The following is a 112,768-nucleotide window of genomic DNA, read 5'->3' on the forward strand; positions in this document are numbered from 1 at the left end:
ACGATCTATCCACAGGCTGCGAACAGGGCCGTGCACAGTTTCTGTGGGCAAGCGCCGGCTGCAACCCGCTGATGCTGCTCAAGAAATGTACGCAGCCCGGGAAGCCTTGCCATGTCTGGTGCGGCGCCAGCGCTCTACAGGTTATCCACAGGGTGCTCCACGCTTTATGGGGATCACCCACCCACGCGTGTTCATCCATCGCCTCTCCGTCGCGCCGGCGGCCATGTCCCGTGGCGTCATCTACTGTTCCCATCGCGTCGTCGCTTTTGGCAAAGACGGCGCTGCCTGGCGGCGCCGCTCCCTGTCGCCCCGGAGGCAGGGTGGCCGCTGAAAGCGCCGTGTCGCGGGTCGGGTCGTTTGAGCATTTGGACGTCGTAAACAGGCAAGTCACCCCCCAGGCGTTTTCGCACAATCGGTCGCAACAGGCCCGGTCAGGCCGGAGATTCCGGCGCTGGCGCCCCCGGTGGAAACACCGGTGGGCGCTTGCCGCGATGGCTTCCGACCAGCCCCCCAAACCCCGTGCGACAGCCGCACCGCAGGAGATCAGCGATGTTCAGCAAGCAAGACCGAATCCAGGGCTACGACGACGAACTGTTCAGCGCGATGCAGGAAGAAGCGCACCGACAGGAAGACCACATCGAGCTGATCGCCTCCGAGAACTACACCAGCCAGCGGGTGATGGAAGCCCAGGGCAGCGGCCTGACCAACAAGTACGCCGAAGGCTACCCGGGCAAGCGCTACTACGGCGGTTGCGAATTCGTCGACAAGGTGGAGCAGCTGGCCATCGACCGCGCCAAGGAGCTGTTCGGCGCCGACTACGCCAACGTCCAGCCGCACTCCGGCTCCTCCGCCAACAGCGCCGTCTACCTGGCCCTGCTCAATGCTGGCGACACCCTGCTGGGCATGAGCCTGGCCCACGGCGGCCACCTCACCCACGGCGCCAAGGTGTCCTCCTCCGGCAAGCTGTACAACGCCGTGCAGTACGGCCTGGACCCGGCCACCGGCCTGATCGACTACGACGAAGTCGAGCGCCTGGCCGTGGAGCACAAGCCGAAGATGATCGTCGCCGGCTTCTCCGCCTACTCCAAGACCCTCGACTTCCCGCGCTTCCGCGCCATCGCCGACAAGGTCGGGGCGTTGCTGTTCGTCGACATGGCCCACGTCGCCGGCCTGGTGGCCGCCGGCCTGTACCCGAACCCGCTGCCCTACGCCGACGTGGTCACCACCACCACCCACAAGACCCTGCGCGGCCCGCGCGGTGGCCTGATCCTCGCGCGCAAGAACGAAGAGATCGAGAAGAAGCTCAACTCCGCTGTGTTCCCCGGCGCCCAGGGCGGCCCGCTGATGCACGTCATCGCCGCCAAGGCCGTGTGCTTCAAGGAAGCGCTGGAGCCCGGCTTCAAGACCTACCAGGCCCAGGTCATCAAGAACGCCCAGGCCATGGCCAAGGTGTTCATCGAGCGTGGCTACGACGTGGTCTCCGGCGGCACCGACAACCACCTGTTCCTGGTCAGCCTGATCAAGCAGGGCCTGACCGGCAAGGACGCCGACGCCGCCCTTGGCCGCGCCGGCATCACCGTGAACAAGAACGCCGTGCCCAACGACCCGCAGTCGCCCTTCGTCACCTCCGGCGTGCGCATCGGCACCCCGGCCATCACCACCCGCGGCTTCAAGGAAGCCCAGTCCACCGAACTCGCCGGCTGGATCTGCGACATCCTCGACCACCTCGGCGACGCCGACGTGGAAGCCCAGGTGGCCCGGCAGGTGGCGGCGCTCTGCGCCGACTTCCCCGTCTACCGCTGATCCAGGAGTCCGAGCATGCAACGTTATTCCGGCTTCGGCCTGTTCAAGCACTCCCTGAGCCACCACGAGAACTGGCAGCGCATGTGGCGCAACCCCACGCCCAAGCCGGTCTATGACGTGATCGTGGTGGGCGGCGGTGGCCATGGCCTGGCCACGGCCTACTACCTGGCCAAGGAATTCGGCGTGAAGAACGTCGCGGTGGTGGAGAAGGGCTGGCTGGGCGGCGGCAACACCGCGCGCAACACCACCATCGTCCGCTCCAACTACCTGTGGGACGAGGCGGCGCACCTCTACGAACACGCCATGAAGCTGTGGGAAGGCCTGTCCCAGGACCTGAACTACAACGTGATGTTCTCCCAGCGTGGCGTCTACAACCTCTGCCACACCCTGCAGGACATGCGTGACGCCGAGCGCCGCGTCAGTGCCAACCGCCTCAACGGCGTGGACGGCGAACTGCTCAACGCCCGCCAGGTGGCCGAGGAGATCCCCTACCTGGACTGCAGCAAGAACACCCGCTACCCGATCCTCGGCTCCACCGTGCAGCGCCGGGGCGGCGTGGCCCGCCACGACGCCGTGGCCTGGGGCTTCGCCCGCGCCGCCGACGCCCTGGGCGTCGACCTGCTGCAGAACACCGAGGTGATCGGCTTCCGCAAGCAGGACGGCGCGGTCATCGGGGTCGAGACCAACCGCGGCTTCATCGGTGCCAAGCGCGTCGGCGTGGTCACCGCCGGCAACTCCGGGCACATGGCCAAGCTCGCCGGCTTTCGCCTGCCGCTGGAATCCCACCCGCTGCAGGCCCTGGTGTCCGAGCCGATCAAGCCGATCATCCACAGCGTGATCATGTCCAACGCCGTGCACGGCTACATCAGCCAGTCCGACAAGGGCGACCTGGTCATCGGCGCCGGCATCGACGGCTACAACGGCTACGGCCAGCGCGGCTCCTACCCGACCATCGAGCACACCCTGCAGGCCATCGTCGAGATGTTCCCGGTGCTGTCGCGCGTACGCATGAACCGCCAGTGGGGCGGCATCGTCGACACCACCCCCGACGCCTGCCCGATCATCGCCAAGACGCCGGTGAAGAACCTGTTCTTCAACTGCGGCTGGGGCACCGGCGGCTTCAAGGCCACCCCCGGCTCGGGCAACGTCTTCGCCGCCAGCCTGGCCACCGGCGAGATGCACCCGCTGGCCAAGCCCTTCTCCATCGAACGTTTCCACAACGGCGCACTGATCGACGAGCACGGCGCCGCTGCCGTGGCTCACTAAGGAGACCCGCCATGCTGCACATCTTCTGTCCCCACTGCGGCGAGCTGCGCTCCGAAGAGGAATTCCACGCCAAGGGCCAGGCGCACATCCCGCGCCCGCTGGACCCGGGCGCCTGCACCGACGAGGAGTGGGGCGACTACATGTTCTTCCGCGACAACCCCCGTGGCCTGCACCACGAGCTGTGGGTGCACGCGGCCGGATGCCGTCGCTACTTCAACGTCACCCGCCACACCGTGACCTACGAAATCCTCGAAACCTACAAGATCGGTGAGAAGCCCAGCATCACCGAAGCCACCACCGGCGAGAAGAAAGCAGCGCCTGCAGGAGTAACGGCATGAGCCAGGTCAACCGCCTTCCCAAGGGGGGCCGCGTCGAGCGTGGCCAGCCCCTGACCTTCACCTTCAACGGCCAGAACTACCAGGGCTACGCCGGCGACACCCTCGCCTCGGCCCTGCTGGCCAACGGCGTGGACGTCGTCGGTCGCTCCTTCAAGTATTCCCGCCCGCGCGGCATCGTCGCCGCCGGTGCCGAAGAGCCCAATGCCATCCTCCAGCTGGGCTCCACCGAACAGGCCCAGGTGCCGAACATCCGCGCCACCCAGCAGGCCCTGTACGGCGGCCTGGTGGCCAGCAGCACCAACGGCTGGCCGAGCGTCAACACCGACCTGATGGGCATCCTCGGCAAGGTCGGCGGCGGCATGATGCCGCCCGGGTTCTACTACAAGACCTTCATGTACCCGCAGAACCTGTGGCTGACCTACGAGAAGTACATCCGCAAGGCCGCCGGCCTGGGCCGTTCGCCCACCGAAGTGGACCCGGACATCTACGACCACCTCAACCAGCACTGCGACGTGCTGGTGGTCGGTGCCGGCCCCGCCGGCCTGGCTGCCGCCCTGGCGGCCGGTCGTAGCGGCGCCCGCGTGATCCTCGCCGACGAGCAGGAAGAGTTCGGCGGCAGCCTGCTGGACACCCGCGAAACCCTGGACGGCAAGCCCGCCGCCGAGTGGGTCGCCAAGGCCCTGGCCGAACTGGCCAGCCTGCCGGAGGTGACCCTGCTGCCGCGCGCCACGGTGAACGGCTACCACGACCACAACTTCCTCACCATCCACCAGCGCCTCACCGACCACCTGGGTGAAGTCGCCCCCCGTGGCCAGGCGCGCCACCGCGTCCACCGCGTGCGCGCCAAGCGCGTGGTGCTGGCCGCCGGCGCCCACGAGCGGCCGCTGGTGTATGCCAACAACGACGTCCCCGGCAACATGCTGGCCGGAGCCGTCTCCACCTACGTCAACCGCTACGGCGTGGCCCCCGGCCGCGAACTGGTGCTGTCCACCAACAACGACTACGCCTACCGCGTGGTGCTGGACTGGCTGGACGCCGGGCAGAAAGTGGTCGCCGTCGCCGACGCCCGCAGCAACCCGCGCGGCGCCTGGGTCGAGGAAGCCCGCGCCCGTGGCGTGCGCATCCTCACCGGCAGCGCCGTGGTCGAGTGCCGTGGCAGCAAGCGCGTCACCGGTGCCCGCATCTGCGCCATCGACGTCAAGGGCCACCGCGTCACCAGCCCCGGCGAAGTGGTGGACTGCGACCTGATCGTCAGCTCCGGCGGCTACAGCCCCGTGGTGCACCTGGCCTCCCACCTGGGCGGCAAGCCCACCTGGCGTGAAGACATCCTGGCCTTCGTGCCCAGCGAGGGCGGCTTCCAGAAGCGCCTGTGCGCCGGTGCCGTGAACGGCGTCTTCGGCCTCGGCGACGTCCTCGCCGACGGCTACGAGGCCGGTGCCAAGGCCGCTGCCGAAGCCGGCTTCAAGCCGGTGGAAGGCGTCGTGCCCAAGGCCGCCATCCGTCACGAGGAGCCCACCCTGGCGCTGTTCCAGGTGCCCCACGACAAGTCCACCGCCCGCGCGCCGAAGCAGTTCGTCGACCTGCAGAACGACGTCACCGCCGCCGGCATCGAGCTGGCCACCCGCGAGGGCTTCGAATCGGTCGAGCACGTCAAGCGCTACACCGCGCTGGGCTTCGGCACCGACCAGGGCAAGCTGGGCAACATCAACGGCCTGGCCATCGCCGCCCGTTCGATGGGCATCAGCGTCGCCGAGATGGGCACCACCATGTTCCGCCCGAACTACACCCCGGTGACCTTCGGCGCCGTGGCCGGGCGTCACTGCGGCCACCTGTTCGATCCCAAGCGCTACACCGCCATGCACAGCTGGCACCTGGCCCAGGGCGCCGAGTTCGAGGACGTCGGCCAGTGGAAGCGCCCCTGGTACTTCCCGAAGAACGGCGAGGACCTGCACGCCGCCGTGGCCCGCGAATGCAAGGCCGTGCGCGAGAGCGTGGGCATCCTCGATGCCTCCACCCTCGGCAAGATCGACATCCAGGGCCCGGACGCCCGTGAGTTCCTCAACCGCGTCTACACCAACGCCTGGACCAAGCTGGACGTGGGCAAGGCCCGCTACGGCCTGATGTGCAAGGAAGACGGCATGGTCTTCGACGACGGCGTCACCGCCTGCGTCGGCGACAACCACTTCATCATGACCACCACCACCGGCGGCGCCGCCCGCGTCATGGAGTGGCTGGAGCTGTACCACCAGACCGAGTGGCCGGAGATGAAGGTGTACTTCACCTCGGTCACCGACCACTGGGCCACCATGACCCTGTCCGGCCCCAACAGCCGCAAGCTGCTGGCCGAGGTCACCGACATCGACCTGGACAAGGACGCCTTCCCCTTCATGAGCTGGAAGGAAGGCAAGGTGGGGGGCGTACCGGCGCGGGTGTTCCGCATCTCCTTCACCGGCGAGCTGTCCTATGAAGTGAACGTGCAGGCCGACTACGCCCTGGGCGTGTGGAAGCAGCTGATCGAGGCCGGCAAGAAGTACAACCTGACCCCCTACGGCACCGAGACCATGCACGTGCTGCGGGCCGAGAAGGGTTTCATCATCGTCGGCCAGGACACCGACGGCTCGGTCACCCCGGACGACCTGGGCATGGGCTGGTGCGTCGGCCGCAACAAGCCGTTCTCCTGGATCGGCTGGCGCGGCATGAATCGCGAGGACTGCCTGCGCGAGGACCGCAAGCAACTGGTGGGCCTCAAGCCGCTGGACCCGAACAAGGTCCTGCCGGAAGGCGCGCAGCTGGTGTTCGATCCCAAGCAGTCCATCCCGATGAAGATGGTCGGCCACGTCACCTCCAGCTACATGAGCGCCAGCCTGGGCCATTCCTTCGCCCTGGCCGTGGTCAAGGGCGGCCTCAAGCGCATGGGCGAGCGGGTCTTCGCCCCTCTGGCCGATGGCAGCGTGATCGAAGCCGAAATCTGCAGCTCCGTGTTCTATGACCCGAAAGGGGATCGCCAGAATGTCTAACGTCAACGTCTACGAACAACGCCCGGGCAACATCCAGGGCGAGTCGCCCCTGCACCACGCCGGCCTCGACGAGCTGGCGCGCAAGGGCAAGGCCAGCGCCGGTGTCGTGCTGCGCGAGAAGAAGCTGCTGGGTCACCTGGTGATCCGTGGCGAAGCCAGCGACCCGGTCTTCGCCGGCGGCGTGCACAAGGCCCTGGGCCTGGAGCTGCCGGTGGCGCTGACCCTGGTGGCCAACGGCGACACCTCGCTGCAGTGGCTGGGCCCGGACGAGTGGCTGCTGATCGTCCCCGGTGGCCAGGAGTTCGCCACCGAGCAACGCCTGCGCGAGGCGCTGGACGGCCAGCACATCGCCGTGGTCAACGTCAGCGGCGGCCAGACCCTGCTGGAATTGAGCGGGCCGAAGGTGCGCGAGCTGCTGATGAAGTCCACCTCCTACGACGTGCACCCGAGCAACTTCCCGGTGGGCAAGGCGGTGGGCACCCACTTCGCCAAGGCCACGGCGGTGATCCGCCACACCGGCGAGGACACCTGGGAACTGGTGGTGCGCCGCAGCTTCTCCGACTACCTCTGGCTCTGGCTGCAGGACGCCAGCGCCGAGTACGGGCTGGCGATCAAGGCGTGAGATGGAGGGTGGACGGCGCCGTTGCCGCCCACCCGCAGGCCAGCGCAGGTGGAGGGGTGAAGCGTCCTCCCCCCTGCGCCCCCTGACAGCACGGATTACCGAGGCCCCGACATGAGCCGCACCCCCGATACCTGGATCCTCACCGCCCACTGCCCCAGCGTGCTCGGCACGGTGGACGCGGTGACCGGCTACCTGTTCGAGCAGCGCTGCTACGTCACCGAGCACCATTCGTTCGATGACCGGTTGTCCGCGCGCTTCTTCATCCGCGTCGAGTTCCGCCAGCCCGACGGCTTCGACGAGGCCGCCTTCCGTGCCGGCCTGGCCGCCCGCGTGGCGCCCTTCGACATGCAGGTGGAGCTGACCCCGCCGGGCTACCGGGCCAAGGTGGTGATCATGGTCTCCAAGGCCGATCACTGCCTGCATGACCTGCTCTACCGCCAGCGCATCGGCCAACTGGCGATGGACGTGATGGCCGTGGTGTCCAACCACCCCGACCTGGAGCCGCTGGCCCGCTGGCACGGCATCCCCTATCACCACTTCCCCCTCGACCCCAACGACAAGCCCGCCCAGGAACGGCGCGTGCTGCAGGTGATCGAGGACACCGGTGCCGAGCTGGTGGTGCTCGCCCGCTACATGCAGGTGCTGTCGCCCGAGCTGTGCCGGCGCCTGGATGGCTGGGCCATCAACATCCACCACTCCCTGCTGCCCGGCTTCAAGGGCGCCAAGCCCTACCACCAGGCCTACCAGAAGGGGGTCAAGCTGGTGGGCGCCACGGCCCACTACATCAACAACGACCTGGACGAGGGCCCGATCATCACCCAGGGGGTCGAACCGGTGGACCATGCCCACTACCCCGAGGACCTGGTGGCCAAGGGGCGTGACATCGAATGCCTGACCCTGGCCAAGGCGGTGGGCTACCACATCGAGCGCCGCGTGTTCCTCAACGCCAACCGCACTGTGGTGCTCTGAACCAGCAGACGTGGTCGGGCCTCGGCCCGGGCGCGTGCCAGACCCCGGATGTGCGTCCGGCTACAGATTTCGGCAGCCGCCCTGCCAGTTCCACCCGGCGGCTCCGGCAACAGACACAAGCTCCAGTACAAGGCCGCGTGGCCCAGGCCGCGCCTTTGTATCCACAACAACAAAGGAGATTCATGCATGTCTGGTAATCGTGGTGTCGTTTATCTCGGAGCGGGCAAGGTCGAAGTGCAGAAGATCGACTACCCGAAGATGCAGGACCCCCGTGGCAGGAAGATCGAGCACGGCGTGATCCTGAAGGTCGTCTCCACCAACATCTGCGGCTCGGACCAGCACATGGTGCGCGGCCGTACCACCGCCCAGGTCGGCCTGGTGCTCGGCCACGAAATCACCGGCGAGGTGGTGGAGAAGGGCAGCGACGTCGAGAACCTGAAGATCGGTGACCTGGTGTCCGTGCCCTTCAACGTCGCCTGCGGCCGTTGCCGCTCCTGCAAGGAGATGCACACCGGCGTCTGCCTGACCGTCAACCCGGCCCGCGCCGGCGGTGCCTATGGCTACGTCGACATGGGCGACTGGACCGGTGGCCAGGCCGAGTACGTGCTGGTGCCCTACGCCGACTTCAACCTGCTGAAGCTGCCCGAGCGCGACAAGGCGATGGAGAAGATCCGCGACCTGACCTGCCTCTCCGACATCCTGCCCACCGGCTACCACGGCGCCGTCACCGCCGGCGTCGGTCCGGGCTCCACCGTCTACGTGGCCGGTGCCGGCCCGGTGGGCCTCGCCGCTGCCGCCTCCGCCCGCCTGCTGGGCGCGGCCGTGGTCATCGTCGGTGACGTCAACCCGGTGCGCCTGGCCCACGCCAAGGCCGTCGGTTTCGAGATCGCCGACCTGTCCAAGGACACTCCGCTGCACGAGCAGATCGCCGACCTGCTGGGCGAGCCGGAAGTGGATTGCGCCGTCGACGCCGTGGGCTTCGAAGCCCGTGGCCACGGCCATGCCGGTGCCCAGCACGAAGCCCCGGCCACCGTGCTCAACTCGCTGATGCAGGTCACCCGTGTGGCCGGCAAGATCGGTATTCCCGGCCTCTACGTCACCGAAGACCCGGGCGCCGTGGACGCCGCCGCCAAGATCGGCAGCCTGAGCATCCGTTTCGGCCTCGGCTGGGCCAAGTCCCACAGCTTCCACACCGGCCAGACCCCGGTGATGAAATACAACCGCCAGCTCATGCAGGCCATCATGTGGGACCGCATCAACATCGCCGAAGTGGTGGGCGTGCAGGTCATCAGCCTGGATGACGCGCCCCGTGGCTACGGCGAGTTCGATGCCGGCGTGCCGAAGAAATTCGTCATCGACCCGCACAAGACCTTCAGCGCCGCCTGAGGCCTGAGCCGCAACCCCTGGTGCTGCGTTCTACCGGCGCAGTACCTGTCCTTCGAGGAGCCATGACGGCTCCTCTTTTTTATGGGCGGCTGACAGGAGGGCGCCCGGGCGTTCGCCCGGGGCTGCAGTCAACGCACCAGGTGCAGGAACTGCAGGTGCCGCTCGTACTGGTCGAGCATGTCGTCGATCACCTGCTGGCGGCTGTAGCCCACCAGGTCGTAGTCCTGGCTGCCCTCGGCCAGGTGCACCTCGGCGCGGTAGTAGCGGCGGTTCTGGCGGTTGCGCGCGTCCAGCCCGGCGACGGCGAAGGAGGGCGTGAAGTAGCCGCGCATCACCACCCGGTAGAGGAACGGGTGTTCCTCGCCATGGCCCACCTCCAGGCTCAGGCTGGCGCCGGCCGGGTCCATGTGGGTTTCCACCGTCAGGCCACGGGTGCGGAACTGCTCGGCGAGGGCCTCCATGGCCGGTCGCACCTGTTCCTCCATGAAGCGGTACACCTCGTCCCGCGAGGGGAAATGCACCGCCTGGGCCAGGCGCTGGCGCCAGCCGCTGCGGCGCCGGGGCGAGCGCTGGTCCACCGGCGAGGGCGCATGCAGGCGGGCGCGCTGGCGCTGGGACTCCAGATAGAAGGCCTTGTGCAGCCCCCACATCATCAGCAGCAGGATCAGCGAGAAGGGCAGGGAGGTGAGCACCACCGCCGACTTCAGCGCGTCGATGCTGCCGGCGAACAGCAGGCCGATGGTGATCAGCGCGGTCAGTGCGCCCCAGAACACCCGCAGCCAGCGCGGGCCGTCCTCGTCCACCGCGCCACCCCGGGAGGAGAGGGTGGACAGCACCACGGTGCCCGAGTCGGCGGAGGTGACGAAGAACACGAAGCTGATGAACACCGTCACGGCGATCACCGCGCGGCTCCACGGGTAGCTTTCCAGCAGGTGGTAGATGGCCATGGACGGTTCGTTCACCGCCACCGTGGCCAGGTCGCTGGCACCGTTGAAGGCCTGCTCCAGGGCGCTGTTGCCGAAGATCGACATCCACGCCAGGGTGAAGCCCAGGGGAATGAACAGCACGCCGAAGACGAACTCTCGGATCGTCCGACCGCGGGAAATCCGCGCGATGAACAGCCCGACGAAGGGCGCCCAGGCGATCCACCAGGCCCAGTAGAACACCGTCCAGTCGCCCAGCCAGCGGGTGCCGCCGTCGTAGGCGTAGAGGTCGAAGCTCTTGGTTGGCAGTGCCCCCAGGTAATCGCCCAGGTTCTGCACCAGCATGTTCAGCAGGTGCTGGGTGGGCCCGGCGAAGAGCACGAACAGCAGCAGTGAGCAGGCCAGCAGCATGTTGACGTCGGACATCACCCGCACGCCCTTCTCAACGCCGCTGACGGCCACGATCACGGCGGCGCCCATCATCAGCACAATCAGCGCCACCTGCACCCACTGGTCGTGGGGAATGCCGAACAGGTAGTCCAGGCCGGCATTGAGGTGCAGCACGCCGAAGCCCATGTCGGCGCCCAGGCCGAACACCGTGGCGATGATGCCGAAGGCGTCCACGGTGTAGCCGATGGGGCCGTTGATGCGCTTGCCGATCAGCGGGTACAGCGCCGAACGCAGCGCCAGCGGCAGGTTGTGGCGGTAGGCGAAGTAGGCCAGGGCCATGGCCACCAGGGCGAACACGCCCCAGCCGTGCAGGCCCCAGTGCAGGAACAGCAGCTGCATGGCCTGGCGCGCGGCTTCGCTGCCACCGGCCTCGCCCTTGGGCGGTTGGGCGAAGTGGGTCAGCGGCTCCGACACGCAGAAGAAGAACAGGGTGATGCTGATGCCGGCGGCGAACAGCATGCCGGCCCAGGACAGGTAGCTGAACTCGGGCTCGTCGTGGTCGGCACCGAGCTTGATCCGGCCATAGCCGGACAGCGCGGTGACCACCACGAAGACCAGGTACAGCGTCATCGCCAGCAGGTAGTACCAGCCGACGCTGCCGGAGGCCCAGGCCTGGGCGCGGGCGAGCCATTCACCGGCCTGTTCGGCGAACAGGGTGGCGGCCAGGCCGAAGATGAGGACGAAGGCCGCCGAGCCGATCAGCACCGGGGCGTTCATGCGCAGGGACGGGGTGGAAGCTTGGGTCGAGGTGTTCACAGGGTTCCCCCTGCGTGGGTGGTCGAGGGTGTCGGCAAGCGGCATCTCCTTTAACGCGGATTCGGGCATTCGGGTGAGAGTGCGGGAGCGGGGACGGGGTTCCTTTTAAATTGATCGTGCGTTCAATATAAACACGCTAAAGCGCGTCAACGCCAATGGCGGCGCGCTCTACAGCCATTTCAGACAAGGCTTCAGACCGGGTGGTACGGGGGCTGCGACGCTTCGTCGGAAAGCGCAGCGGGGCGGGCCGGGCGGGCGCCCGGCCGCGAGGGTCAGCCGTGCAGTTCGCTGCGCAACTGGTGGATGCGGGCGTCCTTCTCGGACCACAGGCGGCTCACCCAGTCCTGCAGGTGCTGGCGGAACACCGGGTCGTTCTCGTAGTCGCCCTGCCAGAGGGACGGGTCGAGGTCGCGGGTCTGGATGTCGACGATCACCCACGGCACCTGGCCCGACACCAGGGCCCAGAAGCCCGGCACCTGCTGGCCGGGGTAGATCAGCGTGACGTCGAGGATCGCATCCAGCTGCTCACCCAGGGTCGCCAGCACGAAGGCCACGCCGCCCGCCTTGGGCTTGAGCAGGTAGCGGTAGGGGGAGCCCTGCTGGGCCTGCTTGGCGGGGGTGAAGCGGGTGCCTTCCAGGTAGTTCACCACGGTGACCGGTAGGCGCTTGAACTTCTCGCAGGCAGCCTTGGTGATCTCCAGGTCCTTGCCCTTCATCTCCGGGTGCTTCGCCAGGAAGGCCTTGGAGTAGCGCTTCATGAAGGGGTAGTCCAGCGCCCAGAACGCCAGGCCGATGAAGGGCACCCATATCAGCTCCTGCTTGAGGAAGAACTTGAAGTAGGGCGCCTTGCGGTTGAAGGCCTGAACCAGCGCGGGGATGTCCACCCAGGACTGGTGGTTGGACACCACCAGGTAGGAGGTGTCGTTGCGCAGGCCTTCGCCGCCACGGATGTCCCAGCGGGTGGGGGTGAGCAGGGCGAAGATGCGCTTGCAGTTCTCCGCCCAGGCCTCGGCGATGCCCATCACCGCGCGGGAGCAGGCGTCCTTGAGGGCCTGGCCGGGGAGCACCAGCTTGAGCAGGGCGATCAGCAGCATCGGGCCGATCAGGGCCAGGGTGTTGATCAGCACGAGGAGGATGGTGGTGATACCGGTCAGCAGCGCCCTCATGGGTCCATGGCTCCTTGGCCTGTGGGTGGCGTTGCCATGATACGCAGGCGTGAACGGCTGCCAAGACACTCATCCCCTTCCTCAGATAAAGTCAGGCGAAACGGCTGTTCCGGCCACTGGCCATCAGGCATCATCGCCCTCGTTCCTGGTTTCTCGTGTGTTTCCATCGGTGCCCATCGTGTTGAAGAAGATCGCTGTGTCGGACCTGCGTCCGGGCATGTACGTTCAGGAACTCTGCGGCTCATGGATGGACCACCCCTTCTGGAAGAGCAGCTTCCTGCTGAAGTCCCAGAAGGACCTGGCGCGCATTCTCGACAGCGCCGTCACCGAAGTCTGGATCGACACCTCCAAGGGCCTCGACCTCGCCCCGGACCAGGCTGCTGCCCAGGTCACGGCCGAGCAGGCCAACGAAGAGGCCGACGCCCAGCTGCTGGCCGCCAACCACCCCGACAACGCCGCCGCGCGCCCCGTCAGCCTTGAAGACGAGGTGGCCCGGGCCGTGGCGCTGTGCGAGCGCTCCCGCGCCGCCGTCATGGCCATGTTCAAGGACGCCCGGCTCGGCCAGGTGGTGGAGCTGAGCCAGGCCGATGGGCTGGTGGAGGAAATCTCCGCCTCGGTGCTGCGCCACCCCAATGCCCTCATCAGCCTCGCGCGGCTGAAGAACTCCGACGAATACACCTACATGCACTCGGTGGCCGTCTGCGCCCTGATGATCGCCCTGGCCCGCCAGCTCGGCCTGCCCGAGCCCCAGGTGCGCGAGGCCGGGCTCGCCGGGCTGCTCCACGACATCGGCAAGATGGCCGTGCCCAACGCCGTGCTGAACAAGCCCGGCAAGCTCACCGACAGCGAGTTCGCCACCATGCGCGGCCACCCCATGGCCGGCGCACGCATCCTGCTGGAGAGCCATCAGGTCAGCGCGCTGGTGCTGGACGTGTGCCTGCACCACCACGAGAAATTCGACGGCAGCGGCTACCCCCATCACCTGGCCGGCGAGCAGATCAGCCTGCTGGCGCGGATGGGCGCGGTGTGCGACGTGTACGACGCCATCACCTCCGACCGCCCCTACAAGAAGGGCTGGGACCCGGCCGAATCCCTGCACAAGATGGCCGAGTGGACGAAGGGTCACTTCGACCCCAAGGTCTTCCAGGCCTTCGTCAAATGCGTCGGCATCTACCCCACCGGCTCCCTGGTGCGCCTGGAGAGCGGGCGCCTCGGCGTGGTGCTGGAGCAGGGCAGTGGCTCCCTGCTGATGCCCAAAGTGCGGGTGTTCTTCTCCGCCCGCTCCAAGGTGCCGATCCCCCAGGAGGTGATTGACCTCGCCACCATGCAGGGCCGCGACCGCATCGTCGCCCGCGAATCCCCCGAGGACTGGGGCTTCCGCAACCTTGAGGAACTCTGGGGCGGGGTGCGCCTGAAGAAGGTGGGCGGGTAGACTGCGCGACACCGCCGAACCAAAGGCCCGTCGTGCCGGTCCCAGAACCTGCCGGCGCACGTGCCCCGTCGACAGAACCGCCCACCGCGCCCCACGCCGAGGAGACCGACTTGAAACCCTTGCTCGCCCTGCTGACCCTGCTCGCCCTGCCGGTATTCGCCGCCGAGGAGCCTGACCTCTACGGCCGCTACGAATACATCCGCCTGCCCGAGATCGGCCAGACCCTCAAGGCCAAGATGGACACCGGCGCCCTCACCGCCTCCCTCTCGGCCAAGGACATCGAGCGCTTCAAGCGCGACGGCGAGGAGTGGGTGCGCTTCCGCCTGGCCACCAAGGACGCCGACGACACCCTCTACGAACACCGCCTGGCGCGCATCAGCAAGATCAAGACCCGCGCCGAGGAAGCCGGCGATGAAGAGGACGACGAGCGCGAGAAGGCCGACCCGTCCAAGCGCCCGGTCATCGAACTGGAAATGTGCCTGGGCGATACCAAGCGCACCGTCGAGGTCAACCTCACCGACCGCAGCAGCTTCAACTACCCGCTGCTGATCGGCGCCAAGGCGCTGCGCGAATTCCGCGCCGCCATCTACCCCGGCCGCAAGTACACCGCCGGCAAGCCGCAGTGCTGAACCGTCGGCCCGGGCGGGATTGACGCCGCCCGGGCCCGACGGCACCCTGCCGGCTTTCCCGCCGCCTCGCACGGACGCCATGCCCAGCATCCTCATCGTCGAAGACGAAGCCGCCATCGCCGACACCCTCGTCTACGCCCTGCAATCCGAAGGCTTCACCGTCACCTGGCTCAGCCTGGCGGGCGAGGCCCTGGAGCGCCTGGCCCACGAGCCCTTCGACCTGGTCATCCTCGACGTCGGCCTGCCCGACATCAGCGGCTTCGAGGCCTGCCGCCGGCTGCGGCGCTTCTCCGAAGTGCCGGTGATCTTCCTCACCGCCCGCGATGCCGAGATCGACCGCGTGGTGGGCCTGGAGATCGGCGCCGACGACTACGTGGTCAAGCCCTTCAGCCCCCGCGAAGTGGCCGCCCGGGTCCGCGCCATCCTCAAACGCATGGCCCCCCGCGAGCCGGCCCCGGCCGCCCCCGCAGCTCCTGCTGGTGACGGCCCCTTCCAGGTGGACCTGGAGCGCTTCCGCATCCACTACCACGGCCAGCTGCTGGCCCTGACCCGCCACGAATTCCGCCTGCTGCAGCACCTGCTCGGCCAGCCGGAACGGGTGTTCAGCCGCGAGCAACTGCTCGACGCCCTCGGCGTGGCCAGCGACGCCGGCTACGAGCGCAGCATCGACAGCCACATCAAGAGCCTGCGCGCCAAGCTGCGGCAGGTCGCCGATGCCGAACCGATCCAGACCCACCGCGGGCTCGGCTACAGCTACGACCCCCGCGCCTGAGCCCGCCCGCGCCCCGAGGACCTGCCATGCCACTGGGCATCCGAATCTTCCTGGTCTACTTCCTCTTCGTCGGCCTGGCCGGTTACTTCGTGCTCAGTACCGTGATGGACGAGATCCGCCCCGGTGTGCGCCAGTCCACCGAGGAAACCCTGGTGGACACCGCCAACCTGCTGGCCGAGATCCTCCGCGACCCGGTGCGCGACGGCACCCTCACCCAGAGCAACCTGCCCGAGCTGCTCAAGGCCTATGGCAAGCGCCAGCCCGGCGCCGAGATCTGGGGCGTGCGCAAGACCGAGGTCAACCACCGCATCTACGTCACCGACGGCACCGGCCGTGTGCTGCTGGACTCCACCGGCCAGGCCGTGGGCCAGGACTACTCCGGCTGGAACGACGTCCTGCTGACCCTGCGCGGCCAGTACGGCGCCCGTTCCACCCGTGAAGACCCGGCCGACCCCGACTCCTCGGTGATGTACGTGGCGGCGCCGATCCGTGCCGACGGGAAGATCATCGGCGTGGTCTCGGTGGCCAAGCCCAACCGCTCGCTGCAGCCCTACATCTACCGCTCCCAGGTGCGCCTGGCCTGGCTCGGCGCCGGCCTCATCGTCCTCGGGCTACTGATCGGCGGCCTGCTCTCCTGGTGGCTCAGCGGCTCCCTGCGGCGCCTGACCCGCTATGCCCAGGCCGTCAGCGAAGGGCAGCGGGCCGAACTGCCCAGCCTCAGCGGCGGCGAACTGACCCAGCTGGCCCGTGCCGTGGAGCGCATGCGCACCGAGCTGGAGGGCAAGGCCTACGTCGAGCGCTATGTGCACACCCTGACCCATGAACTGAAGAGCCCCCTGGCGGCCATCCGGGGCGCCGCCGAACTGCTGGAGGGCGACATGCCCGCCGAGCAGCGGCAGCGCTTCGTCGCCAACATCGCTGGCGAGGGCGCGCGCCTGCAGCAACTCATCGAACGCCTGCTGTACCTGGCCCAGGTCGAGCAGCGCCAGGGCCTGGAGGAGCGCGTCAGTGTGCCGGTGGCGCCGATGGTGGATGAGCTGGTGCAGGCCCAGGCGGCGCGCATCGAATCCGCCGGCCTGCGCGTCGAAGACGCCATCGGCGACGACGTTGAGGTGAAGGGGGAGCGCTTCCTGCTGCGCCAGGCCCTGGCCAACCTGCTGGACAACGCCCTGGACTTCACGCCCCCCGGCGGCCTCATCCGCTTCGCTGCCGAGCGCGAGGGCAGCCACTGGACGCTGTGCCTGTTCAACCAGGGCGACGCCATCCCCGACTACGCCCTGGCCCGCCTCACCGAGCGCTTCTACTCCCTGCCGCGCCCCGGCAGCGGGCGCAAGAGCACCGGCCTCGGCCTCAACTTCGTGCAGGAAGTGGCCAACCTGCACGGCGGCGCCCTGCGGGTGGAAAACCGCGAAGGCGGCGTCGAAGTCCGCCTGCGGCTGCCCGCTGTCTGAACGTCTGTGCACCATTTCGGTGCAAATATCCGGCCCCGCTCGGTGGGTCGATGGAGCGCGACCCACCCTACAACCGCGCTGCGCTCAACCCGTGTCGGTGGCGCTTTTCCCATCCACCAACGGAGCTGGGGCGTAGCCCGGGCTTCAGCCCGGGAGGGGAGGTTTCTACTGGGACGCCGCTGGGCTCTTCGCGTACTTCGCCAGCACGCCCTGCCAGAACGCCGGGAAACCCTCGCTGAAGCGGGTGAACGCGGCTTTCTCGGCACGGTTCCTCGACTCGGCCACGGCGTCTTCGGTGGACCAGGTGCTGGCGCGCTGTTCCTCCTGGGCGGTGGCCTCGGTCGAGCCGTAGATGTAGCCGCTGCGCACATCCACCAGGATGCCGGCCACGGTGCTGGTGACATGGGCCTGGTGATTGGGCAGGAAGCCCAGCGACACCGCCGTCAGCGGGCCCAGCGGGGTGCTGTCGACATAGAACTGGGTGTCCACCGTGTAGACCAGCAGCAGGTCCGAACGCATGTGGGCGGCCGGGAGGCGCAGGTCCTTGAGGCTCTTCATGTCATTGGGCACCAGCAAGCGGCTCAGGGGCGCGGCCTGGCTGATCAGGGGTTGTCCGGCGATGCGCGCCAGGTCCGCGTCGGACTCGATGTCGCGGGTCTGCACCACCTCGAATCCGTCCCGGTAGAGGCTGGCCACGCGGACGATGCTCAGTTGGGCCGGGAAGGGGCTGGCAGGTTTCTTGCTGAACAGTTCCTCGATGTCTGCGTCATCGATGCCGGCCAGGGAAACGCCGTGGTCGGGCGTGACGAAGCTTTTGCTGGAGCAACCGCCGAGCATGAGCAGCGACAGGGCGGCGAGGGCGAAGAGGGTCTTGCGAGGGGGCATGGAATCTCCATTTCCGAACGGCCAGGAGGGCCGACTGGCGGCGATTCTGCCGCCCTTTGCGGGCGCCCACAATTGACTATTCTCAGTTCGCCGCCGTGATGGAACGCGGTGCACACGACCACGAGAAAACCGGGAGCAGCCGATGAAGACCGTTGCCGAAATACTGCGGGGCAAAGCCCACACGACGATCTACCGCGTGGACCCCACCACCACCGTGCTGGAAGCGGCCGAGCTGATGGCCGAGAAGGGCATCGGCGCCGTGCTGGTGATGGAGCGCGACGAACTGGTGGGCATCGTCACCGAGCGCGACTACGTGCGCCGGGTGGCCGCCAAGGACCGTTCCTCCTACGGCACCGAGGTGCAGGAGATCATGACCTCCAACCTCTACGTGGTCGGCCCGAAGGACAGCAACCAGTTCTGCATGCAGCTGATGACCGAGAAGAACCTGCGCCACCTGCCGGTGCTGGACGAAGGCAAGGTGATCGGCCTGCTGTCGATCCGCGACCTGGTGCGCGACATCACTGCCGAGCAGGAAAGCCTGATCCAGCACCTGGAGCAGTACATCCGCGGGTCGTGCTGACCGCCCTGCTCCCGTAGGGTGGGCTTCAGCCCACCGTCAGCCCAGCGCTTCGCTCAGGGTGATCGGCCGGCGGGATCGCGTAGCGATCCCGGCTCTTCACCCAATTCCCACACAAACTCCACATTCCCCCCATAGCCCCACCCCAGGCGCGTTCCAGACTTTTCCCATCCAACACATGAGGAGAGTCCGAGATGACCCGAACCCTGGGCTTCAAGCTGGGCGCCATCGCCCTGCTGATCCTGCTGCTGCTGATCCCGCTGCTGATGATCGACGGCCTGATCGACGAGCGTCAGATGGCCCGCGACAGCGTGCAGGCCAACATCGCGCAGAGCTCCAGCTACGCCCAGCAGGTGACCGGCCCGCTGCTGGTGGTGCCGTTCCGCCGCACCGTGCGCGAGTGGAAGACCCACGAGAAGACCGGCCAGCGCTACCTGGACGAGCGCGAGCAGCGCGGCCGGCTGTTCTTCCTGCCCGAGCGCTTCCACCTGCAGGGCGATGTCGACACCCAGTTGCTGACCCGTGGCATCTACCAGGCCCGGCTGTACAAGAGCGACAGCCGCATCAGCGGTGAATTCGCCGTGCCGGCGCATTTCGGCATCGAGGAAGGGCTGGAGGACTACCAGTTCGAGACCCCGTTCCTGGCGGTGGGCATCAGCGACATCCGTGGCATCAACAACGCCCTCAAGCTGGAGCTGAACGGCCGCAGCCTGGACTTCCAGCCCGGCAGCGGCGACCCGATCCTGGCCAGCGGCGTGCATGTACCGCTGCCCCACCTGGCCAGCGGCGAGGCCCAGACCCTCAACTACGGCTTCACCCTCAACCTGCAGGGCACCGAATCGCTGCACATCACCCCGGTGGGGCGTGACAGCCAGGTGGAGCTGAAGTCGCCCTGGCCGCACCCCAGCTTCGTCGGCGAATTCCTCCCCGCCGAGCGCGAGGTGCGCGAGGACGGCTTCACCGCCCGCTGGCAGACCAGCTTCTTCGCCACCGACCTGCAGCAGGCCCTGGCCGACTGTGCCTATGAGGACCGCTGCCAGGCCTTCAACAGCCGGGTGTTCGGGGTCAGCTTCGTCGACCCGGTGGACCAGTACCTGAAGAGCGACCGCGCCATCAAGTACGCCCTGCTGTTCATCTGCCTGACCTTCGCCGGCTTCTTCCTGGTGGAAGTGCTCAAGCGCATCAACGTCCACCCCGTGCAGTACGGCCTGGTTGGCCTGGCCCTGGCGTTCTTCTACCTGCTGCTGCTGTCGCTCTCCGAGCACCTGGCGTTCGGCCTGGCCTATGCGCTGTCCGCCTCGGCCTGCGTGCTCCTGGTGGGCATCTACGTCAGCAGCGTGCTGCACAGCTGGGTGCGCGGTGGCGGCTTCACCGCCGGCCTCGCCGCGCTGTACGGGATGCTCTACGGCCTGCTCAGCGCCGAGGACTACGCCCTGCTGATGGGCTCGCTGCTGGTGTTCGGCTTGCTGGCCTGCGTGATGGTGCTGACCCGCAAGCTCGACTGGTACGCCGTTGGCCGCCCCGCCGCCCCGTTCCCAGCCCAAGCCCCAGCCCAGGCCTGAGCCCAGGCTGATCCCAACCCCCGGCGCGGCACACCGCCGCGCCGCCTACTGAAGGAAGACCCACCATGCGCGCACTGTTCCAGTTCTCCGCCTGCTTCGCCCTCGGGCTGGTGATCTCGGTGTTCATCCTCGGCGGCCTGATGTTCGCCAACGGCTTCGGCGTCATCGAAATCTGGCTGCTGACCGGCAAGCCCCTGGCCAGCCTGGCCCTCACCGTCATCCCGGACGGCTTCTGGCACGCCCTCACCGGCGTGATGGAGGCCCGCACCAACCCCACCGTCAACTCCTTCCTGCAGATGTGCGCCGCGCTGGCCCAGGTCGCACTGGTGCTGGGCTACGGGCTGTTCCGCTTCTGGTACCGCCGCGATGACGACGAAGAGGAGGCCTGCGATGGGACCGCTCACTGAGGAACGCCGGCAGGCCCGGCTGCTCGCCGCACGCATCGCCCTGCATTTCCCCGGCTACCAGGTGGCCCCGGAAGGCGTGACCGGTGTGCGGCAGCCGGCCCGGCGGCAAGGGGGCGAGCCGCAGCCCCAGCCGGGCAGGTGAAGGTGCGATGTGTCGGGATTGTAGGGAATCGGTATCAGATGGCTATCAATATCAAATGCAAATAAATATCATCTGCGCCCTTTCCCCACGATCCGGACGCCGATCATGCACCACCCCGCCCATCCCTCCACCCTTTCCCGAATTGCCCTGGGCCTGGCCGCCACCCTGATGGCACCGCTGGCCCTCGCAGCCGGCGCCTCCACCGACCTGCCGGCCATCGAAGTGGAGGGCAAGGGCAGCCAGGACACCCGCACCCGCGAGGTCTCCACCGCCACCCGCACCGCCACGCCGGTGCGCTACGTGCCCCAGGCCATCGACTCGGTACGCACCCAGGACGCCCTCAACTACGGCGCCACCCGCATCGGCCAGGTGCTCAGCGGCCTGCCCAACGTCAGCGACGCCAGCGACACCCGCTTCGACGGCCTGCGCATCCGTGGTTTCGACGCCAGCAACGACTTCTACCTCGACGGCCTGCGCGACGACAGCCAGTACACCCGCGACCTGCACAACATCGAACGCATCGACGTGCTCAAGGGCCCGGCCGCCGTGCTCTACGGGCGTGGCAGCCAGGGTGGCCTGGTCAACCGCATCAGCAAGCAGCCCCAGGCCGGCCTCGGCTCCTCCATCGAAGCGCAACTGGGCAGCCAGGACTACCGCAGCCTGTACGCCGACCTCAGCGCCGACGCCAGCGACGACATCGCCCTGCGCCTGAACCTCGGCGAGCAGGACGCCAACAGCTTTCGCAAGGGCATCGACTCCAGCCGGCAGCTGTTCGCCCCGGCCATGAGCTGGCAACTCAGCCCCGACCTCAACTGGCTGGTGCAGTACGAGTACAGCCGCCACAACCGCACCCCGGACCGTGGCATCCCCGGCCTCAACGGCCGTCCCGCCGACGTCGGCCGCGACACCACCTACGGCGACCCGCAGCGCGACTACATCGACGACAAGGCCCAGTCCCTGCGCTCGCGCCTCACCTACGACCTCAGCCCCGACTGGCAACTGCGCCAGACCCTCGGGCTGTTCATGCTCGACAGCCGCTTCGACAACACCTACGTCACCAGCGTCAACGCCACCGCCCGCACCGTCGGCCGCGCCCGCTGGCAGCAGGACCTGACCACCCGCAACCTGTTCAACAGCGTCGAGCTGGAAGGGCTGGTGATGACCGGCGACATCGAGCACCGCCTGCTCACCGGCGTCGAACTGGGCAGCCAGCAGCGCAACCCGAAGCTCTACACCAACGCCACCGGCGCGGCCAACGCCGTGCCGGCCCTCGGTATCTTCGCCCCCGACACCGGCCGCCAGCACACCGGCCGCATGGTCGCCAGCAGCGATGCCCAGCACCACATCGACAGCCGCGCGCTCTACCTGCAGGACCAGGTGCGTCTGGACGAGCACTGGCAGGTGCTGCTCGGCCTGCGCTACGACCACTTCGAGGTGGACTCCGAGAACCGCCTCAACGGCCGCCGCGAACGCCGCGTGGACGACAGCCTCAGCCCCCGCGTCGGGCTGGTCTGGACGCCCGTGCCGGAGCATTCCTTCTACGCCTCGTTCAGCAAGAGCTACGCCCCGGTGGGGGGCGGGCTGATCGGCATCACCGCCGGCGCAGCGGGCAACACCAACGCCCTCGACCCGGAACTGACCCGGCAGAAGGAAGTGGGGGTGAAGAGCGACTGGCTCGACGACCGCCTCAGCACCACCTTCGCGCTGTACGAGATCGAGCTGTACAACCGCCGCACCAGCGACCCGAACAACCCCGGCAACGTGCTGCTTTCCGGCCTGCAGCGCTCCCGGGGCGCCGAGCTGACCGCCACCGGGCGGCTGTACGGCAACTGGGTGGTACGCGGCGGCATCGGCCTGCAGGACGCCACCATCGTCAAGGACAACAACGGCTTCGAAGGCAAGCGCATCGGCAACGTCGCCAAGCGCAACGGCAGCCTGTTCATTGGCTGGCAGCCCGAGCAGGGCTTCTACGGCGAGACCGGCGTGACCCTGGTGGGCGACCGCTACGCCGACAACGCCAACACCGTGGTGCTGCCCGGCTACGGCCGCTGGGACGCGCTGCTGGGCTACCGGGTCGAGCACTGGGACCTGCACGCCGCCCTCACCAACCTGACCGACAAGACCTACTACAGCACCGCCACCAGTGCCGTACAGATCATGCCCGGCGACCCCCGCACCCTGATGACCACCCTGGCGTATCGCTTCTGAAGTGCCCGGTGCCCACGTCCCCGGACTGAAGTCCGGGCTACGAAAAGCGCTGGGGCCGAGCGTGGGGTGGATGGGACGCCATCCACACCACGCCCCGACGCGATGCGGTTCGTGGCCTCACCGCATCCTACGAAGGCCATTGCCGCTCAAGACGTGCCGTAGGGTGGATCGCGCTTCATCGATCCACCATCCGTGGCTGTGTCGAGTGCCCATGGCGAATGAAACAAGCTGTGCACGAGGCCGCGATGTGCCGCTTTGTGCGAATTCATTCGCGATGGGGCCTGGATCATCGGCACCGTTCCCGGGCTGAAGCCCGGGCTACGGGTCGCGCCGTGCGCGCTCATTCCTTGATCACCACCAGCCGGTCGCGGTTGGATTCGGCGCCCCAGACTTCGCCGATGCGTCCGGCCAGGTGCAGGACGCGGGCGTCGGCCTGGTCGCTGGGGAAGCGGGTGAAGCGCTGGCTGAAGGGGTTGAAGCGCAGGATGGCGTTGCTGCGGAAGTCGCTCAGCCAGAGCCGGTCCTGCTCGTCGACGTACAGCGCATGGGCCTCGGCGTCGGCGCTGGGCAGCGCCCAGTGGGTCCAGGCCTTGGCCAGGGGGTCGTAGCGGCTGAGCTGGCCGCTGCCGCGCTCGCTGACCCACAGGGTGCCCTTGGCATCGCTCCAGATCCGCTGCGGGCCTTCGCCGCCGCCGGGGCTGTCGATCACCTCGGCTTCGCCGCTGACGCGGTCGATGCGGGCGATGTGGCGGCCGTCGCGGCTGGCGTACCAGACCTCGCCGTTGGGCGTGACGGTGATGCCGTAGGGGCCGGCGCCGCGCGGAGCGGGCCAGGTCTTCAGGTCACCGTTGCGTGGGTCGAGGCGGCCGTAGACGCCGTTCTGGCCGGTGAACCAGAGCAACCCGTCCCGATCGAAGGCGGCGGCCACCAGCCCGGCGTCGCCGAGCTGGCCGGGCAGCGGGTAGCGCTTGAGCGTGGGGCCGGTAGGGTCGACACGCACCAGGGCGTTGAGGCCGGCATCGGTGATCCACGCCGCGCCGTCCTCGGCCACCACCACGCCCCGGGGGCTGGAGCCGGCGCCGAGGGCCATGGGCTGGCTCTGCCCGGTGAGCGGGTCCAGCAGCCCCACCAGGCCCAGGGCGGGGGCGGTGTACCAGACCCGGCCGTCGGTGGCCGGGGCCACGTCACGGGGGGCGCTGCCCGGCGGCAGCGGGTAGTAGTGGACCTCGGCGGCGAAGCCGGGCAGGGCGAGCAGGGTGGCGATCAGGCCGGCGGCCAGGGCGCGGATCATGGCGACCTCCAGTCAGGAATATCTCCCTATGGACGCCTGCCCGCGCCGAGGGTTCGCCCGCCCGGCTCAGCGGCGCCGCAGGAAGGGCCGCACGCCGAGGGCGACCGGGATGCCCAGGCCGACCCAGGCCAGGGCGTCCCAGATGCCGTCACCGAGCAGGGCGCCCACCAGGCCGGTGGCGGTCAGCGCGGCCAGCATGGCGGGCACGGCGAAGGTGCACGTCAGGTTCATGCCGTGGCCTCCTGCCGGCGTGCCGGGGCGCGTCGGCGTGCCCACCACAGGTAGAGCCCGCTGCCGAGGACGATGAGGGTCAGCACATCGAGCGCCGCCCATAGCAGTTGCATGGGCCGGCCGCCGTAGTCGCCGAAGTGCAGCGGCTGGGACATGGCCAGGGCGTCCATGTACCAGGGGCGCTCGCCGACGGCCGTCACCTCCAGGGTGCGTGCGTCTATCAGCACCGGCGTCCACAGGTGCGAGGTGAGGTGGCTGCTGCCTTTCATGAACACCGAATAGTGGTGCTCGCTGGAGAAGCGCGTGCCGGGGAAGGCGATGAAGTCCGCCGCCATGCCCGGCGTCGCTCGGGCGGCGATCTCCAGCAGGCGCGTGGCCGGGGCCCGGTCGGTGAGCGGCGGGGCGTCGCGGTAGGGCTCGACCATGGCGGCCAGGCTCTCGTTGCGCCAGGCGGCGATCACCAGGTCGGCGCAGGCGCTGATCACCCCGGTGACGCCGACCACCAGGGCCCAGGTGAGGGTGACGATGCCGATCAGGTTGTGCAGGTCCAGCCAGCGGGTGCGGGGGGAGCGCTCGTGGCGCACGGTGCCGAACTCCAGGCGGCGCATGAAGGGGGCGTAGAGCACCACGCCGGAGACGATCGCCACCACGAACAACAGGCCCATGAAGGCCAGCAGCAGCTTGCCCGGCAGCCCGGCGAACAGGTCCACGTGCAGGCGCAGCATGGTCATCATGAAGCCGCCGTTGGCCGAGGGCATGGCCACCGGCTCGCCGCTGCGGGCGTCGAGCATGAAGGTGTGCGAGGAGTTGGGCTCGGTGCCGGCGGTGGCGGCGGTGATGGCCACCACGCCGTTGGGCTCGTCGTCCTCCCAACCCAGGTACTGCACCACCTCGCCGGGGCGGTGGGCTTCGGCGGCCTGCACCAGCTGCTGCAGGTCGAGGCGCGGCGCATCCGCCGGCATCTCGCGCAATACCGGGGCGTCGCCCAGCAGATGGTCGATCTCGTGGTGGAAGATCAGCGGCAGGCCGGTCAGCGCCAGGAGCAGCAGGAAGGCCGTGCAGATCAGGCTGGTCCAGGTGTGGACGAAGGACCAGCGGCGGAGGGTGGTGGTTTTCATGATTCGTCCGGAAGCCCGAGGCCGCCCGGCGGGCGGCCTCGGTGGTGCGTGGCGTGGGGCGAGGGGCTCACCACCGGTAGGTGGCGCTGGCGACGACGCTGCGCTCGTCACCGTAGTAGCAGTAGTAGCCGTCGCAGGTGGAGAGGTAGTCCTTGTCCAGCAGGTTGGTGGCGTTGAGCGCCAGCGACGCGCCGTTCAGGCTGCTGTCCAGGCGCCCGAGGTCGTAGTGCACGGCGGCATCGAACACGGTGTAGGACTTGGCGAAGCCGAGCTCGCTGTTGGCCTGGTCGCCGAAGGTGTTGCCGGTGTAGCGGGCGCCGGCGGCGATGCCGAAGCCGTCGAGCACGCCGTTGTGCCAGGTGTAGTCGGCCCACAGCGAGGCCTGGCGGTTGGGCATCAGTTGCAGACGCTTGCCCTTGTACTCGCCGTCCTGCACTTCGGATTTCGCCTGGGTGTAGGAGGCGATCAGCTTCAGGCTGTCGGTGACGTTGCCCACGGCTTCCAGCTCCAGGCCCTTGACCTTCACTTCGCCGTCCTGGCTGGTGACCGGCGTGCCGTTGATGCGGTGGGTGACCGAGACGTTCTGCTGCGTCAGGTCGTAGACGGCGGCGCTCAGCAGGATGTCGCTGCCGGGCGGCTGGTACTTCACGCCCAGTTCCCACTGTTTGCCTTCGGTGGGCTTGAACGAGTCGGTCGGCGAGGCGGTGGCGTTGCTGGTGGGCTGGAAGGACTCGGCGTAGGACAGGTAAGGCGTGAAGCCGGAGTCGAACACGTAGCTGAGGGCGGCGTTGCCGCTGAAGGCCTTGTCGCGCTCGGTGTTGGTGGCATCGCCCTGGTTGAGGAAGGTGGTGCCGGTGTGCACCCAGTCCTCGCGGCCGCCGAGGGTCAGGCGCCATTGGTCGAGGGCCATCTGGTCCTGGACGTAGAGGCCGGTCTGGACGGTCTTCTGGTTGTAGTCGTAGTACGCCAGCGAGCGTGGCGGGCGGACGATGGGCTGGCCGTGCACCGGATTGTTGACGTTGATGTCCGGCGGGGCGTAGCCGTTGAAGGCGGTGCCGAAGACCGACATGTAGTCGGTTTCGATGCGTTGGTGGTCGAGGCCGAGCAGCAGGGTGTGGTCGATTTCGCCAGTGCTGAAGTCGGCCTGGAAGTTGTTGTCCACCGCGAACTGGCTGATGGCCTCATCGGTGTTGGTGCTGTTGCGACCGACGTTGCCATTGGCGTCGACCACGTAGCCGGAACCGGCGAGCGAGGGGATGTAGCTGTTGACGGTGACGGTCTGGAACGACAGCTCGGACTTGGTGTAGCGCAGGTTCTGGCGGAACTGCCAGACGTCGTCGAAGCGATGTTCGAAGGCGTAGCCCAGCGCGTAGTAGGTGCGGTCGTAGAAGTCGTAGTCCGGATCGCCCAGGTTCTTGTGGTGGGAGATCTTGCCGAAGGGCATGTCGATCTTGGTGCCCTGGATCGGACGGAACTGGCTGGTGGTGCCGGTATCGTCGCGGGTGAACTGCGAGAGCAGGGTCAGCGTGGTGTCGGGGTCGATGTTCCAGGTCAGGCTGGGAGCGAGGTTGTAGCGCTTGTTGTCGACGTGGTCGATCTGCGTGCCGCTATCGCGCACCACGCCGCTCAGGCCGTAGAGGAACTGGCCCTGGTCATCGATCTGGCCGGTGCTGGCGAAGTTGATCTGGCGATGGTTGTCGCTGCCGTACTGCACCTCGATCTCATGGCGGGTCTCGGCGCTCGGGCGACGGCTGACCATGTCCAGCAGGCCACCGGGCGGCGTCTGGCCGTACACGGAGGAGGCCGGGCCACGCAGCAGGGCCAGGCGGTCCAGGTTCCAGGTTTCCGGCTTCGGGTTGGCGTACACGCCACGGGGCAGCGGCAGGCCGTCGAGGAAGTGGGTCGGCTCGAAGCCGCGTACGCGCATCCAGTCGTAGCGGGTGTCGCTGCCGAAGCTGCTGGAGACGATGCCCGGCATGTACTTCACCGCGTCGTCGAGGCTGTGGATGCTGCGCGCCTGCATCTGCTCGCGGGTGGCGACGGAGATCGAGCGCGGAACCTCGGCCAGGGCGGTGTCGGTCTTGGTGCCGGCGGCGGTGCGCTGGGCCAGGTAGCCGGTGGTGGGCCCCCAGGCGCTTTCGCTGGCGACGGCGCCGTCGATGTTGGTGCTCGGCAGGACCATGGCGTCTTGCGGCAGCGCGGCCAGGCTGTAGCTGCCGCCGTTCTGCAGCAGTTGCAGGCCACTGCCGTTCAGCGCGGCATTCAGTGCGTCGACCGGTGAGTACTCGCCCTGCACGGGCTGCGCCGTCTTGCCGGTGGTCAGGCCCGGATCGATGCTGAGGACGATGCCGGCCTCGCTGGCGATGCGGTTCAGGGTACTGGCCAGGGGCGCGGCGGGCAGCCGGTATTGCTGGGTATCGGCGCTGGCGTGAGGCGCCAGGCTGCCCAGGAGGATGGCGCCTGCGAGCAGGCTGGGGCGGAAGGCAAACGTCATTGCGAGCGACTCCTGATAGGAAATAAGTCTCAATGACTCCTTGCCGAGCCAGGATGGAAAAGTGATAGGGGCTGTGAAAAAAAATCGGGTGCCGCACGGCGACCGCCCCCGGGCTGAAGCACGGGCTACGGGGGCGGGGGCGTCCGGTGGGCGGGCACTACGCGGGTCCACCAGCCGGTGTGCCGCTCGATGCGCACCGGCAGGCTGGGCGGCAGCGCGGCCAGGGCCTGGTCGGTGTCGCCGAGGGGGAAGCTGCCGCTGATGCGCAGGTCGGCCACCGCCGGGTCGACCCCGAGGTAGCCACGGCGGTACTGGCCGAGCTGCTCCAGCAGGTCCGCCAGGCGGACGTTGTCGGCGACCAGCATGCCGCGGCTCCAGGCGTCGGCCCCCACCGGGGCGGCCTCGCTGCGGCCCAGGGCGTCGGCCTGCATCAGCACCTGCTGGCCTTCGCCGATGATGCGTTCGTCCTCGGCCTGCGCGGGGTGTGCGGCGACGGCGGAGCGCAGCACGACCAGGCGGGTGGCCTGGCCTTCGCGGCGCACCAGGAAGCGGGTGCCGAGGGCGCGCAGCTCGCCCTGTTCAGTGGCGACCACGAAGGGGCGCGGGTCGCCGTGGGCGGTCTCGACGAGGATCTCGCCGCTGCGCAGGTAGAGCCGCCGCTGCGGCCCGTCGAACTGGATGTCGAGGGCGCTGCGGCTGTTCAGGTGCACCTGGCTGTGGTCCGGCAGTCGCAGCTGGCGCTGCTCGCCGCTGGCGGTCATTTCGTCGGCCAGCCAGTCCCCCAACGGGCGGTGCTGCTGGGCGAGGAGCAGCCCGAGCACGCCGGCCAGGCACAGGCCGAGCACGCTGCCGCTGCTGCGCAGGCGGTGGCGCGGGGCCTCCAGCAGGGCATGGCGGGCCGGTGCGCTGCTGGCGGCGCCCAGGTGCGCATCCAGGCCGTTGAGCCGCGACCAGGCGAGGGCGTGCTCGGGGCTGGCGGCGTGCCAGAGGTTGAATTCGGCCCGTTCCTGGGCGCTGGCTTCGCCGGAGCCGAGGCACAGCTGCCAGTGGATGGCTTCGTCCAGCACGCGGGCGGACACCGGCGCCGGGCTCATTGCGGCGCTCCGTAGAGGGCGATGTAGCACTGGCGCAGGCCCTGGGCGAGGTATTGGCGCACGCGGGGCACGGAGACGCCCAGGCGCTCGGCGATCTCGGCGTGGCCGAGGCCGTCCAGGCGGTTGTAGAGGAAGGCGGCGCGGGCCTTGGCCGAGAGGCTGCCGAGCAGGCGATCGATCTCGCGCAGGGATTCGAGCATCAACGCCTGTTCCTCCAGGCTCGGCTGGGTGGGTTCGGGTAGGTGTTCCAGGGCTTCCAGGTAGGCCCGCTCCAGGGCACTGCGGCGGAAGTGGTCCACCAGCAGGCCCCGGGCGATGGTGGTGAGCAGGGCGCGGGGTTCGCGCACCTGGCCGAGGTCGGGTTTGCCCAGCAGGCGGACGAAGGTGTCCTGGCTGAGGTCTTCGGCGCGGTGGTGGTTGTCCAGGCTGCGGCGCAGCCAGCCGAGCAGCCAGGCGCAGTGGTCGCGGTACAGGGCACCGGCCAGTTCCTGGTTTGTGGGGTCCACCGACGACACGGCCACCTCCGGCTGAGTACGAATCATGAGCGAGAATGATTCGCAATTATGCCGATGGCGGCGAAGTGCCGCAATTGCAGGCCGTCGGCCGGTCAGAACCCGGGTTGCTGCTGGCGGCGTTGCTGCCGGGCCAGGGCGGCGGACAGTGCGGCGGGGCTGTCCAGGCCCTGGCGGCGGGCGTGGGCGAAGAGGATCAGGGCCATCTCGGCGGTGGCCAGGGCATCGGCGCTGGCGTGGTGGCGCTGCTGCACCTGCAGGCCGAAATGCTCGGCCCACTGGTCCAGCCCGCCGTTGCGGATGCCGGCGTCGGGGCAGAGCAGGGGGGCCAGTTCGGCGATGTCGAGGAACGGGTGGCGCAGCCGCATGCCCAGGTCCTGGCGCAAGGCGCGGGCGAGCATGCGCTGGTCGAAGGGGGCGTGGAAGGCCAGCACCGGGCTGTCGCCCAGGTAGTCCATGAAGTCCAGCAGGGCTTCGGCCGGCGCCAGGCCGGCGGCGGAGACGCTGGGGGCGATGCCGTGGATGAGCACGGCGGGGGAGGTGGCGGCGTTCCGGTACAGGGTCGCTTCGAAGCCCCGTCCGAGGGGAATGGCGCCGGCCTCGATGCTCACCGCGCCAATGGACAGCACCAGGTCGCGGCTCATGTCCAGGCCGCTGGTCTCCAGGTCGAGCACCACGAAGCGCTGGGCGGCCAGGGGCCGGTCGTCCAGCACCTGGGGCGCGGGCAGGGCGTCGCGGCGCTGCTGCTGGTCGTCTGTCAGGGCTGGGCGCTGGCGCCGGGTGAACCAGGAGAAGGCATTCATAGCTGGTAGCGCAACGCCAGGCTGGCCTGCAGGCGCTGGGCCTGGCGGAAGGATTCGCGGAGGATGCGCCGGTCCAGGTGGTTGAGGCTGTCGGGGTTGAGGTGGTTGGACAGCGGAAGCCCCTGGCGGGCCTGTTGCTGGTGCTGCTGCATGCGGGTCTGCTGGATGAAGTGGTAGGCCTCTTCGAAGGCGGCGCCGTCCTGGGCGTCGATCACTTCGCGCTGCACCAGCTGGCGCAGGCGGTCGAGGGTGTTGCCGCTCTCGATGCCGTTGGCCAGGGCCAGCAGGCGGGCGCCGTCGACGAAGGGGGTGAGGCCCTGGACCTTGAGGTCGAGGGTGTCTTTCTCGGCGCCCTTGCGGGCCACCACGAAGTCGCGGAAGCGGCCCACCGGCGGGCGCTGGCGCAGGGCGTTCTCGGCCATCATGCGCTGGAACAGGCTGTTGTCGGCGACCTGCGCGAGCATCTCGCGGCGCAGCTGGTCGCAGCCGTCGTGCTCGCCCCAGACGGCGCGCAGGTCGAAGTAGATGCTGGAGGCCAGGAGGTTCTCGGGGGTGGCCTCGCGGATGAAGCCGGTGAAGCGCCGGCGCCATTCGTTGCGCGACAGGCACAGCTCGGGGTTGCCGGCCATGATCCGCCCCTTGCACAGCTCGAAGCCGCAGGTGGCGAGGGCCTGGTTGATGCGTTCGGCCAGCGGCAGCAGGCGCCCGCGCAGCAGGGCGGCCTCGGCGTCGTCGGCGGCTTCGAAGAGGATGCCGTTGTCCTGGTCGGTGTGCAGGGTCTGTTCGCGGCGCCCTTCGCTGCCGAAGCAGAGCCAGGTGAAGGGCACGCCGGGGTCGCCCATCTCTTCCAGGGTCAGTTCGATCACCCGGCACACGGTGTGGTCGTTGAGCAGGGTGATGATGTGGGTGATCTGGGTGGAGCTGGCGCCGTGGGCGAGCATGCTGTCCACCAGGCGGCGGATGTCGGCGCGCAGGGCGGCGAGGGTCTCGACGCGACCGGCATGGCGGATGGTGCGGGCCAGGTGCACCAGGTCGACCCGCTGCAGGGAGAACAGGTCGCGCTCGGAAACCACGCCCTGCAGGCGACCGTCCTCCACCACGCAGACGTGGGCGATGTGGCGCTCGGTCATGGCGATGGCGGCGTCGAAGGCGCTGGCGCCGGGCGGCAGGTGGAAGGGTTGCTGGGTCATCAGCTCGGCGATGGGCTGGTCGAGGTCGGCGCAGGCGTCGGCGATCACCCGGCGCAGGTCGCGCAGGGTGAAGATGCCCACCGGGCGCTCGTCGCCCTGGACGATGACGATGCTGCCCACCTGGCTCTCGTGCATCAGCCGCACTGCTTCGCGCAGGGGCATGTGCGGCGGGCAGGCCACCGGCTGGCGCACGGCCAGCTCCGCCAGGCGGGTGTCGAGGGAATACTGGGCGCCGAGGGTTTCCACCGCGCGCAACTGGACCTGCTGGTTGACCTGGTCCAGCAGGCTGCTGACGCCGCGCAGGGCGAAGTCGCGGAAAGGGTTGGAGAGGGCGAACAGCTTGACGAAGCCTGCCTTGTCCAGCAGCAGGCAGAAGGTGTCTTCGCCGGCCAGGTGCTCGGTGCGGGTGGCGCGCTCGCCCAGCAGGGCGGCGAGGGGGAAGCACTCGCCGGTGGCGATCTCGAAGGTGGTTTCGGTGCCGCGCTTGGCCGAATGCGGGCGCTCGCCCACTACCCGGCCCTGCTTGACGATGTAGAAGTGCTCCACCGGCCCGTCGCCGGGCTTGATGATGGAGTCGCCGCGCGCATAGAAGCGCAGCAGGCAGTGCTCCACCAGGAAGGCCAGGTGGGCGCTTTCCATCTGGTTGAAGGGTGGGAACTTCTGCAGGAACTCCATGGTGCCGTGGACGTTCTGCATCACCGCGAGCTTGCCCGCCTGCTCGAAGGCGTTGCCTGTCGTGCTCATGCCGTGCTTCCGCGTGTCTCTTGTTGTCCCGGCATGGTCGTGGCTGGGGGCCGGGGCTGCCCATTGGACGTAAGTATAGGAAGGGGCTGCGACCGTCCGGCGGGCCAAGGGAACTCCGCCGAAGCGGCGTTATCCCACCCTAGTTGGCCGTCCATGAGGTGGACGGGCCGGGAGTCGGGCATAGGTGACGCGATGAGTTACGGCGATCTGCTCAGTGAAGAAGAACTGCTCGCGCTGGACGAGCTGGTGCGCGGCCCGCACCAGGCGTCGGTGCTGCTGGTGGACGGCGACGATGCGCTGTATCCACGGCTGGCTGCTGCGCTGCAGGGGCTCGGCTTGCGCTGCCTGCACGCGCCCGGCCGTGCCGAGGCGCTGGAGCTGCTGGCCTCGCGTTCTTCCATCGGGTTGCTGGTGTGCGCCCTGCACCTGCCGGACGGCAGCGGCCTGGAGCTGGTGCGCCAGGTGCGCCAGTCGGCCCGCGCCAGCCTGCCGGTGGTGGTGATGGCGGGCGATGCGACGGTGCAGGATGCGGTGGAGGCCTTGCACCTGAAGGTGCTGGACTTCCTGCTGGGGCCGCCCGACCTGGCCCACCTGACCACCCTGGCGCGCAATGAGCTGGGGACGCCGCCGGAGCCGAAGGTCGTCCGGAGGCGGCCCAGGCCGAAAGAAGCGGCCGTCGAAGCCTGCCTCGCCCTGAAGAGCGCCTGAGCCGAGCGGCCCAGGCGTTCTTCGTTCAGTGGTGGACGCTGTCCACCGCGATGGATTCCCCCGAAACCTCCACGAACGGCTGCCGGCGATCGGCGAGCGCGACGTGGATCAGTGCCGCCAGCCCGGCACCGAAGAACCAGGAGAAGTGCGACAGGCTCTCGAAGGCCGGCAGCAGCGCAAGCACGATGGCGATCAGCGCCGAGGGAGCGAAGGCGGCCAGGGCCCGCAGGTTGATGCCGCGGTGGTAGTGGTAGGCCGCCTCGGGGGCCTCCGAGTACAGCTCCGGCAGGTTCACCCGGCCCCGGCGCACCAGGTAGTAGTCGGCGACGATGATGCCGTACAGCGGGCCGAGCAGGGCGCCCAGGCCGCCGAGGAAGTAGAGGATCACGCCGGGGCTGTTGTAGAGGTGCCAGGGCAGGATCACCACGGCGAGTGTGGCGGCCAGCAGGCCGGCGCGGCGGAAGTTCAGCACGCGCGGGGCCAGGTTGGTGAGCACATAGGCCGGGGCGACGAAGTTGGCCATGATGTTCACCGCCACGGTGACGATCAGGAAGGCCAGGCAGCCGAGCACCAGCAGCCCGGTGTGGGGGATGGCGGCGACGATGTCGGTGGGGCTCTGGATCAGCGTGCCGTCGAGGCTGAACTGGGCACCGGCGAGGACCACGGCGATCAGCCCGAACAGCAGCATGTTCACCGGCAGGCCCCAGAAGTTGCCCTGGCTGATGGTGCGGCGGTCCGGGCAGTTCCGCGAGAAGTCGCAGAAGTTGAGGATCATGGTGCCGTACAGGCTCACCCACAGCGCGGCGCCGCTGAACACCTTGAGCCACAGGCCGGCGCCTTCGGCCTGCTGGCCGGTGGACCAGCTGATGCGCAGCCCGGCGCGGATGTACATCCAGCTGGCCAGCGCGGCGACGGTAACCAGGATCACCGGCCCGGCGAAGGACTCGTAGCGCCGCACCATTTCCATGCCGTAGGCGAAGATCAGCAGCTGCACGCACCAGATGCCGAGGAAGGTCAGCCAGCCCAGGGTGGACAGGCCCAGCAGGCTGTCCTGGTCGTAGGCCCGCAGCTCCGGCGCCAGGGCGGTGAGCAGCACCCGCAGCACCACCGAGGCGAGGTAGGTCTGGATGCCGAACCAGGCGATGGCGATCACCGCGCGGATCAGCGCCGGCAACTGGGCGCCGTGGATGCCGAAGGCGATGCGACACATCACCGGGTAGGGCAGGCCGGTCTTCTGGCCCATGTAGCCGGAGAGGTTCATCAGGCCGTAGATGAGCAGGGCACCGAGGGCGAAGGCGGCGAGGATCTGCGCGCCGCTCATGCCGAGGGCGAACAGGCCGATGGCGAAGGAGTAGTTGGCGATGTTGTGGACGTCGTTGGTCCACAGCGCGAAGAGGCTGTAGCGCCCCCAGCGGCGCCCCTCGGCCTTGGTGGGGGCGAGGTCGGCGCTGTAGAGCCGGGGGCTGAGGGCGGCTTGCTGGGGTGAGGCGGCGGTGGGCGCGGTGGCGGCACCGGGTGCAGCGGCGACATGGGCGGGGGTTGGGTTCATGGTCGGCTCGGCCTGTATGCACGATTTGTTTGAGTTGTGTGCAATTGCGAGTTCCATGCCACTTTCCGGGCGTTGGCGCTCATCTGCGTGCTGCGCGTGCTCTCACGCCAGGTGTGGCGAGGGCTGCCGGGAAAGAATTGAATTTTCCTTTTCTATCATTGACTTGCGAGTCAGTTTTGGCGTGCCCAGTCGCGGGGCGCTTTGGGTTTTTTGTACACAAAATTGTGCGCAGGCGTTACGCAAGCCCATGACGGCGTTGGAGGTGGGGCGCATAAAAAAACCGCCCCGGAGGGCGGTTTCTTCAACGCGGTGCGCCGTGCTTACAGGCCGTTCTTGGCCTTGTACTCGCGGCGACGACGGTGCAGCACCGGCTCGGTGTAGCCGTTGGGCTGCCGGGTGCCTTCGACCACCAGTTCCAGGGCGGCCTGGAAGGCGACGTTGTCGTCGAAGTTCGGCGCCATCGGGCGGTAGAGCGGGTCGCTGGCGTTCTGGCGGTCCACCACGGCGGCCATGCGCTTGAGGCTTTCCTCGACCTGCTCGCGGGTGATCACGCCGTGGCGCAGCCAGTTGGCCAGCAGCTGGCTGGAGATGCGCAGGGTGGCGCGGTCTTCCATCAGGCCGACGTCGTTGATGTCCGGCACCTTGGAGCAGCCGACGCCCTGGTCGATCCAGCGGACCACGTAGCCGAGGATGCCCTGGGCGTTGTTGTCCACTTCGTTCTTGATCTCCTCGGCGGTCCAGTCGGTGCTGGGAGCCAGGGGGATGGTCAGGATGTCGTCCACGGAGGCCGGGGTGCGTTTGGCCAGTTCGGCCTGGCGGGCGAACACGTCGACCTTGTGGTAGTGCAGCGCGTGCAGGGTGGCGGCGGTGGGCGAGGGGACCCAGGCGGTGTTGGCGCCGGAGAGCGGGTGGCCGATCTTCTGCTCCACCATCGCGGCCATCAGGTCCGGCATGGCCCACATGCCCTTGCCGATCTGCGCGCGGCCTTGCAGGCCGGTGGCCAGGCCGACGTCGACGTTGTTGTTCTCGTAGGAGCCGATCCACTTCTCGCTCTTCATGGCGGCCTTGCGCACCATGGCGCCAGCTTCCATGGAGGTGTGGATTTCGTCACCGGTGCGGTCGAGGAAGCCGGTGTTGATGAACACCACGCGCTCGGCAGCGGCCTTGATGCAGGCCTTCAGGTTGACGGTGGTGCGGCGCTCCTCGTCCATGATGCCGACCTTGAGGGTGTTGCGCGGCATGCCCAGCACGTCTTCGACGCGGCTGAAGATCTCGGTGGCGAAGGCGACTTCCTCCGGACCGTGCATCTTCGGCTTGACGATGTAGACCGAGCCGGTGCGGGTGTTCTTGCGGCTGGTGTTGCCGTTGAGGTTGTGCAGGGCGATGAGGCTGGTGAACAGCGCGTCCTGGATGCCCTCGGGCACTTCGTTGCCAGCGGCGTCGAGGATGGCCGGGTTGGTCATCAGGTGGCCGACGTTGCGCACGAACAGCAGGCTGCGGCCGTGCAGGGTCAGCTCGGAACCATCGGCCTTGGTGTAGACGCGGTCGGGGTTCATGGTGCGGGTGAAGGTCTGGCCGCCCTTGCTGACTTCCTCGGCGAGGTCGCCCTTCATCAGGCCCAGCCAGTTGCGGTAGACGACGGTCTTGTCGTCGGCGTCGACGGCGGCGACGGAGTCCTCGCAGTCCATGATGGTGGTCAGGGCGGCTTCCATCAGCACGTCCTTGACGCCAGCGGCATCGGTCTGGCCGATGGGGCTGGTGGGGTCGATCTGGATTTCGAAGTGCAGGCCGTTGTGCTTGAGCAGCACGGCGGCGGGCTTGGCAGCGTCACCCTGGAAGGCGATGAACTGCGCGGCGTTCTTCAGGCCGGTCTCGCTGCCGTTCTTCAGGCTCACGGCGAGCTGGCCGTTCTTGACGGTGTAGGCGGTGGCGTCGACGTGGGAGCCGGACTCCAGCGGCGCGGCTTCGTCGAGGAAGGCGCGGGCGTAGGCGATGACCAGGTCACCCCGGACCTTGTTGTAGCCCTTGCCCTTCTCGGCGCCGTTGGCTTCGCTGATCACGTCGGTGCCGTAGAGCGCGTCGTACAGCGAGCCCCAGCGGGCGTTGGCGGCGTTCAGGGCGAAGCGGGCGTTCATCACCGGCACCACCAGCTGCGGGCCGGCCATGCGGGCGATTTCTTCGTCGACGTTCTGGGTGCTGGCCTGGAAGTCGGCCGGTTCGGGCAGCAGGTAGCCGATTTCCTGCAGGAAGGCCTTGTAGGCCACGGCGTCATGGGCCTGGCCGGCACGGGCCTGGTGCCAGGCGTCGATCTTGGCCTGCAGTTCGTCGCGTTTGGCGAGCAGGGCTTTGTTCTTCGGCGCGAGGTCGTTGATGACCTTCTCCGCACCGGCCCAGAACGCGTCGGCAGCGATGCCGGTTCCGGGGATGGCTTCGTTGTTCACGAAGTCGAACAGGACTTTGGCGACCTGCAGGCCACCGACTTGAACGCGCTCAGTCATTGCTTGCCTCACTCTGCTCAATATCCGCTCTGGACCGTGCCTGAAAGCTTGTAGTCCGAGCCGCGGCATACTACATGAACCCGTCACAAAAAACAGGGTCGGGCGTCGCTATGCGACCGAAAAACCACTTACGGTCACTGCGGGGCAAGAATGTTCTCAAAAAACCGATAGATTGTTCCAGATAAATCTTCAAACCGTACACGATCACGATTTTCGCGGCGCTGCGACCCGGCGTCGCAGCATCTGACAGCGTCATCAGCCACTACCTTCAGCTCTTTTCTATACTGCCTCCACTACAAAAAAAGGAGCCCCACCATGACGGTACGCGCTGCGACCGCCGCTGACCTGGATGAGCTGAGCCAGTTGTTCAGTGGTTACCTGGACTTCTACCGGGTGCCCCGCCCGCTGCAGGAGATCCGCCACTTCCTCGGCGAGCGCCTGGAACGCGGCGATTCGGTGATCCTCATCGACCGCGACGAATCCGGGCATGCCCAGGGGTTCGTCCAGCTCTATCCCTTCATGTCCTCCCTGGCGTTGGCACCGGCCTGGCTGCTCAGTGACCTGTTCGTTGCCCCTTCGGCGCGCCGTCTGGGGGTGGGCGAACGGCTGATGAACGCCGCCCGCGCCCATGGCGAGGCCACCGGCGCCTGCGGCCTGCAGCTGGAAACCGCGCGGACCAACCTGGCCGGGCAGGCGCTCTACGAGCGGCTCGGCTACGTGCGGGACGAGGTGTACCTGACCTACTGGCTGAGCCTGGATCGCCGCTGAGCGACCCCGCACCAAGGAGACCGACATGCACCATCTCGTACTCACCGTGATCGCCGCCGACCAGCCCGGGCTGGTGGAGCGCATCGCTCAGTGCATCGCCACCCATGGCGGCAACTGGCTGGAAAGCCGCATGGCGCGGATGGCCGGGCAGTTCGCCGGTATCCTGCGGGTGGCCGTGCCCGCCGAGGGCCAGGGCAAGCTGGTGGCGGGCCTGCAAGGGCTGGAGACGCACGGCATCCGCGTGATGCTGGCGGACAGTGGCACCGAGCCGGCCAGCGGCTGGCAGACCATCCACCTGGAGCTGGTGGGCAACGACCGCCCCGGCATCGTCCGTGACATCACCCACCTGCTGTCCCGCCACGGGGTCAACCTGGAGCAGTTGCAGACCGAGGTGGTGCCGGCGCCCATGAGCAGCGAGCCGCTGTTTCGCGCCGAGGCCACCCTGGCCGTGCCCCTGGCGCTGTCGCTGGATGACCTGCAGGCGCAGCTGGAAACCCTGGCCGATGACCTGATGGTGGAACTGACGCTCAACGCCGACGCTTGAGGCTTACCCACGGAAAACCGGGGCAAGCCTGTGGACAAGTTGGGGATGCTCCGCCGCAGGCCTTTCCAGGCGTGGGCTGCAGGCGGCTGGTCGGAAACTGATCAGCTCGCCGGGCTTGTGCACATCCGCCGTGGACGGGCCTGTGGATAAGCTCGGGATCGACGGCTGCAGCCCCCGCCAGCAGCGGCGTGCAGCCCATCGTTCACTTATTGCTCAACCCTGGTTGCGGCGCAGGGTCATCCAGGCATCGACGCTGTAGATCGCCAGGCCGGCCCAGATGCAGCAGAAGGCCACCAGCTTGTTCGGGTCGAAGTGCTCGCCGAACAGGAAGATCGCCTGCAGCATCACCAGGGTCGGCGCCAGGTACTGCAGGAAGCCCAGGGTGGTGTAGGGCAAGTGGCGGGCGGCGGCGTTGAAGCACACCAGCGGCACCAGGGTCACCGGGCCGGCGGCCACCAGCCAGAGGGCCTGCGGGTCGCTCCAGAACCCCGCCTGGCCGGTGCTGGCCTCCGGGTGCAGCAAGAGCCAGCCCAGGGCCAGCGGCAGCAGCAGCCAGGTCTCCACCACCAGGCCCGGCAGCGCAGCCACCGGGGCCTGCTTACGGATCAGCCCATAGAAACCGAAGGTCAGGGCCAGGGTCAGCGACACCCAGGGCAGCGCGCCCACCTGCCAGATCTGCTGGGCCACGCCCACGGCCGCCAGGCCCACCGCCAGCCACTGCAGGCGGCGCAGGCGCTCGCCGAGCAGGAGCATGCCCAGCAGCACGTTCACCAGCGGGTTGATGTAGTAGCCCAGGCTCGCTTCCAGCATCCGGCCGTTGTTCACCGCCCAGACGTAGACCAGCCAGTTGCTGGCGATCAGCAACCCGCTGGCGCCGAGGATGGCGAAGCGACGCGGGTTCTCGCGCAGCTCCCGCCACCAGCCCGGGTGCTTCCACACCGCCAGCAGCAAGGTGCCGAACAGGGCGGACCAGATGGCCCGGTGGGTGATGATCTCCAGAGCGGGAATGCGCTCGAGCAGCTTGAAGTAGATCGGGAATAGTCCCCAGATGACATAGGCAGTCAGGCCCAGGGCATAGCCCCGGCGGGGATTGGCGGTGGCCATCAGGCGTCCTTGGTCGGGCAGGTTGAGGGAAGCGCGCCATTTTAGGGCGCGCACCGGCGCTTGTCTGTGACGTTGCGGTCGGCACGGGGTTCCGCAGTGCCGTGGGAGGGCGGTCGCGGCAATGCCGCCCGGCGGCTGGCACACTGCACGCCGGTTTCCCAAGGAGTGCGCCATGACCGTCGTCGAACGCTACCTGCAAGGCCTGGAGCAGGCCCTGCCCCCCGAGTCCCGCCAGCGCCTGGGCCAGGCCCTGGGGGCCACGCCCGCCCAGCTGGAGGCGCTGCGTGCGGCCTATCCCCAGGTGCCCGACAGCCTGCTGGCGCTGCTCCAGCGCATCAATGGCACCTACTGGCAGGACCACGGCGGGGTCATGCTGCAGGAGCTGATTCTCGGCTCGGACGTGTTCGAGTACCCCTATTACCTGCTCTCGGTGGAGCAGATGCTCGCCGAGCGTCGCCGTACCGACAGCATCCTCCAGGTCTACGACGGCTACCTGGACGAGTTTCCGGAGCTGATCGGCGCCGGCATCGACCCGGCACTGCCGATGGATCGCCGCCTGTGCTTTTCCCACTGCATGAACAATGGCGGCACCTCGGTGCTGTACCTGGACTTCGACCCGGCGCCGGGCGGTGCGGTGGGGCAGGTCGTGCGCTTCCTGCACGACCCCGATTCCTACGCGGTGATCGCGCCGAGCTTCGAGTGCTACCTCGAACAATTGATGGAGGACGGCTACGCCTTCGTCTTCGACGAGGACGAGTGAACCCCTCAGAACAGCCTGAGCGGCTCCTCGTCCAGGGCTGCCAGTTGCTCGCGCAGGGTGAGCACCTGGTCGCCCCAGTAGCGTTCGCTGCCGAACCAGGAGAAATGCATGGGGAAGGCCGGGTCGTCCCAGCGGCGGGCGATCCAGGCGCTGTGGTGCATCAGGCGCAGGGCCCGCAGACCTTCGATCAGCGGCAGCTCGCGGGGGTCGAAGTCGTGGAACTCCTGGTAGCCGTCCATCAGCTCGGAGAGCTGCCCCAACCGCTCCTGGCGTTCGCCGGCCAGCATCATCCACAGGTCCTGCACGGCAGGGCCCATGCGGCAGTCGTCCAGGTCGACGACGTGGAACGCCTCGTCGCGGCACAGCAGGTTGCCCGGGTGGCAGTCGCCATGCAGGCGGATGGGGCTGTAGCGCACCTCGGCGAACAGTTTGTCGAGGCGCTTCAGCAGGTCGCGGGCCACCGATTCGTAGGCCGGCAGCAGGCCCTTGGGGATGAAGCCACCTTCCAGCAGCGTCTGCAGCGAGGCGTGGCCGAAGTTATCCACAGCCAGCTGCTCGCGGTGCTGGAACGGCCGGGTCGCGCCCACGGCGTGCAGGCGGCCGAGCAGCTGGCCGAGGCGATAGAGCTGGTCGAGGTTGCCCGGCTCCGGGGCGCGGCCGCCGCGACGGGGGAACAGGGCGAAGCGGAAGCCAGCGTGCTCGAACAGCGTCTCGCCTTCGCAGCGCAGGGGCGCCACCACCGGCACTTCGTGTTCCTCCAGCTCCAGGGTGAAGGCGTGCTCCTCGCGGATCGCAGCGTCGGTCCAGCGCTCGGGCCGGTAGAACTTGGCGATGAGGGGCGCGCTGTCCTCGATCCCCACCTGGTACACGCGGTTCTCGTAGCTGTTCAGCGCCAGTACCCGGGCATCGCTGAGGTAGCCCAGGCTCTCCACGGCATCCAGGACCAGGTCGGGGGTGAGGGCGTCGAAGGGATGGGACATGGGGCGGCTCCAGCGGATGGGCGCACAGTCTAGCGGGTCGCGCGCCGGCCTGCCGAAACCGCCGGGCTAGAGTGCCGTGCCCAGCAGCACCTGGCCGGGGTCGAACAGCACCCGCGCCAGCTGGCCGGGCTGCAGGCCGTCGGCGGCGAGGCGGGCCGGTTCGGCCAGGGCGCAGAGGGTCTGGCCGCTGCCCAGGGCGATGCGCACCTCGCTGGGGCCTTCCGCGTCGGGGACGATGGCCTCGATCCGGCCCTCCAGGGCGTTCAGGTGGGCATCCACGGGCGCATGCAGCGGGTGCACTTCCAGCCAGCCGGCCTTCATCAGCGCGACCACCCCGACGCCCAGGGCCAGCTCCAGCTTCTCGGTGCTGTCGTGGGTGATCTGTGCCTTCAGCCGGGCGCCACCGGGCAGTTCCATCTCCACCAGGTCGTTGCGGCCGTGGGCCTGCAGGCCGACCACCTTGCCGCTGAGCTGGTTGCGTGCGCTGGTGCGCAGCATCAGGCGGCCCAGGCGCTCCAGATCCTGTTCGTGCTCGGCGCTTTCCACCAGGCGTGCCTGCAGGCTTTCCAGGCGCTTGAACAGCGCCAGCAGGCGCTCACCTTCGGCGGACAGGCGCGCACCGCCGCCGCCCTTGCCCCCCACGCTGCGCTCCACCAGCGGCTTCTCGGAGAGGTTGTTGAGCTCGTCGATGGCATCCCAGGCAGCCTTGTAGCTGAGGCCGGCGGCCTTGGCGGCGCGTGTGATGGAGCCCTGGATGGCGATCTGCTCCAGCAGCGCCATGCGCTGGGGGCGGCGGGTCAGTTGCTGGGTGAGGGGGATCAGCTGGCTCATGGTGGTCGGGGCCCAATGGACATGGCGCGCAGGCTGAGTGAGCAGGGCGCGGTCGTCAAGCGCCCGTCAGGGCACGCTGCCCGGCTTGGGCGTGCGGGCCAGGCAGTAGACGTCCACCCGTGCGGCGCCGGCGCGCTTGAGCAGGCGGGCGAGGGCGTGGGCGGTGGTGCCGGTGGTCAGCACGTCGTCCACCAGGGCCAGGTGCAGCCCGGCGGGGCGCGCGCGGGGTGCCAGGGCGAAGGCCCGGCGCAGGTTGCGTCGCCGGGTGGCAGCATCCAGCCCTTGCTGGGCCGGGGTGTCCTGGGGGCGCAGCAGCCAGCCGGCCTCCACCTTCAGGCGCAGCGAGCGGCCGAGCCAGTCGGCGAGCATCTGCGCCTGGTTGAAACCCCGCGCCCGCTGGCGTGCCCGTGCCAGGGGCACCGGCAGCAGCAGGTCCGGCAGCGCTTGCCGGGTGTGCCGCAGGTGGTCGGCGAACAGCTCCGCCAGCAGGCGCCCGGCAGGCCAGTCGGCACGGTGCTTGAAACGGGTGACCAGGGCGTCGAGGGGGAAGTCGTAGCGCCAGGGCATGCAGGCGCTGTCGAAGGCCGGTGGCCGCCGCTGGCATTCGCCGCAGAGCAGCCCGTCGGCCGGCAGGGGCAGGGCGCACTGGCGGCAATGGCCGGCCAGCCAGGGCAGGTCGAGCAGGCAGCCGGGGCAGATGGGGTGGACGTCATCGCCCTCCAGGGTGGCCAGGCACAGCTGGCAGCGGGCCTGGCTGCGCGCCAGGCGGCGAAGCCGGTGGAGGAGTCCGTCCATGGTGGTCCTGCGGGGTCAGTGGATGAGCCAGCTCATCACCACCAGGCCGAGCAGGGTGAGGATGAGGCCGCTGATGATGCCCTTCCTCGCCAGGGCGCGAATGCCGGACACCAGCAGCATCAGTCCGATGAACAGCACGACGAAGCTGAACAGCGAGGTATCCATTCCGATGGCCCGTGCCAGGCCGTGGAAAAAGTCGTCCATCGCCGACCAGATGCCGCCGAGCAACCCGGAGAGCAGGTCGACGATGAAGCGGATGGCGCGGCCCAGCGCCTCGCCGAGCCAACCGAAGAAACCTTCTGTGCCCATGGTGGATCCTTGCGTGGGGGATTCCGTCATTGGATTCGCGGCGGCGACAAGGGTTCTATTGGTTGTTATTTGCTCATCTGTAAACCTGTGTCCCGAATCTGGTTGACAGCGTCGAACCCGAAATTAAGATGCCCCTTAGCCTGAACGCCCGGTCTATCGGCCCGGGCCACTCCGACAAGAGGCGCCATCCAAGCGTCGTAGGAACCCTTCCCATGAGTGCAACCGCCGCCATCGCTACCCGCCACGACTGGACCCTCGCCGAGGTGAAGGCGCTGTTCCAGCAGCCGTTCAACGACCTGCTGTTCCAGGCCCAAACCGTGCACCGCGCGCACTTCGACCCGAACCGCGTTCAGGTCTCCACCCTGCTCTCCATCAAGACCGGCGCCTGCCCGGAAGACTGCAAGTACTGCCCGCAGTCCGGCCACTACAACACCGGCCTGGACAAGGAAAAGCTGATGGAGGTGCAGAAGGTGCTGGAGGCGGCCGCCGAGGCCAAGGCCATCGGCTCGACCCGCTTCTGCATGGGCGCGGCGTGGAAGCACCCCTCGGCCAAGGACATGCCCTACGTGCTGGAGATGGTGAAGGGCGTGAAGAAGCTCGGCCTGGAGACCTGCATGACCCTCGGCCGCCTGGACCAGGAGCAGACCCGGGCGCTGGCTGATGCCGGCCTGGACTACTACAACCACAACCTGGATACCTCGCCGGAGTTCTACGGCAACATCATCACCACCCGCACCTACAGCGAGCGCCTGCAGACCCTGGCTTACGTGCGCGAAGCGGGGATGAAGATCTGCTCCGGCGGCATCCTAGGCATGGGCGAGTCGCTGGACGACCGCGCCGGCCTGCTGATCCAGCTGGCCAACCTGCCGGAACACCCCGAGTCGGTGCCGATCAACATGCTGGTGAAGGTCAAGGGCACGCCCCTGGCCGAGGAACAGGACGTCGACCCGTTCGACTTCATTCGCACCCTGGCGGTGGCGCGGATCATGATGCCCCAGTCCCACGTGCGGCTGTCCGCCGGGCGTGAGCAGATGAACGACCAGATGCAGGCCCTGGCCTTCATGGCCGGCGCCAACTCGATCTTCTACGGCGAGAAGCTGCTGACCACCGGCAACCCCCAGGCAGACAAGGACATGCAGCTGTTCGCCCGCCTCGGCATCAAGCCCGAGGAGCGCGAGGAACACGCCGACGAGGTGCACCAGGCCGCCATCGAGCAGGCCCTGGTAGAGCAGCGCGACTCGCAGCTGTTCTACAACGCTGCCTCGGCCTGACGTTCGCCCGGTGGCGGGTGCTTGCGCCCGCCACCCCATTCCCCGTAAGGCAGGTGCGCCGCCGTAGGCCGCCTGCCCGCTGCCGGTGAGCCATTGCGATGCCTTTCGATCTCGCCTCCCGCCTTGCCGCCCGCCGTGCGGAAAACCTCTACCGCCAACGTCCGCTGCTGGAAACGCCCCAGGGGCCCGAGGTGGTGGTGGATGGCCGGCCGATGCTGGCCTTCTGTTCCAACGACTACCTGGGCCTGGCCGACCACCCCGAGGTGAAGGCCGCCTTCATGCGCGGTGTCGAGCGCTGGGGCGCGGGCGGCGGCGCCTCGCACCTAGTGATCGGCCACAGCGGCCCGCACCACGATCTGGAACTGGCCCTGGCCGAGTTCACCGGGCGGCCGCGGGCGCTGCTGTTCTCCACCGGCTACATGGCCAACCTGGGCGCCGTCACTGCGTTGGTGGGCAAGGGCGACACCGTGCTGGAGGACCGTCTCAACCACGCGTCGCTGCTGGACGCCGGGCTGCTCTCCGGGGCGCGCTTCTCCCGCTACCTGCACAACGACGTCGCCAGCCTGGAGGGCCGGTTGGACAAGGCCGAGGGCAACACCCTGGTGGTGACCGACGGCGTGTTCAGCATGGACGGTGACCTGGCCGACCTGCCCGGCCTGTGTGCCGCGGCCCGAGCCCGGGGCGCCTGGGTGATGGTGGACGACGCCCACGGCTTCGGGCCCCTTGGCGCCCAGGGCGGTGGCATCGTCGAGCACTTCGGCCTGGGCCTGGAGGACGTGCCCGTGCTGGTGGGCACCTTGGGCAAGGGCTTCGGCACCGCCGGTGCCTTCGTGGCCGGCAGCGACGACCTGATCGAGAGCCTGATCCAGTTCGCCCGACCCTACATCTACACCACCAGCCAGCCGCCGGCGGTGGCCTGCGCGACCCTGAAGAGCCTGGAGTTGCTGCAGCGCGAGCATTGGCGCCGCGAGCACCTGGATGCGCTGATCCGCCGCTTCCGCGAGGGCGCCGCCGAGATCGGCCTGGACCTGATGGACAGCCCCACGCCGATCCAGCCGATCTTGGTGGGTGACAGCGCCCGTGCGCTGCGGCTGTCGGCCCTGCTGCGCAAGCGCGGGCTGCTGGTCGGGGCTATCCGCCCACCCACGGTGCCGGTCGGTGCCGCGCGCCTGCGGGTGACGCTCAGTGCCGCCCACAGCGAGGCGCAGGTGGAACGACTGCTGGTGGCGTTGTCCGAAAGCTGGAAGCTGCTGGCCGAAGAAGGACAACCCGATGCGTGACCGACTGATCCTCATCCCCGGCTGGGCCCTGGGCCCGGCTGCACTCGAACCCCTGCGCGACGCCCTGGCCGAGCGCGCCCCGCACCTGGCGGTGCAGATCCAGCCGTTGCCGGAGCTGGACGACCCGGCCGCCTGGCTCGACGAGCTGGATGCGCGCCTGCCCGGCGACAGCTGGCTGGCGGGCTGGTCCCTGGGCGGCATGCTGGCCGCCGAACTGGCCGCGCGGCGGGATACGCACTGCCGGGGCCTGATCGGGCTGGCCGCCAATGCCTGCTTCCGCGCCCGCGACGATTGGCCGAGCGCCATGCGCGCCGATGTGTTCGGCGACTTCCAGGAAGCTTTCGGGCTCGACCCGGAGCTGACCCTCAAGCGCTTCCGCCTGCTGGTCAGCCAGGGCGCGCGGGACCCGCGCACTTTGGCGCGGCAGCTGCAGGTGACGCAGCCCGCCACCGAGCCGACGATCCTCGTGGCCGGCCTGCAGCTGCTGGCCGAGCTGGATACCCGCGTGGCCCTGGGCCGCTTCACCGGGCCGCAGCTGCACCTGTTCGCCGGGCGCGACACCCTGGTGCCCGCCTCGGCGGCCGATGCCCTGCTGGAGGAGTTGCCGGACGTGGAGGTGTCGGTGATCCCCGAGGCCAGCCACGGCTTGCCGGTGGAGTGCGCGGATGCCGTTGCGGCGGCGATGCTGGCATTCATGTTCGAAGGTGACGATGTCTGAATTCCCCGTACCACCCGTGCCCGGCCTGCCGGACAAGCGCCAGGTGGCGGCGTCCTTCTCCCGCGCCGCCGCCAGCTACGACGCCGTGGCCGGTCTGCAGCGCCAGGTCGGTGCCGACCTGCTGGCGAGCCTGCCGGATGGCTTCGAACCGCAGCGCTGGCTCGACCTGGGCTGCGGGACGGGGCACTTCTCCCGCCAATTGGCGGAGCGCTTCCCCCGTGCCCAGGGCCTGGCCCTGGACCTGGCCGAGGGCATGCTCCAGCACGCTCGCCCGTTGGGTGGGGCGGCACATTTCATCGCCGGTGACGCCGAGCACCTGCCGCTGGCCGATGCCGGCCTGGACCTGGTGTTCAGCAGCCTGGCCGTGCAGTGGTGCGAGGACTTCCCGGCGGTGCTGGCGGAGGCGCGGCGGGTGCTTCGCCCCGGTGGCCTGCTGGTGTTCAGCAGCCTCTGCGTCGGCACCCTGCAGGAGCTGCGCGACAGCTGGCGCGAGGTGGACGGCTTCACCCATGTGAACCGCTTCCGTGCCTTCACCCACTACCAGGCGCTGTGCGCCGACAGCGGGTTGCAGGTGCTGCAACTGGAGCGCCGCCCCCACGTGCTGCACTTCCCCGACCTGCGCCAGCTGACCCACGAGCTGAAGGCGCTGGGGGCTCACAACCTCAACCCCGGGCGCCCCGGCGGCCTGACCGGGCGAGCCCGCATGCGGGCGCTGGTCGATGCCTACGAACAGCGGCGCGAGGCCCTGGGGTTGCCGGCGACCTACCAGGTCGTCCACGGCCTGCTATGCAAGGAGACCTGAATGGGCGCTGCCTTTTTCATCACCGGGACCGACACCGAGATCGGCAAGACCACCATCGCCTGCGGCCTGCTCCGGGCCGCCCGCAATGCCGGGCTGAGCACCGCCGCCGCCAAGCCGGTGGCTTCCGGCTGCGAACGGACCGCCGAGGGGCTGCGCAACAGCGATGCCCTCGGCCTGCTGGCGGGCTGCAGCCTGCCGCTGCGTTATGAGGAGGTGAATCCCTTCGCCTTCGAACCGGCCATCGCCCCGCATCTGGCGGCACGTGAGGCGGGGGTGCAGCTGGATGTCGAAGCGCTGGCCGGGCCGGTCAACGCTGTACTGGCGCGCAACGCCGACTTCACTTTGGTGGAGGGGGCCGGTGGCTGGCGCGTGCCCCTGGCGGGTGGGGAGAACCTGTCTGACCTGGCGGTGCGCCTGGGCCTGCCGGTCATCCTGGTGGTGGGCGTGCGCCTGGGGTGCATCAACCACGCCGTACTGAGTGCCGAGGCGATCCAGCGGGACGGCCTGGTGCTGGCGGGCTGGGTGGCCAACATCGTCGACCCGGCCACTTCGCGGCTGGAGGAGAACCTCGCGACCCTCGCCGAGCGCCTGCCGGCGCCGTGCCTTGGGCGCGTGCCACGCCTTGAGGTGCCGTCAGCCGAGGCCGTCGCCGCGCATCTGGACCTGCATCCGCTGAAGCGGCCGCTATAAGCCGTCGGTCGTCCATCGCGTTTTGTTTGTACGTTTTTTAAACGGCATCTGCTTCAATTACGTCGTGGTTCCCTAGGTTCGAGGTTGACGATGGAAATCTCAGGCAGTGCATTCAGCTACGGGCTCAACGCCTTGCAGTCCGGTCAGCAGCGTATCGACAAGGCCGCGTCGGATATCGCCAGCGCGCCGGTCCAGCGTTCGACCGATACCCAGGCTGCGCGTACCGATGGTGATTCGGATGACCGCAGCAACGCCGACCTGGCTTCCAACCTGGTGGACCTGGACGTCGGCAAGTACCAGGCCCTGGCAGGTGCCAAGGTCGTGAAAACAGCCGACGACGTGCTCGGCACGCTGGTCGACACCAAGGCCTGATCCCCGCTCTCTCTCCCATCTTCGCGGCAGAGGCCGGTGAGCGGGCTCAGGCGCGGAGGGTCTTATGCGGATCGGCAGTCTGGCTCTCGATCCTCTCGTCAGCATCACGCGCTCCCGTGCGTCGGCAGGGGCGGTGGGGGCTTCTCCATCGACTGCCCTCGAAACCCCCAATCGTTCTTCTGGCACCTCTTCACGTTCGTCTGAGCAGGGTTCATCCAGCAAAAGCACCGAGCTGAGCCAGGAAGACCAGCAGCGTGTCGCCGAACTGGTCAGCACCGATCGCAAGGTCCGTGCCCACGAGCAGGCACATGCCTCGGTGGGTGGCCGCTATGCCAGCGCCCCCAGCTATGACTTCGAACGCGGCCCCGACGGCCTCGACTATGCGGTCAGTGGTGAAGTCAGCATCGATGCCAGCCCGGTGGCCAATGACCCCGAGGCCACCCTCGTCAAGATGGACATCGTGCAGCGTGCGGCCCTCGCACCTGCCGACCCGTCCGCACAGGACCGCCAGGTGGCGGCACGGGCTGCCGGCCATGCCGCCGAGGCTCGGGTTGAGCTCGCCCGGCTGCGCCTGGAGGAGGCAAACGGTGGGCGCGCCGCCAACGCGACGCAGCCCTTCAGCACGGCCAATGCCCCCAGCGACCTGAGTCTCTACGCACAAATTGCCCAAACGGAACAGAGCCCGCCCTTGCTGGACACCCGTGCCTGACGGCACCGCGTGGATGCTTGACAAGGGTCTGTGCGAAACGTATGTTTCAAACACCTGTTTGATTGCGGGCGGCACCCTGCAGCCGGCAACGACTACCGTGAAGTTGTAAGCGACCGATTCACCGGTCACCTAACTAGGAACCACCGTAGAGGTTTACCGCTATGCCTGATTACAAGGCCCCCTTGCGTGATATCCGCTTCGTTCGCGATGAACTGCTTGGCTACGAAGCGCACTATCAGAGCCTGCCTGGCTGCCAGGACGCCACCCCGGACATGGTCGACGCCATCCTCGAGGAAGGCGCCAAGTTCTGTGAGCAGGTGATCGCTCCGCTGAACCGCGTCGGTGATACCGAAGGCTGCACCTGGTCCGCCGAGGGCGTTAAGACCCCGACCGGTTTCAAGGAAGCCTACAAGCAGTTCGTCGAAGGCGGCTGGCCGAGCCTGGCCCACAACGTCGAGCACGGTGGCCAAGGCCTGCCGGAGTCCCTGGGCCTGGCCATCAGCGAGATGGTCGGTGAGGCCAACTGGGCGTGGGGCATGTACCCCGGCCTGTCCCACGGCGCGATGAACACCATCGAGCAGCACGGCACCGACGAGCAGAAGCACACCTACCTGACCAAGCTGGTTTCCGGTGAGTGGACCGGCACCATGTGCCTGACCGAGCCGCACTGCGGCACCGACCTGGGCATGCTGCGCACCAAGGCCGAGCCCCAGGCCGATGGCACCTACAAGGTGTCCGGCACCAAGATCTTCATCTCCGCTGGCGAACACGACATGGCCGACAACATCGTCCACATCGTGCTGGCCCGCCTGCCCGACGCCCCTGCGGGCACCAAGGGCATCTCCCTGTTCATCGTGCCGAAGTTCATGCCGACCGCCGAAGGCGGCGTCGGTGCGCGCAACGCCGTGACCTGTGGCTCCATCGAGCACAAGATGGGCATCCACGGCAACGCCACCTGCGTGATGAACTTCGACGGCGCCACCGGCTTCCTGATCGGCCCGGCGAACAAGGGCCTGAACTGCATGTTCACCTTCATGAACACCGCTCGCCTGGGTACCGCGCTGCAAGGCCTGGCCCACGCCGAGATCGGTTTCCAGGGTGGCATCAAGTACGCCCGCGAGCGTCTGCAGATGCGTTCCCTGACCGGCCCGAAAGCGCCGGACAAGGCCGCTGACCCGATCATCGTCCACCCGGACGTGCGTCGCATGCTGCTGACCATGAAGGCCTTCGCCGAAGGCAACCGCGCCATGGTGTACTTCACCGCCAAGCAGGTGGACATCGTCAAGTACAGCCAGGACGAGGAAGAGAAGAAAGCCGCCGACTCCCTGCTGGCTTTCCTGACCCCCATCGCCAAGGCCTTCATGACCGAAGTCGGCTTCGAAGCCGCCTCCCACGGCATGCAGATCTACGGTGGCCACGGCTTCATCAGCGAGTGGGGCATGGAGCAGAACCTGCGTGACTGCCGCATCTCCATGATGTACGAGGGCACCACCGGCGTTCAGGCGCTCGACCTGCTGGGCCGCAAGATCCTCATGACCCAGGGCGAAGCGCTGAAGGGCTTCACCAAGATCGTCCACAAGTTCTGCCAGGCCAACGAGAGCAACGAAGCCGTCAAGGAATTCGTCGAGCCGCTGGCCAAGCTGAACAAGGAGTGGGGCGAGGTCACCATGAAGGTCGGCATGGCCGCCATGAAGGACCGCGAGGAAGTCGGTGCCGCTTCGGTGGACTACCTGATGTACTCCGGCTACGCCTGCCTGGCCTACTTCTGGGCCGACATGGCTCGCCTGGCTGCCGAGAAACTGGCTGCCGGCGAAGGCGACGCCGCCTTCTACAAGGCCAAGCTGCAGACCGCGCGCTTCTACTTCAAGCGCATCCTGCCGCGTACCCGCACCCACGTGGAAACCATGCTGTCCGGCGCCAGCAACCTCATGGACCTGGCCGAGGAAGACTTCGCCCTGGGCTACTGAGTTCTGCGTGTCTAGAAGGAGCCCGCCTTTCGGCGGGCTTCTTCATTTCCGGTCCCCTGCCGGGCACCGTGCGTCGTCCGGCTGAGTGCCAGTGATCGGCGGAAGTGCCATCATATGGCCTGCTTTCCAACCAGTCGGACCCAGACGCGTGCGGACACTCCCGTCATTCCGCTTCAGCCATTTCCTGCCGCCGCTGGCCCTGGTGCTCGGCGGTGCGGTGGCGGGGACCCTGGCGGACATGAACGAGTTCTTCGTCTCCCTGTTCAACGTCCTGCCCACCCTGCTGCTGTTGCTCGGCGGCTCGTTCTGCGCCGCCTATGGGCGCCTTCGCCAGCTCTTCCTGCTGGCCTCGATCTACATCGGCTACTACCTGCTGGACACCCAGGTCGACTACTTCCAGGCCGAGCGCGTGGTGCGGGAGGATGCGGCCCTGGTCTTCCACCTCACCAGCCTGGTGCTGCCGCTGCTGTTCGGCCTGTTCGGCTGCTGGCAGGAGCGCACCCACCTGCTGCAGGACTTCGTCGCCCGCAGCGCCGTCCTGCTGGCCACCCTCGGCGTGGTCATGGCCCTGGGGCGGAGCTACCCGGAGGCGATGCTGGCCTTCGTCACCCCCGTGCGCTGGCCGCTGCTGCACGGCAGCTGGATGAGCCTGGTGCAGCTCTCCTACTTCGCCTTCGTCATCGCCCTGCTGGCCCTCGGCATCGCCTACCTGCGCCAGCCCCGGCCGCAGCACGCCGCCCAGGTGATCGCCCTGGCGGGGCTCTGGTGGATGCTGCCGAAGGTGTTCATCCTGCCCCACGCCCTGCATGCGATGACCAGCCTGACCATGCTCGCCCTGACCGCCTCGGTGGCCCACGAGGCCTACCAGATGGCCTTCCGCGACGAACTGACCGGCCTGCCGGGGCGTCGCGCGCTCAACGAACGGCTGCAGCGGTTGGGGCGCAACTACGTGCTGGCCATGACCGACGTGGACCACTTCAAGAAGTTCAACGACACCTACGGCCACGACGTCGGCGACCAGGTGCTGCGCATGGTCGCCAGCCAACTGCGGCGGGTCGGCGGGGGCGGCAAGGCCTACCGCTACGGCGGCGAGGAATTCACCATCGTCTTCGCCGGCAAGAGCATGGAGGAATGCCAGCCCCACCTGGAGGCCGTGCGCGAGGCCATCGAGCGTTATGCCCTGCACCTGCGTGACCGCGACAGCCGGCCTAAGAACGACCAGCAGGGCCGCGCCAAGCGCGGTGCGGCGGCGGCCCAGAGCGTCTCGGTGACCATCAGCATCGGCGTGGCCGAACGCGACGCCGAGCAGCGCACCCCGGAAGAGGTGATCAAGGCCGCCGACCAGGCGCTGTACAGCGCCAAGAGCGCCGGGCGCAACCGCGTCTTCCTCCACGGCCAGGCGCGCCGGGGCGCCGTGCGGGTGCGCCAGACGGCCACCTGAACGGCCGGTTATGGCGCTGCATTCAGCGCCCGCAGCGTCGTTGTCGAGGGGGTGCCCAGCCTTTAGGGTCCGCAGGATTGGCGCCGAGCCTGGCGCAGCCAAGGAGACCCTGCCATGCCCGAGTACAAGGCCCCCCTGCGCGACATGCGCTTCCTCACCGACGAGCTGTTCGACTTCCCCGCCACCTACACCGCCATTGGCGCCAGTGATGCCAGCCCCGACATGGTCGCCGCAATCCTCGAAGAAGGCGCCAAGTTCTGCGAGCAGGTGCTCTCGCCGCTGAACCGCTCCGGTGACGAAGAGGAATGCCAGTGGAAGGATGGCGTGGTCACCACGCCCAAGGGCTTCAAGGAAGCCTTCGCCCAGTACGTCGAGGGCGGCTGGAACGGTCTCTCCGCCGATCCCACCTACGGTGGCCAGGGCCTGCCGCACTCCCTCGGGCTGATCGTCAGCGAGATGGTCGCCTCCGCCAACCAGTCCTGGGCCATGTACCCGGGCCTGACCCATGGCGCCATGTCCGCCATCCATGCCCACGGCAGCGAAGAACAGAAGCAGACCTACCTGACCCGCCTCACTGAAGGCCGCTGGACCGGCACCATGTGCCTGACCGAGCCCCACTGCGGCACCGACCTCGGCATCATCAAGACCCGCGCCGTGCCCCAGGCCGATGGCAGCTACGCCATCTCCGGCACCAAGATCTTCATCTCCGCCGGCGAGCACGACATGAGCGAGAACATCGTTCACCTCGTCCTGGCCAAGCTGCCCGACGCCCCCGCCGGCACCAAGGGCATCTCCCTGTTCATCGTGCCCAAGTTCCTGCCCCGGGGAGACGGCATCGGCGAGCGCAACGCCGTGTCCTGCGGCTCCATCGAACACAAGATGGGCATCAAGGCATCCGCCACCTGCGTGATGAACTTCGACAGCGCCACCGGCTTCCTCATCGGCGAGGCCAACAAGGGCCTGAACTGCATGTTCACCATGATGAACCACGCCCGCCTGGGCACCGGCATGCAGGGCCTCTGCCTCGGCGAGGCCAGCTACCAGGGCGCCGTGCGCTACGCCACCGAACGCCTGCAGATGCGCGCCCTGACCGGGCCCAAGGCGCCGGACAAGCCTGCCGACCCGATCATCGTCCACCCGGACGTACGCCGCATGCTGCTGACCATGCGCGCCTTCAACGAGGGCAACCGCGCCCTGGCGTACTTCACGGCCCAGCAACTGGACATCGCCCACGGCGCCGAAAGCGCCGAAGAGCGCGAGCAGGCCGAGAACCTGCTGGCCTTCCTCACCCCCATCTGCAAGGCCTTCATGACCGAGACCGGCCTCGAAGCCACCAACCTCGGCATGCAGGTGTTCGGCGGCCACGGCTACATCCGCGAGTGGGGCATGGAGCAACTGGTGCGCGACTGCCGCATCGCCCCCATCTACGAGGGCACCAACGGCATCCAGGCCCTCGACCTGCTGGGCCGCAAGGTCCTGGGCAGCCAGGGCAAGCTGCTGATGGGCTTCACCAAGCGTGTCCACCAGTTCTGCCAGGCCCAGGCCGAGCACCCGCAACTCAAGGCCCAGGTGGCGCAACTGGCCGACCTCAACCGCCAGTGGGGCGAACTGACCCAGCGCATCGGCATGGCGGCGATGAAGAACCCCGACGAAGTCGGCGCCGCCTCCGTGGACTACCTGATGTACAGCGGCTACATCGTGCTGGCCTACTTCTGGCTGCAGATGGCGGTGGTCGCTCGCCAACAGCTGGACGCCGGCACCGGCGAAGCCGCCTTCTACGAAGCGAAGCTGCTCACCTGCGACTTCTACTTCAAGCGCCTGCTGCCCCGTACCGCCGCCCACAAGGCCGCCGCGGAAGCCGGCAGCGACTGCCTGATGGCCCTCTCCGCCGAGCAGTTCGCCCTCTGACGGCCTATCGTCAGAACGACCGGGCCCGCCGCGTGCGGGCCTTTTCACAAGGGTCAAGCTGGGTGACTGATCTATTTTATCTGGTCACGCACTGACCCTATGTGTCTGTCGAGTTGTTCGGATACACTGCCGGCCTGTTCCGTGAAACCGGCCTGACCGGCCACCTGAGAGTTCCTGCGAGGTTTGCACATGGCTGACTACAAAGCGCCCCTGCGCGATATGCGCTTCGTCCTCAATGAAGTCTTCGACGTCGCCAAGCTCTGGTCCGAAATGCCAGCCCTGGCCGAGGTGGTCGATGCCGATACCGCGTCGGCGATCCTGGAAGAGGCCGGCAAGGTCACCAGCGGCGTCATCGCACCGCTGAACCGTTCCGGCGACGAAGAAGGTTGCCAGTGGAACGACGGCCGCGTGAGCACCCCGGCCGGCTTCCCCGAGGCCTACCGCACCTACGCCGAAGGCGGCTGGGTTGGCGTCGGTGGCGACCCGGTGTTCGGTGGCATGGGCATGCCCAAGGTCATCTCCGCCCAGGTGGAAGAGATGGTGAACTCCGCCAACCTGTCCTTCGGCCTCTACCCGATGCTGACCGCCGGTGCCTGCCTCTCCATCAACGCCCACGCCAGCGAAGAGCTGAAGCAGAAGTACCTGCCGAACATGTACGCCGGCACCTGGGCAGGCTCCATGTGCCTCACCGAGCCCCATGCCGGTACCGACCTCGGCATCATCCGCACCAAGGCCGAACCCCAGGCCGACGGCAGCTTCAAGATCACCGGCACCAAGATCTTCATCACCGGTGGCGAGCACGACCTGACCGAGAACATCATCCACCTGGTGCTCGCCAAGCTCCCCGACGCACCGGCCGGTCCCAAGGGCATCTCCCTGTTCCTGGTGCCCAAGGTGCTGGTGAACGAAGATGGCTCCCTGGGCGAGAAGAACAGCCTGTCCTGCGGCTCCATCGAGCACAAGATGGGCATCAAGGCCTCCGCCACCTGCGTGATGAACTTCGACGGCGCCACCGGCTGGATCGTCGATGCACCGAACAAGGGCCTGGCCGCGATGTTCACCATGATGAACTACGAGCGCCTGGGCGTCGGCATCCAGGGCCTGGCCACCGGCGAGCGTTCCTACCAGAGCGCCATCGAATACGCCCGCGAGCGTATCCAGAGCCGCGCCCCGACCGGCCCGGTCGCCAAGGACAAGGCCGCCGACCCGATCATCGTCCACCCGGACGTGCGCCGCATGCTGCTGACCATGAAGGCCTTCAACGAAGGTGGCCGTGCGTTCTCCAGCTACGTGGCCCTGCAACTGGACACCGCCAAGTACAGCGAGGACCCGGTCGTGCGCAAGCGCGCCGAGGAACTGGTCGCCCTGCTCACCCCGGTGGCCAAGGCCTTCCTGACCGACCTCGGCCTGGAAACCACCGTCCACGGCCAGCAGGTCTTCGGCGGCCACGGCTTCATCCGCGAGTGGGGCCAGGAGCAACTGGTACGCGACTGCCGCATCACCCAGATCTACGAAGGCACCAACGGCATCCAGGCCCTGGACCTCGCCGGCCGCAAGGTGGTGGGCAGCGGCGGTGCGTTCTACAAGCACTTCGCCGACGAGGTGAAGGCCTTCGCCAGCGGCGCGTCGGCCGAACTGGCCGAGTTCACCGAGCCGCTGAAGGCCGCCATCGCCAACCTGGACGACCTTACCGCCTGGCTGCTGGAGCGCGCCAAGACCAACCCCAACGAGATCGGCGCCGCTTCCGTGGAGTACCTCCAGGTCTTCGGCTACACCGCCTATGCCTACATGTGGGCGCTGATGGCCCGCGCCTCCCTGGGCAAGGAAGGCCAGGACGAGTTCTACGCCAGCAAGCTCGGCACCGCGCGCTTCTACTTCGCCCGCCTGCTGCCGCGCATCCACTCCCTGACCGCCTCGGTCAAGGCCGGCAGCGACTCGCTCTACCTGCTGGACGCCGCGCAGTTCTAAGGCGCAGCGTGAATGAAGAAGCCCCGCCTTGGCGGGGCTTTTTCATTCATTGGGGAATCAGTTTGTCCACCAGCGCCGGGTCATCGATGAAGCGATTGCGCGTGCCCTGCAGGGCGGCGATGCGGTCGTTGCGGGCGCGCTCGGCGGCGTCGGGCGGGTCCTGGCGGTGCCACTGCTTGAAGACCTGCACCTGGCCGACGATGGGCAGGCCGTACTCCACATGCATATAGAAGATGGCGCGGGCGACGTTGCCCTTGGCTTCGTCCCTCGGCTCCATCAGCTGGAAGCTGCTCTTCAGCGGGCAGTCATCGATGGTGCGCGCGGAGGCGGCGTCACCCACCACGCCGAACAGCGCGTTGCGTCGCGCCAGTTCCACCCGTGCCAGCTCGGGGTAGAGGTTGTGCAGGTCGGCCAGCATGTAGGGGTACTGCGGGTTCGCCTCGCGGCACTGGGCGTCGGTCACGCAGCGCAGGGCGCTCTTGATCTGCTTGATGGCGTAGACCGGGCTGGCCGCCAACAGGCCGCTTTCGCCCTGGAAGGGCTTGCCGCAATAGAGCGTGGTGTCGGGGCCGGCGTAGAGCTGTTTCCAGAAGGCCTCGCGGATCGCGGCCTTGGGGTCTGGCAATCGATTCTGGCCACCGGCAAACAGTGGGCTGGAGACGGCAAGGGCTGCCAGGGAGAGGGCTATCGCAACGACGCGCATGGTGATGACCCAGGGTGACGCCCCTTGTAGGGCTTGTTGTTATTCGGGACTGGTGGAGTCTAGCAAGTGGGTTTTGCCAAGACAAAACCAAGCGATCGCTTGCTTGGGTTCGCAAATTGCCCCGTATGAATCGATTGAATGTGATGGGCGCACCATTTGTAGGGTCATGTAAGAGAATGCTTACAAGATCTGACGGCTATAGCTGCTATCGCCGCTTGGTAGGCCTCACTAATCTACACGCCATAGGACGCCGCGCAGGAAGCGCACTGAAAAACACGGATGCAGTGGATTCTCCGCCAGGATGGCGGTTGATCAGGGATGTCAGGGAAACAAGTCTGCAGAAACCCCGCTTCGGCGGGGTTTTTCTTTTGCGCGTTCAAACGCCTTCCCAGGGCGGCGCCGGGACTTTCTCCAGCAGGCTGTGCAGCAGTTCCAGGGTGGCCTGCTGGCGCTGGGCATCGCGGAATACCAGCCCCACCTTCAGCGGCACGCGCGGTTCGCTCAGGGGCTTCCACAGCAGGTACTGGTTGGCGTGCATCTGCCGTGCCCGTCCGGGTAGCACGGTGGCCAGCTGGGTATGGGGCAGGCTGTCGAGGATGCCGGCCATCTGGTTCAGCTCCGCCTGCACGTTGGGCCGGCGGCCGATCAACGCCAGTTGCTCCTGCCAGATCTGCCGCACGCGGAACTCCTCGCCCAACAGCAGCATCGGCAGTTCCGCCGCCTGGCTCAGCGATACCTTCTTGAACTCCCGCAACGGGTGCTCCGTGGGGATCACCAGTTGCAGCTCGTCTTCGTAGAGCAGCCGGCTGTGCAGGCCGGGCTGTCGCGGTGGCAGGAAGCCGATGCCGATGTCCAGGGTCCCCGTCAGCAGGCGCCGCTCGATGTCCAGCCCGGACAGCTCGTAGATCTGCACCACCAACTGCGGCTGGGCCTCCCGCAGCCGCTCCAGCAGCAGCGGCACTAGGCTGGCGTTGACCGTCTGCAGCACGCCGATGGCCAGGCTGCGCGGTGCCTGGCCGCGGAACCCGCGCAGCGCTTCGCGGGCACGTTCCAGGCCATCCAGCAGCGGTAGCGCATGGCTGTACAGCGTGTGGGCGGCGAGGGTTGGCAGCAGGCGCTTGCCGCTGCGCTGGAACAGGCTTACGTCCAGCCCCTGTTCCAGTTGGCGGATCTGCTGGGAAAGCGCCGGCTGGGACAGGCTCAGGCGCTCGGCTGCCCGGCCCACATGGCCTTCTTCATAGAGCGCGACGAAGTAGCGAAGCTGGCGAAAATCCATAAGCCCTGCTTATCGATAAAGCTGGAAAATCGAAATGGCCCGGCAACCCCGAAGCACCTAGCCTAAGCAGCACAGAGACTGTATCTCGCGCTGGAGAGGGCGAATGTCCGGGATCGTAGTGCAAGGCGTTTTCATAGGCAAAGCCGAAGATATCGGCGGTGGGCTCAGCAGCGCGGTCGACAAGCAGCCGGTGAACCACCGGCTGTGGCTGTGGCCCCAGGGGCTCGGCAGCGACGAGCAGGGCGACCAGCGTTTCCACGGTGGCCCCGAGCGCGCCCTGCACCATTACCCGGCCGAGCACTACCGCTACTGGCGCAAGCATTACCGCCACCTGGCCTGGAAGGCGCCGAGCTTCGGCGAGAACCTTTCCACCTACGGCCTCACCGAGGACCAGGTGTGCATCGGCGACATCTTCCGCTGGGGCGGCGCCCTGCTGCAGGTCAGCCAGCCGCGCTCGCCGTGCTATCGCCTGAGCCGTCGCTGGGGCATCCCGGCGCTGCCGGAGCAGGTGCAGGAGACCGGCCGTTGCGGCTGGTTCTACCGCGTGCTGCGCCCCGGCTTCGTCAGCCTCGACAGCACCCTGGAACTGGTCCAGCGCTCCTACCCGGGCCTGACCGTAGCCCACGCCATCCAGAGCTACTTCCACTACCCGCTGGAGCACGCCGGCCTGCAGCAGCTGCAGCAATGCTCGGCACTCTCCTCCCGCTGGCGCGACACCGCCGCCCGCCGCCTCGCCACCGGCGTGGTGGAGGACTGGAGCGCCCGCCTGCAAGGGCTGCCGCTGGAGGGGATGCGGGCATGAGCGACTACCGCATCGGCCTGCGCCGCGACCAGGTGCTGCTGGCGGAGCTGTCGGTCAACCAGGCCCGCTACGTCGAGGTGACCCGCGAGCTGCGCGCCCGTTTCCCCCGAGAAGAGGGCTTCAGCCTGCACATCGAGCGCCGCCGCGAGCTGCGCCGCATCCTCGAACAGGGTCCGGAAGGGTTGCGCCTGCTGGGCATCGAATACCGCCATGAAGAGGTACCCGACCATGCGTGACCCGCTCGCCGGCATGCGCCTGATGAAGACCGTGGAGCGTCCCGAACAGGTCTTCGTCCGCGGCCAGGGCTCCTGGCTCTGGGATGCCGACGGTCGCGCCTACCTGGACTTCACCCAGGGCTGGGCGGTGAACAGCCTCGGCCACAGCCCCAGCGTCGTGGTAGACGCCCTGCGGCGCCAGGCCGAAGCGGTGATCAACCCCGGACCGGCGTATTACAACCGCAGCCTGCTCAAGCTGGCCTCGCGCCTGTGCCAGGCCACCGACAGCGACCAGGTCTACTTCCTCAACAGCGGCGCCGAGGCCAACGAAGGCGCCATCAAGCTGGCGCGCAAATGGGGCCAGGTGCACCGGGGCGGCGCCTACCGCATCGTCACCGCCTGCAACAGCTTCCACGGACGCACCCTGGCCACCATGTCGGCCTCCGGCAAGCCGGCCTTCGAGCACCTGTTCGAGCCCAAGCTGCCGGGCTTCACCAAGGTGCCCTACAACGACCTGGAGGCCCTCGAAGCCGCCGTCGACGACGAGACCGTGGCCGTCATGCTGGAGCCGGTCCAGGGCGAGGCCGGAGTCATCCCCGCCACCCTCGACTACCTGCAGGGCGCCGAGCGCCTGTGCCGTGCCAGGGGCGTGCTGCTGATCCTTGACGAGGTGCAGACCGGCGTCGGCCGCTGCGGCACCCTGCTGGCCGAGGAGCTGTATGGCATCCGTGCCGACGTCATCACCCTCGGCAAGGGGCTGGGCGGCGGTGTACCCCTGGCCGCGCTGCTGGCCCGGGGCAATGCCTGCTGTTTCGAACCCGGCGAGCAGGGCGGCACCTACCATGGCAATGCCTTGATGACCGCTGCGGGGCTGGCGGTGCTGAAGACCGTGCTGGAGCCCGGCTTTCTCGAACAGGTGCGCGAGGTGTCCCAGCACCTGCGCGAGGGGCTCGCCCGGGTGGCGCGCCGCCACGGCCACGGTCCCCTGCGTGGTCATGGGCTGATGGTGGGCATGCCGCTGATCCACCAGTCGGCCACGCGGGTGGCCCGCCAGGCGCTGGAGGACGGGTTGCTGATCAACGCGCCCCAGGCCGACTGCCTGCGCTTCACCCCGGCGCTGAACGTCAGCCTCGCCAACGTCGACGAAATGCTCAAACGCCTCAACCGCGCGCTTTCCCTGGCCCGCAGCAAAGAACCGGAGATCGCCTGACATGCGTGTCGCCATCCTTCAGCACGTCCCCTTCGAAGGCCCCGGGCGTATCGCCCAGTGGCTGGAGCTGCGCGCCGCACAGGCGCGGATCTACCCCCTCCACGCCGATGGTCGCCTGCCCGCGCTGGAGGACTTCGACCTGCTGGTGGTGCTCGGTGGCCCGATGAGCGTGCACGACGAGGCGCTCTACCCCTGGCTCCGGGAAGAGAAGGCGCTGATCCGTGCGGCGCTGGAGGGCGAAAAGCGCGTGCTGGGCATCTGCCTGGGCGGCCAGTTGCTGGCCGAAGCGCTGGGCGCCGAGGTACGCCCCGGCGAGGTTGAGATCGGCTGGTGGCCCCTGGAGAAGAACCCCCTGGCCGACCGCTCTCCGCTCGGGCGAATGCTGCCTCAGCGCCTGCTGGCCCTGCACTGGCACGGCGAGACCTTCGGGCTGCCGGATGGCGCGATTCCGCTCTACGGCTCTGCCGCCTGTGCCAACCAGGGGTTCGTCTGGCGCGAGCACGCCATTGCCCTGCAATGCCACCTGGAAAGCACCCCGGAGAGCATCGAAGCCTTGTTGCTGGCCTGTCCGGAGGACCTGGCGCGACCGGGCTCGGTGGAGGATGCCGCCGCGATCCGTGATGGCTACCCCCAGTGCAGTGCCTTGGCGCCGACGCTGTTCCGCCTGCTGGACTACCTCACCGGTCCCCACGCCGTGCTGACCTGATTCCCTTCTCGAGTCCTTTTTCTCAACCGCCCGGCGGCCCTGCCCTTTGCCCCGGGCGGTTTTTCTTGGTGCGGACCTGACGCGGTTCGCGCAGCTCGCCGCATCCTGCGGACGTGACCGTGGCGTAGGGGGGATCGCGCTTCATCGATCCATCGCTTCCCTGGGCTGAAGCCCAGGCTACGAGGGCGTCACCACGGGGTTGAGGCGCACGGGCCCAGCCGCGATTGGTGGATGGAAAAAGCGCCATTCACCTTGCGCCGTGGCCATCGCAGCAGGAGGCGGGGAATGCTGGGGAGTCGCCGTAGGATGGGCTGAGCTGTGCGAAGCCCATCACTCCCGGCGCGCTTCAGACCAGGGGACCGTAGAGGGCGGCGCGGCGGTCGTTGAGGTAGGTCAGGGCCTGGCGGGAGCGCTCCAGCAGGTCCCGACGCAGGTCGGCGAAGGCCAGGGTTTCCTCGCGGCCGCAGACAGCGGCCAGGCTGCCGTCCGGGGCGCTGACGCTGGAGAGGCCGCAATAGCGGATTTCGCCTTCGGCGCCACAGTAGTTGGCGTAGGCCAGGTAGCACTGGCTTTCGTAGGCGCGGGCGCGTACCAGCACCTCGCAAACGAAGTCGAAGGGCACCATGTTCGCCGTGGGCACCAGCACCGCGTCTGCGCCGGCCAGGGCCAGGCGGCGCACGTTCTCGGGGAATTCCACGTCGTAGCAGACCAGCAGCCCCAGCTTCCAGCCCTCCAGCTCCACCAGCGGGGACAGGTCCTCGCCTGCGCTGAACATGCCCCGGTCCAGCTCGCCGAACAGGTGGGTCTTGCGGTAGTGGCCGAGGCGTTCGCCCCGGGCATCGATCAGTTGCACCGCGTTGTACAGCGCGCCGGTGTCATCCCGCTCCGGGTAGCCGTAGAGCACGGCTATGCCGTGCTCCCGGGCGATGCCGGCGATGCGTGCTGCCCAGTCTCCGTCGGCCGGCTGGGCCAGGCGCTGCACCGCCTCCAGGCCGATGTCGTAGCCGCTGAGGAACATCTCCGGCGTGATCAGCAATCGCGCCCCATGCCGGGCCGTTTCGGCCGCCCGTTGGTGCAGGCGTTCAAGGTTGGCCTCCGGGTCCAGGGGCAGCGGCGGGCATTGGTAGAGGGCGATGCGCATGGGGCTCTCCTGTCAGTCCGGCAGGGCGATGGGGCCGAGTTCGGCGAAGCAGTCGCCCGGGCCGGGGTTGTCCGCCGGGGTGCTGCCGCCGAAGTGGCGCATGATGCCCCACACCGCGTTGAGCGAGGTCTGCACCGCGCCTTCGACCCAGGCCGGCGTCCAGGACACATCGTCGCCTGCGATGAAGATGCCGCGCTGTTCGGCGGGCATGTCGTCCTGCATGAAGTGGGCGTACATGCGCTGGTTGTAGCGGTAGTGGCCCGGCAGCGCGCCCTTGAAGGCGCCGAGGAAGTGCGGGTCGGCCTCCCAGGAGACGGTGATCGGGTCGCCGATGATGTGGCTGGCGATGTCCACGTCCGGGTAGATCTTCTTCAGCGCGTCGAGGGCCAGCTTCACGCGCTTCTCCACCGGGTGCGGCAGCATCTTCAGGGCGTCGCTCATCCAGGAGTAGGACAGGCAGATCACCCCCGGCTTGTCATCGCCGTTGTCGAACAGGTAGGTGCCACGGGTGAGGCGGTCGGTGAGGGTCATGCTCAGGGTGTCACGGCCGGTCTGCGGGTCCTTGTCCTTCCAGAACGGCCGATCAACCATCACGAAGGTCTTCGACGACTGCATGTAGCGGGTGCGGTCCAGGGCCATCCACAGCTTCTGCGAGAACAGCGACTCCTCGCACTCGATCTGGGTGGTCAGCAGCCAGGTCTGGCAGGTGGCGAGCACGGCGGCGTAGTGGCGGGTGTCGCCCCAGGTGTCGGTGACCGCCAGGCGACCGTCAGCGGCGCGGACGATGCGCTTGACCCCCGGCCGCGCCGCGCCGTTGTGTAGCGACGCCAGGCTGGTGCCCGCCGGCCAGTGCACGCAGCGCTCCGGCGCATGGCGCCAGATGCCCATGGGTACCTGCTGCACACCGCCGACGATCAGGTGCTGGTTGTCGTCGCAGGCGGTCATCACCACGCGGAAGATCTCCAGCATGGAGTTGGGGAAGTCCGAGTCCCAGCCGCCGGTGCCGAAGCCCACCTGGCCGAACACCTCGCGGTGGTGGAAGGAGAGCTGGGCGAAGGCCTTGGAGCTGGCGACGAAGTCATAGAAGGTGCGGTCGTCCCAGAGCGGCACCAGGGTGTTCCACAGGGCTTTCAGGCGCTTCACGTCGCGGTCGCGGATGGCCTGCTGGATCTCGCCGAACTGCGCGCCGTCCTCCAGGGCATCGGCCCAGGCGTCGGCCACTTCCTGGAACAGCGCCGGCAGGTCCGCCAGCTTCTCCGCATAGTAGGTCTTGCCCTCGATGTCGATCACCGTGCTGCCGGAGGCCGGGGTGAGCGGGTTGGGGAAGGGCTGGGTCTTGAGGCCGAGCATGTCCACGTAGTGGTAGAAGGCCGTGGACGAGGCCGGGAAGCGCATGCCGCCCAGCTCGGCGATGATCCCGTCGGTGCCCTCGAAGGCCTGCGAGCGCAGGCGCCCACCCATCTTCGAGGCCTCGTAGACCACCGGCTTCAAGCCCATCTTCATCAGCTCGTAGGCCGCCACCAACCCGGCGATGCCGGCACCGACGATGGCTACCTCGGCGCCGTGGTGCTCGGCCGGGATGCTGCCCAGGCCGGCGGGGTGGCGGATCCAGTCGTCGAAGGCGAAGGGGAAGTCCGGGCCGAAGATGGTGATGGGGTTCTTGCCGTCGGCGGGGTGGCGGTTGTTGTTGTGCATGGCGACCTGCGAGGGATGTTGGAGGGGCTGTCTGTGCAGCGTTGGCGCCATTCTAGGGGGGCTGAATTTCGTCCATAAGACGATTTGTGTCGTCATTAAGCTGGTTGTGCATTCAAAACGACGAGAGATTTTAGCTAAGTGACGAGGTGATCTAGGTGGGTATCGGATTCCTAGGAAATTTCCATTAAGTCGTAGGTTTACGGCTTTCACGAAGAAGGGAGTCACCTCGGAACGTCCCGACAAGCTGATCAGCCATCATGCGGGCCTTCATATCCGGGACACAGGGAGATGCCTCATGGGAAGTTGGCGTAGTCGTTCACTGATCCTTTTTGGCGTGCTGTGGGCAGCCTCCATGCAGCAGGCCTGGGCGGTACAGGCGTACTGCAAGCGGAACTCTCCTTCAATGACTACCTGGGCTCCCCTACCAACAACTTTGGCCATACCCAGGGATCTACCGAACGGACATGTGTTGTTCGACACCCAGGGTTGGATCCAGGCCGGATGGGTTGATGTCACCTGTGGTGGTTTCCTACAGCACGGCAACATGTACTTGAGGTATGGCTATACAAGCGGAGCCAGCGTTCCTGGCTTTCCCAATGTCTATCCCACAGGTGTCCCGGGCGTAGGGATCAGAGTGGCTTGGTCCAGGGTGGCGGGTTCAGTTCCTCCTGAGATGTCCGGCGGCCAGTGGATTGGCAGCCCGAAAAAAGTGGAGGACTTGCCACGTGGTCGATACACCCCTGCCAGCAACTGGTGGATTCAGTTGATCAAGACAGGTTCGATTTCCACGGGCACTTACAGAATTCCGGAAGTGCAAGTGCACTATCAGGACGAGCTTACAAACGCGCTGAAATTTCGAGAGATTGAGTTGGTAAGTCGGGCTCGTGGTTGCAAGTTGCTCAACTCGCCTCAAGAAGTACGTCTCGGTACTGCATCGATAAAGGATTTCCAAGGTCTCGGAAGTACTTCCAAGCCTAGGGATTTCGAAATCGCTCTCGACTGTGAGCCTGATGTCTCGGTTAGTTACAGCATCAATGGGTTGCCCGCCGCTGAGTCTAACTCCACGCTGCAGAACTCCGTGGGCTGGGATGGGGAAGGCAAACCGATGGCGAGAGGGGTTGGTATTCAGTTGCTGAAACGGCACGGTTCGGCTGAACCCATTTTGATCGGTAAGGAATTCGAGTTTCGCCGCAGTTCGGCCGTGGGTTCTTCGATAATGAGTATTCCGCTGACAGCTCAGTACCGGCAGGTCGAGAGCACCGTCATTCCCGGAAAGGTCCTGACCTCAGCCACTATCACCCTCCTATACCGCTGACCCGTCAGGCCGGCCCCGGCAGGGGCTGGCCGCGGTCGATCTTGCAACTGAGGATGATGGAGGTGGTGGTGCGCTCCACCCCTTCCACATTGCCGATCTCGTCCAGCAACTGGTCCAGCCGCTCTGGTGATTCGGCGCGCAGCCAGGCCACGTAGTCGAACTCCCCACTCACCGTGCACAGCAACTGCACCTCGGCCATTCCAGTCAGGCGGCGCAGCACGTCCTTGCCGCTGCGTGGCCGCACGGTGATGCCCACGTAGGCCTGCAGGCCGCCTTCCGCCACGCGCTGGCCCAGGCGCACGCCATAGCCGCTGATCACCCCGCTGCGCTCCAGCCGCGCCAGGCGCGAGTTCACCGTGGTACGGGCGATGCCCAGGCGGCGGGCGAGGGTGGCGACGCTTTCGCGGGCGTTGATCTGCAGCGCGGCGATCAGCTGGCGGTCAGTTTCATCAAGGGCGTGCTGGATGTATTCGGGCATCGTGGGTATCGGTTACCGGTTGGGCCAATGGCGCACAGGTTGATGTAAGGGGTGAAACGGGTCGGTGAGGTATTGATAGGGCCCTACGGCTGGAGGGGCCAGGGCCGATTTACCGCACTGTGACGGATACCTAGCATGCCTGCTCCGCTTGATGTATGGAGAGCACAGTTGATCACGCCGTCTCGACTTCTGATGTATCTCTTGGTGGTCGCGCTGTTCCCCGTGATGGGGGTAGTGAGCCCCCATGCGCTGGGCTGCAGCCTGAAGCGCGGCCAGAGTACCAACTTCACGTTCCCCAGCCCCCTCCATGTGCCCCGCGACCTGCCGATCGGTGGTGTCATCTACGACACCCATGGCTGGATCGGCTCCGGTGATGCCTATGTGGACTGCATGGGGCTCTTCCAGCACTACATCGGGACGGGCTTTATTTCCGGCCCCAGTGAAGTCAAGGTACCTGGCAAGACGGACGTCTACGCCACCGGCCTGCCGGGTGTCGGCATCCGGGTTGCCTGGTCCATCAACCTGGACACCCCCGCCCACATGGAAGGCGGGGAGATGATGCGCTCTGCACGGCGCCGAACGCCAATCCCGCGAAACCACTATTCACCCGCGCAACGCTGGTGGATCCAGCTGATCAAGACCGGCCCGATCAACTCGGGCGTCCTCAGCATGAATCCGGTGCGGATCTACTACGACGATGAGCTGACCAACCAGCTCAACTTTCTCTCGTCGCAGGTGGTGTTCCAGAAGCGTGGCTGTGTGGCGACCGGCGCAACGCAGACGGTCACGCTGCTGCAGTCCAATATCGGCCAGTTCAAGGGGATCGGCTCAACGGCGCGCCCCCGAATCTTCAGCATCGATCTCGACTGCGATGAAGGGGTCAATGTGTCCTACTGCATCGATGGGTTGCCTGCTACCGAGTCGGTACTCAAGAACAGCACAGGCCCCGGACAGGCAAACGGTATCGGCGTTCAGCTGCTGAAAGGGGATGGGGTGCAGCCGTTATTGCTGGGGGAAAAACATGTTCTGGGTACAGCCGACAGGCCGAACAGCAATATGAAAATCGAGCTCCAGGCCCGCTACTACCAGTTCCAGGAGCAGATCAGGCCGGGATTCATCGTGACCAATGCAACGGTCACCCTGTACTACGAGTAACGGCCGGGTCGCCGATACGACGTACGCACCAGCTGCCGAGCCCGGGCTTGGCCTGCTTCCGGCAGCGCTCACGGCGTTGCTCGCCTCACTCGTAGTACAGCGTCAGGTGCACCAGCGCCTCCACTGTGCCCGGAACCACCTCGGTGTCGAGCTGGTAATAGCGTGCCGTGAGCGGGATGTTGAGGAGCGCGCCCCGGTCTGGCCCCAGGGCGGTGTAGAAGACCTTCTCGCCGAACACCACCGGGGTGCCGTTGCTGTCCCTGAGCAGTTGCACCCCCACTCCCCGCGCTGTGCCCCGTGTATCGCTGCTGTGCACCACCGAAGGCGATGCCTTGAGCGGGGCGTCCAGGCTGTAGGAGAGGCGCAGGTCCGGGTCGCACTCCAGGGGAATCTGAAAATTCGTCGGCCGCGCGGTTGAGCCCGGCCCGGTGAAGTCCCGTAGCTGGGCCTTGGCCATGCGTACGTCCAGGGACGAGTTCTGCAACCGGCATCCGCGTTTCTGGTAGATCACCTGGCTCGCCGGGAACACCAGCTCGTTAGTCAGGAGGTTGTGGTAGTAGTTGCGGATCGGCGCGATCTGGTAAGTGCCCGAGGCGATGGGCCCGGTCTTGATCAACTGGATCCACCAGCGCTGGGCCGGCGCATAGGTGTCCCGCGAAATCTGTGTGGTGGAGCGCGGGATGGTCATGTAGATCCCGCCGTCCATGCCCGCCGGACGGGACTGGGGGTTGTTGTTCCAGGCCACCTTGATGCCGACCCCTGGCACGCCGGTCTCGTAGACATGCTCCAGGCCGGTGGCCTTGGTGTTGCCGGTGAAGCCCAGATCGAGCCAGAAGGTGCCGAAGCCCGAGCAGCGCGCCGACGCCTGACCGCCGCCGACCCAGCCCCCCGAGTCATGCAGCACGGTACCGACCGGTGCGTCCCGCTGGATTGTGAGGGTGGCGGGGAGTGGATAGCTGGTCTTCAACCCCGACCCGGAGCAACTGGCTCCCAGGGCGAGGCCGGACATTGCCAGCAGCGCAAGCACACTGCCGGACGCAAGGCACAGGGATGTGTTCATGGAAGGCACCGTGAACGAGGAGGAGGGGACTCTTAGAGAGCGACCGGAATCGGCCGCGCCATAACGCCACGCGATGCGCCGAGCAGGCCGCAGCTCCCCTGCGACAGGCTCGGCGTCTATGCGGCAGGGCGCCCGGCGGGACTCGGCGGTGAGACTCAACAGGGGCCGGTCATGCCGCCGTCGGTAATGGCCTACAGGGTCGCAAGGTTGAAAGGAATGCTGTCTGACGGAATGAGGCTAGGGCGATGGGTAGACTTCACGCCCCTTGTTCCGCCGGTCATCCGCATGAAACACACCGCATTCCGCCAGATGGCAGGTGCCTTGGGGCTCTTGCTGATGTCGAGCCTTGCCTGGGGAGCCAGTTGTTCCGGTGACCCGCCACTGAGGACCTTTCATACCCTGCCGGCAGTGATCACCCAGCAGCGGGATGCCCCCCTGGGCACGGTGCTCTATGACACCAATGGGTGGGTTGGGGCCGGGCAGTTCGTCAACGTGACCTGCCGTGGCCCAGGCACCCTCTGGATGACCGATGGCTTCCGTGGCGGCATGGTCAAGACCGACTACGAGCATGTCTACGAGTCCGGCGTACCCGGTATCGGCATCAAGGTGTCGTGGGCCAACAACGCGCGCAACCCGCCCAGCTCCATGAGCGGAGGGCGCTACATGGTCGACCCACCGCGCGAACTGCAGATATCCGCTACCACCTACGTACCCGCCCAGATGTGGTGGATCCAGCTGATCAAGATCGGTCCGATCCAATCCGGCACCTTCAAGATCAACCCGGTGCGGGTCTTCTATCACAACATGCTGACTAACGAGCTCAACTTCACCCCCAGCCAGGTGGTCTTCAACCAGCAGGGCTGCCGTGTGCAGAACAAGGCCCTCACAGTGCCGATGCCCACGGCCGGCGTGCAGCGCTTCCAGGGTATCGGCAGTACCACGGGTGAGCGGCTGTTCGACATTCCCCTGGAATGCGACCCAAACATTCGTATCTCCTATCGGCTAGACGGGCTGACGTCTGGGGAATCGGTCTTGAAGAACAGCACGGGCGCCGGCATGGCCAAGGGCGTAGGGGTGCAGATTCTCAAGGGGAGCGGCGGCGGTACTCCGTTGGTACTGGGCGCCAATGCCTACCACATGGATATGGGCGCTGTAGGCGGCCTCAGCAAGATCCCCCTTGTGGCTCGCTACTACCAGCTAGAGCCCAGCGTCATGCCTGGCAGCGTGATCACCACCGCCACCCTTACGCTGTTCTACGAGTGAGTCGATTGATCGTCCTACGGCGCTCGCCTACAGACGTGGCGGTCACGCCGGACGCCTAGCCGACAGGGAGAGACGGAGCGAATCATTAGAATTCGCCCCCCATTTTTCCCCGGTCACCTTCATGAGCCCGCGTCCTTTCACCCGGCTGGCCAGCGCCCTGGCGCTCCTGCTCGCGTCCGGCATGGCCTGGGGGGCCAGCTGCAGCGGGTCGGGGCACAAGAACCAGCTGCCGCTGCCCACCACCCTGACCGTTCACCGCGATGCGCCGATCGGCACCGTGCTGTACGACACCAACCGCTGGATGGGCGGCGGCAGCGCCAGCGCCACCTGCACGGGGCCTGGCACCCTGTGGATGGACCACGGCTACAGCGCCACCATGCAGCGGACGGCCCTCGAACATGTGTATGAAAGCGGCGTGCCGGGCATCGGTGTCAAAGTGGCCTGGGCCAACAACGGTAGCCGTCCGCCCGCCACCATGAGCGGCGGCATCTTCATGGGCCACCCGCGCACCGAGACGCAGATCTCCGCCACCACCTACGCACCCGCCCAGCTGTGGTGGTTCCAGCTGATCAAGACCGGCCCCATCGAGTCAGGCACCTTCGCCATCAAGCCGATCCGGGTCTACTACCACAACCTGCTGACCAACGAACTGACCTTCCCGCCGACCCGCCTGGTGTTCAACAAGAAGGGCTGCCGGCTGCTCGAACCCACCCTCACCGTGCACCTGCCCACCGCCAACCTCCACCACTTCGAGGGGGTGGGCAGTTCCGCCCGGGAGCGGCCGTTCGACATCCACCTGGATTGCGACCCGGACATCCGCATCCACTACCGCGTGGACGGGCTGAAGGCTGCGGATTCGGTGCTGCAGAACAGCACCGGCGCCGGCATGGCCAGAGGCGTGGGTGTGCAACTGCTCAAGGGCGCTGGCAACGGCGAGCCGTTGGTGCTCGGTACCAAGGCCTTCCATCAGGCCAGCGGTACCCAGGGTGGACCCAGCGCCATCCCGCTCATCGCCCGCTATCACCAGCACGAGCCGGACATCGCCCCCGGCGCGGTGATCACCACCGCCACCCTCACGCTGTTCTACGAATAGCCCGAGAACGCCCCTATGGCCCGGAGCGACGACGGCAGGATCGGCGGCAGAAGGGCCTCAGGGTGTTGAGGCGAGGATGGCGCGGGCCAGGGCCAGGTCGTCGGTGCCGGTGGGCAGCGGCTGTTGGCGCAGCTCGCGCAGGGCCCGCTCCAGCTCGGGGCCCCGGATGTGGCCGTCGCTGGCGACGAAGGCGGCGGCATCGTCCCGCGCCCGTGCCTTGTGTCCCGAGTCCATGAGGGCCCCGGTCGAGTAGCTCGGAAGGCAGAGGGTGCCTAAAGCGACAAGGGTGATGCTCATGGCCACCCCATCCAGCTTCTCCCCGGCATGGCTCGGCAATGAACCGGCAAGCAGTGCAACAGCAAGCGCTTTGCGCATCGGGTTTGCTCTCAATGGCCCGGCAGCGCCTGCACCGCCTTGCAACTGGCCTCGTAGTGCTGGGCGCAGGCCGACTGGTACAGGCGGCGGGCCTGGTCCGGGTCGCGCGGCACGCCTTCGCCCCGCAGGTACAGGCTGCCGAGCACGTGCTGGGCCATGGGGTTGCCGGCGGCGGCGGACTGGTTCAGGTAGCGCAGCATCTCCGGCTGGTTGGCCAGGGCCGGGTCGTTGCGGCCGGTGTAGAGGAAGGCCAGGCTCACCGCCGCCACGGCGTTGCCCTGGTCGGCGGCGCGGGCCCACCAGTACTGGGCCTGGCGGTAGTCCTTGGCCACGAAGAAGTGGCTGCCCAGCTTGAACTGGCTCTCCGGGTCGCCGCGCTGGGCCTGCACCTGCAGCACCTCCAGCTCGCTGGGCGGCGTCTCGCGAATGACGTTGGCCGGCGCCTGCGCCTCGGCAGGGCGCTCCGGTGTCTTGGCGGTGTGGGTGCAGCCGGCCAGCAGGGCGACGGCCAGCAGCGGGACGGACAGGCGGGACAGTGACGGACGCATGGAGGCTCCTCGGCCAGGGCAGTGATGGGCGGCGGCGCCGGGCGTACAGGGTGATCGGCTTCCGCTCGCGCTTCAAGGTGTTGCAGCCAGTGGGACCCACCCCGCGTGAAAGGGTTCTCGTCGGTTCGTTCCGGGGTTGGCTTTGTGAAATTTATTGGATAGATTTTCATGAAATTAAATCTACAAAATTTCACGAGGCCCCCATGTTCAAGCAATCCGCCCAGCATGTCGGTACCTGGTACGCCGCCGCCTTCCCCGGCCCCATCCCGCTGCGCCCACGCCTGCAGGCGAGCCAGGACTGCGACGTGGTGGTGGTCGGCGGCGGCTTCAGCGGCCTGCACACCGCCCTGCGCCTGGCCCTGGCCGGCAAGCGCGTGGTGGTGCTGGAGGCCAGCCGGCTGGCCTGGGCGGCCTCCGGGCGCAACGGCGGGCAGGCCTTGCTGGGCTGGTCCTGCGACATGCCCCCGCTGGAGAAGGCGCTCGGCGTCGACGGCGCCCGCCAGCTGTGGGACAGCATGCGCTGGGCCGCCGAGGAGATCCGTGAGCTGCCTGCCCGCCACGGCTTCGAGGTGGACTACCGCAGCGGCAGCCTGTGGGCCGCCGTGCTGCCGCGCCGGGTCGGCCAGCTGCACGAGGCCCAGCGCGAGGCCGAGGCGAAGTGGGGCTACGACGCCTTGCGCGTCATCGAGCGCGACGAACTGCCCGAGTGGATCGGCAGCCCGCGCTACCAGGCCGCCCTCTACGACCCCGAGGCCGGCCACCTCGACCCGCTGAAGCTCGCCCACGGCCTGGCCAACGCCCTGGAAGCGGCCGGCGGGCGCATCTTCGAACAGACCCAGGCCCTGGAATACCGCACCCGCGGCGAGGGCTACAGCGTGCGCACCGCCGAAGGCGAAGTGCGCGCCGACGTGCTGGTGCTGGCCTGCAACGCCTACATCGACCGCCTCGACCCGGCCCTGGCCCGGCGCGTGCTGCCGGTGGGCTCCTACCAGGTCGCCACCGAACCGCTGGACCCGGCGCTGGCGCGCTCCCTGCTGCCGCGCAACAGCTGCGTGATCGACAACCAGTTCGTCCCCGACTATTTCCGCCTCACCCCCGACAACCGGTTGCTCTTCGGCGGTGGCTGCACCTACCTGGGCGGCCTGCCCAGGGACGTAGCGGCCGCCACCCGGCCGCACCTGGAGCGGGTCTTCCCGCAGCTGCGCGGCGTGGGCATCGAGTACGGCTGGGGCGGGCACCTGGACTGCAGCATGAAGCGCACCCCGGACATCGGCCGCAGCGGCCAGCGCTACTGGCTGCAGGGCTTCTCCGGGCACGGCGTGCTGCCGACCCTGGCCGGTGCCCGCGCCGTTGCCGACGCCATTTTCGGTGACGACCGCCTGCTGGGGCTCTACCAGCGCCTGAACAACCCCGGCTTCCCCGGTGGCGCGCTGCTGGCGCCGCCGCTGGAGGCCATCGGCAAGGCGTACTACCGCCTGCGCGACGTGATCTGAAGGGCCGCCCGCCGGCACCCGGCGGGCACCACGGAGATTCCAGATGGACAAGCAAGACGAAATCGAAGGCCTCGCGATCCTCATCCGCGACCTGCGCAAGCACAAGAACGTGACCCTGGGCGACCTGGCCACCCGCATCGACCGCTCGGTGGGCTTCCTCTCCCAGGTCGAGCGTGGCCTCTCGCGCCCCACGGTGGCCGATCTCACCGCCATCAGCGAAGCGCTGGGGGTGCCGACCACCTACTTCTACAGCCTCAGCAAGCCCCGCGAGATCCCCTGGGTCACCCGCCCCGACGAGCGCCGCACCCTCTACTACGCCGGCGGCATCACCGACGTGCTGGCCTCGCCGACCATGTCCGGCGGCTTCTCCATGCTCGAAAGCCACCTGGAGCCCGGTGCCACCAGCGGCGAAGGGCACCTGGACGACAGCTCCGAGCAGGGCGGCTTCGTCCTCGAAGGCGAGCTGACGCTCTGGTACGGCGACGACGCCGAGCCGGTGACGCTCTACGCCAACGACAGCTTCCAGCTGCCGCCCCATGCGCAGTTCCGCTACGCCAACCTCTCCGAACGGCCGACGCGGGTGCTCTGGGTGTTCACCTGACACCCGGCGGCTTCTCCCCCGAACACCCCTTTCCCTTGCAGGACCGCAGTGATGACAACAACAAGACACCCCGATCTGCTCAGCGAAGTCCGCGCCTTCCGCGAACGTCACCCGGACATCCGCTACGTCGACCTCATCTGCCTGGACATCCCCGGGCACTTCTACGGCAAGCGCTACCCCATCGACATGCTGGAGAAAGTGGCCGCCGGCGGCCCGCTGAAGGTCCCGCAGAACTGCGTGCTGCTCGGCACCCAGGGCGGGCTGTACCCCATCGGTGACTACTGCTTCGCCGACGGCGACCCGGACGCCCCGCGCCGCCTGGTGCCGGGCACCCTGGTGCCGGTGCGCTGGGAGAAAGAGCCCCTGGGGCAGATGCTGATCACCTCCGATGGCACCGAAGCGCCCATCGAATTCGAACCCCGTGAAGTGCTCGCCCGCGTGCTGCAGCGCCTGGAGCGGCGCGGCATCCGCCCGGTGGTGGCCTTCGAGCTGGAGTTCTACCTGTTCGACCGCAAGCTCGACGCCGGCCTGCCGCGCTTCCCCCGCGACCCGCTGTGCGAGGACGAGGACGACCAGCCGAACATGCACATCGAGCGCCTCTCGCGCTTCTCCAGCGTGCTGCACGAAATGGTCGACGCCGCCAGCGAACAGGGCGTGGCCGCCAACGTCATCACCGCCGAACTCGGCCCCGGCCAGTTCGAGATCAACTTCGGCCACTGCGACGACGGTCTCAAGGCCGCCGACTGGGCTGCCCTGTTCTGCCGCAGCACCCGTGGCGTCGCCCTCAAGCACGGCCTGCGCGCCAGCTTCATGAGCAAGCCCTACCTGCAGGCACCGGGCAGCGGCATGCACGTGCACGTCAGCCTCTACGACCGCGACGGCCACAACCTGCTGGACGCCCAGGGTCAGCGCCCGCTGCGCCACGCCGTGGCCGGCTGCCTGGACCTGCTGCCCCACTGCATGCCGATCTTCGCCGCCAACCACAACGCCTTCCGCCGCTACGGCGCCATGGTCAACGCCGCCAGCCGCGCCAGCTGGGGCTTCGAAGACCGCGATGCGTGCATCCGCATTCCCGAGTCCGACGGCCGCAACCTGCGCATCGAACACCGCCTGGCCGGCGCCGACGCCAACCCCTACCTGGTGCTGGCGGCCATCCTCACCGGCATGGAGCACGGCCTCGACGCCGCCCGCGACCCCATCGCCCCGCTCAACGAAGACCGCTCCAGCGGCATCGACTTCCCCAAGGATATGCTCACCGCCGTCGCCGCCATGCGCGACCACCCCGTGGTCAACCAGGGCCTGGGCAGCGAATTCGTCATGGTCTATTGCGAGAACAAGCGCCAGGAGTACCTCGACTTCATCAACGAAGTCAGCGCCCGGGAATACCGCTGGTACCTGTAGCGGAACACGCTATGTGCAGGGTGGGTGGCGCTTTTTCTATCCACCCGCGGTTTTCCCGGAGGCACCGAGTCGGGCAGCGCTGCGCACTGCCTGGGCGAATGAATTCGCCCCTACACACCGGCACATCGCCGGTCGGGGCGTGGGGTGGATGGCGCTCTTTCCATCCACCAATGGCGCCCTCCATGGGCAGAGAGCCCGGTGGTCACGCGGTGTCATTCACCGCCCCCTTTCTGATTGACGAAACCCGGCGGACGTTCGTCGCTGGACTGTTAGCCTCCCGTGCAGGACTTCAGGGAGGTATCGCCATGCCACAAAAACCTGCTGGGCCATCGGTGCGCGAGCGTCTGCTCCAGGCGGCCCGGGCCTGCTTTCTCGGAGATTACTACCACCAGGTCACCACGCGTCAGATCGCCGAGATGACGGGCGCCAACCAGTCGATGATCCGCTACTACTTCGGCAGCAAGGAGGGGCTCTACGAAGAGATGTTGCGGGAGGCGTTCAATCCCCTGCTGGAGGTGCTCGACGGCCCCCTGCTGGCCAGCGTCGACGGGTTTGCCGGCTTCCTCCGGCTCTACTACGACGCCATGGCGTCCCAACCGGAGCTGCCTCGCCTGGTGCTCAAGGTGCTCGCCCTAAACCGAGGGCCGGGGCGTCGCTTTCTCCAGCAACTGCTGGAGCGAGGCCGAAGCGGCGGTGCGCGCAGGGTCGCCGATCTCAAGCAGGCAGGTCGAATCGACCCGGAGACCGACCCCGACATGCTGCGCATGGCTTTCGTCAGCCTGGCCATGACCCCAATGCTGCTGCGGGACGTATTCGAGGAACAGATGGACAGGCCGATGGATGCCGACTTCCTCGCCGGCCTGGCGTGCCTCAATGGCCGGCTGTTCAGTGCCGGGCTCAGTCCCCAGGCGAGCGGAGAGGATAGGGCATGAGCCTCCAGCGCAATTCCATGGCCGTACGTGGCTTCCGGTTGTCGCTGCGCGCCGTCGCCGGGTTGCAACGGCTCGTCGCGCAATTGCTGCCTGCGCCTTTCCGCCTGATTCAGATGGGCTCGGCGTTCTGGCTCTCGCGAGCGTTGGATGTCGCCACTCGGCTGGATATCGCCAGCCAGCTTGGCGATGACACCCTGGCCGTCGGAGACCTTGCCGGACGTCTGCAGGTGTCCCCGGATGCCCTGGCCCGCCTGCTTCGTCTGCTGGTTGCAAGCGGCGTGTTCGCCGAGCCGCAACGCGGCTGCTTCTGCAATTCGTCGACCTCCGCCTGGCTGCGCCAGGATCACCCCCGCAGCGTGCGGGCCATGGTGTTGCTGCATAACAGCCGAGCCATGAGTGCCCCCTGGTACTGGCAGCTGGAAGAAGGCATTCGCCAGGGCGTCCCACCCTTCGTGTTCTGCCATGGGCAGGAGCTGTTCGAGCGCCTGAATGCGGATGCACCATTCGACGCCCTGTTCTCGGCCGCCATGGACAGCGTCGAAGCCCTGGCCGGTGACAGCTTCACCACGGACATGGATTGGCAGCGGGTGGACCGCATCATCGATGTCGGCGGCTCGCGTGGGCGCAAGTCCCTGGCCCTGTTGAGGCGCCACGGCCACCTGCGTGCCTGCGTGGTAGACAGGCCAGGGGTGGTTGCAGAGGCCCTCCGTTATTGGTGCGAACACCCTGAGCCGGCGCTGGATCGCCTGCAGTTCGTGGCCGGTGACCTGTTCGAGATGCTGCCCGAGGCGCAAGACGAGGGTGATCTCTACCTGTTGTCCGCCGTACTTCATGGTTTTGGCGAGGCTGACTGCCTGAAAGGGCTCGCGACCCTGAGGCGGGCTATCGGCCAGAGCGGGGCACGGGTGGTGCTCATGGAAATGGTGCTGGCGGATGACCGCCCCGACCTCCCCGGTGCGTTGTGCGACATGCAGATGTTCATGGCAGGGCAAGGACGTGAGCGCACCCTGGACGAGTGGCGAACGCTCTGCCTGTGCGGTGGTTTTCAAATCGAGGAGGTGGTCGAGACCCGGTCCCTGGCGAAGCTGCTGGTGCTGCGTTTGGCCCAGCAAGGCTAGGCCAGCCCGACGCCGCACAAGCGTTCTCGGCCCCAGTGTCCACAAGGCCCCATCGGATGCGGTGAGCTGTACCAACCGCCCCCTATGGCCAGGTCTTGAACGCGAATGAATTGGCTCCCCACGGTCGGCATTTCACCGGGCGCTGCGTAAGGTGGGTGGCGCTTTTTCCATCAACCAGCAGCGCTCCCGGGGGCACCGAGTCGGGCAGTGCTGCGCACTGCTTGGGCGAATGAATTCGCCCCTACACATCGGCACATCGCCGGCCGGGGCGTAGGGTGGATGGCGCTCTTTCCATCCACCAATGGCGCCCGCCATGGCCACGAATGGTGGACCGATGAAGCGCGGTCCACCCTACGCCCGATCCACCCCGCCGAAGGCGGCCAGGAGGTCTTCGACGAACGCCTGCTGCGCTTCGCTGGGTTCGCGGCCGCGGTGGTGGGTGAGGCGGAATTCGACGTCGAAGCCCAGTCGTTCCGGCAGCAGGGCGCGGAGTAGCCCGCGTGCCTCCCAGGGCGCGGCGATGTGGCGGGGGAGGTAGCCGATGTGGGCGCCGGAGAGGATCAGCGCCAGGGTGCCTTCCACCTGCTCGGTCACCGCGCTGCTGGCGGCGGACTGGAAGGGCTCCGCCTCGCCGATGAAGCGGTAGGGGTGCAGCACCCGGTCGCATTGGCGCAGGTCGCTCTCGGTGATGCGCGAGCGGTCGAACAGCGGGTGCCCGGCGCCGCAGAACAGCAGCTGCTCCTCGACGAACAGCGGCTGGTGCGCCAGTGCCTGCTGGTTGCCGGAGAAGTAGCCGATGGCCAGGTGCAGCTGGTCCTGCAGCAGGCGCCGCTCCAGTTCGGCGGGCATGGCGCTGAGCAGCTCGATGCGCACCGCCTGGCGGCGCGAGCGGAAGCGCCGGATGGCATCGGCCAGGCGCTGCATCACGGCATCGTCGAGGGACTCGGAGAGGCCGATGCGCAGCTCGCCCAGGAGCATGTCGGCCATGCCCCGCGCCTCGCCCTTGAAGGTCTCGATGGCGCCGAACAGCCGCCGCGTGGCCGCCAGCACCTGCTCGCCCTTGGGGGTCAGGCGGAAGCCGGCCTTGCCGCGCTCGCACAGGCGAAAGCCCAGGCGCGTCTCCAGCTTGGCCATCTGCGTGCTGATGGTGGACTGGCCCACCCCCAGCGCGCCCTGGGCGGCGCTGAAGCCGCCGCTTTCCACCACGGTGACGAACAACCTGAGCAGTTGCAGGTCCAGGTCCTGGAGTTGGGCGAGCATGGGGATCTCCAAACATCGATGGCGAGCGATGCCAAAGTAGAACACTTCATATTTATCCGAAGCAAAGCCCGGCGCAGGATCGCTCCATCACCGCTCCGGGAGCTTTCGCCATGCGCCTTTCCCTGTTGTTCGCCCTGCTCGCCGCCTGTGTCCTGCCCGCCCATGGGCAGGACCGGGAGCTGAACCTCTACAGCTGGTCCGCCTACATCCCGCCCCAGGCGCTGGAGCGCTTCAAGGCCGAGACCGGCATCCGGGTGAAGTACGACATCTTCGACAGCGCCGAGGCCCTCGACGCCAAGCTGATGACCGGCGGTAGCGGCTATGACGTGGTGTTCCCCGCCAGCAGCGGCCTGGCGCGGGCGATCAAGGCCAATGCGGTGCAGCCGGTGCAGCGCGAGCAGCTGCACCACTACGCCAACCTCGACCCGCAGCTGCTGGCCAAGCTCGCCAGCGTCGACCCCGGTAACCGCTTCGGCGTGCCCTACACCTGGGGCACCATCGGCCTGGGGCTGAACCGCGACGCGGTGCAGAAGCGCATCCCCGATGCGCCGCTGAACAGCCTCGACCTGCTGTTCAAGCCCGAGTACGCCACCCGCCTGAAGGACTGCGGCATCGCCGTGATCGACTCGCCCCAGGAGGTCATCAGCGTGGCCCTGCACTACCTCGGCAAGGACCCGTACAGCACCGCCAAGGCCGACCTCGCGGCGGTCCATGAGCTGCTCAGCGCATTGCAGCCGAACCTGCGCTACGTCGGCGCCGGCAAGCACATCAACGATCTGGCCAAGGGCGAGATCTGCCTGGCGCTGACCTACAACGGCGACGCCGCCATCGCCGCCGAACAGGCCCGTGAGGCGAAGATGCCTTTCGAGGTGGTCTACCGCATCCCCCGCGAGGGCACGCTGATCTGGTTCGACACCCTGGCCATCCCCGCCGATGCGCCGCACCCCCAGGCGGCCCATGCCTTCATCGACTGGATGCTGCGCCCCGAGGCCATCGCCGAGCTGACCAACAGCCAGTTCTTCGCCAACGCCAACCAGGCCGCCACGCCCTTGCTGGACCCGGCGGTGGCCAACGACCCGGACATCTACCCGGACCAGGCCGTGCGTGACCGCCTGTTCGGCGAGCAGGCGCTGACCCTCAAGGAGCAGCGCGAGCGCACCCGCATCTGGACGCGCTTCCGCACCCAGTACTGACCCCGCGCAGACGCACACCCCACCCCCGACGGAGCCCGATGACATGGAACACGCCTTCGACAACGACCAGGCCATCACCCGGCCGAGCCTGCTGGGCACGGCCGCCGAAGCCACCTACGCCGGCATCACCAGCTTCATGCGCCGGCGCTACAGCCGCGACCTCACCGGCGTCGACCTGGTGGTGAGCGGGGTGCCCTTCGACACCGCCACCACCAACCGCCCCGGCAGCCGCTTCGGGCCGCGCGCCATCCGCGCCGCCTCGGTGCAGATGGCCTGGGCGCGGCACTTCCCCTGGGAGTTCGACCCCTTCGACCACCTGGCGGTGATCGACTTCGGCGACTGCGCCTTCGACCACGGCACGCCGCAGCACACGCCGGAGGCGATCCAGGCCCACGCCGCGCACATCCTCGAGGCCGGCGCGGCGATGCTCACCCTGGGGGGCGATCACTTCATCAGCTACCCGCTGCTCAAGGCCCATGCGGCCAAGCACGGGCCGCTGTCGCTGATCCACTTCGACGCCCACAGCGACACCTGGCCGGACGAAGAGGGCCAGCGCATCGATCACGGGACGATGTTTTTCCACGCCGCCCGCGAGAGCCTGGTGGACCCGGCGCGCTCGGTGCAGATCGGCCTGCGCACCACCAACGACGACGTGATGGGCTTCCAGGTGCTGGACGCCCGCGAGGTGCACCGTCACACGCCGGAGCAGATCGCCGAGCGCATCCGCGCGCGGGTGGGGGACAACCCGGTGTACCTGACCTTCGACATCGACTGCCTCGACCCGGCCTTCGCCCCCGGCACCGGTACCCCCGTGTGCGGCGGGCTCTCCAGCCACCAGGCGCTGGAAATCCTCCGCGGCCTGCGCGGCATCAACCTGGTGGGCATGGACGTGGTGGAAGTGGCGCCGCCCTACGACAACGCCGAAGTCACCGCCCTGGCCGGCGCCACCCTGGCGATGGAGATGATCTGCCTGTATGCCGCGCGGCATAAGTTGGGGGAGCGGTAGGCGCGGCGCTGTGGGGAGCGAATTCACTCGTGAACCGGTGCACGGACATCGCGGCTGAAGCCGCTCCCACAGGGCCAGCCACCTGTAGCCCGGACTTCAGTCCGGGACCGGCGGTGCTGCCTGGGATGGGCGTTCGCGAGCAGAGCTCGCTCCTACGGAGTGGGTGCCAGCCGGAGGGATTCCCGGGCTGAAGCCCGGGCTACGGAGCGCCCTGGCCGGGCGGGAGCGAATTCACTCGTGAACCGGTGCACGGACATCGCGGCTGAAGCCGCTCCCACAGGGTCTGCCATCTGTAGCCCGGACTTCAGTCCGGGACCGGCGGTGCTGCCTGGGATGGGCGTTCGCGAGCAGAGATCGCTCCTACAGGGCTGGTGCCAACCGGAGGGATTCCCGGGCTGAAGCCCGGGCTACGGAGCGCTCTGGCCGGGTGGTAGCGAATTCATTCGCGAACGAGGTGAAGCAAGAGCATCGTGGCTGAAGCCGCTCCCACAGGGTGGCCACCTGTAGCCCGGACTTCAGTCCGGGGCCGGCGGTGCTGCCTTGGGTGGGCGTTCGCGTGCAGAGCTCGCTCCTGCGGGGGCGGTGCCAGCCGGAGGGATTCCCGGGCTGAAGCCCGGGCTACGGAGCGCTCTGGCTCGGTGGGAGCGAATTCATTCGCGAACGAGGTTAAAGCACGAGCATCGCGGCTGAAGCCGCTTCCACAGGATGTGGCCGGTGAAAAAAGCCACGGGCCCAAGGGTGGGCCCGTGGTTTCACGCACAACCGTCGATCAGGGCGCGCAGGCCCAGGCGGGGCTCCTGGAACAGCCGCGCGTCCATCCGTTGGGGTTGGTTGACGATGGGGCGGAAGTCCATGCGGGCAAGGATGTCGCGCTCGATGTCCACGCCCGGCGCGACCTCGATCAGCTCCAGGCCCTCGGTGGTGAGGCGGAACACGCAGCGCTCGGTCACGTAGAGCACCGGCTTGCCGGCTTCGGCGGCGAGGCGGCCGGCGAAGGTGCGGTGCTCCACCTCGCGGACGAACTTGCGCAGCTCGCCGTCCTGCACGATGCGCAGGGCGCCGTTCTCGATACGGATGTCCTGCGGGCCGGCGCTGAAGGTGCCGACGAAGACCACTGCCTTGGCGTTCTGGCTGATGTTGATGAAGCCCCCGGCACCGGCCAGGCGCGTGCCGAACTTCGACACGTTGAGGTTGCCCGCCGCATCCGCCTGGGCCAGGCCGAGGAAGGCGAGGTCCAGGCCGCCGCCGTCGTAGAAGTCGAACTGGTAGGGCTGGTCGATCAGCGCGCTGTGGTTGCAGGCCGCGCCGAAGTCCAGGCCCGAGGCCGGCACGCCGCCGATCACGCCGGGCTCGGCGGTGAGGGTCAGCAGGTCGATCACCCCTTCTTCCGCCGCCACCGCCGCCACGCCCTCGGGCATGCCGATGCCCAGGTTCACCACCGCGCCGGGCTTGAGTTCCAGCGCGGCGCGGCGGGCGATGAGCTTGCGCAGGTCCAGCGGCATGGGCGGCAGGCTGCCCTCGGGCACCCGCACCTCGGCGGCGAAGGCCGGGTTGTAGGCGGTGGCGAAGGTCTGCTGGTGGTGCTCCGGCGCGGCCACCACCACGCAGTCGACGAGGATGCCGGGGATCTTCACCTGGCGCGGGTTGAGCGAGCCACGGGCGACCACCCGTTCCACCTGGGCGATCACCAGGCCACCGGAATTGCGCGCGGCCATGGCGATGGCCAGGCTCTCGATGGTCAGCGCCTCGCGCTCCATGGTCAGGTTGCCGTCCTCGTCGGCGCTGGTGGCGCGCACCACCCCGACATGGATGGGGAAGGTCTTGTAGAAGAGGTAGTCCTCGCCGTCGAGGGGCATGCGCCGCACCAGCTCCTCGGTGGTGCGGGCGTTGAGCTTGCCGCCGCCGTGCTCGGGGTCGACGAAGGTGCCGAGGCCCACCCTGGATAGCTGCCCCGGCTTGCCGGCGGCAATGTCGCGGAACAGCTGGGAGATCACCCCCTGGGGCAGGTTGTAGGCCTCGATGCGGTTCTCCACCGCCAGCTTCTGCAACCCGGGCACCAGCCCCCAATGGCCGCCGATGACGCGGCGCACCAGCCCCTCGTGGGCCAGGTGGTTGAGGCCCCGGCCCTTGCCGTCGCCCTGGCCGGCGGCGTAGACCAGCGTCAGGTCGCGCGGCGCCTGCTCGGCCTGGAAGCGCTGCTCCAGGGCGATGGCGATGGCCTCGGCGAAACCGATGCCGACGAAGCCGCCGGTGGCTAGGTGGGCGTTGTCGGGGATACGCGCCACCGCCTCGGCGGCGCTCATCACTTTGCTCATGTCGTACCTCGAGCGTGGAATTGGGGGCTGCCTGCTTCTCCCGTGGGAGCGGCTTCAGCCGCGAAGGGCCGCGCAGCGGACCCGGGGCGCCCCTGCGGGCCGCATCGCGAATGAATTCGCTGCCACGGGCTACTCATCAGAAGCTGCCGAACAGGCTGCCGAGGGTGATCACCACCACCAGGGCGGCGAGGGGGAAGATCACCGTGTTCATGAAGATGAATCGGTAGGAATCGCAGTGGGTCAGCTTGCAGATGGCCAGCAGCGAGATCACCGCGCCGTTGTGGGGCAGGGTGTCCATGCAGCCGGAGGCCATGGCGGCGACCCGGTGCAGCAGCTCGGGGCTGATGCCGGCGGCGTTGGCCATCTCCAGGTACTGCGCGCCGAGGGTCTTGAGGGCGATGGACATGCCGCCGGAGGCGGAGCCGGTGATGCCGGCGAGGATGTTCACCGCCACCGCCTCGGACACCAGCGGGTTGCCCGGCACGCTCAGCACCAGGTCGCGGATCACCACGAAGCCGGCGAGGGAGGCGATCACCGTGCCGTAGCCCACCTCGGAGGCGGTGTTGAGGATCGGCAGCATGGAGCCGAAGGTGCCGTCGTTGAGGCTCTGCTTCAGGTCCGCCCAGCGCCGCCAGTGCAGGCCGATGAGCAGCAGCACCGCCGCGCCGAGGGCGACGATGATCGACCAGATGCCGATCACCGACTTGGCGTCCTGCAGGCCGCCGAACTCGGGCTTGGCCAGGTAGCTGGTGTCGAGGTTGGGCAGCACCTGCTTGGCCATCAGGAAGTTCAGCGCGATCACCAGCAGGATCGGCAGCAGCGCCAGCCAGAAGCCGGTCACCGGCAGGCCGCCCTGCTCGGTGGGGTCGTCCTTGTGGCTGCCGTAGCCTTCGCCGGCGGCCATCAGTTTGCGGGCCTGGGCGGCGAGCCACCAACTGCCGAGGCCGAGCATGATCAGCCCGCCGATCAGCCCGAGGATGGGCGCGGCGAAGGCGTCGGTGCCGAAGAAGGGGCTGGGGATGGCGTTCTGGATCGCCGGGGTGCCGGGCAGGGCGGTCATGGTGAAGGTGAAGGCGCCCAGGGCGATGGCGCCGGGCAGCAGCCGCTTGGGAATGCCCGCCTCGCGAAACAGCGCGGTGCCGATGGGGTACACGGCGAAGGCCACCACGAACAGCGACACGCCGCCGTAGGTCAGCAGCCCGCAGGCCAGCACGATGGCGAGGATGGCCCGCTCGCGCCCCAGCCGGGTGACGATGCCCTGGGCAATGGCGCGGGCCGAGCCGGAGTCGTCCATCAACTTGCCGAAGATGGCGCCGAGCAGGAACAGCGGGAAGAACTGGATCAGGTAGCCGCCCAGGGACTTCATGAACACCTGGGTGTAGGTGGGCAGCATCAGCGCCGCATCACCGGCGAACAGCACCGCCAGCAGCGCCATCAGCGGCGCCAGGATCAACACGTTGTAGCCGCGATAGGCCAGGAACATCAGCAGTGCGAGGGACAGCAGGATTCCGAGGGTACCCATGGGATTTCCTTCTTGTTGTTGTTTTGAACCGCCGCAGCGGCCGGGCCTGGGTCGGCCCTTTGCCGGTATAGAGCGAAAGCTGTGCCAGGTGGGCTGAAAAGCCCTGGGGAAGGCGCTGGTCGTGGGTTTGAGCCATTGGCGGGGAAGGCGAGCGGAGCGGTTCAAGCGTCCAAATTAATGGACGGTGTCCTGTTTATTGGACGCCTATTTCGAGTGTTGTCCAAAAATATGGACATCGCCATAACCCGAGCGCGAGGCCTCCGGGCTGTAGGGTGGATGGCGCTCTTTCCATCCACCAACGCGCTCGCCCCAAACGCCATGGCCGCAGGGAAAATGCACGCCCTGCCCGGCGACCAACCCCGCACCGCGTGGATCGATGAAGCGCGATCCACCCTACGCCGGCTTGGGCGTTCCGTGGGGGTATGCCACTTCTCCCTCCACCGGCGTGCCGGCCCGTAGCCCGGGCTTCAGCCCGGGGAAACGCGCCCGCAGGCCCGGCTACAACCCGTGGGCCTGGAGCTTGTTATAGAGGCTGGCGCGGGCGATGCCGAGGCGTTCGGCGGCGCGGGTGCGGTTGCCGTCGCAGGCGGCGAGGGCGGTGAGGATGGCGGCGCGTTCCGCCTCGGCGAGGCTGTCCGCCAGGGGGCGGACATCGCGCGGTGCGGACGGCTCGGGCGCTGGAGCCGGCTCGGCGCTGGGCGGCAGCGGGTCCACCAGCAGCTCGGTCAGTTCCGCCCCATGCAGGGGCTGGGTGCCGTCGCCTAGCAGCTGCGCCCGTTCCAGCAGGTTGCGCAGCTCGCGCACGTTGCCCGGCCAGGGCTGGGCGCGGAGCAGGGCGAGGGCGTCGTCGGTCAGCTCCAGCGGCGGCTGGCCGGAGCGGCTGGCGATGTCGTCGGCGAGGTGCTCGATCAGCGCCGGCAGGTCTTCCCGGCGCTCCCGCAGGGGTGGCAGCCGCAGCGCCAGGACGTTGAGGCGGTAGTAGAGGTCTTCGCGGAATTCGCCGGCAGCCACCTTGGCCTCCAGGTCCACATGGGTGGCGGCGATCACCCGCACGTTCAGGGTCTTCACCTGGTTGGAGCCCAGCGGCTCCACCTCCTGCTCCTGCAGCACGCGCAGCAGCTTGGCCTGCAGCGGCAGGGGCAGGTCGCCGATCTCGTCGAGGAACAGCGTGCCGCCGTCGGCCAGTTCGAACTTGCCGGCCCGCGCACGGCGGTCGGCACCGGTGTAGGCGCCCGGCGCGGTGCCGAACAGCTCCGCCTCCACCAGGGATTCCGGGATGGCCGCCACGTTCACCGCCACGAAAGGCCCGCTGGCCCGCAGCGACAGGTTGTGGATGCCCTGGGCGAGCAGCTCCTTGCCGGTGCCGGTCTCGCCGCGCAGCAGCACGGTGGCGTCCAGTTGGGCAGCGCGGCGGGCCTGGCGCTTCACCTCGCTGGCGGCGGCGCTGGTGCCGATGAAGCCGGCGATGGTGTAGCGCGCACGGCGGGCGCGGGCCAGTTCGCGCTGGGCGGCGGCGAGCTGGTTCTGCAACTGGTTGTACTTGGCCATGACCGGCTGCAGGTGGCGCGCGCGGTCGAACAGCACGAAGCCCAGGGCGCCCACCAGGGTGCCGTCGGCGTCGCGCAGGGGGATGCGGGTGACCACGAAGTGCTCGTCGCCGAAGGCCATCAGGTCGAGCATGCTCGGCGCGCCGCTCTGCACCACTTCGCGCAGGCGGCTGGCGGGCAGCACGTCCTCCACCTCGCGGCCGAGCACCGAGCGCGGGTCGGCGATGCCGAGCTTCTGGGCGTACTTGTCGTTGATCCAGACGATGCGCGCCTGGCGGTTCACCGCGATGGTGCCCTCGCACTGGGCGTCGAGGTGGTCGAACAGCAGCGGCATCGCCACTTCGCGGAAACGCTCGGGGGAGACGCCGATGATCAGGCCGTGGGGGTCGAGGTCGTCGCGGGAGATCGCCATGGGCACGGCTCCGGAAGGGAAACGCCGGCGATTATGGAAGCCGCCTCGCCGGCCCGGCAAGAAAGCCTGAACCCCCGTGACGCAGCGGAGGTCGACTGCAGGTACCCACTGACTTGCACGGAGTCGTCATGGACCTGATCCGCATCCTTATCGCCATCCTCCTGCCGCCGCTGGGCGTCTTCCTCCAGGTGGGCTTCGGCGGCGCCTTCTGGCTGAACATCCTGCTCACCCTGCTGGGCTACATCCCCGGCATCGTCCATGCGGTGTACATCATCGCCAAGCGCTGAAGCACCGGGGGCACAGCGGCCCCCGGTTCCGCTCCAGCAGGCGGTTGAACGGGCTGCGTTGCCGCTGCGCCGTTGAAACGGCGGGCTAGTGCCGGGTGGCGAATTCGCGGCCTTCGAACAGGTCGGCCACATCACGCACCCGCACCCACTGGCGGCCCTGCCATTCCATCAGGCTGAACTCGCGCCCCTGCCAGGTGACCCGGCGCTGGCGGGGCAGCTGTGGCGTGGCGGCGGAACGCAGTGCGGGCACCACGTCCTGGGTCAGCCACTGGCGCAGGGCGCGGTGTTCGGGGTGGTAGAAGTTGACCTTGAGCAGCTCGAACACCGCGCTTTCGTTGATCAGCAGCACCTCCTGCTCTCCGCCCTGTACGTACTCCACGCAGGCGTGGCGCCATTGGTCCGGGTCCAGCTTGCGCGACAGGCGTTCATCGAAGCGGTGGTTGGTGAGGGGGCCGAGGTCCTGGGCGACGAACCAGACCTGGTCGTCGATCAGCAGGGCACGCAACGCGCGGTGATGGCGGTGGAAAACCGTGGGGATGTAGCACTCGTAGGACATGGTGAGACTCCTTCCTTGTAGGGGGAGACCGCCACCGGTTCCTGACTGCATGAGGGTGGCGGACCGTGCGAGGTGTGGAATACCGGTTCGCAGAACGCCCGGTGGGCTTTCGCCCCCCTCGCACGGTCCGCCATAGACGACCAGGGCTATTGAAGGCTGAGTCCCTTCGCTAACCCTGCTATGGCATTGGTAGTGCTTCTGCGAGTTCGGGATTCCACTCCCGGTCATGCCGAGGCATGACGGTGGGAGACGCTACAGAGTGTCCTTGTAGGACGGCAATGACGAGGGTGGGTAGGAAATTTCAGAGTAGATGCACTGCTGCGCTAGGGCTTTATGGAACCGACTCTAAAAATAAGTTGTATCAATCCTAACTGCACAAAAATTGATGGGGCGAAAGTTAAATGCAAGGTTTGAATTAGTTTTTTTGCTCCTCTCTAGATAGCTGTGCTTCGACTAAACCTTTTTTCAGTGCGCTCGCATGGGCAGCTATAAATGGAGGTGGTAGGGCATTCCCTATCATGAGTGCTATGGATTCTTTGCCGTGTTTGATATTAAATTTATATTTCTTCGGGAATCCCTGAAGAATTGCCGCCTCACGAAGGGTAATAGTTCTGTCTTCTTCTGGATGAATAAATCTTCCCTTGGAGGGGTTGTGGCATCCACTAGTTATGGTGGGGGCAACGTCCTCCCACGACATTCGCCCGTAGACATCATAAAAGCCCTTGCAGCGCTTATGGCAGTTAAGCTGATATATCTCGGGGAGATCACGTCTACTACCCCCATTCTTTGGTACCAATGAAATTATTTTTCTAACTTCTTGAGACCGTTTTTCGCCCATGCCATGAAGGCTGTCTGTCGTGTTTTCAGCGCTTTCTAAACCATTTAATGCTTGGCGAACAGTAATGCGTTTTTTTGATTTGTCAGCAATAGATGGAGAGTGCGTTTTTGATGCAAGCATGATTAGGCGCTTTCGTCTCTGTGGTACAGAGTAGTCTGCGGTATCTAATATCTGTGATGTGATTTTATATCCAAGGCTTTCAAGTTTTTCACATGCAAGCAAAAAGCGCGAATCTTTTGCTAAGGCTGGGACATTTTCAAGCATGACTGTCTTAGGCTGCATGAGCGCGATAAAACGTAAAAAATCAGATACTAGTTCGTTTCTTTCGTCTTGAACTGAAGTGTTTTGGTTTTTCGTGCGTAGCCGTGAGAATCCCTGGCATGGTGGGCAGCCAGCTAGGAGGTCCAAATCACCGGGCTTAAGGTTTAAGTCCTTTAATACTGTCAATGGGTCTAGCTTTCGAATGTCTTGGTTATATAGCTTAACTTTTGGGTGGTTAAGCTTGTATGTTTCTTGTGCTTTGGAGTCTATTTCTACTGCAGCAGTAACGAGAAAGCCTGCTTTTTTAAGGCCAAGAGTTAGGCCGCCACATCCACTGAACAAATCTATGGCATAAAACGGCTTGGTGTCTGCTTTGTGGATGTGGTTCATTTTAATTAAAGCCTGGTCTGTTGGCGCTACGGGTTTTGCTTGGTTAATTTCTATTGGTCGATTCTAGATAGCTTTTTATTTTCTTCGCGAGTTCTGCGAGTTCTTTTGAGTGGTCTCTGTGTGTGGCTAGCAGTGTTTCTCCATACTGATCCGTTATTTCGTTGGTTATTCCTGTGCCAAAAAGGCTCTCCGCCAACTCGCGTAGTCGATCTTTGTGCTGCTGGGACGTGGTTGCTGTTTCAATAGCCATGCCTGCGGCTCGAAGTACTAGCTCTTCGGGGCAGAGTGTGGGAATGAAGTCTATATTTTTGTAGATCCATGACAAATATTTTCTTCTGGCGTCGACGAGCTGCACTGAATTTGCTCCTCCGCTACCCCCGTCAACTGTGAGCTTTGGCTCCACACCGGTGAAAGCTTTGATTGTGCATAAAAGTGAGTCGTTTTCTGATGCAGGGATTGTATCGGGGTCCGGGAAGTCTTCCCTTGGGCGCTGATCCCCGTCTAGAAGGACTAGAGTATTTCCAGGTGCATTAAGCAAGACAGGGATTTGATAGGTTAAAATCGCTTTAGCTCCGCCGCTTATATACTCAATGTTGAAAATCTCCTGTTCGGCTTTGTCCGCGAACGTCATAATTGCCTGCTTTACCACTTCTTTAGCTAAGCGGTCTTCCACTATTATTCTTATCTGGCCGCCATCAGTTGCCCCTAGTCTTCTAAAAGCTGCATATGGGTGAGTAGAGGGTATAACGGAGAATCGCCCATCGTCTAGTTGGTGGAATGTTTTAATAGCATCTTTAGGGAGTGCTGAAATGAAGTGTGGTGAGTGGGTTGAGAATATAACTTGCAACTGATTCGTGCGTGCTCGGTTTGTCAAAAATGAAAGAAGGCGCTCTTGGGCGCCAGGGTGCAAGGATACTTCCGGTTCATCCAATAAAACAAGAGTTCCTTTGCTTGCTCCTAAAACTTGAACTACGCAACTCACTACTGCTACTTCACCGCTGCCCGCAAAAGCTTCGGAGTATCTGCCGTGCTTGGTTTTGAATACAACACTAAGTCCGCCGTTGCCCTTAAATAAACGATGGCGAATCCAACGTGCCTCATCGTATTCGCGGCCTAATACGAAGCTTACAAGGCTTAGTTCTTCTTTGGTTAAAATTCTATTCTCTGTGGCTATTTTTCTATTTTGGTATTCACAAGAGATATCGCCTGAATTTATAACTCGCGCAAGAAGCCTTGCATCATGCCTGACTTGATCTTTTTTGTTTATGATGCGTCTGGATGTTATGTTTTTTGGCTTTTTCTCTAACTCCGCCACCTTCAGTTTTTCTGGTTTTTTTTGTTGCGGGTAGGGGTTTTTCCGAAGTAAAAATATTTATCAAATGCACTAAGCTCTTTTCGGAAATTAATATAGAGCACTTTGCGATTGACTGGGTTCCACCTGTCCTTGCTGCGGCCAATATATGTCTTTCCTTTTTGTAGTGTTGGCTCAGTCATTCCGTCGCCAGGACTTTCTTTAGTGGGCTCCCAATAGTTTGGGTCGTATCGTCCGTCTCTGTATTTTCTGACTCTGGCTTTCCTTGTTTCTACAACTGATTTCAAGGTTGGATTAAAGTGTCCATATATAAAACGGCTCGGACTACCTTCCCCTTCCTCTATCGGGTCGACTTCTGTGCTGAACCAATACTCTCCAGTGGATTTTCTTGCGGGTGCCCCGTAGAGAGCATTAAGGATGGATGTTTTTCCAGAGCCATTTGATCCTACTAGAGCAGTGACCGGGAAAGTAAAATCGATGTGGGTTCCATCCGCTATGTTTTTGTAGCGTGGGAATCTGATGTGAGTAATGTATCCGGGGAATATGCGCTCGTATTTTCCCCTGTTCAGTTCAAGTTTCTTAATTTCTTCGGTAAGTCTTAACATATCAATGTCTAGTTGCGTTGACGTGACTGATGAGCTTTGAAGGATTAAGTCTCTCCTTCGGCGCCTTTAAATACTCTGCATTACCCTGCACTTCGGAAACCCCGAACATCCCCAAAACCTCTGCCCCGCCTTCGGCCCTGACTTCACCGTACGAATCACCAGCGCATTGCCGCATTTGGGGCATTGCCGCTCGGCGGTCGGGTCGTTGCGGCGCTGGAGGTTCTGCACATGTTCGCGGTGCGTGGCGAGGGTGGGGGCGCGGCGACCGTTTTGCAGGGCGCGGACCAGGGTGGCGACCTGGGCGTCGCTGAAGACCGGCTGCTGGAAGGACTTGATGTAGCGGATGAAGCCAATGCCCTCGGTGACGTTGGCGGGCATGGCGGTCTTGAAGGTGCTGCCGCCGACGAAGGTGATGACGGAGTGCAGGTGCTCGGGGGCGATACCGAGGGTGGCTTCCAGGGCCTTGAGGTGTTTGTAGTTCTGCCGCAGCGGGTTCTGGAACTTGTAGCTGTGCTTGTAGAGCTTCTGCGTCCACTGGGCCTGTTGTTCGCTGCCGAAGATCCAGCCGCTCATGTTCTTGGTCTCCAGCACGAAGATGCCGTAGCGGGAGAGGAAGACGTGGTCGATCTGGGTGGTGCCGTCCGGGGTATTCAGGGTGACGTTGTGCAGGCGCTGGTAGGTCTGCCTGTCCAGCTGCCAGTGGGCGAAGAGCCGGACGAGGAGTTCGCCGATATAGCCTTTGCCGAGGGGGGATTTGAGCAGGCCGATGAGGATCATCAGCGGGATGAACCAGGCGAAGGTGGTCCAGACTTGGGCGATGAGCGGTGTGAAGTCCATTTCCGTCACTCATGTGTCGTGAGTGGTCGGATAGTAGCGAAAAAAACCGTGCTGGCACTATGGAATTGCGTGCCGGCCGGGGGCTCCTTTGGTGGGGGGTGGCCTGGGGCCAGAAACGCAAAAGCCGCGCATTGCGCGGCTTTTTGTTTGGTGGGCCCACACGGACTCGAACCGTGGACCAAAGGATTATGAGTTGCCTAGAAACGCTGCAAGCCCAGTGAAATCGGGCGTAGCTTAGCGCAGGTACAGTTAGCTGAAAGTATCGTCGTAGAGCGGTTTAAGCGTAATTGAGCGAAATCTGTAAAAGCTAGGCACTGTACCGCCAGTGTACCAGGGATGTATTGGCGTTGTTGGCCATAGGTCGTTGTCTGCCTCACGGCAGGGGTTATTGGGCTTCTCCCAGCCCAGCCCAGCCCTGTGATGTGGTTCGGCCGGAAGAGATAGCCGGAGGGCTGCTGCAAGCCTTGGAGCAGGTTCTGGCTTGTTCCACTGGATTGGTTGAACAAGCTCTTCATGTCGCTGCTGCAATCAAGAATTGTGCTCGCCCGTTTGTAGAAACTTTCGGCTAGTCGTGCTGATGTAATTAAAATTGAGATCAGTTCTTTGGTGTCAGGGAAAATTAATTGTACCGGACTGAATGCTCGTCAAATCTGTGCCCTTGGAGTAGTCAATGTTGTAATCTGAGGCTGGAACATACACTAGGCCTGCCTCTGGGTGTAGATTGTTGATTCTGTACATGGTTATTGCTAGAGGCTTCGGGCCAAATGAACTCATGATTATGTTGTGATCTTCCTTAAGATGTTCGACCTTTTCAAGGATTGCCGAAAGTCCATGGTCAGTTGAAAAAGCATCAACTTCAAATGACTCAATTTCAGGGAAGCTTAATTTTTCTCGATGTTTTTTAATATTTTTTTCAAGGTTGCTATATTGGCTTCCTGATTGTGCTGCAAGTAGCAAGATCTGGGGCTCGTACATGTTGAGCAATTGTGATACGCGCTCGGTGTCAAATCCGGATTGTATAATCAAGGCCGTACTTTTATCTGGCAAGTGAATGCCTGAGTGCTTGAAGACAAGCCTTGGGTCTTCGGGCTCGCCGCTAAGCCAAGAGCAATCGCCGTAGCGAAGGGGACTGTAGTAGCGGTAATCGATTTCACAGCTGTTTTTTTGTAAGAAATGGAGTAGGAACCAGATAAGAAATCTTGGCATGGTGCTTATGTCTAGGAGCACTTTTTTGCCGCATATGTCTAGTCTGGAAATATGATTTTCAATGGACTTCCAGCTTTTGGTGTCGTCAATAATCGACAGCTTAAGTGTTTCGATTTTGAATCGCCCTGAATATCTGTCTAATGCTTCTTTTTTGGCAGATGCTGTTCTATGTAGGAATTCTTCAATCTCAAATAATTGAATGGCTTGTACGTTCTCTGTCGCAATGGTCTGCTCAAGTCCGCCAATGAAGCGATCCTCCCAGCTTATGCAGGAAAGTAAGAGATCGTAGTTATTCATCAAACATATCTCCTTGTGCGTCCTGGCCAATGTTGTTGTCCGGTCGGTACTGAATGCTTCCGCCATTGATTGCCTTCAGGATCTGGCTAGCTTGAATCGAGACTCTTGCATGCTGGCCTACGGGGTCTAAGCCTCTCACAGGCCAGAGCATTCTGTTTGGCACGTAATAATCTTCGCGCTCCCCTCTATCTTTTGCGCTTCCGGTTCGCTTATAAAGCAGCTGTGCTCGCCTGCAAAGATCAAGAATTGGCATTATTTCCTGCATAGTCTCTTCGGTTCTTGCAGATATACTAAATGCAATGGCTCGAGGTTCGGAGCAGTTAGGGTCAAATAGCCTAGTTCTAAATAGCTCTGCAAGAGCATTTAATAGATTGTTGGCTTTTGTGGATTGGGCCTTTGTGCAGTCTGCAATTTCCCTATCTAGTCCAAGCCTTAGACGGTTCCAGTACTTGTCGCTGAGGCGATGTATTACATCTGCTTGAATTGCTGGGTCAATCTGAGTGAATGCCCCTTCGCTGTTTGCTCTTGATTCAGCGTCTTCGTACATTATGTAGCATGGCTCTAGAAGATTTCTTACTACTCCAGAAGAAAGGTGGACTATTGTTTCAAAGCCGGAGTAGGGAGGGCGGTTTGCTTTTTTGGGACGGTCTCTAAAGTAATTTGCCCTGGCATATTTGTATATGTAGTCATTTATTTTCTTCTGCTCGCCTTCGCCGTATATTTTCTCTGCGGCAAGCCGGGCTTCTGTTCTTTTCTGCTCTATATCATTTTCCATTGTGGGGTGCGCTGGAAAGAAATCGCGTGCAGTGACGTCTAGTCCAATTAGGGATAGCCGTTTTTCAACAATCCTCTCTGCTAATTTGCCATAGGATGAGTCGTCGTTTTGATAAGGTTGTTCCATATCAATCGCGACAAAATCATGCCCTTCAAGAATTGCTCCGCCTGATGTGGTGGTGAGTTTGTAATCGGCGATCCTCGCGGCGGATATCTTGAAGCTAAAGTAGGAGTTATCTCTGTAGGCGATCCAGCTATTTAATGAGGATACTTGGTAGTTGTTTAGGTCGTGTGCGTCGTCCATCATGAAGACGAAGTGCGCGCTGGATAATTTTTGTAAACCTCTAAAACAATCCATTATTGGGGTGACAAGGGATGTGAATGAGTAGGTGTCCCCGTAGAATGCATCGGAATCTGCTCTGTTTATTTCTCTTTGCGTCTTTATGAATTCTTTCTGAAGAAATAATTGTAGGCTTTTTAAGGCGCTGTTGGTGGTGGGGAGTGTGTCATTGAAGAGGTAGCCTAGATGAGTCTTTAACTCTTCTTGATTGATGTCTTCTAGGATTTCAGGGATGTCTATTAGTGACTTAACTAGCGCGAGAGCGATGGACAGCGCGAAATAATGCTCGGATACAATGCTTGCTTTGAATTCGCTGTCGAGAAGCATGTGTTCTCGCTTGAATACCAGGGGGGTTATGCATGAAACATATACGGGAATAAATTCGACTTGAGTGTTGTTTTTGATGGACTCTCGAATTTTTTGGCTCATAACTATTTTGTTATAGAGCAGTGTCATCGTTTTTCCGGAGCCGCGCTCACCCCAGATGAATACATTTCGCTTCGAAAGAATGAATCTGCTGTAGTTATAGTCATGAATGAACATCTCTAGGATTTGTTCCTCCCCGAGATTGCTTGCGCCGCTATATACGAACGGGTTCATATGGCTATGCCCTCAGCTTTTCAAATGTATTTTCAGTTTTTCGATAATGATGTCGGCGCTTAGATCGTCACGGCCATGCGGTTTCTTGCTATGGTCGCCGATGTGTTTTGTGGGGACTACAAGATCGTTTAATGTTAATGGCTCCACCTTGAAGTCAATTGGGAGTCCATTGTTATGAAATGAAAAGTTGGCAACGATCTTCTTGATTGGACTTAGCAGGGCGCAGTAAAAGCTGCAGTACTTTCTTTCTGCATCTAGCTTGTAAATTCGTTCGTGAATGAAATTTAAAAGCTCTCTAAGGCTTTCTTCTTCTTCTTTCAATATGTTGTGGTTGCTGTCGGTGTTTATCTCAATCTCGTAGGCAATGGATATGCGCTCATTCTTCGGGTCGATGTGAATGTGCGTTGTGCTGGCATATCGGTGGTAGATGCTGCTTGCTGGATCAAAGATGCCTTTGCTTAATGCGTACGATGAGGTTCTTTGCGGTCCCTCTGCTAATTCGTCGGCAAAGCGAACAATTGCCGCAATGTCTTGAAATCTAATTGGCTCTCCGTTTAGTTGCTCTCGCTTCTCTAGGTCTTTCAGTGTGTCTGCTGATGTGTCTTCACCTTTCCCTGTGTGCGCGCGAGCGGCGCGATAAATTAGAATTTTCTCTCTCTTATTGGCTTCTTGAAAGAAACTGTCAAATTTCTCATTCAGCAAAGTTATCGCTGTTTGATTGTGTCGCTCGCGGCCAAATAGATTGCCAACGTCATGGAACAAGGCCGTTACAGCCAAAAAATAGACGTCGGCTCCAGACAGTGCACTGCCAGCATTTCCAGCATTTTCGAGCTCTTCTGGAATTAGCTTGTATATATTGTTTAGCAGGTTGTCTACATGTTTTGCGCTGTGGTCGGTGAGGCTTGGCTCTTTTGATCGAATCCACTCTAGAACTTCGCTGTAAAGCTTTTCTTTAATTGCGAAGTATCTTATTTCATAGGACTTGGCTGTGGCTGTAGGTAGCTGCCTTTCCAGTGCTCTGACCATGGCCTCTTCAAGTGGTAGATTTTTCACTTTGGCTCCTTGGTCTTAACTCTGGCGAACTATCTGTTTGAAGACTGCGGCAGCAAGTAATGGTGGCACTGCGTTGCCTACTTGCTGTTGTTGGAAACCTATAGATCCCATGAAGTGAAAGGAGTCTGGGAATGACTGCAGTCTTGCGGCCTCCCTCACTGAAAGGCCACGATGCTGGGTTGGATGGATTAGCATATTTTTTCGGAAGTTGCCAATTACTACAGATGGCAGATCTGCTCTAAGTCTTTTGTATATCCCGGTATGGCATCTTGATTTGTCTTTGTAGTTTGCCATAAGGTGGTCGGGGATGTCCTCCCAGTTGCCGCCTTGCGGTATATTTTTATACCTTTCAATTATTAGGTTGTTGTTGCGGGTTACAATGTTGTTTGTGCAGGTGCTTTCTGAGCTGCGCATGGTTTTTGCGTAGCCGGAAGGTGCTGTCTCGTTGTACTCAAGCCTGCAGGTTGATGCACCGTTTTCTAGATTTGGTAGGTCGGATATCGCATCTTCTACAGTTATGGGGGCACTCTCGTTGGGTTCTGGGAATTGGAATTCGATATTATGTAGTGAGGCAACAATGAAGAAGCGTGACCTTCGCTGAGGAACCCCAAAATCTACGGCGTTCAATAGTCGATAGTTTGAGGTGTATCCGAGTCTGTTAAAGCTATCCACTATCTGCTCAACAAAAATTCCATTCTCCGTTTCGAGAATTCCGCGCACATTTTCAAATACGACCCAGTCGGGTTTTTGCTCGGCTACTATTCGGATGAATTCTCGGAATAGCCAATTTTTTTCATTGTCTAAAGACCGTGTCTTTTGATTTGAGGTTGAAAATCCTTGGCAGGGTGGCCCGCCAAAGACAACGAACGGTCTTTTCTGAAGTTTTATGTCGTTCTTTTTAACATTTCTAATGTCGGCGTTTATAAGGCCTATAGCTGGCTTGTGGTTCTGAATATAGGTCGCTGCGGCATATGGATCAGATTCAATGACTACTTGTGTGTCAATGCCAGCCATTTTTGCACCTAGAGACATTCCCCCTGCTCCAGAAAACAAATCTATAGCGATCATCTTTTGCCTATGCGAGTTAGATAGGTACAGCCTAAATAATTATCCAGAAGTGAATTTCTGGTCATAAACCTCGCAGTTTGCCATGCTGCTTGTTAGCGTGCCAACTGCTTGTCGTTGCACGGGCTCGCTCATGGTGCCCTGGATGCTCCGGCTCTTGATGTCACGATGGTGGTGCTAGCCAGATCAGCTTTGATCTAGGACTCTCAGTCTGGCCAGAATCTCGTCTCTGTTGTGGGGGGAGTAAATCCAGTTCTTGTACTTGGGGTTGTATTCGCCGCCCAGCTGGTTGCGCCAGGTTCTGAGCAGCTCTGTGATCTGTGGATTGAATGACCAGGAGCGGACGGCAATTGAGCCGCTGGGCAGCGTTCTGGCAGATACCCACATCTGCATGATGACGAAGCGCTGCTCTTGCAGCGCGGGCGTCGTCCGGGGAGGGTCTGCGAGTGAACGTGGATCTGGCATTTGCATTTCAAGTGCCTGCGCGATCGTCGGCGCCTCGGGGTAGATCCAGCTTTTGTGGTGTGGCTGATGAAGGATGTAGTTCTTGGCAGCCTCGGATGGTATCGGCTGAGAGCTCTGCAGCAGGTCGTTTAGGTCTAGTTCTATGGTCGGCGTGCCAGCCCCCTTGATGCGCTCCAGCTTCTCCTCATCAATGAACGAAGTGACGGCAATCTCGATGAACAGCCGTGAGCCATCTTTCAGCTCGGCGATCAGGTCTGGCTGAAAGCCCTGTTGCCGTATCTCCGGAGTGACGGTTTCAAAGTCCCACCAGCTGCTTGCGTCTTCACTGTTGGGGTAGACGCCGGGGAGGTGTGGTAGCTGCATACCGAGTCCATCGCAGATGACCTCCTTGGCATAGAGGTGGAGAAGGCTTTCGCGTTGGATGTAGCAGCTCTTCTTCTGTGAGACGTGGGCAAAATGGTGCTCCCGTATCGGCCCTTTCCGAGCCATGACAGACTCACCGCAGCTTACGCAGGTGCAATTGCAAGCTATGCCTCGATGGGCGTTTTCAATGGTGATCAGCCGACCGTTTGGGTCGAGTGCGACGAACATGGTCATGATGCAGGCCTCTGGTGTGAAGACGGCTCCAAGAGTCATGATTCGAGCGGGGGCATACATCCCCCCAACCTCCTGCAAAGGGGTTATGTGTAGGTATGGATTTGGCTGCAGCCCTTTGAATTAGGGCGCTGGGAGTTTGTGTGCAGGAAGTAATGCGATGCTTACAGGATGAGTTGATCGAGGTTCCGGCCGACAACAAGGCATACCGGATTCTGCGATTCATGGTGCAAGCCAAGCTGGCTGACCTGGATAAGAACAACCATGACCCGCAGCAGTTTTCTCGCAGCGCTCTACTGCTTAATGTCGAGGGCGAGCACAAGGGGAGGACTTTAAACGCTACTACCTGGCTGCCCCCTGGTTTGCTTGAGCAGTTCCTGGATTCTCGCCTTGCATCGCTTTGTGAGCGGCTGCGTCGAGCAGGTCTAGATCAGATGCCGGTTGTGCGCGCCAATGACGGCAAGGGGGGGAAGGGGAATGAACGGACTTTCTGGCTGGATGTGTCGCCTCTGTCAGATGCTCCTGGTCCGAAAGAGCAGCAGCGCCCTTGGACGCACATCGAATACTCCCGAACGGATGCCGGCAACGTGCGGCCGAGCTTGTTGTTGCGCTTGATTTTCCGCAACGGCGAACTGAAGAACCGAAGCTGGCGAGGTCTGTCACTGTTGGTCAGCATCGTGATTGGGCTTCTGCTACTGGGGCTCTGGCTGCTTGCAGGTGTGTGGACTGTGGCCGCACTCGATCAGACGTTGACGTTGCGGCAGCTTGGGAACGTTGCGCTTCTTGGGCTGGGTAGCTGGTTCATCTGGGCAAATTTCTATGCCCCCTGGTGGCGCCTAGTCGATGATCGTGTCATCAAGGCCCCCGCTGCATTGCTGTCGATCTTTGAGGACTCTGCAGAGTTGGAAATGCACCGTGATAGCGAGGGGCAGCAGTGGACAAGATTTGTCCGTTTTAGTGGTGATTGCCCGATTTGCAGCGGTCGGGTGCTCTTGATGCCGGGTAAACCTGATCAGGCGCTACCCGTTGTTGGGCGCTGCATCGAGAGTCCTTACGCACACGTGTACAGCTTCGATCGGGCTAGGCTTTCAGGCACCTATATAGGTCGTGAGATTCCTACGGTGTAGCTGGCGGCGTTTCGTCATCAGTTGCAGCGGGCACGCCGACCGTTGGCCGGAGGCAGACGTGCGTTGGCGGTTCGAACACATAGCCGGTTTGGATCATCTCGGCTTCGATTTCTTCTGTTATGAAGAAGGGCTCTTCAATCAGCGGGGAGTCGTTCATGCCTGCTCCTCTGGTGTGATAATCGGCTCGGAGTTTAGCGGCTAAAAAGCGTTGCCCATCAAGCGAGCACCTTCTCGTCGGCACTATGGTGAGTCAGACCATACACTATGGTTGCCTCGGTCGCTCCGGCGGGATGTCTTTGAAACCGCGTGAGTGAAGCAGCTTGAGGATGTCTCCTGCATCAATGCTCCACAGAGACCCACCTCGGACGTTTCGCCATCCGGCCTTGCGCATCAGCGCGACAGTCGCCTTGTCTGCCGCGTGGGCTGCTTCTGACTCTGTGATTAGACCCAGAGACTTTGTTGTTACTGTCTCCAGTGGCTTATAGAGCGCTGTCCAGTCTGCGGCCTTGCCAGCGAAATGGCGGCGTATTCGCGCATCAGGATTGCTGCTGTAGCCAACAAAGTATCTGTCTCCATCAAGCAGCAATACAAAAAGGGAGTACTCGGTAGCGGCGTCACACGCCTTGATGACGGAGCGTTCGGGCGAGAGGAGCTGCTTGAGTGAACTAGTGGAGAGAATGTCGCCGTGACCGTGGCTAATCAGGGCCTTAGCGGTATGTTCAACGCTGACGTTTGTGAAGAAGCCGCCGCGAACATTCTGAAAGCCATGTTGCTGCATCAGCTCTAGGACCGCCGTGTTTTCAGCTAGCTCACCTGTACGGTAGTCAACGAGGCCAAGATCTGTACGGCTAATCTCTCGCAGAGGTGGATGGATGCGCGTCCACTCTGCGCCTGATCCGTTAAAGTGCTTTCGAATGCGCCGATCAGGATCTTTTGCTTGGCCAACATAGTATCTGCCGCCCTGCAGCTCCAGCACGTATAGGTGGCGTTGGCAAAGTTCCGATTTCCATTCGGGTGAATTATCCATGTATAACCCACGTTCGTGACAGTCAGACCGCTAGATTGTACTGTTAGCTGATAGAGGCAGCGATGGCGTATCTCCCAAGGAATTTTTAATCCATTCACACCGCTACTCCGGTGGAAGCCGATTGATCACTTGAGTTGCTAAATTTGGGTCATTACCTGGGAGATGACGATATGCATGATCGAGGCGAACAAGCAGATGTGCTTGAGCGACTTGCTCTGGCGAAAGCTGCAGTGACCAGCGCAATTAGTGAGAACAAACAGCTCGGCCTGAGAGATGCTGAGCCTCCGACTGAGCAGGAAATTGCTGAAGAGATTGCTGCGCTGGACTTCTCGCGGTGGAAGGCTGTTCCTGTGGCTTAGCGGTAGCCCCGTTCGGGGCTACCTGGATTTTAGCCGCTAAAATTTCTCGCCTCGGCTGCCGCGATTAACGAACGCGGCGATTTCATCGGCCGGGGTATCGCCTGTGCCACCACCGGGTCCGATGCTGTTGGGTTGATCGTCTTCCTGGCTCCGAATGGCTGCTGCCGTCTGGCCGCCAAGTGTCTGCTGGGCTCGCTCCATAAAGTCGCTGCCAAGCTTGGCGGCTTTCTCCCCGATAACTGCCCCTGCGCCCTTGGCGAGTTCGGCAGTGGTGCCTACGGCCAGCCTGGCGGCCTGTAGCGCACTGCTGCCAGAGTCCCCCATAGCTTCGGCCAGCGGGCTGCTCGATCTGTTGTCCCCTTGCCCAGCGGCGCCTTGAAAGCTTGGCATGCTGCCGCTGTCCATCGCGCCTTGAGCCTTTTGCATCGCTGCTTTGATGGCTGAAATGCCACCGGCCACGTTCTGCGCTCCGGCCACGGCCGTGGAGCCTGCCATACTCATGGCTGCAGACGCCATGCCGGCCGCTCCCATCGCCGCGCCGACCGCTGCGCCGGCCCCGAAGTTGCCAATGCCTCCTGCCCCCGTGCTGCTACCCGTGATAACGCCGGCGAGCATGGGCGGCACCTTGTTGGTCAGGAGCAGTAGGCAGAGGCAGAAAATCAGCATGACGCCCAGCTCCTCGAAATTGAGGGTGCCTTTGGTCATCTTGGCGTAGAAACCGGTGAGCAGGTCGCTACCGATACCAACCAACAGCACCATGACAAACAGTTGGATGGCCACACCCAGAACAGTCTTGTAGTAGTTGATGGCCATGTCGGACGTCCAGCGCGAGCCGCCAAAGCCAAGGAAGAATATGCCGGCGTAGATCAGCACCCAACCGGACACCAGTAGGATGAGCATGTTGATCGCGATGAGCGCAAGCATGACAGTGATGGCCAGGCTCAAGAGCACACCGATCAGGCTATCTACTGGACTCCAGGCCGATAGCGCGGCGAGTGTCTGCTTCCACAGCATGAAGCCGATATCCACGATGCCGGATGGCGTGACCGAGCTTATGCCGGATGCCTGTTCGCCCAGCCTCTGCAACGATCTAATGATCGAGGACGCAAACTCCGGCCCGTTCCTGAGTAGCCACAGGTAGAAGCCGAAGAACAGGATGAAACGGCAGAACTCGGCAAAGAACTCGGCCAGGTCGGCCTTGCGCAAAGCCATCATGCCGAATGTCCAAGCGAGGGATATGGTACCCAGCGTCCAGAACAACCAGGACGCAGCACTGAGGATGACAGCCTGCCAAGTGGAAGCACGGCTGCTGAACTCGGTAATGACCTGATCCAGCATGCCCTGGTTGGTGAGTTGGGCTGCGGCGCCGCCAGAGTAGAGGGCAAACATCAGACAGCAGCTGATCAGGCTGGTGCTCTTGAGCGTTTTCATGCGATCACCCCTGCGAACCGTTCAGTTCGAGCCAGTTTTTCGGTTGCTCGGTAGGTTGGATAGCGCCCGAGCGTCTGGAACACTGGCCGGCAAATTCTGCCCGGGTCGGCCTGTCCTCGATCTGGTTGATCACGTCCAGGGTGCAGTTGGCATCACTGACTTCGGGTATGGATTGGGTGCTTGGCTGGTTATCGCATCCGGCAAGCGCCAGAAGGGTGAGTAGCAGCAGGGGTAATCTTTTCACGGGGCTCTCCTTAGCGGTTCATGTCCAGCCAGTTCTTGGGTGCTTGGGTGGGCGCTATGCGCCCTTCGGTCGAGGCAGCATGGGCGGCTTGCTGTTTGGCCTCCAGATCGGCCTCGGCCTGCATGCGCGTGGCAATGGCGTTTTGCTGCGCGACCAGCAGGCCGCGAATTTGCAGTAGCTGATTGGCTTGCTGGCTGGCCAGTTGGTTGGCGTAGCCGATAGCCTGCATCTGGCCGGTCGCGCCCTGAGCCTGGCGTTGCAATTGCTGCAGCGTGTTGGCGTCATGCTGCAGCGCAGCCTGCTGCTGATCCAGTCCACGAAACAGCGCGTCGTTGGCCCTTTTCTGCGACTCGGAGGCAAGGCGCCGGTTCTCGTTCATCGCCGCCCACTCGGCTTCGCTGCAGCCGGCGTTGGAGAAGCAAGGTGATGCTCTGTAGTAGGCGACGTCCTGGAACTTGCCGAGGTAGCCGTCGATGCTGCCCAAGCTGCGCTTGTAGTAGTCCAGGGTGTCGATGGCGCTGCGCAGCCTGTCCATCGTTTGGCTGGCCTGGTCCCAGATGTAGGCCGTGGGTGCGGCCGTGTTCTGCAGCATATTTTCGTATTGCTGCAGCTGGGTCTGGTACTGCTCGATCTGCTTCAATGTCTGCGCCACGCTTTCCATGGCAGTCAGCACGTTCTGGGTGAGATTTCCGCCGTCGATGACGGGAATGCCTGCCTTGGCGTTCAAACTGATGAACGAACTGGTGATGCAGGCTAGAAGCCACAGTTTTTTAGCCGCTAAAATTTTCATCGTCTCCTCCTTGCACCTTGATGAGCATCTGCAGCATTACCTGCTGCGTTTCCTCAATCCTCGACAGCACTACCTGGATGGTTCGGCGCATCTGTGCTTCCTCAAAGCCAGCGAAACGCTCGTCATTGCTCAACCACATCTTCAGCAGCCCGCCCAAGCGCCCCTGGTCGCCGTTGATCTTGGCCAGCTCAAGAATCGACTGGTGATCAAGAAGGCTGGTCGGCATATGTCCCATACCCAAGCTGCGCAGTAGCGACGACATGCTGTGTCCGGTCTGCTCAGCAAGTTGTTCGATCCGGGCTTTTTCCTCTGGCGTAACCCAGACATTGATCGGCGTATTCCCTTTTCTGGTCGTGGCTCTCTGTGTGGTCATGGTGCACTCCATTTGCGGCGGTAGCCGCTTGTCCCGCAGGGCAAGACACCCGTAGAGCGCGAAGCGCGATTAAGGGCAGTGAAGAACCAGTGCCGGCTTGCCGGTACAGGTACTTCACCTGTCTTGCCCGGCATTTCATGCCGATTAAAGGCCGCCTTTAGTCGCCAACGGATCGCCTCTCTGCCGTTCAGCGATGGGTTAACGCCAGGTGAACGGAAATTGAACGGCTCCGTTGATACTTGAACGACTGCGTGGGGTTTGTTGTTCATGGCAGAGGCTCCTTGGCGGGCTTTGCCTTGAACGCAAAGGCGTCTGCCGCGGCTTTGGGCTGAGGGCGCGGTACGGGTGCTTTCCTACTCCGCTGTTGGCTGCCGCTTGCCGACATTGGTAAATCGATCAGCTGGTGTGCGTACCGCCGGAAGGCCTGGTATGTGAAGGAAACACGCCCTTCGTCGTGCAGCGTTTTCCAGATAGCCAGCAGCGACCAGCCGTCTGTGTAGGCTTGCTGGATTTCGTTTCTCAGACTGAGAAAGGCGCTGCGGTTGCGAGCTGTAGTGCTGGCATCAGGTTTTCTCTGAATCCGGGCTGCAATTCGTTGTGAGAGCGTCTGACCAGCCGGCTTCTCGGCTTTGTTTGGATGAGTGTCGATTTCGCTCATGCTCCGTCCCTCAAGTGTCAATGAGCAGCGTTTTTCTCGGTTGCTTTGGCCAGGCCCGCAGTAGCGCGACGTTTCCACCCAGTTTTCATTGATCCTTGAGGGATGGGTGCCGCTTTAGTCGCTGCATGCTTTGTTGTGATGCGATGGCTGAAGGTCTGCCTGGCAATTTGCAGGGCGTCTTCCGCTGCGATACCGCCTTGGATCAGGCGCTCGACATACGCCGCTTCTGATAGCTCCGGTAGCGTCTGCTGTGTCGCTTGGTGTCCTCTGCGACGAATGACGGCTTTCAGCCAACTTGATGGGGAGGTTTGGATTGCTCCCTTGGCTAGCGCGTCGACCAGAAGCGCAGTAATCACTTCCTGCTGGTCCACGGGCACATCGGAGATCAACCGTGCAAGCTTTAGGCGCTCTTCGGCCTTGAGCTGCGTAAGTTTCGCCAGATCCGGTGTTGATGATTCTTTTGATGATTCTTTTGATGGTTCAAGTGGTGGTTCTAGGGGTGACATAACTGCGTCACTCCCCCCATGACACAACTCTGTCGTGCCCGGGGTGACGCTAGCGACACCCTCCCTGTTGCTGCCGCCTCGCTGCTGGGAAGGGGGTGACAATTTGTCGGGGTAGGAAAGTGCGAGCGTGTAGCTATTGGATACTTGCCTTCCTGACCTATCGAATCGAGCTGCTTTGTGCAGCAGGCCGGTTCCTAGAAGAGACTTTATGGTTCTCTGGATGGTGCGTTCTGAAGTGCAGCACTTGGCCGCAATTGTCCGCATCTTGGGCCAGCAATAACCGTGATCATCGGCGTTATCTGCAAGAGCCAGGAGCGTCAACTTTGGCACAGGTGGAAGCTGCTGCTCCCATGCCCAATTCATTGCTTTGATGCTCATTAGCTCTGCCCGAATGTATCGATCAGTTTGGCTACTTCTGCGGTTTTGAAATAAACACGACGCCCGATTTTCACCCTGCAAGGGAGGATCTTGCGAGAAAGATCATTGTTACTGCATAAGCTGATTCGTAGCCCTTGCTTGCTGCGATGCAATAGCTCGGCGAGCTGCTCAAGTGATAGCAGTGGGGCGCCGTTATAGCGGCTTAGTATTAATTCTTCGGTTGTCATGTTTGTCTCACGTAGGTTTGCGTGTGTGAGACTATTTTGATTGCCATTTTAATTAGATCAATACGTTATCGAGATTTTGTATTGCTAATCAATAGTTTATCTAAACTATGGCTATCCTCGTGAAGATTCGCGGGGTAAGTTAGGACGATATGTCCTAATTGCTCTAATTTGCGCGCCTGGGCGCGCGGCTGACAGTGCCTGGTTATCGATTTGTTTGATGTGTTGATGTGGTTATCGGGCGTGCTTAAAAATTTAGCTGCTAAATTTTGATAAGTGGCTGGGAGGAGGGTGGTTGTGGTTTTCTTATGTCCGTGCGAGGTCTGCTTGGCTTTTTTGCATATCATTCGGAGGGTAATAATAAGAATAATATTATTATTCTTATTATTATGGGCGGTTGTCGCGGGGGCAGTTCTGTCGCTGTGGTTTTTCCAGGATCGGCGGGCTGATTTAGATCTACGAGGTTTGGAGGCGGCTAATAAGCTCGAAGAGCTGCTGGCAGATAAGCAGCTTTGGAAGGTTAGCCAAGGGCTGCAAGGTGCTCGACAGTTTCAGGATACTTTTGCACCAGACGAATCAGCGTAGTCGCCTGGGCGTTTGGCTTGGCTCGGCCTTGTTCCCAGTTCTCCAAGGTGCGCGGGTTGGTGCGCAGATACATGGCGAAAACGGGGCGTGACATGTTCAGCTTCTGGCGGATCTCCACCAGCTCCTCGGAGCTGACTTCGCACAGTTCGGGTAACTGGACTTTGTGCGAGCGCAGAGTCACCTTGCCTTGGCGTTCATCCTCCAAAGCCTCGAAGCCCTCGACCAGCTCGGCAAAGATGTCTCGTTTCATGGTGTCGTCCTCGCATCAATTTCTGCTTGCAGCAGCCGCTTGAGTAATTTCTTCTGCTGCTCGTTCAGGTCGTCCTGGACGTCCTTCCCATACAGGGTAAACAGCCAGAACTGCGCGCCACCCAGCCACCAGTAGTAGATTACTCGGATGCCGCCGCGCTTGCCTTTCTGTCGTCGCTCGTCGGCGAAGCGAATCTTTCGTAGGCCGCCGGTTCCCTGGATCACGTCGCCGGCTTCCGGGTTCTTCATCAGCAGGCGCTGGAAGCTGCGAAAGGCCTCATCGTCCAGATAGTCCGCTCGATGGCGCTCAAAGGGCGGTAGTTCGACAAATAGTGCTTTCATTGTCTGTACGTTATCTGCGTATAGTTTGTGGTGCGTTTAACGCACCGTCAAGGCGCCTTGCGCTGGCGTTTCAACTTGTCCAGCTTGCCGACGAGGTCCTCGGCCCGCAGGTGGGTGTAGCGCTTTAGCATCTGCATCGACTTATGCCCGCTAATGGCCGAGACCTCCTGGTCGGATAGGCCGCCCTCGACCAGCCGGCTGACAGCCTCATGACGCAGATCGTGGAAGCGCAGGTCGGGCATGCCGAGTTTCTTCTTCAGCAGTCCCCAGGTCTTGGTGAAGGCATAGGGGCGACGTTTCTCGTCCTTTCCCGGTTCGCCAAAGAACACCAGGTTGCAATCCTTGGGACGCAAAGGGTTCTCCAGGGCGGCCTTAAAGGCTTCGGTGGCCAGCTTGGTGAGGGGGACAGTTCGGGCGCTGTCATTCTTGGTGTCTGCGAGGCGCACCACGCGCTTTTTGAGATCGACCTGATAACAGCGCAGACCAGTGATCTCCGACGAGCGCATGCCCGTTTCTAGGGCGATGCGCACGATCCAGCCGAGCATAGGGTTGCTGTGGTTATTAACTGCGGCGAGCAGGCGTCTTTCCTCGTCGGCAGTCAGCCTGCGGTCGCGGCCATCTCCCGGGCTGGGTTTGCGGATATTCAGCACTGGATTGAAGGTCAGTCCCAGGCCCCACTCCTGGATTGCCACCGTGTAGATGTGACTGAGCAGGGCCAGCTCAAGCCGCACGGTATTGTTGCTGGTGGGAACGCCGCGCTTGCTCAGGGTGCCGAGCCGGTTGTCGCGGTAGTTGGCGATGATCTCGGCGGAGAGAGCGGCCAAGGAATATTTGCCCAGGTGCTGGATGAGCTGCTTGGCCTTGGTGGCCTCCGCCTTGCGTGTGGTTGGCTTCTTGCTCGGCGTCACCTCGGCCAGATAGCGCTCAAGGGCTTTCTCCAGCGTCAGGCGCTCGGAGCCGCTTCGCTGGATATACACGCCGCGCACCATTTCATCTTCGGTGCGGCGTGCCCAGTCTTCGGCATCGCGTTTGGTACGGAAGGTTTTTGTGTTGGTCGGCCAGCCCGTTTTGCGGACTACGGCCTTCCATGTGCCGGCAGGGGTTTTAACGATTGTGGCCATCTGAAAAGGACTCCAAAGGCAGGCTGGCGTACCAGCACTGTACCGATTTTGTACCTTTGGACCATAGGACTGATCCAGATGCCACAACCTTATAAAGCTTAAAGCCGCGCAGTGCGCGGCTTTGAAGGTGGTGGGCCCACACGGACTCGAACCGTGGACCAAAGGATTATGAGTCCTCTGCTCTAACCGACTGAGCTATAGGCCCTCAGAAGGCGGGCGGATTATACCGGCGCCTTGTCGGGGGCGCCAACCGTTTGACTGGGGCTGAGGAATTGCCGGGCGAAGACGTCGGCGGGGACGGGGCGGCTGACGATGTAGCCCTGGATCTGTTCGCAGCCTTCGGCGCGGAGGAAGGCTTCCTGGGCGGGGGTTTCGACGCCTTCGGCGATGACGGTGAGCTGCATGCTGTGGCCGAGGGCGATGATGGCGCGGGCGATGGCGGCGTCTTCCTGTTCGTGGGGGAGGCCGCGGACGAAGGATTTGTCGATCTTGATGATGTCGAGCGGGAGCCGCTTGAGGTAGCTGAGGGAGGAGTAGCCGGTGCCGAAGTCGTCGATGGCCAGTTGCAGGCCGAGGTCCTTGAGGGCGTGGAGGACGGCGAGGGCTTCTTCGGCCTGGCTCATGATGAAGGTTTCGGTGATTTCCAGTTGCAGGCGTTCGGCGGGGACGCCGGCGCTCCTGAGTTGCTGGTCGATGCGCTGGACGATGCCGGGCTGGCGCAGCTGGGCGCCGGCGAGGTTGACGGAGAGGGGGCCGAAGGGGGCGTGCTGCTCCTGCCATTCGCGCATCTGCCGGCAGGCTTCGCTGATGACCCAGTCGCCGAGGGTGAGGATGAAGCCGTTCTCTTCGGCGAGGGGGATGAAGCGTTCGGGGGATATGTCGCCGAAGAGGGGGTGCTGCCAGCGCAGGAGGGCTTCGGCGCCGATCAGGCGGCCGCTGCGCAGGCAGAGCTTGGGTTGGTAGTAGAGGCAGAGTTCGTGGCGTTCGAGGGCGCGGCGCAGTTCGTTTTCCAGGGCCATGCGTTCGGTGGCCTGGAAGGTGAGGTCGCGGGTGTAGAGCTCGACGCGGTTCCGGCCTTTGGATTTGGCCTGGTACATGGCGGCGTCGGCGTTCTTGACGAGGGTGGCGGTGTCGCTGCCGTGTTCGGGGAAGCGGCTGATGCCGATGCTGGCGCTGATGAAGAATTCGTGGTCCTGGGTCTCGAAGGGGGCGTTGAAGCAGGCGAGCAGGCGCTCGGCCAGTTGCTGGGCCTCTTCGGGGTGGCGCAGGTGCGGCAGGAGGATGATGAATTCGTCGCCGCCGAGGCGGGCGACGGTGTCGTTGCGGCCGAGCTGGTTGCCGAGGCGGGTGGCGATGCTCTTGAGGAGGACGTCGCCGATGGGGTGGCCGAGGCTGTCGTTGATGTGCTTGAAGCGGTCGAGGTCGAGGAACAGGACGGCGCCTTCGTGGCCTTCGCGTTCGCAGGCGGCGAGTGCCTGGCGCAGGCGGCTTTCGAAGAGGACGCGGTTGGGCAGGCCGGTGAGGGGGTCGTGGTGGGCCTGGTAGTCGAGCCGGGCCTGGGCTTGCTTGAGCGGTGAGATGTCGGCGAAGACGCCGACGAAGTGGGTGATCTGGCCTTCGGGGTTGCGGACGGCGTTGATGGTGAGCCATTCGGGGAAGGTTTCGCCGTCCTTGCGGCGGTTCCAGATCTCACCTTGCCAGTGGCCTTCGCGGTTGAGCTGGTCCCACATGTCGACGTAGAAGCCGCGATCGTGGTGGTTGGAGGCGAGCAGGCGGGGTGTCTGGCCGAGGGCTTCGTGTTCTTCGTAGCCGGTGATGGTGGTGAAGGCGCGGTTGACGGCGAGGATGCGTTGCTGGGTGTCGGTGATCATGACGCCTTCGGCGGTGCTTTCGAAGACGGTGGCGGCCTGGAGGAGCTCTTCCTGCATCTTCTGCCGGTCGGTGACGTCGCGGGCGATGGTGAGGATGCAGGCTTCGCCACCGACGGGCAGGGGCTGGGCGGAGAGTTCGCAGATGCGCAGGCTGCCGTCCTTGCTGCGGATGGGGGCGGTGTAGTGGCGCAGGCCGCCTTCTTCGCGGATGGCTTTGACCATGTGGTCGCGGTCGGCGGGATTGACCCAGATGCCGAGGTCGAGGGTGGTGCGGTGGTCGGCTTCGCCGAGTTCGTAGCCGGTGATGCGGGTGAAGCCTTCGTTTGCTTCGATGAGGCAGCCGTCGGCAAGGCGGGTGATGAGGAGACCGTCGGGCGAGGCGTGGAAGGCGCGGGCGAATTTCTCTTCGGAGAGGCGCAGGCGCTGCTGGGTTTCCTGCAGGACGGTGATGTCGCGCACGACGATGATGAGGGCGGGGACGCCTTCGACATCGGTGGGCTGGGCGGAGAGGAGGCCGGTGAAGCCTCGGCCGTCGCTGCGGCGGAAGGCCATTTCGAGATTGTGCAGGCTTTCGTGCTGGATGCGCTGGAGCAGGCCGGCGGCGAGGCTGGGGTCGGCCCAGAGGCCGAGTTCGGTGGCGGTGCGTCCGATGGCCTGTGCGGCACTGAGCCCGGTCTGTTGCTCGAAGGTCTGGTTGACGTCGAGCAGGCGGCCGTCGCTGCGGCGGGCGAGGGCGATGACGTCGGGGCAGTGGTGGAAGACGGTGGCGAACTTCTGTTCGGAGAGGCGCAGGGCTTCTTCGGTGTGCTTGGCTTCGGTGATGTCGATCATGAGGCCGCGGATGACGGGGACGTGGCCGTGGTGGATGAGGGTGACGATGTCGCGGATCCAGAGGATGCGGCCGTCGGCGGCGAGCATGCGGTAGTCGAAGCTGTGGTCGCGGCCGGCCTGGGTCTCTTGCTGGCAGTAGCAGAAGGCGCGTTCGGCGTCTTCGGGGTGGAGGGTGCGTTGCCAGAAGCCGGGTTGTTTCCATTCGTCGAGGGGGTAGCCGAGCAGGCGTTCGGCGTGGGGGGAGACGTAGGTGAAGCAGTAGTCGTCGAGGTTCATCTCCCAGGCGATGGCGTTGAGGCTTTCGACGAGGCCGCGGTAGTGCTGTTCGCTGTTGCGGAGTTCTTCTTCGAGCAGGGCGCGGCGGTTCATTTCGCCCCGCAGACGGCGGTTGATGCGCAGGACGAGTACGAGGACGAGCAGGGCGCCGAGCAGGGCGGGGATGACGTAGATGAGCTGGTCGGTCCAGACCGGGCGGCGGTCGATGACGCCGCCGACCCAGCGGTCCTGGATGGCATTCACCTGTTCGGCGGTGAGCTCGGCGAAGACTTTGTCGAGGATGCCGACGAGGATCGGTTCGCTCTTGGGGGTGGCCATCGCCAGTTGGTAGCGGTAGGGCGTTTCGCCGCTGATGAAGAGGCCGTCGAGCTTGAGCTGGCGGAGGCTCCAGACGCTGGAGGCGAGGTCGCTGACGAAGGCGTCGGCCTGGCCGGTGGCGAGAACCTGGAGGGCGGCGGCGACGGTGGGCGCGGTGAGCAGGTTGAGGTCGGGGTTGTGGGTGTGGAGCAGTTCGTGGGGGGCGTAGCTGTCGACGACGACGACCTTGAGGCCGTACAGGTCCTTGAGGGTCTTGGGTCGGGGGCCGTCTTCGCGGGCGAGGATGACGATGGGGAAGTCGAGGTAGGGGCGGGTGAAGCTGAGGTAGTCCTGGCGCTCGGGCGTGGACATGATGCCGGGCAGCAGGTCGATTTCGTTGCGTTTGGCGCGTTTGAGCACTTCACCCCAGCTGCCGGGGTCGATGGGCTCGAGGCGGATGTTGAGGCGGTCTTCGATGAGTCGGGCGTAGTCGGCGGCCAGGCCTTGGTAGCGGCCCTGGGTGTCGCGGAATTCGAAGGGGGGCCAGGCGGCATCGGTACCAAGGCGCAGGGTGGGATGGGCCTGGAGCCAGTCCTGTTCTGCCTGCGTGAGGGTCAGGGCTCCGGATGTGGGAATCCAGAACGCCAGGCACAGCAGGAGAATGGCAGACAGACGCGCCATGAGGGTCCCGTTCCAAGTTGGATACAGGCGTGAGTGTAGTCGGGGGAAATGGGGCTTTGGTAGCGAAAAGAAAGACCCCCGGGCGGGCCGGGGGTCTTGTCTTTTACTCGTCGAGGAAGGAGCGCAGGTGCTCGCTTCGCGACGGGTGGCGCAGCTTGCGCAGTGCCTTGGCTTCGATCTGGCGGATACGCTCGCGGGTGACGTCGAACTGCTTGCCCACTTCCTCGAGGGTGTGGTCGGTGTTCATGTCGATACCGAAACGCATGCGCAGGACCTTGGCTTCACGGGCGGTGAGGCCGGCGAGGACTTCGCGAGTGGCTTCCTTGAGGCTTTCGACCGTGGCGACGTCGATCGGGGACTGCATGGTGCTGTCCTCAATGAAGTCACCCAGGTGCGAATCTTCGTCGTCACCAATCGGGGTTTCCATGGAGATCGGCTCTTTGGCGATCTTCAGGACCTTGCGGATCTTGTCCTCGGGCATCTCCATGCGCTCGCCGAGTTCTTCCGGGGTGGGCTCGCGGCCCATTTCCTGGAGCATCTGGCGGGAGATGCGGTTGAGCTTGTTGATGGTCTCGATCATGTGCACCGGGATACGGATGGTGCGGGCCTGGTCGGCGATCGAGCGGGTGATTGCCTGGCGGATCCACCAGGTGGCGTAGGTCGAGAACTTGTAGCCGCGGCGGTATTCGAACTTGTCCACGGCCTTCATCAGGCCGATGTTGCCTTCCTGGATCAGGTCGAGGAACTGCAGGCCACGGTTGGTGTACTTCTTGGCGATGGAAATCACGAGACGCAGGTTGGCCTCGACCATCTCCTTCTTGGCACGGCGGGCCTTGGCTTCGCCGATGGACATGCGACGGTTGACGTCCTTGATCTCGGCGACCTTGAGGTCGACTTCCTTCTCGAGGTCCACCAGCTTCTGCTGGTTGCGCTTGATGTCGTCCAGCAGTTTGCCGATGGCTTCGGCGTACTTGGCCTTGCCCTTGGCGATGTCTTCGGCCCAGGTCAGGTCGACTTCGTTGCCGGGGAACAGGCGCAGGAAGTCGGCGCGCGGCATGCGGGCGTCACGGACGCACAGCTGCATGATGGCGCGTTCCTGGCCACGGACACGGTCCAGGGCGCCACGGACGCGCTCGACCAGGGCGTCGAACTGCTTGGGCACGAGCTTGATCGGCATGAACAGTTCGGCGAGGGCTTGCAGCTCCTCGGTGGCCTGCTTGCTGTCGCGGCCGTGCTTCTTGAGGGCCTTGCGGGCCTTCTCGAGCTGGTCGGATACCGCGGTGAAGCGGCGCAGGGCCTCTTCCGGGTCCGGACCGCCGTCACCTTCTTCCTCGGTGTCGTCGGATTCGCTTTCTTCGTCTTCTTCGTCTTCATCCTTGGCTTTGGCGGCGCTGTCGCTTTTCAGTTCGACAGGCTCGACTTCCTCGGCCGGCAGGCTGCCGTCGTCGGGGTCGATGTAGCCACTGAGGACGTCGGAGAGGCGGCCACCTTCAGTGGTGACGCGCTGGTATTCGGCGAGGATGCTGTCCACGGCGCCCGGGAAGTGGGCGATGGCGCTCATCACTTCGCGGATGCCTTCCTCGATGCGCTTGGCGATTTCGATCTCGCCTTCGCGGGTGAGCAACTCGACCGTGCCCATTTCGCGCATGTACATGCGGACCGGGTCGGTGGTGCGGCCGATGTCGGTCTCCACCGCGGCGAGAGCGGCTGCGGCTTCTTCCGCTGCGGCTTCGTCGGTGTCGGCCTCGGCCAGCAACAGGGCGTCCGCATCCGGAGCACTCTCGAATACGTTGATCCCCATGTCGTTGATCATGCGGATGATGTCTTCCACCTGTTCCGGATCGGAAATATCCTCCGGCAGGTGGTCGTTGAC

At 64.9% G+C, this 112,768-nt stretch carries 104 protein-coding genes, 1 tRNA gene and 1 pseudogene (1 of these 106 cut by a window edge); 49 read left to right on the plus strand and 57 right to left on the minus strand.

What is annotated here, in order from left to right:
• The first annotated feature begins 549 nt into the window (after positions 1–549).
• The 7 genes from glyA (at position 550) to fdhA (ending at position 9,401) form a co-directional block, all read left to right on the plus strand.
• On the plus strand, positions 550–1,803 hold the full coding sequence (gene glyA, locus BM198_RS01825; protein ID WP_069559108.1) for a serine hydroxymethyltransferase: 1,254 nt from the start codon (positions 550–552) through the stop codon (positions 1,801–1,803).
• A gap of 15 nt (positions 1,804–1,818) precedes the next feature.
• Positions 1,819–3,069, plus strand: coding sequence for a sarcosine oxidase subunit beta family protein (locus BM198_RS01830; protein ID WP_074967323.1), 1,251 nt, complete (start codon positions 1,819–1,821; stop codon positions 3,067–3,069).
• An 11-nt stretch (positions 3,070–3,080) separates the two neighbouring features.
• Positions 3,081–3,407, plus strand: a complete 327-nt coding sequence (locus tag BM198_RS01835) for a sarcosine oxidase subunit delta (protein ID WP_044409140.1) — start codon at positions 3,081–3,083, stop codon at positions 3,405–3,407.
• Positions 3,404–6,424 (plus strand): sarcosine oxidase subunit alpha, encoded by a 3,021-nt coding sequence (locus BM198_RS01840; protein WP_074967325.1) that lies wholly within the window; start codon positions 3,404–3,406, stop codon positions 6,422–6,424. The genes BM198_RS01835 and BM198_RS01840 overlap by 4 nt, the downstream gene beginning before the upstream one ends.
• Positions 6,417–7,046, plus strand: coding sequence for a sarcosine oxidase subunit gamma (locus BM198_RS01845; RefSeq protein WP_074967327.1), 630 nt, complete (start codon positions 6,417–6,419; stop codon positions 7,044–7,046). Before BM198_RS01840 ends, BM198_RS01845 begins: the two co-directional genes overlap by 8 nt.
• A 111-nt stretch (positions 7,047–7,157) precedes the next feature.
• Complete coding sequence (gene purU, locus BM198_RS01850) at positions 7,158–8,015, plus strand: formyltetrahydrofolate deformylase (RefSeq protein WP_044409131.1); 858 nt, start codon at positions 7,158–7,160, stop codon at positions 8,013–8,015.
• A 186-nt stretch (positions 8,016–8,201) separates the two neighbouring features.
• Complete coding sequence (fdhA, locus tag BM198_RS01855) at positions 8,202–9,401, plus strand: formaldehyde dehydrogenase, glutathione-independent (RefSeq protein WP_044409128.1); 1,200 nt, start codon at positions 8,202–8,204, stop codon at positions 9,399–9,401.
• 128 nt (positions 9,402–9,529) lie between these two features.
• Here the strand turns inward: fdhA and betT are convergent, their stop codons facing one another.
• Together betT and BM198_RS01865 are read right to left on the minus strand one after the other, a co-directional pair.
• Positions 9,530–11,491 carry a choline BCCT transporter BetT gene (gene betT / locus BM198_RS01860; RefSeq protein WP_208610346.1) on the minus strand — a complete coding sequence of 654 codons (1,962 nt, stop codon included), beginning with the start codon at positions 11,489–11,491 and terminating at the stop codon, positions 9,530–9,532.
• Positions 11,492–11,802: 311 nt separating this feature from the next.
• Positions 11,803–12,696 (minus strand): acyltransferase, encoded by an 894-nt coding sequence (locus tag BM198_RS01865; RefSeq protein ID WP_044409125.1) that lies wholly within the window; start codon positions 12,694–12,696, stop codon positions 11,803–11,805.
• Positions 12,697–12,913: 217 nt separating this feature from the next.
• Here BM198_RS01865 and BM198_RS01870 point away from each other — a divergent pair, with 217 nt between their 5' ends.
• The 4 genes from BM198_RS01870 to creC all read left to right on the plus strand — a co-directional run bounded on the left by BM198_RS01870 (position 12,914) and on the right by creC (position 16,980).
• On the plus strand, positions 12,914–14,128 hold the full coding sequence (locus BM198_RS01870; protein ID WP_373323503.1) for a cyclic di-GMP phosphodiesterase: 1,215 nt from the start codon (positions 12,914–12,916) through the stop codon (positions 14,126–14,128).
• 110 nt (positions 14,129–14,238) lie between these two features.
• Positions 14,239–14,757 carry a retropepsin-like aspartic peptidase RloA2 gene (gene rloA2 / locus BM198_RS01875; protein WP_074967329.1) on the plus strand — a complete coding sequence of 173 codons (519 nt, stop codon included), beginning with the start codon at positions 14,239–14,241 and terminating at the stop codon, positions 14,755–14,757.
• 79 nt (positions 14,758–14,836) lie between these two features.
• Positions 14,837–15,529, plus strand: coding sequence for a two-component system response regulator CreB (gene creB, locus BM198_RS01880; protein ID WP_044409119.1), 693 nt, complete (start codon positions 14,837–14,839; stop codon positions 15,527–15,529).
• 26 nt (positions 15,530–15,555) lie between these two features.
• Positions 15,556–16,980 (plus strand): two-component system sensor histidine kinase CreC, encoded by a 1,425-nt coding sequence (gene creC, locus BM198_RS01885; protein WP_074967331.1) that lies wholly within the window; start codon positions 15,556–15,558, stop codon positions 16,978–16,980.
• 165 nt (positions 16,981–17,145) lie between these two features.
• On the opposite strand, the gene BM198_RS01890 is transcribed toward creC, so the two are convergent.
• Positions 17,146–17,865 carry a hypothetical protein gene (locus BM198_RS01890; RefSeq protein WP_044409113.1) on the minus strand — a complete coding sequence of 240 codons (720 nt, stop codon included), beginning with the start codon at positions 17,863–17,865 and terminating at the stop codon, positions 17,146–17,148.
• Positions 17,866–18,007: 142 nt separating this feature from the next.
• Here BM198_RS01890 and BM198_RS01895 point away from each other — a divergent pair, with 142 nt between their 5' ends.
• The 5 genes from BM198_RS01895 to BM198_RS01910 all read left to right on the plus strand — a co-directional run bounded on the left by BM198_RS01895 (position 18,008) and on the right by BM198_RS01910 (position 22,761).
• Positions 18,008–18,445: a CBS domain-containing protein gene (locus tag BM198_RS01895; protein ID WP_044409110.1), complete on the plus strand. Its 438-nt coding sequence runs from the start codon at positions 18,008–18,010 to the stop codon at positions 18,443–18,445.
• Between the two features lie 191 nt (positions 18,446–18,636).
• Entirely contained in the window at positions 18,637–20,004 is a 1,368-nt protein-coding gene (creD, locus tag BM198_RS01900; protein ID WP_074967333.1) for a cell envelope integrity protein CreD, read from the plus strand.
• Positions 20,005–20,069: 65 nt separating this feature from the next.
• Complete coding sequence (locus tag BM198_RS01905; RefSeq protein ID WP_044409104.1) at positions 20,070–20,411, plus strand: hypothetical protein; 342 nt, start codon at positions 20,070–20,072, stop codon at positions 20,409–20,411.
• The gene (locus BM198_RS30060; protein ID WP_160158613.1) at positions 20,395–20,553 is read left to right on the plus strand and encodes a hypothetical protein; all 159 of its coding nucleotides are present in this window, start codon (positions 20,395–20,397) and stop codon (positions 20,551–20,553) included. The genes BM198_RS01905 and BM198_RS30060 overlap by 17 nt, the downstream gene beginning before the upstream one ends.
• Positions 20,554–20,658: 105 nt before the next feature.
• Positions 20,659–22,761 carry a TonB-dependent receptor gene (locus BM198_RS01910; RefSeq protein WP_074967335.1) on the plus strand — a complete coding sequence of 701 codons (2,103 nt, stop codon included), beginning with the start codon at positions 20,659–20,661 and terminating at the stop codon, positions 22,759–22,761.
• Between the two features lie 340 nt (positions 22,762–23,101).
• Here the strand turns inward: BM198_RS01910 and BM198_RS01915 are convergent, their stop codons facing one another.
• From BM198_RS01915 to BM198_RS01945, 8 genes are all read right to left on the minus strand, one after another.
• On the minus strand, positions 23,102–24,052 hold the full coding sequence (locus BM198_RS01915) for a Vgb family protein (RefSeq protein WP_074967337.1): 951 nt from the start codon (positions 24,050–24,052) through the stop codon (positions 23,102–23,104).
• Between the two features lie 66 nt (positions 24,053–24,118).
• A complete protein-coding gene (locus BM198_RS30065; RefSeq protein ID WP_167368439.1) occupies positions 24,119–24,283 on the minus strand; it encodes a hypothetical protein in 165 nt (54 codons plus the stop codon).
• A complete protein-coding gene (locus BM198_RS01920) occupies positions 24,280–25,401 on the minus strand; it encodes a PepSY-associated TM helix domain-containing protein (RefSeq protein WP_074967339.1) in 1,122 nt (373 codons plus the stop codon). The genes BM198_RS30065 and BM198_RS01920 overlap by 4 nt, the downstream gene beginning before the upstream one ends.
• A gap of 67 nt (positions 25,402–25,468) precedes the next feature.
• Positions 25,469–27,895 carry a TonB-dependent siderophore receptor gene (locus tag BM198_RS01925; protein ID WP_074967341.1) on the minus strand — a complete coding sequence of 809 codons (2,427 nt, stop codon included), beginning with the start codon at positions 27,893–27,895 and terminating at the stop codon, positions 25,469–25,471.
• Between the two features lie 125 nt (positions 27,896–28,020).
• Positions 28,021–28,989 (minus strand): FecR domain-containing protein, encoded by a 969-nt coding sequence (locus tag BM198_RS01930; RefSeq protein ID WP_074967343.1) that lies wholly within the window; start codon positions 28,987–28,989, stop codon positions 28,021–28,023.
• Positions 28,986–29,531 (minus strand): RNA polymerase sigma factor, encoded by a 546-nt coding sequence (locus BM198_RS01935; protein WP_394328317.1) that lies wholly within the window; start codon positions 29,529–29,531, stop codon positions 28,986–28,988. The genes BM198_RS01930 and BM198_RS01935 overlap by 4 nt, the downstream gene beginning before the upstream one ends.
• 65 nt (positions 29,532–29,596) lie before the next feature.
• Entirely contained in the window at positions 29,597–30,304 is a 708-nt protein-coding gene (locus tag BM198_RS01940; RefSeq protein WP_074967347.1) for a 3'-5' exonuclease, read from the minus strand.
• Positions 30,301–32,238: a putative nucleotidyltransferase substrate binding domain-containing protein gene (locus BM198_RS01945; RefSeq protein ID WP_044411868.1), complete on the minus strand. Its 1,938-nt coding sequence runs from the start codon at positions 32,236–32,238 to the stop codon at positions 30,301–30,303. Before BM198_RS01945 ends, BM198_RS01940 begins: the two co-directional genes overlap by 4 nt.
• Before the next feature lie 192 nt (positions 32,239–32,430).
• Here BM198_RS01945 and BM198_RS01950 point away from each other — a divergent pair, with 192 nt between their 5' ends.
• Complete coding sequence (locus tag BM198_RS01950; RefSeq protein ID WP_074967349.1) at positions 32,431–32,946, plus strand: response regulator; 516 nt, start codon at positions 32,431–32,433, stop codon at positions 32,944–32,946.
• A gap of 25 nt (positions 32,947–32,971) precedes the next feature.
• On the opposite strand, the gene BM198_RS01955 is transcribed toward BM198_RS01950, so the two are convergent.
• The 3 genes from BM198_RS01955 to BM198_RS29440 all read right to left on the minus strand — a co-directional run bounded on the left by BM198_RS01955 (position 32,972) and on the right by BM198_RS29440 (position 37,249).
• Positions 32,972–34,495, minus strand: coding sequence for an NCS1 family nucleobase:cation symporter-1 (locus BM198_RS01955; RefSeq protein ID WP_074967351.1), 1,524 nt, complete (start codon positions 34,493–34,495; stop codon positions 32,972–32,974).
• A 320-nt stretch (positions 34,496–34,815) separates the two neighbouring features.
• Complete coding sequence (locus BM198_RS01960; RefSeq protein WP_044411876.1) at positions 34,816–36,993, minus strand: malate synthase G; 2,178 nt, start codon at positions 36,991–36,993, stop codon at positions 34,816–34,818.
• Positions 36,994–37,063: 70 nt separating this feature from the next.
• Positions 37,064–37,249: a hypothetical protein gene (locus BM198_RS29440; RefSeq protein WP_139233543.1), complete on the minus strand. Its 186-nt coding sequence runs from the start codon at positions 37,247–37,249 to the stop codon at positions 37,064–37,066.
• Between the two features lie 59 nt (positions 37,250–37,308).
• Between BM198_RS29440 and BM198_RS01965 the strand changes: the two genes are divergently transcribed.
• Positions 37,309–37,761, plus strand: coding sequence for a GNAT family N-acetyltransferase (locus BM198_RS01965; RefSeq protein WP_074967354.1), 453 nt, complete (start codon positions 37,309–37,311; stop codon positions 37,759–37,761).
• Positions 37,762–37,786: 25 nt separating this feature from the next.
• A complete protein-coding gene (locus tag BM198_RS01970) occupies positions 37,787–38,305 on the plus strand; it encodes a glycine cleavage system transcriptional repressor (protein ID WP_044411880.1) in 519 nt (172 codons plus the stop codon).
• 213 nt (positions 38,306–38,518) lie between these two features.
• On the opposite strand, the gene rarD is transcribed toward BM198_RS01970, so the two are convergent.
• Complete coding sequence (gene rarD, locus BM198_RS01975) at positions 38,519–39,409, minus strand: EamA family transporter RarD (RefSeq protein ID WP_074967356.1); 891 nt, start codon at positions 39,407–39,409, stop codon at positions 38,519–38,521.
• Positions 39,410–39,581: 172 nt separating this feature from the next.
• On the opposite strand from rarD, the gene BM198_RS01980 reads away from it, so the two are divergent.
• Complete coding sequence (locus tag BM198_RS01980) at positions 39,582–40,169, plus strand: SMI1/KNR4 family protein (RefSeq protein ID WP_074967358.1); 588 nt, start codon at positions 39,582–39,584, stop codon at positions 40,167–40,169.
• A gap of 5 nt (positions 40,170–40,174) precedes the next feature.
• Here BM198_RS01980 and BM198_RS01985 read toward each other — a convergent pair whose 3' ends face one another.
• From BM198_RS01985 to BM198_RS02000, 4 genes are all read right to left on the minus strand, one after another.
• Positions 40,175–41,149, minus strand: a complete 975-nt coding sequence (locus tag BM198_RS01985; RefSeq protein ID WP_044411889.1) for a serine/threonine protein kinase — start codon at positions 41,147–41,149, stop codon at positions 40,175–40,177.
• A gap of 66 nt (positions 41,150–41,215) precedes the next feature.
• On the minus strand, positions 41,216–41,980 hold the full coding sequence (locus tag BM198_RS01990; RefSeq protein WP_074967360.1) for a TOBE domain-containing protein: 765 nt from the start codon (positions 41,978–41,980) through the stop codon (positions 41,216–41,218).
• Between the two features lie 66 nt (positions 41,981–42,046).
• Positions 42,047–42,775: a ComF family protein gene (locus tag BM198_RS01995; RefSeq protein WP_083422293.1), complete on the minus strand. Its 729-nt coding sequence runs from the start codon at positions 42,773–42,775 to the stop codon at positions 42,047–42,049.
• Between the two features lie 15 nt (positions 42,776–42,790).
• On the minus strand, positions 42,791–43,084 hold the full coding sequence (locus tag BM198_RS02000) for a hypothetical protein (RefSeq protein ID WP_044411893.1): 294 nt from the start codon (positions 43,082–43,084) through the stop codon (positions 42,791–42,793).
• A gap of 212 nt (positions 43,085–43,296) precedes the next feature.
• Between BM198_RS02000 and bioB the strand changes: the two genes are divergently transcribed.
• The 11 genes from bioB (at position 43,297) to BM198_RS02060 (ending at position 56,210) form a co-directional block, all read left to right on the plus strand.
• Positions 43,297–44,355: a biotin synthase BioB gene (gene bioB / locus BM198_RS02010; protein ID WP_074967362.1), complete on the plus strand. Its 1,059-nt coding sequence runs from the start codon at positions 43,297–43,299 to the stop codon at positions 44,353–44,355.
• Between the two features lie 98 nt (positions 44,356–44,453).
• Positions 44,454–45,635, plus strand: coding sequence for an 8-amino-7-oxononanoate synthase (bioF, locus tag BM198_RS02015; RefSeq protein ID WP_074967364.1), 1,182 nt, complete (start codon positions 44,454–44,456; stop codon positions 45,633–45,635).
• Entirely contained in the window at positions 45,628–46,353 is a 726-nt protein-coding gene (locus BM198_RS02020; RefSeq protein ID WP_074967366.1) for an alpha/beta fold hydrolase, read from the plus strand. Before bioF ends, BM198_RS02020 begins: the two co-directional genes overlap by 8 nt.
• Positions 46,346–47,155, plus strand: a complete 810-nt coding sequence (bioC, locus tag BM198_RS02025) for a malonyl-ACP O-methyltransferase BioC (RefSeq protein ID WP_074967368.1) — start codon at positions 46,346–46,348, stop codon at positions 47,153–47,155. Before BM198_RS02020 ends, bioC begins: the two co-directional genes overlap by 8 nt.
• Positions 47,156–47,845: a dethiobiotin synthase gene (gene bioD / locus BM198_RS02030; RefSeq protein WP_074967370.1), complete on the plus strand. Its 690-nt coding sequence runs from the start codon at positions 47,156–47,158 to the stop codon at positions 47,843–47,845.
• A 90-nt stretch (positions 47,846–47,935) separates the two neighbouring features.
• On the plus strand, positions 47,936–48,217 hold the full coding sequence (locus tag BM198_RS02035) for a hypothetical protein (protein ID WP_074967372.1): 282 nt from the start codon (positions 47,936–47,938) through the stop codon (positions 48,215–48,217).
• Positions 48,218–48,281: 64 nt separating this feature from the next.
• The gene (locus tag BM198_RS02040; protein ID WP_074967374.1) at positions 48,282–48,926 is read left to right on the plus strand and encodes a putative metalloprotease CJM1_0395 family protein; all 645 of its coding nucleotides are present in this window, start codon (positions 48,282–48,284) and stop codon (positions 48,924–48,926) included.
• A 161-nt stretch (positions 48,927–49,087) separates the two neighbouring features.
• Positions 49,088–50,893, plus strand: a complete 1,806-nt coding sequence (locus BM198_RS02045; RefSeq protein WP_044411932.1) for a phenylacyl-CoA dehydrogenase — start codon at positions 49,088–49,090, stop codon at positions 50,891–50,893.
• A gap of 148 nt (positions 50,894–51,041) precedes the next feature.
• Complete coding sequence (locus BM198_RS02050; RefSeq protein ID WP_074967376.1) at positions 51,042–52,334, plus strand: GGDEF domain-containing protein; 1,293 nt, start codon at positions 51,042–51,044, stop codon at positions 52,332–52,334.
• A gap of 114 nt (positions 52,335–52,448) precedes the next feature.
• Positions 52,449–54,242 (plus strand): acyl-CoA dehydrogenase C-terminal domain-containing protein, encoded by a 1,794-nt coding sequence (locus BM198_RS02055; RefSeq protein WP_074967378.1) that lies wholly within the window; start codon positions 52,449–52,451, stop codon positions 54,240–54,242.
• A 189-nt stretch (positions 54,243–54,431) separates the two neighbouring features.
• Positions 54,432–56,210, plus strand: coding sequence for an acyl-CoA dehydrogenase C-terminal domain-containing protein (locus tag BM198_RS02060; protein ID WP_044411940.1), 1,779 nt, complete (start codon positions 54,432–54,434; stop codon positions 56,208–56,210).
• Between the two features lie 46 nt (positions 56,211–56,256).
• Here BM198_RS02060 and BM198_RS02065 read toward each other — a convergent pair whose 3' ends face one another.
• A complete protein-coding gene (locus BM198_RS02065) occupies positions 56,257–56,913 on the minus strand; it encodes an endonuclease I family protein (RefSeq protein WP_074967380.1) in 657 nt (218 codons plus the stop codon).
• A 376-nt stretch (positions 56,914–57,289) separates the two neighbouring features.
• Entirely contained in the window at positions 57,290–58,189 is a 900-nt protein-coding gene (locus tag BM198_RS02070; protein ID WP_074967382.1) for a LysR family transcriptional regulator, read from the minus strand.
• Between the two features lie 103 nt (positions 58,190–58,292).
• On the opposite strand from BM198_RS02070, the gene BM198_RS02075 reads away from it, so the two are divergent.
• Genes BM198_RS02075 through BM198_RS02090 form a run of 4 tightly spaced genes read left to right on the plus strand, consistent with a single transcriptional unit; the run spans position 58,293 to position 61,122 of the window.
• Entirely contained in the window at positions 58,293–58,991 is a 699-nt protein-coding gene (locus tag BM198_RS02075) for an MOSC domain-containing protein (RefSeq protein ID WP_044411995.1), read from the plus strand.
• The gene (locus tag BM198_RS02080; protein WP_044411998.1) at positions 58,988–59,227 is read left to right on the plus strand and encodes a hypothetical protein; all 240 of its coding nucleotides are present in this window, start codon (positions 58,988–58,990) and stop codon (positions 59,225–59,227) included. Before BM198_RS02075 ends, BM198_RS02080 begins: the two co-directional genes overlap by 4 nt.
• Positions 59,220–60,416: an acetylornithine transaminase gene (locus BM198_RS02085; protein WP_074967384.1), complete on the plus strand. Its 1,197-nt coding sequence runs from the start codon at positions 59,220–59,222 to the stop codon at positions 60,414–60,416. Before BM198_RS02080 ends, BM198_RS02085 begins: the two co-directional genes overlap by 8 nt.
• Position 60,417: 1 nt before the next feature.
• Entirely contained in the window at positions 60,418–61,122 is a 705-nt protein-coding gene (locus BM198_RS02090; RefSeq protein WP_074967386.1) for a type 1 glutamine amidotransferase, read from the plus strand.
• Positions 61,123–61,468: 346 nt separating this feature from the next.
• Here BM198_RS02090 and BM198_RS02095 read toward each other — a convergent pair whose 3' ends face one another.
• Both BM198_RS02095 and BM198_RS02100 read right to left on the minus strand, forming a co-directional pair.
• Positions 61,469–62,263, minus strand: a complete 795-nt coding sequence (locus BM198_RS02095) for a carbon-nitrogen hydrolase family protein (RefSeq protein WP_074967387.1) — start codon at positions 62,261–62,263, stop codon at positions 61,469–61,471.
• A 12-nt stretch (positions 62,264–62,275) separates the two neighbouring features.
• Positions 62,276–63,958 carry a flavin monoamine oxidase family protein gene (locus BM198_RS02100; RefSeq protein WP_074967389.1) on the minus strand — a complete coding sequence of 561 codons (1,683 nt, stop codon included), beginning with the start codon at positions 63,956–63,958 and terminating at the stop codon, positions 62,276–62,278.
• Between the two features lie 469 nt (positions 63,959–64,427).
• Between BM198_RS02100 and BM198_RS29300 the strand changes: the two genes are divergently transcribed.
• A complete protein-coding gene (locus BM198_RS29300; RefSeq protein ID WP_167368440.1) occupies positions 64,428–65,273 on the plus strand; it encodes a fimbrial protein in 846 nt (281 codons plus the stop codon).
• Positions 65,274–65,277: 4 nt separating this feature from the next.
• Here the strand turns inward: BM198_RS29300 and BM198_RS02110 are convergent, their stop codons facing one another.
• Positions 65,278–65,751, minus strand: a complete 474-nt coding sequence (locus BM198_RS02110) for an Lrp/AsnC family transcriptional regulator (RefSeq protein ID WP_074967393.1) — start codon at positions 65,749–65,751, stop codon at positions 65,278–65,280.
• Positions 65,752–65,919: 168 nt separating this feature from the next.
• On the opposite strand from BM198_RS02110, the gene BM198_RS02115 reads away from it, so the two are divergent.
• The gene (locus BM198_RS02115) at positions 65,920–66,906 is read left to right on the plus strand and encodes a fimbrial protein (RefSeq protein WP_167368441.1); all 987 of its coding nucleotides are present in this window, start codon (positions 65,920–65,922) and stop codon (positions 66,904–66,906) included.
• Positions 66,907–66,991: 85 nt separating this feature from the next.
• Here BM198_RS02115 and BM198_RS02120 read toward each other — a convergent pair whose 3' ends face one another.
• On the minus strand, positions 66,992–67,966 hold the full coding sequence (locus BM198_RS02120; RefSeq protein WP_083422296.1) for a fimbrial protein: 975 nt from the start codon (positions 67,964–67,966) through the stop codon (positions 66,992–66,994).
• 285 nt (positions 67,967–68,251) lie between these two features.
• Here BM198_RS02120 and BM198_RS02125 point away from each other — a divergent pair, with 285 nt between their 5' ends.
• Together BM198_RS02125 and BM198_RS02130 are read left to right on the plus strand one after the other, a co-directional pair.
• Complete coding sequence (locus tag BM198_RS02125; RefSeq protein ID WP_160479439.1) at positions 68,252–69,229, plus strand: fimbrial protein; 978 nt, start codon at positions 68,252–68,254, stop codon at positions 69,227–69,229.
• Positions 69,230–69,350: 121 nt separating this feature from the next.
• A complete protein-coding gene (locus BM198_RS02130; RefSeq protein ID WP_074967399.1) occupies positions 69,351–70,322 on the plus strand; it encodes a fimbrial protein in 972 nt (323 codons plus the stop codon).
• Positions 70,323–70,379: 57 nt separating this feature from the next.
• Here BM198_RS02130 and BM198_RS02135 read toward each other — a convergent pair whose 3' ends face one another.
• Both BM198_RS02135 and BM198_RS02140 read right to left on the minus strand, forming a co-directional pair.
• Positions 70,380–70,619: a DUF2388 domain-containing protein gene (locus tag BM198_RS02135; protein WP_083422305.1), complete on the minus strand. Its 240-nt coding sequence runs from the start codon at positions 70,617–70,619 to the stop codon at positions 70,380–70,382.
• A gap of 89 nt (positions 70,620–70,708) precedes the next feature.
• Positions 70,709–71,245: a tetratricopeptide repeat protein gene (locus tag BM198_RS02140; protein ID WP_074967403.1), complete on the minus strand. Its 537-nt coding sequence runs from the start codon at positions 71,243–71,245 to the stop codon at positions 70,709–70,711.
• A 203-nt stretch (positions 71,246–71,448) separates the two neighbouring features.
• Between BM198_RS02140 and BM198_RS02145 the strand changes: the two genes are divergently transcribed.
• From BM198_RS02145 to BM198_RS02165, 5 genes are all read left to right on the plus strand, one after another.
• On the plus strand, positions 71,449–72,738 hold the full coding sequence (locus BM198_RS02145; protein ID WP_074967405.1) for an NAD(P)/FAD-dependent oxidoreductase: 1,290 nt from the start codon (positions 71,449–71,451) through the stop codon (positions 72,736–72,738).
• A gap of 43 nt (positions 72,739–72,781) precedes the next feature.
• Complete coding sequence (locus tag BM198_RS02150) at positions 72,782–73,339, plus strand: helix-turn-helix domain-containing protein (protein ID WP_044412049.1); 558 nt, start codon at positions 72,782–72,784, stop codon at positions 73,337–73,339.
• A 51-nt stretch (positions 73,340–73,390) separates the two neighbouring features.
• The gene (locus BM198_RS02155) at positions 73,391–74,740 is read left to right on the plus strand and encodes a glutamine synthetase family protein (RefSeq protein ID WP_208610342.1); all 1,350 of its coding nucleotides are present in this window, start codon (positions 73,391–73,393) and stop codon (positions 74,738–74,740) included.
• 305 nt (positions 74,741–75,045) lie between these two features.
• Positions 75,046–75,672, plus strand: coding sequence for a TetR/AcrR family transcriptional regulator (locus BM198_RS02160; protein ID WP_074967409.1), 627 nt, complete (start codon positions 75,046–75,048; stop codon positions 75,670–75,672).
• Positions 75,669–76,790 (plus strand): methyltransferase, encoded by a 1,122-nt coding sequence (locus BM198_RS02165; RefSeq protein WP_074967411.1) that lies wholly within the window; start codon positions 75,669–75,671, stop codon positions 76,788–76,790. The genes BM198_RS02160 and BM198_RS02165 overlap by 4 nt, the downstream gene beginning before the upstream one ends.
• Before the next feature lie 351 nt (positions 76,791–77,141).
• Here the strand turns inward: BM198_RS02165 and BM198_RS02170 are convergent, their stop codons facing one another.
• A complete protein-coding gene (locus BM198_RS02170) occupies positions 77,142–78,050 on the minus strand; it encodes a LysR family transcriptional regulator (RefSeq protein WP_074967413.1) in 909 nt (302 codons plus the stop codon).
• Positions 78,051–78,160: 110 nt separating this feature from the next.
• Here BM198_RS02170 and BM198_RS02175 point away from each other — a divergent pair, with 110 nt between their 5' ends.
• A complete protein-coding gene (locus tag BM198_RS02175) occupies positions 78,161–79,243 on the plus strand; it encodes a polyamine ABC transporter substrate-binding protein (RefSeq protein WP_074967414.1) in 1,083 nt (360 codons plus the stop codon).
• Between the two features lie 43 nt (positions 79,244–79,286).
• Positions 79,287–80,249 carry an agmatinase gene (gene speB / locus BM198_RS02180; RefSeq protein ID WP_074967416.1) on the plus strand — a complete coding sequence of 321 codons (963 nt, stop codon included), beginning with the start codon at positions 79,287–79,289 and terminating at the stop codon, positions 80,247–80,249.
• A 752-nt stretch (positions 80,250–81,001) separates the two neighbouring features.
• Here speB and BM198_RS02185 read toward each other — a convergent pair.
• From BM198_RS02185 to BM198_RS02195, 3 genes are all read right to left on the minus strand, one after another.
• The gene (locus BM198_RS02185) at positions 81,002–82,564 is read right to left on the minus strand and encodes an acyl CoA:acetate/3-ketoacid CoA transferase (RefSeq protein ID WP_074967418.1); all 1,563 of its coding nucleotides are present in this window, start codon (positions 82,562–82,564) and stop codon (positions 81,002–81,004) included.
• A gap of 136 nt (positions 82,565–82,700) precedes the next feature.
• Positions 82,701–84,086, minus strand: a complete 1,386-nt coding sequence (locus BM198_RS02190) for a GntP family permease (protein WP_074967420.1) — start codon at positions 84,084–84,086, stop codon at positions 82,701–82,703.
• Between the two features lie 498 nt (positions 84,087–84,584).
• Positions 84,585–86,045, minus strand: coding sequence for a sigma-54 interaction domain-containing protein (locus tag BM198_RS02195; protein ID WP_074967422.1), 1,461 nt, complete (start codon positions 86,043–86,045; stop codon positions 84,585–84,587).
• 128 nt (positions 86,046–86,173) lie between these two features.
• On the opposite strand from BM198_RS02195, the gene BM198_RS02200 reads away from it, so the two are divergent.
• A complete protein-coding gene (locus tag BM198_RS02200; RefSeq protein ID WP_003084988.1) occupies positions 86,174–86,332 on the plus strand; it encodes a YqaE/Pmp3 family membrane protein in 159 nt (52 codons plus the stop codon).
• Positions 86,333–86,417: 85 nt separating this feature from the next.
• Here BM198_RS02200 and BM198_RS02205 read toward each other — a convergent pair whose 3' ends face one another.
• The 10 genes from BM198_RS02205 to BM198_RS02235 form a co-directional block, all read right to left on the minus strand.
• A complete protein-coding gene (locus tag BM198_RS02205) occupies positions 86,418–86,888 on the minus strand; it encodes a BRO-N domain-containing protein (RefSeq protein WP_074967423.1) in 471 nt (156 codons plus the stop codon).
• Positions 86,889–87,303: 415 nt separating this feature from the next.
• Positions 87,304–88,377 carry a DNA cytosine methyltransferase gene (locus tag BM198_RS02210; protein WP_074967425.1) on the minus strand — a complete coding sequence of 358 codons (1,074 nt, stop codon included), beginning with the start codon at positions 88,375–88,377 and terminating at the stop codon, positions 87,304–87,306.
• A gap of 43 nt (positions 88,378–88,420) precedes the next feature.
• Positions 88,421–89,692 (minus strand): AAA family ATPase, encoded by a 1,272-nt coding sequence (locus BM198_RS02215; RefSeq protein WP_074967427.1) that lies wholly within the window; start codon positions 89,690–89,692, stop codon positions 88,421–88,423.
• A gap of 2 nt (positions 89,693–89,694) precedes the next feature.
• Positions 89,695–90,294: an ATP-binding protein gene (locus BM198_RS02220; protein ID WP_074967429.1), complete on the minus strand. Its 600-nt coding sequence runs from the start codon at positions 90,292–90,294 to the stop codon at positions 89,695–89,697.
• A gap of 66 nt (positions 90,295–90,360) precedes the next feature.
• The gene (locus BM198_RS02225) at positions 90,361–91,131 is read right to left on the minus strand and encodes a nuclease-related domain-containing protein (protein WP_074967431.1); all 771 of its coding nucleotides are present in this window, start codon (positions 91,129–91,131) and stop codon (positions 90,361–90,363) included.
• Between the two features lie 609 nt (positions 91,132–91,740).
• Positions 91,741–92,634, minus strand: a complete 894-nt coding sequence (locus BM198_RS29445) for a hypothetical protein (RefSeq protein WP_139233544.1) — start codon at positions 92,632–92,634, stop codon at positions 91,741–91,743.
• Positions 92,627–94,348 carry an ORC-CDC6 family AAA ATPase gene (locus tag BM198_RS29450; RefSeq protein ID WP_139233545.1) on the minus strand — a complete coding sequence of 574 codons (1,722 nt, stop codon included), beginning with the start codon at positions 94,346–94,348 and terminating at the stop codon, positions 92,627–92,629. The genes BM198_RS29445 and BM198_RS29450 overlap by 8 nt, the downstream gene beginning before the upstream one ends.
• A gap of 12 nt (positions 94,349–94,360) precedes the next feature.
• Complete coding sequence (locus BM198_RS29455; RefSeq protein WP_139233546.1) at positions 94,361–95,401, minus strand: HD domain-containing protein; 1,041 nt, start codon at positions 95,399–95,401, stop codon at positions 94,361–94,363.
• 15 nt (positions 95,402–95,416) lie between these two features.
• Positions 95,417–96,469 carry a DNA cytosine methyltransferase gene (locus BM198_RS02230; protein ID WP_074967433.1) on the minus strand — a complete coding sequence of 351 codons (1,053 nt, stop codon included), beginning with the start codon at positions 96,467–96,469 and terminating at the stop codon, positions 95,417–95,419.
• 183 nt (positions 96,470–96,652) lie between these two features.
• Complete coding sequence (locus BM198_RS02235) at positions 96,653–97,528, minus strand: competence protein CoiA family protein (RefSeq protein ID WP_074967560.1); 876 nt, start codon at positions 97,526–97,528, stop codon at positions 96,653–96,655.
• Between the two features lie 140 nt (positions 97,529–97,668).
• Between BM198_RS02235 and BM198_RS02240 the strand changes: the two genes are divergently transcribed.
• Positions 97,669–98,652, plus strand: a complete 984-nt coding sequence (locus BM198_RS02240) for a hypothetical protein (RefSeq protein WP_139233547.1) — start codon at positions 97,669–97,671, stop codon at positions 98,650–98,652.
• On the opposite strand, the gene BM198_RS30070 is transcribed toward BM198_RS02240, so the two are convergent.
• Positions 98,642–98,809, minus strand: a complete 168-nt coding sequence (locus BM198_RS30070) for a hypothetical protein (RefSeq protein ID WP_167368438.1) — start codon at positions 98,807–98,809, stop codon at positions 98,642–98,644. The two genes, BM198_RS02240 and BM198_RS30070, sit on opposite strands and share 11 nt — an antisense overlap.
• 105 nt (positions 98,810–98,914) lie before the next feature.
• Positions 98,915–99,679, minus strand: coding sequence for a GIY-YIG nuclease family protein (locus tag BM198_RS02245; protein ID WP_083422300.1), 765 nt, complete (start codon positions 99,677–99,679; stop codon positions 98,915–98,917).
• A gap of 170 nt (positions 99,680–99,849) precedes the next feature.
• On the opposite strand from BM198_RS02245, the gene BM198_RS29460 reads away from it, so the two are divergent.
• Positions 99,850–100,038 (plus strand): hypothetical protein, encoded by a 189-nt coding sequence (locus BM198_RS29460; RefSeq protein WP_139233548.1) that lies wholly within the window; start codon positions 99,850–99,852, stop codon positions 100,036–100,038.
• 36 nt (positions 100,039–100,074) lie between these two features.
• Here BM198_RS29460 and trbL read toward each other — a convergent pair whose 3' ends face one another.
• The 14 genes and pseudogenes from trbL to rpoD form a co-directional block, all read right to left on the minus strand.
• Complete coding sequence (gene trbL / locus BM198_RS02250) at positions 100,075–101,469, minus strand: P-type conjugative transfer protein TrbL (RefSeq protein WP_074967438.1); 1,395 nt, start codon at positions 101,467–101,469, stop codon at positions 100,075–100,077.
• A gap of 4 nt (positions 101,470–101,473) precedes the next feature.
• Entirely contained in the window at positions 101,474–101,713 is a 240-nt protein-coding gene (trbK, locus tag BM198_RS02255; protein ID WP_074967440.1) for an entry exclusion lipoprotein TrbK, read from the minus strand.
• Positions 101,714–101,723: 10 nt separating this feature from the next.
• Positions 101,724–102,503 (minus strand): P-type conjugative transfer protein TrbJ, encoded by a 780-nt coding sequence (gene trbJ, locus BM198_RS02260; protein WP_074967443.1) that lies wholly within the window; start codon positions 102,501–102,503, stop codon positions 101,724–101,726.
• On the minus strand, positions 102,484–102,876 hold the full coding sequence (locus BM198_RS02265) for a plasmid mobilization protein (protein WP_074967445.1): 393 nt from the start codon (positions 102,874–102,876) through the stop codon (positions 102,484–102,486). Before BM198_RS02265 ends, trbJ begins: the two co-directional genes overlap by 20 nt.
• Complete coding sequence (locus BM198_RS29465) at positions 102,873–103,145, minus strand: hypothetical protein (RefSeq protein WP_128669105.1); 273 nt, start codon at positions 103,143–103,145, stop codon at positions 102,873–102,875. Before BM198_RS29465 ends, BM198_RS02265 begins: the two co-directional genes overlap by 4 nt.
• On the minus strand, positions 103,142–103,534 hold the full coding sequence (locus tag BM198_RS29470) for a TraK family protein (protein WP_139131189.1): 393 nt from the start codon (positions 103,532–103,534) through the stop codon (positions 103,142–103,144). Before BM198_RS29470 ends, BM198_RS29465 begins: the two co-directional genes overlap by 4 nt.
• Before the next feature lie 17 nt (positions 103,535–103,551).
• Positions 103,552–104,418 carry a helix-turn-helix domain-containing protein gene (locus BM198_RS02270; RefSeq protein WP_074967447.1) on the minus strand — a complete coding sequence of 289 codons (867 nt, stop codon included), beginning with the start codon at positions 104,416–104,418 and terminating at the stop codon, positions 103,552–103,554.
• Positions 104,418–104,645: a helix-turn-helix domain-containing protein gene (locus tag BM198_RS02275; RefSeq protein ID WP_074967449.1), complete on the minus strand. Its 228-nt coding sequence runs from the start codon at positions 104,643–104,645 to the stop codon at positions 104,418–104,420. Before BM198_RS02275 ends, BM198_RS02270 begins: the two co-directional genes overlap by 1 nt.
• A 517-nt stretch (positions 104,646–105,162) precedes the next feature.
• Positions 105,163–105,477, minus strand: a complete 315-nt coding sequence (locus tag BM198_RS02280; RefSeq protein WP_027600721.1) for a helix-turn-helix domain-containing protein — start codon at positions 105,475–105,477, stop codon at positions 105,163–105,165.
• Positions 105,422–105,818, minus strand: a pseudogene (locus BM198_RS02285) (toxin). The gene BM198_RS02280 and the pseudogene BM198_RS02285 overlap by 56 nt, the downstream one beginning before the upstream one ends.
• A gap of 47 nt (positions 105,819–105,865) precedes the next feature.
• Positions 105,866–106,939, minus strand: a complete 1,074-nt coding sequence (locus BM198_RS02290; RefSeq protein ID WP_074967454.1) for a site-specific integrase — start codon at positions 106,937–106,939, stop codon at positions 105,866–105,868.
• Between the two features lie 128 nt (positions 106,940–107,067).
• Positions 107,068–107,144: transfer RNA gene (locus tag BM198_RS02295), tRNA-Ile, on the minus strand.
• A 16-nt stretch (positions 107,145–107,160) separates the two neighbouring features.
• Positions 107,161–110,895, minus strand: coding sequence for a bifunctional diguanylate cyclase/phosphodiesterase (locus tag BM198_RS02300; protein ID WP_074967456.1), 3,735 nt, complete (start codon positions 110,893–110,895; stop codon positions 107,161–107,163).
• A 103-nt stretch (positions 110,896–110,998) separates the two neighbouring features.
• A protein-coding gene (gene rpoD / locus BM198_RS02305) for an RNA polymerase sigma factor RpoD (protein WP_044405638.1) crosses the window boundary here: on the minus strand, positions 110,999–112,768 show its 3' portion. The gene runs 84 nt beyond the window's last position; only the last 1,770 of its 1,854 coding nucleotides appear in the window; its start codon lies off the right edge, out of view; it ends in the stop codon at positions 110,999–111,001.

It is taken from the genome of Metapseudomonas otitidis (assembly GCF_900111835.1).
In the GTDB taxonomy this organism is placed as follows: Bacteria; Pseudomonadota; Gammaproteobacteria; order Pseudomonadales; family Pseudomonadaceae; genus Metapseudomonas; species Metapseudomonas otitidis.

Excerpts from the sequence above, each read along its gene's own strand:
- BM198_RS29460 (WP_139233548.1), top strand. The coding sequence starts at position 99,850 with ATGCATGATCGAGGCGAACAAGCAGATGTGCTTGAGCGACTTGCTCTG.
- BM198_RS01925 (WP_074967341.1), bottom strand. The coding sequence starts at position 27,895 with ATGACGTTTGCCTTCCGCCCCAGCCTGCTCGCAGGCGCCATCCTCCTG.
- BM198_RS02290 (WP_074967454.1), bottom strand. The coding sequence starts at position 106,939 with ATGGCCACAATCGTTAAAACCCCTGCCGGCACATGGAAGGCCGTAGTC.
- BM198_RS02100 (WP_074967389.1), bottom strand. The coding sequence starts at position 63,958 with ATGCACAACAACAACCGCCACCCCGCCGACGGCAAGAACCCCATCACC.
- BM198_RS02225 (WP_074967431.1), bottom strand. The coding sequence starts at position 91,131 with ATGGACTTCACACCGCTCATCGCCCAAGTCTGGACCACCTTCGCCTGG.
- BM198_RS01905 (WP_044409104.1), top strand. The coding sequence starts at position 20,070 with ATGCGCGCACTGTTCCAGTTCTCCGCCTGCTTCGCCCTCGGGCTGGTG.
- BM198_RS02185 (WP_074967418.1), bottom strand. The coding sequence starts at position 82,564 with ATGAGCAAAGTGATGAGCGCCGCCGAGGCGGTGGCGCGTATCCCCGAC.
- BM198_RS29465 (WP_128669105.1), bottom strand. The coding sequence starts at position 103,145 with ATGAACAACAAACCCCACGCAGTCGTTCAAGTATCAACGGAGCCGTTC.
- BM198_RS01995 (WP_083422293.1), bottom strand. The coding sequence starts at position 42,775 with ATGGACGGACTCCTCCACCGGCTTCGCCGCCTGGCGCGCAGCCAGGCC.
- BM198_RS29470 (WP_139131189.1), bottom strand. The coding sequence starts at position 103,534 with ATGAGCGAAATCGACACTCATCCAAACAAAGCCGAGAAGCCGGCTGGT.
- BM198_RS02200 (WP_003084988.1), top strand. The coding sequence starts at position 86,174 with ATGGACCTGATCCGCATCCTTATCGCCATCCTCCTGCCGCCGCTGGGC.
- BM198_RS02070 (WP_074967382.1), bottom strand. The coding sequence starts at position 58,189 with ATGGATTTTCGCCAGCTTCGCTACTTCGTCGCGCTCTATGAAGAAGGC.
- creD (WP_074967333.1), top strand. The coding sequence starts at position 18,637 with ATGACCCGAACCCTGGGCTTCAAGCTGGGCGCCATCGCCCTGCTGATC.
- BM198_RS02065 (WP_074967380.1), bottom strand. The coding sequence starts at position 56,913 with ATGCGCGTCGTTGCGATAGCCCTCTCCCTGGCAGCCCTTGCCGTCTCC.
- bioC (WP_074967368.1), top strand. The coding sequence starts at position 46,346 with ATGTCTGAATTCCCCGTACCACCCGTGCCCGGCCTGCCGGACAAGCGC.
- BM198_RS01890 (WP_044409113.1), bottom strand. The coding sequence starts at position 17,865 with ATGCCCCCTCGCAAGACCCTCTTCGCCCTCGCCGCCCTGTCGCTGCTC.
- BM198_RS02205 (WP_074967423.1), bottom strand. The coding sequence starts at position 86,888 with ATGTCCTACGAGTGCTACATCCCCACGGTTTTCCACCGCCATCACCGC.
- BM198_RS02110 (WP_074967393.1), bottom strand. The coding sequence starts at position 65,751 with ATGCCCGAATACATCCAGCACGCCCTTGATGAAACTGACCGCCAGCTG.
- BM198_RS02160 (WP_074967409.1), top strand. The coding sequence starts at position 75,046 with ATGCCACAAAAACCTGCTGGGCCATCGGTGCGCGAGCGTCTGCTCCAG.
- BM198_RS02190 (WP_074967420.1), bottom strand. The coding sequence starts at position 84,086 with ATGGGTACCCTCGGAATCCTGCTGTCCCTCGCACTGCTGATGTTCCTG.
- BM198_RS02220 (WP_074967429.1), bottom strand. The coding sequence starts at position 90,294 with ATGTTAAGACTTACCGAAGAAATTAAGAAACTTGAACTGAACAGGGGA.
- BM198_RS01830 (WP_074967323.1), top strand. The coding sequence starts at position 1,819 with ATGCAACGTTATTCCGGCTTCGGCCTGTTCAAGCACTCCCTGAGCCAC.
- BM198_RS02245 (WP_083422300.1), bottom strand. The coding sequence starts at position 99,679 with ATGGATAATTCACCCGAATGGAAATCGGAACTTTGCCAACGCCACCTA.
- BM198_RS01960 (WP_044411876.1), bottom strand. The coding sequence starts at position 36,993 with ATGACTGAGCGCGTTCAAGTCGGTGGCCTGCAGGTCGCCAAAGTCCTG.
- BM198_RS02150 (WP_044412049.1), top strand. The coding sequence starts at position 72,782 with ATGGACAAGCAAGACGAAATCGAAGGCCTCGCGATCCTCATCCGCGAC.
- BM198_RS29445 (WP_139233544.1), bottom strand. The coding sequence starts at position 92,634 with ATGAATAACTACGATCTCTTACTTTCCTGCATAAGCTGGGAGGATCGC.
- BM198_RS02265 (WP_074967445.1), bottom strand. The coding sequence starts at position 102,876 with ATGACCACACAGAGAGCCACGACCAGAAAAGGGAATACGCCGATCAAT.
- BM198_RS02195 (WP_074967422.1), bottom strand. The coding sequence starts at position 86,045 with ATGGCGATCTCCCGCGACGACCTCGACCCCCACGGCCTGATCATCGGC.
- BM198_RS01965 (WP_074967354.1), top strand. The coding sequence starts at position 37,309 with ATGACGGTACGCGCTGCGACCGCCGCTGACCTGGATGAGCTGAGCCAG.
- BM198_RS01950 (WP_074967349.1), top strand. The coding sequence starts at position 32,431 with ATGAGTTACGGCGATCTGCTCAGTGAAGAAGAACTGCTCGCGCTGGAC.
- BM198_RS02135 (WP_083422305.1), bottom strand. The coding sequence starts at position 70,619 with ATGAGCATCACCCTTGTCGCTTTAGGCACCCTCTGCCTTCCGAGCTAC.
- rarD (WP_074967356.1), bottom strand. The coding sequence starts at position 39,409 with ATGGCCACCGCCAATCCCCGCCGGGGCTATGCCCTGGGCCTGACTGCC.
- BM198_RS01910 (WP_074967335.1), top strand. The coding sequence starts at position 20,659 with ATGCACCACCCCGCCCATCCCTCCACCCTTTCCCGAATTGCCCTGGGC.
- BM198_RS02040 (WP_074967374.1), top strand. The coding sequence starts at position 48,282 with ATGCGGATCGGCAGTCTGGCTCTCGATCCTCTCGTCAGCATCACGCGC.
- BM198_RS02045 (WP_044411932.1), top strand. The coding sequence starts at position 49,088 with ATGCCTGATTACAAGGCCCCCTTGCGTGATATCCGCTTCGTTCGCGAT.
- BM198_RS01920 (WP_074967339.1), bottom strand. The coding sequence starts at position 25,401 with ATGAAAACCACCACCCTCCGCCGCTGGTCCTTCGTCCACACCTGGACC.
- betT (WP_208610346.1), bottom strand. The coding sequence starts at position 11,491 with ATGAACGCCCCGGTGCTGATCGGCTCGGCGGCCTTCGTCCTCATCTTC.
- BM198_RS02085 (WP_074967384.1), top strand. The coding sequence starts at position 59,220 with ATGCGTGACCCGCTCGCCGGCATGCGCCTGATGAAGACCGTGGAGCGT.
- BM198_RS30060 (WP_160158613.1), top strand. The coding sequence starts at position 20,395 with ATGGGACCGCTCACTGAGGAACGCCGGCAGGCCCGGCTGCTCGCCGCA.
- creB (WP_044409119.1), top strand. The coding sequence starts at position 14,837 with ATGCCCAGCATCCTCATCGTCGAAGACGAAGCCGCCATCGCCGACACC.
- BM198_RS02095 (WP_074967387.1), bottom strand. The coding sequence starts at position 62,263 with ATGCGCATCGCCCTCTACCAATGCCCGCCGCTGCCCCTGGACCCGGAG.
- trbJ (WP_074967443.1), bottom strand. The coding sequence starts at position 102,503 with ATGAAAATTTTAGCGGCTAAAAAACTGTGGCTTCTAGCCTGCATCACC.
- BM198_RS02175 (WP_074967414.1), top strand. The coding sequence starts at position 78,161 with ATGCGCCTTTCCCTGTTGTTCGCCCTGCTCGCCGCCTGTGTCCTGCCC.
- BM198_RS01865 (WP_044409125.1), bottom strand. The coding sequence starts at position 12,696 with ATGAGGGCGCTGCTGACCGGTATCACCACCATCCTCCTCGTGCTGATC.
- BM198_RS02145 (WP_074967405.1), top strand. The coding sequence starts at position 71,449 with ATGTTCAAGCAATCCGCCCAGCATGTCGGTACCTGGTACGCCGCCGCC.
- BM198_RS02280 (WP_027600721.1), bottom strand. The coding sequence starts at position 105,477 with ATGAAACGAGACATCTTTGCCGAGCTGGTCGAGGGCTTCGAGGCTTTG.
- BM198_RS02230 (WP_074967433.1), bottom strand. The coding sequence starts at position 96,469 with ATGATCGCTATAGATTTGTTTTCTGGAGCAGGGGGAATGTCTCTAGGT.
- BM198_RS02020 (WP_074967366.1), top strand. The coding sequence starts at position 45,628 with ATGCGTGACCGACTGATCCTCATCCCCGGCTGGGCCCTGGGCCCGGCT.
- BM198_RS01980 (WP_074967358.1), top strand. The coding sequence starts at position 39,582 with ATGACCGTCGTCGAACGCTACCTGCAAGGCCTGGAGCAGGCCCTGCCC.
- BM198_RS01935 (WP_394328317.1), bottom strand. The coding sequence starts at position 29,531 with ATGATTCGTACTCAGCCGGAGGTGGCCGTGTCGTCGGTGGACCCCACA.
- BM198_RS01835 (WP_044409140.1), top strand. The coding sequence starts at position 3,081 with ATGCTGCACATCTTCTGTCCCCACTGCGGCGAGCTGCGCTCCGAAGAG.
- BM198_RS01870 (WP_373323503.1), top strand. The coding sequence starts at position 12,914 with ATGTACGTTCAGGAACTCTGCGGCTCATGGATGGACCACCCCTTCTGG.
- speB (WP_074967416.1), top strand. The coding sequence starts at position 79,287 with ATGGAACACGCCTTCGACAACGACCAGGCCATCACCCGGCCGAGCCTG.
- BM198_RS02300 (WP_074967456.1), bottom strand. The coding sequence starts at position 110,895 with ATGGCGCGTCTGTCTGCCATTCTCCTGCTGTGCCTGGCGTTCTGGATT.
- BM198_RS01845 (WP_074967327.1), top strand. The coding sequence starts at position 6,417 with ATGTCTAACGTCAACGTCTACGAACAACGCCCGGGCAACATCCAGGGC.
- BM198_RS02140 (WP_074967403.1), bottom strand. The coding sequence starts at position 71,245 with ATGCGTCCGTCACTGTCCCGCCTGTCCGTCCCGCTGCTGGCCGTCGCC.
- BM198_RS02270 (WP_074967447.1), bottom strand. The coding sequence starts at position 104,418 with ATGAGCATCAAAGCAATGAATTGGGCATGGGAGCAGCAGCTTCCACCT.
- BM198_RS01895 (WP_044409110.1), top strand. The coding sequence starts at position 18,008 with ATGAAGACCGTTGCCGAAATACTGCGGGGCAAAGCCCACACGACGATC.
- BM198_RS30065 (WP_167368439.1), bottom strand. The coding sequence starts at position 24,283 with ATGAACCTGACGTGCACCTTCGCCGTGCCCGCCATGCTGGCCGCGCTG.
- purU (WP_044409131.1), top strand. The coding sequence starts at position 7,158 with ATGAGCCGCACCCCCGATACCTGGATCCTCACCGCCCACTGCCCCAGC.
- creC (WP_074967331.1), top strand. The coding sequence starts at position 15,556 with ATGCCACTGGGCATCCGAATCTTCCTGGTCTACTTCCTCTTCGTCGGC.
- bioB (WP_074967362.1), top strand. The coding sequence starts at position 43,297 with ATGAGTGCAACCGCCGCCATCGCTACCCGCCACGACTGGACCCTCGCC.
- BM198_RS01990 (WP_074967360.1), bottom strand. The coding sequence starts at position 41,980 with ATGAGCCAGCTGATCCCCCTCACCCAGCAACTGACCCGCCGCCCCCAG.
- BM198_RS02075 (WP_044411995.1), top strand. The coding sequence starts at position 58,293 with ATGTCCGGGATCGTAGTGCAAGGCGTTTTCATAGGCAAAGCCGAAGAT.
- bioD (WP_074967370.1), top strand. The coding sequence starts at position 47,156 with ATGGGCGCTGCCTTTTTCATCACCGGGACCGACACCGAGATCGGCAAG.
- BM198_RS02035 (WP_074967372.1), top strand. The coding sequence starts at position 47,936 with ATGGAAATCTCAGGCAGTGCATTCAGCTACGGGCTCAACGCCTTGCAG.
- BM198_RS02275 (WP_074967449.1), bottom strand. The coding sequence starts at position 104,645 with ATGACAACCGAAGAATTAATACTAAGCCGCTATAACGGCGCCCCACTG.
- BM198_RS01840 (WP_074967325.1), top strand. The coding sequence starts at position 3,404 with ATGAGCCAGGTCAACCGCCTTCCCAAGGGGGGCCGCGTCGAGCGTGGC.
- fdhA (WP_044409128.1), top strand. The coding sequence starts at position 8,202 with ATGTCTGGTAATCGTGGTGTCGTTTATCTCGGAGCGGGCAAGGTCGAA.
- BM198_RS01930 (WP_074967343.1), bottom strand. The coding sequence starts at position 28,989 with ATGAGCCCGGCGCCGGTGTCCGCCCGCGTGCTGGACGAAGCCATCCAC.
- BM198_RS02165 (WP_074967411.1), top strand. The coding sequence starts at position 75,669 with ATGAGCCTCCAGCGCAATTCCATGGCCGTACGTGGCTTCCGGTTGTCG.
- BM198_RS02125 (WP_160479439.1), top strand. The coding sequence starts at position 68,252 with ATGAAACACACCGCATTCCGCCAGATGGCAGGTGCCTTGGGGCTCTTG.
- BM198_RS02090 (WP_074967386.1), top strand. The coding sequence starts at position 60,418 with ATGCGTGTCGCCATCCTTCAGCACGTCCCCTTCGAAGGCCCCGGGCGT.
- BM198_RS02170 (WP_074967413.1), bottom strand. The coding sequence starts at position 78,050 with ATGCTCGCCCAACTCCAGGACCTGGACCTGCAACTGCTCAGGTTGTTC.
- BM198_RS02155 (WP_208610342.1), top strand. The coding sequence starts at position 73,391 with ATGACAACAACAAGACACCCCGATCTGCTCAGCGAAGTCCGCGCCTTC.
- BM198_RS01945 (WP_044411868.1), bottom strand. The coding sequence starts at position 32,238 with ATGAGCACGACAGGCAACGCCTTCGAGCAGGCGGGCAAGCTCGCGGTG.
- BM198_RS29440 (WP_139233543.1), bottom strand. The coding sequence starts at position 37,249 with ATGACGCTGTCAGATGCTGCGACGCCGGGTCGCAGCGCCGCGAAAATC.
- BM198_RS01970 (WP_044411880.1), top strand. The coding sequence starts at position 37,787 with ATGCACCATCTCGTACTCACCGTGATCGCCGCCGACCAGCCCGGGCTG.
- BM198_RS30070 (WP_167368438.1), bottom strand. The coding sequence starts at position 98,809 with ATGAACGACTCCCCGCTGATTGAAGAGCCCTTCTTCATAACAGAAGAA.
- BM198_RS01955 (WP_074967351.1), bottom strand. The coding sequence starts at position 34,495 with ATGAACCCAACCCCCGCCCATGTCGCCGCTGCACCCGGTGCCGCCACC.
- BM198_RS02080 (WP_044411998.1), top strand. The coding sequence starts at position 58,988 with ATGAGCGACTACCGCATCGGCCTGCGCCGCGACCAGGTGCTGCTGGCG.
- BM198_RS02000 (WP_044411893.1), bottom strand. The coding sequence starts at position 43,084 with ATGGGCACAGAAGGTTTCTTCGGTTGGCTCGGCGAGGCGCTGGGCCGC.
- BM198_RS01915 (WP_074967337.1), bottom strand. The coding sequence starts at position 24,052 with ATGATCCGCGCCCTGGCCGCCGGCCTGATCGCCACCCTGCTCGCCCTG.
- BM198_RS02055 (WP_074967378.1), top strand. The coding sequence starts at position 52,449 with ATGCCCGAGTACAAGGCCCCCCTGCGCGACATGCGCTTCCTCACCGAC.
- BM198_RS02060 (WP_044411940.1), top strand. The coding sequence starts at position 54,432 with ATGGCTGACTACAAAGCGCCCCTGCGCGATATGCGCTTCGTCCTCAAT.
- BM198_RS01940 (WP_074967347.1), bottom strand. The coding sequence starts at position 30,304 with ATGAATGCCTTCTCCTGGTTCACCCGGCGCCAGCGCCCAGCCCTGACA.
- glyA (WP_069559108.1), top strand. The coding sequence starts at position 550 with ATGTTCAGCAAGCAAGACCGAATCCAGGGCTACGACGACGAACTGTTC.
- trbL (WP_074967438.1), bottom strand. The coding sequence starts at position 101,469 with ATGAAAACGCTCAAGAGCACCAGCCTGATCAGCTGCTGTCTGATGTTT.
- BM198_RS02120 (WP_083422296.1), bottom strand. The coding sequence starts at position 67,966 with ATGAACACATCCCTGTGCCTTGCGTCCGGCAGTGTGCTTGCGCTGCTG.
- BM198_RS29450 (WP_139233545.1), bottom strand. The coding sequence starts at position 94,348 with ATGAACCCGTTCGTATATAGCGGCGCAAGCAATCTCGGGGAGGAACAA.
- BM198_RS01985 (WP_044411889.1), bottom strand. The coding sequence starts at position 41,149 with ATGTCCCATCCCTTCGACGCCCTCACCCCCGACCTGGTCCTGGATGCC.
- BM198_RS02130 (WP_074967399.1), top strand. The coding sequence starts at position 69,351 with ATGAGCCCGCGTCCTTTCACCCGGCTGGCCAGCGCCCTGGCGCTCCTG.
- bioF (WP_074967364.1), top strand. The coding sequence starts at position 44,454 with ATGCCTTTCGATCTCGCCTCCCGCCTTGCCGCCCGCCGTGCGGAAAAC.
- BM198_RS02210 (WP_074967425.1), bottom strand. The coding sequence starts at position 88,377 with ATGAACCACATCCACAAAGCAGACACCAAGCCGTTTTATGCCATAGAT.
- BM198_RS02235 (WP_074967560.1), bottom strand. The coding sequence starts at position 97,528 with ATGACCATGTTCGTCGCACTCGACCCAAACGGTCGGCTGATCACCATT.